General features: G+C 57.4%; 108 protein-coding genes and 5 tRNA genes (2 of these 113 running past the window's edge). 53 read left to right on the top strand and 60 right to left on the bottom strand.

Features of this window, described 5'->3' with window-relative positions; genetic code table 11:
• The 3 genes from ldtD to RE418_RS22195 form a co-directional block, all read left to right on the top strand.
• A protein-coding gene (ldtD, locus tag RE418_RS22205; protein ID WP_025302288.1) for a L,D-transpeptidase crosses the window boundary here: on the top strand, positions 1 to 583 show its end. Its footprint begins 1,226 nt before the window's first position; the window shows 583 of its 1,809 coding nt (coding positions 1,227–1,809); its start codon lies beyond the left edge, outside the window; the stop codon is at positions 581 to 583.
• A gap of 180 nt (positions 584 to 763) precedes the next feature.
• On the top strand, positions 764 to 1,312 hold the full coding sequence (locus tag RE418_RS22200) for a YcbK family protein (protein WP_025302289.1): 549 nt from the start codon (positions 764 to 766) through the stop codon (positions 1,310 to 1,312).
• Positions 1,313 to 1,376: 64 nt separating this feature from the next.
• Entirely contained in the window at positions 1,377 to 2,024 is a 648-nt protein-coding gene (locus tag RE418_RS22195; RefSeq protein WP_025302290.1) for an MBL fold metallo-hydrolase, read from the top strand.
• Between the two features lie 77 nt (positions 2,025 to 2,101).
• On the opposite strand, the gene RE418_RS22190 is transcribed toward RE418_RS22195, so the two are convergent.
• The 5 genes from RE418_RS22190 to RE418_RS22170 all read right to left on the bottom strand — a co-directional run bounded on the left by RE418_RS22190 (position 2,102) and on the right by RE418_RS22170 (position 9,742).
• Positions 2,102 to 3,292: an amino acid aminotransferase gene (locus RE418_RS22190; RefSeq protein WP_043137645.1), complete on the bottom strand. Its 1,191-nt coding sequence runs from the start codon at positions 3,290 to 3,292 to the stop codon at positions 2,102 to 2,104.
• Positions 3,293 to 3,537: 245 nt separating this feature from the next.
• The gene (ompC, locus tag RE418_RS22185) at positions 3,538 to 4,665 is read right to left on the bottom strand and encodes a porin OmpC (protein WP_043137642.1); all 1,128 of its coding nucleotides are present in this window, start codon (positions 4,663 to 4,665) and stop codon (positions 3,538 to 3,540) included.
• Positions 4,666 to 4,966: 301 nt separating this feature from the next.
• Positions 4,967 to 6,367, bottom strand: a complete 1,401-nt coding sequence (asnS, locus tag RE418_RS22180) for an asparagine--tRNA ligase (RefSeq protein ID WP_004928205.1) — start codon at positions 6,365 to 6,367, stop codon at positions 4,967 to 4,969.
• Between the two features lie 213 nt (positions 6,368 to 6,580).
• A complete protein-coding gene (pncB, locus tag RE418_RS22175; protein WP_043137639.1) occupies positions 6,581 to 7,786 on the bottom strand; it encodes a nicotinate phosphoribosyltransferase in 1,206 nt (401 codons plus the stop codon).
• Positions 7,787 to 8,041: 255 nt separating this feature from the next.
• Positions 8,042 to 9,742, bottom strand: a complete 1,701-nt coding sequence (locus RE418_RS22170) for a GGDEF domain-containing protein (protein WP_025302294.1) — start codon at positions 9,740 to 9,742, stop codon at positions 8,042 to 8,044.
• 337 nt (positions 9,743 to 10,079) lie between these two features.
• Between RE418_RS22170 and pepN the strand changes: the two genes are divergently transcribed.
• A complete protein-coding gene (gene pepN, locus RE418_RS22165; protein WP_089180743.1) occupies positions 10,080 to 12,698 on the top strand; it encodes an aminopeptidase N in 2,619 nt (872 codons plus the stop codon).
• A 51-nt stretch (positions 12,699 to 12,749) separates the two neighbouring features.
• Here the strand turns inward: pepN and ssuB are convergent, their stop codons facing one another.
• The 5 genes from ssuB to ssuE are packed head-to-tail and all read right to left on the bottom strand — an operon-like array spanning position 12,750 to position 17,062.
• The gene (gene ssuB / locus RE418_RS22160; protein WP_025302296.1) at positions 12,750 to 13,523 is read right to left on the bottom strand and encodes an aliphatic sulfonates ABC transporter ATP-binding protein; all 774 of its coding nucleotides are present in this window, start codon (positions 13,521 to 13,523) and stop codon (positions 12,750 to 12,752) included.
• Positions 13,520 to 14,314: an aliphatic sulfonate ABC transporter permease SsuC gene (gene ssuC, locus RE418_RS22155; RefSeq protein ID WP_049204257.1), complete on the bottom strand. Its 795-nt coding sequence runs from the start codon at positions 14,312 to 14,314 to the stop codon at positions 13,520 to 13,522. Before ssuC ends, ssuB begins: the two co-directional genes overlap by 4 nt.
• Before the next feature lie 11 nt (positions 14,315 to 14,325).
• Positions 14,326 to 15,474 carry an FMNH2-dependent alkanesulfonate monooxygenase gene (gene ssuD / locus RE418_RS22150; RefSeq protein WP_025302298.1) on the bottom strand — a complete coding sequence of 383 codons (1,149 nt, stop codon included), beginning with the start codon at positions 15,472 to 15,474 and terminating at the stop codon, positions 14,326 to 14,328.
• A 19-nt stretch (positions 15,475 to 15,493) separates the two neighbouring features.
• Positions 15,494 to 16,459, bottom strand: a complete 966-nt coding sequence (locus RE418_RS22145) for a sulfonate ABC transporter substrate-binding protein (RefSeq protein ID WP_049295343.1) — start codon at positions 16,457 to 16,459, stop codon at positions 15,494 to 15,496.
• A gap of 24 nt (positions 16,460 to 16,483) precedes the next feature.
• Complete coding sequence (gene ssuE / locus RE418_RS22140) at positions 16,484 to 17,062, bottom strand: NADPH-dependent FMN reductase (RefSeq protein WP_043137622.1); 579 nt, start codon at positions 17,060 to 17,062, stop codon at positions 16,484 to 16,486.
• 258 nt (positions 17,063 to 17,320) lie between these two features.
• Here ssuE and pyrD point away from each other — a divergent pair, with 258 nt between their 5' ends.
• Positions 17,321 to 18,331, top strand: a complete 1,011-nt coding sequence (gene pyrD, locus RE418_RS22135) for a quinone-dependent dihydroorotate dehydrogenase (protein WP_019454516.1) — start codon at positions 17,321 to 17,323, stop codon at positions 18,329 to 18,331.
• 176 nt (positions 18,332 to 18,507) lie between these two features.
• Positions 18,508 to 19,056, top strand: a complete 549-nt coding sequence (locus RE418_RS22130; protein ID WP_004928171.1) for a cell division protein ZapC — start codon at positions 18,508 to 18,510, stop codon at positions 19,054 to 19,056.
• A 6-nt stretch (positions 19,057 to 19,062) separates the two neighbouring features.
• On the opposite strand, the gene RE418_RS22125 is transcribed toward RE418_RS22130, so the two are convergent.
• A complete protein-coding gene (locus RE418_RS22125; RefSeq protein WP_016928298.1) occupies positions 19,063 to 20,166 on the bottom strand; it encodes a YcbX family protein in 1,104 nt (367 codons plus the stop codon).
• A gap of 103 nt (positions 20,167 to 20,269) precedes the next feature.
• On the opposite strand from RE418_RS22125, the gene rlmKL reads away from it, so the two are divergent.
• The 6 genes from rlmKL (at position 20,270) to rmf (ending at position 28,327) form a co-directional block, all read left to right on the top strand.
• The gene (gene rlmKL, locus RE418_RS22120; protein ID WP_025302302.1) at positions 20,270 to 22,396 is read left to right on the top strand and encodes a bifunctional 23S rRNA (guanine(2069)-N(7))-methyltransferase RlmK/23S rRNA (guanine(2445)-N(2))-methyltransferase RlmL; all 2,127 of its coding nucleotides are present in this window, start codon (positions 20,270 to 20,272) and stop codon (positions 22,394 to 22,396) included.
• 5 nt (positions 22,397 to 22,401) lie between these two features.
• Positions 22,402 to 24,306 carry an ABC transporter ATP-binding protein gene (locus RE418_RS22115; RefSeq protein ID WP_089180744.1) on the top strand — a complete coding sequence of 635 codons (1,905 nt, stop codon included), beginning with the start codon at positions 22,402 to 22,404 and terminating at the stop codon, positions 24,304 to 24,306.
• A 73-nt stretch (positions 24,307 to 24,379) separates the two neighbouring features.
• Positions 24,380 to 25,696 carry a membrane integrity-associated transporter subunit PqiA gene (gene pqiA, locus RE418_RS22110; protein WP_071826107.1) on the top strand — a complete coding sequence of 439 codons (1,317 nt, stop codon included), beginning with the start codon at positions 24,380 to 24,382 and terminating at the stop codon, positions 25,694 to 25,696.
• A complete protein-coding gene (gene pqiB / locus RE418_RS22105) occupies positions 25,683 to 27,329 on the top strand; it encodes an intermembrane transport protein PqiB (protein ID WP_025302305.1) in 1,647 nt (548 codons plus the stop codon). Before pqiA ends, pqiB begins: the two co-directional genes overlap by 14 nt.
• Entirely contained in the window at positions 27,326 to 27,886 is a 561-nt protein-coding gene (pqiC, locus tag RE418_RS22100) for a membrane integrity-associated transporter subunit PqiC (RefSeq protein WP_049208045.1), read from the top strand. The genes pqiB and pqiC overlap by 4 nt, the downstream gene beginning before the upstream one ends.
• A gap of 270 nt (positions 27,887 to 28,156) precedes the next feature.
• The gene (rmf, locus tag RE418_RS22095; protein ID WP_004928150.1) at positions 28,157 to 28,327 is read left to right on the top strand and encodes a ribosome modulation factor; all 171 of its coding nucleotides are present in this window, start codon (positions 28,157 to 28,159) and stop codon (positions 28,325 to 28,327) included.
• A 64-nt stretch (positions 28,328 to 28,391) separates the two neighbouring features.
• Here the strand turns inward: rmf and fabF are convergent, their stop codons facing one another.
• The 4 genes from fabF to RE418_RS22075 form a co-directional block, all read right to left on the bottom strand.
• Positions 28,392 to 29,669, bottom strand: a complete 1,278-nt coding sequence (gene fabF / locus RE418_RS22090) for a beta-ketoacyl-ACP synthase II (RefSeq protein ID WP_089180745.1) — start codon at positions 29,667 to 29,669, stop codon at positions 28,392 to 28,394.
• Positions 29,666 to 30,193, bottom strand: coding sequence for a helix-turn-helix domain-containing protein (locus tag RE418_RS22085; protein ID WP_025302308.1), 528 nt, complete (start codon positions 30,191 to 30,193; stop codon positions 29,666 to 29,668). Before RE418_RS22085 ends, fabF begins: the two co-directional genes overlap by 4 nt.
• A 402-nt stretch (positions 30,194 to 30,595) precedes the next feature.
• Positions 30,596 to 31,114 carry a bifunctional 3-hydroxydecanoyl-ACP dehydratase/trans-2-decenoyl-ACP isomerase gene (gene fabA / locus RE418_RS22080; protein ID WP_004928144.1) on the bottom strand — a complete coding sequence of 173 codons (519 nt, stop codon included), beginning with the start codon at positions 31,112 to 31,114 and terminating at the stop codon, positions 30,596 to 30,598.
• A gap of 68 nt (positions 31,115 to 31,182) precedes the next feature.
• Positions 31,183 to 32,931, bottom strand: coding sequence for a Lon protease family protein (locus RE418_RS22075; RefSeq protein ID WP_089180746.1), 1,749 nt, complete (start codon positions 32,929 to 32,931; stop codon positions 31,183 to 31,185).
• A 210-nt stretch (positions 32,932 to 33,141) separates the two neighbouring features.
• Here RE418_RS22075 and matP point away from each other — a divergent pair, with 210 nt between their 5' ends.
• On the top strand, positions 33,142 to 33,600 hold the full coding sequence (gene matP / locus RE418_RS22070; protein WP_004928138.1) for a macrodomain Ter protein MatP: 459 nt from the start codon (positions 33,142 to 33,144) through the stop codon (positions 33,598 to 33,600).
• A 105-nt stretch (positions 33,601 to 33,705) separates the two neighbouring features.
• Here matP and ompA read toward each other — a convergent pair whose 3' ends face one another.
• Both ompA and sulA read right to left on the bottom strand, forming a co-directional pair.
• Complete coding sequence (ompA, locus tag RE418_RS22065) at positions 33,706 to 34,782, bottom strand: porin OmpA (RefSeq protein WP_049296036.1); 1,077 nt, start codon at positions 34,780 to 34,782, stop codon at positions 33,706 to 33,708.
• Between the two features lie 356 nt (positions 34,783 to 35,138).
• Positions 35,139 to 35,645 carry an SOS-induced cell division inhibitor SulA gene (gene sulA, locus RE418_RS22060; protein ID WP_025302310.1) on the bottom strand — a complete coding sequence of 169 codons (507 nt, stop codon included), beginning with the start codon at positions 35,643 to 35,645 and terminating at the stop codon, positions 35,139 to 35,141.
• Positions 35,646 to 35,874: 229 nt separating this feature from the next.
• Between sulA and RE418_RS22055 the strand changes: the two genes are divergently transcribed.
• Positions 35,875 to 36,531: a TfoX/Sxy family DNA transformation protein gene (locus RE418_RS22055; RefSeq protein WP_025302311.1), complete on the top strand. Its 657-nt coding sequence runs from the start codon at positions 35,875 to 35,877 to the stop codon at positions 36,529 to 36,531.
• A 4-nt stretch (positions 36,532 to 36,535) separates the two neighbouring features.
• Here the strand turns inward: RE418_RS22055 and yccS are convergent, their stop codons facing one another.
• Together yccS and RE418_RS22045 are read right to left on the bottom strand one after the other, a co-directional pair.
• Positions 36,536 to 38,671 (bottom strand): YccS family putative transporter, encoded by a 2,136-nt coding sequence (yccS, locus tag RE418_RS22050; RefSeq protein ID WP_049204262.1) that lies wholly within the window; start codon positions 38,669 to 38,671, stop codon positions 36,536 to 36,538.
• Between the two features lie 26 nt (positions 38,672 to 38,697).
• Positions 38,698 to 39,150 carry a YccF domain-containing protein gene (locus RE418_RS22045; protein WP_089180747.1) on the bottom strand — a complete coding sequence of 151 codons (453 nt, stop codon included), beginning with the start codon at positions 39,148 to 39,150 and terminating at the stop codon, positions 38,698 to 38,700.
• Positions 39,151 to 39,316: 166 nt separating this feature from the next.
• Between RE418_RS22045 and helD the strand changes: the two genes are divergently transcribed.
• The gene (helD, locus tag RE418_RS22040) at positions 39,317 to 41,371 is read left to right on the top strand and encodes a DNA helicase IV (protein ID WP_089180748.1); all 2,055 of its coding nucleotides are present in this window, start codon (positions 39,317 to 39,319) and stop codon (positions 41,369 to 41,371) included.
• 33 nt (positions 41,372 to 41,404) lie between these two features.
• On the opposite strand, the gene RE418_RS22035 is transcribed toward helD, so the two are convergent.
• Positions 41,405 to 41,863, bottom strand: coding sequence for a methylglyoxal synthase (locus tag RE418_RS22035; RefSeq protein ID WP_016928284.1), 459 nt, complete (start codon positions 41,861 to 41,863; stop codon positions 41,405 to 41,407).
• A gap of 123 nt (positions 41,864 to 41,986) precedes the next feature.
• Entirely contained in the window at positions 41,987 to 42,652 is a 666-nt protein-coding gene (locus RE418_RS22030; RefSeq protein ID WP_025302315.1) for a DUF2057 family protein, read from the bottom strand.
• A 256-nt stretch (positions 42,653 to 42,908) separates the two neighbouring features.
• Here RE418_RS22030 and RE418_RS22025 point away from each other — a divergent pair, with 256 nt between their 5' ends.
• Positions 42,909 to 43,322 (top strand): CoA-binding protein, encoded by a 414-nt coding sequence (locus tag RE418_RS22025; RefSeq protein ID WP_025302316.1) that lies wholly within the window; start codon positions 42,909 to 42,911, stop codon positions 43,320 to 43,322.
• A gap of 60 nt (positions 43,323 to 43,382) precedes the next feature.
• Here RE418_RS22025 and hspQ read toward each other — a convergent pair whose 3' ends face one another.
• Positions 43,383 to 43,700 carry a heat shock protein HspQ gene (gene hspQ / locus RE418_RS22020; protein ID WP_004928104.1) on the bottom strand — a complete coding sequence of 106 codons (318 nt, stop codon included), beginning with the start codon at positions 43,698 to 43,700 and terminating at the stop codon, positions 43,383 to 43,385.
• A gap of 60 nt (positions 43,701 to 43,760) precedes the next feature.
• Positions 43,761 to 44,951: a 23S rRNA (cytosine(1962)-C(5))-methyltransferase RlmI gene (gene rlmI / locus RE418_RS22015; protein WP_213928168.1), complete on the bottom strand. Its 1,191-nt coding sequence runs from the start codon at positions 44,949 to 44,951 to the stop codon at positions 43,761 to 43,763.
• A gap of 93 nt (positions 44,952 to 45,044) precedes the next feature.
• On the opposite strand from rlmI, the gene yccX reads away from it, so the two are divergent.
• Positions 45,045 to 45,323: an acylphosphatase gene (yccX, locus tag RE418_RS22010; protein WP_060432835.1), complete on the top strand. Its 279-nt coding sequence runs from the start codon at positions 45,045 to 45,047 to the stop codon at positions 45,321 to 45,323.
• A gap of 34 nt (positions 45,324 to 45,357) precedes the next feature.
• Here yccX and tusE read toward each other — a convergent pair whose 3' ends face one another.
• Positions 45,358 to 45,687 (bottom strand): sulfurtransferase TusE, encoded by a 330-nt coding sequence (tusE, locus tag RE418_RS22005; protein ID WP_004928095.1) that lies wholly within the window; start codon positions 45,685 to 45,687, stop codon positions 45,358 to 45,360.
• A 111-nt stretch (positions 45,688 to 45,798) separates the two neighbouring features.
• Positions 45,799 to 46,458: an FtsH protease modulator YccA gene (yccA, locus tag RE418_RS22000; RefSeq protein WP_004928091.1), complete on the bottom strand. Its 660-nt coding sequence runs from the start codon at positions 46,456 to 46,458 to the stop codon at positions 45,799 to 45,801.
• Between the two features lie 228 nt (positions 46,459 to 46,686).
• On the opposite strand from yccA, the gene RE418_RS21995 reads away from it, so the two are divergent.
• The 8 genes from RE418_RS21995 to RE418_RS21960 all read left to right on the top strand — a co-directional run bounded on the left by RE418_RS21995 (position 46,687) and on the right by RE418_RS21960 (position 54,237).
• A tRNA-Ser gene (locus tag RE418_RS21995) sits at positions 46,687 to 46,774 on the top strand.
• A gap of 228 nt (positions 46,775 to 47,002) precedes the next feature.
• On the top strand, positions 47,003 to 47,215 hold the full coding sequence (locus tag RE418_RS21990; RefSeq protein ID WP_025302319.1) for a hypothetical protein: 213 nt from the start codon (positions 47,003 to 47,005) through the stop codon (positions 47,213 to 47,215).
• Between the two features lie 818 nt (positions 47,216 to 48,033).
• Complete coding sequence (locus RE418_RS21985; protein WP_369825806.1) at positions 48,034 to 48,630, top strand: fimbrial protein; 597 nt, start codon at positions 48,034 to 48,036, stop codon at positions 48,628 to 48,630.
• 54 nt (positions 48,631 to 48,684) lie between these two features.
• Positions 48,685 to 49,380: a molecular chaperone gene (locus tag RE418_RS21980; RefSeq protein WP_089180750.1), complete on the top strand. Its 696-nt coding sequence runs from the start codon at positions 48,685 to 48,687 to the stop codon at positions 49,378 to 49,380.
• A 14-nt stretch (positions 49,381 to 49,394) separates the two neighbouring features.
• Positions 49,395 to 51,890, top strand: a complete 2,496-nt coding sequence (locus tag RE418_RS21975) for a fimbria/pilus outer membrane usher protein (RefSeq protein ID WP_025302322.1) — start codon at positions 49,395 to 49,397, stop codon at positions 51,888 to 51,890.
• 14 nt (positions 51,891 to 51,904) lie between these two features.
• Positions 51,905 to 52,969 carry a fimbrial protein gene (locus RE418_RS21970; RefSeq protein WP_049295353.1) on the top strand — a complete coding sequence of 355 codons (1,065 nt, stop codon included), beginning with the start codon at positions 51,905 to 51,907 and terminating at the stop codon, positions 52,967 to 52,969.
• 136 nt (positions 52,970 to 53,105) lie between these two features.
• Positions 53,106 to 53,630, top strand: a complete 525-nt coding sequence (locus tag RE418_RS21965; protein ID WP_049204270.1) for a hypothetical protein — start codon at positions 53,106 to 53,108, stop codon at positions 53,628 to 53,630.
• Between the two features lie 91 nt (positions 53,631 to 53,721).
• Positions 53,722 to 54,237: a LuxR family transcriptional regulator gene (locus RE418_RS21960; RefSeq protein WP_197538605.1), complete on the top strand. Its 516-nt coding sequence runs from the start codon at positions 53,722 to 53,724 to the stop codon at positions 54,235 to 54,237.
• A gap of 47 nt (positions 54,238 to 54,284) precedes the next feature.
• On the opposite strand, the gene soxR is transcribed toward RE418_RS21960, so the two are convergent.
• Entirely contained in the window at positions 54,285 to 54,758 is a 474-nt protein-coding gene (gene soxR, locus RE418_RS21955) for a redox-sensitive transcriptional activator SoxR (protein WP_025302326.1), read from the bottom strand.
• Positions 54,759 to 54,903: 145 nt separating this feature from the next.
• Between soxR and RE418_RS21950 the strand changes: the two genes are divergently transcribed.
• The gene (locus RE418_RS21950) at positions 54,904 to 55,989 is read left to right on the top strand and encodes an efflux RND transporter periplasmic adaptor subunit (RefSeq protein WP_089180751.1); all 1,086 of its coding nucleotides are present in this window, start codon (positions 54,904 to 54,906) and stop codon (positions 55,987 to 55,989) included.
• A gap of 10 nt (positions 55,990 to 55,999) precedes the next feature.
• Complete coding sequence (locus RE418_RS21945) at positions 56,000 to 59,080, top strand: MexW/MexI family multidrug efflux RND transporter permease subunit (protein ID WP_089180752.1); 3,081 nt, start codon at positions 56,000 to 56,002, stop codon at positions 59,078 to 59,080.
• A 49-nt stretch (positions 59,081 to 59,129) separates the two neighbouring features.
• On the opposite strand, the gene RE418_RS21940 is transcribed toward RE418_RS21945, so the two are convergent.
• The 4 genes from RE418_RS21940 to RE418_RS21925 form a co-directional block, all read right to left on the bottom strand.
• Entirely contained in the window at positions 59,130 to 59,930 is an 801-nt protein-coding gene (locus RE418_RS21940; protein ID WP_015377376.1) for a DNA/RNA non-specific endonuclease, read from the bottom strand.
• A gap of 191 nt (positions 59,931 to 60,121) precedes the next feature.
• Positions 60,122 to 60,436: a hypothetical protein gene (locus RE418_RS21935; protein ID WP_016928271.1), complete on the bottom strand. Its 315-nt coding sequence runs from the start codon at positions 60,434 to 60,436 to the stop codon at positions 60,122 to 60,124.
• Positions 60,437 to 60,672: 236 nt separating this feature from the next.
• Positions 60,673 to 61,272: an NAD(P)H:quinone oxidoreductase gene (wrbA, locus tag RE418_RS21930; protein WP_025302329.1), complete on the bottom strand. Its 600-nt coding sequence runs from the start codon at positions 61,270 to 61,272 to the stop codon at positions 60,673 to 60,675.
• A gap of 78 nt (positions 61,273 to 61,350) precedes the next feature.
• Positions 61,351 to 61,968 carry a LysE family translocator gene (locus RE418_RS21925; protein WP_043141841.1) on the bottom strand — a complete coding sequence of 206 codons (618 nt, stop codon included), beginning with the start codon at positions 61,966 to 61,968 and terminating at the stop codon, positions 61,351 to 61,353.
• 68 nt (positions 61,969 to 62,036) lie between these two features.
• Between RE418_RS21925 and RE418_RS21920 the strand changes: the two genes are divergently transcribed.
• A complete protein-coding gene (locus RE418_RS21920; protein WP_043141837.1) occupies positions 62,037 to 62,960 on the top strand; it encodes a LysR family transcriptional regulator in 924 nt (307 codons plus the stop codon).
• Here RE418_RS21920 and RE418_RS21915 read toward each other — a convergent pair.
• Positions 62,944 to 63,417, bottom strand: a complete 474-nt coding sequence (locus RE418_RS21915; RefSeq protein ID WP_025302332.1) for a helix-turn-helix domain-containing protein — start codon at positions 63,415 to 63,417, stop codon at positions 62,944 to 62,946. The genes RE418_RS21920 and RE418_RS21915 overlap by 17 nt on opposite strands.
• Before the next feature lie 117 nt (positions 63,418 to 63,534).
• Positions 63,535 to 64,110 carry a helix-turn-helix domain-containing protein gene (locus tag RE418_RS21910; RefSeq protein WP_089180753.1) on the bottom strand — a complete coding sequence of 192 codons (576 nt, stop codon included), beginning with the start codon at positions 64,108 to 64,110 and terminating at the stop codon, positions 63,535 to 63,537.
• A 67-nt stretch (positions 64,111 to 64,177) separates the two neighbouring features.
• On the opposite strand from RE418_RS21910, the gene RE418_RS21905 reads away from it, so the two are divergent.
• The gene (locus RE418_RS21905; RefSeq protein ID WP_025302334.1) at positions 64,178 to 65,101 is read left to right on the top strand and encodes a DMT family transporter; all 924 of its coding nucleotides are present in this window, start codon (positions 64,178 to 64,180) and stop codon (positions 65,099 to 65,101) included.
• 48 nt (positions 65,102 to 65,149) lie between these two features.
• Here RE418_RS21905 and cycA read toward each other — a convergent pair whose 3' ends face one another.
• Positions 65,150 to 66,550: a D-serine/D-alanine/glycine transporter gene (gene cycA, locus RE418_RS21900; RefSeq protein WP_043141829.1), complete on the bottom strand. Its 1,401-nt coding sequence runs from the start codon at positions 66,548 to 66,550 to the stop codon at positions 65,150 to 65,152.
• A 349-nt stretch (positions 66,551 to 66,899) separates the two neighbouring features.
• Between cycA and RE418_RS21895 the strand changes: the two genes are divergently transcribed.
• Positions 66,900 to 66,975, top strand: a tRNA-Lys gene (locus RE418_RS21895).
• A gap of 220 nt (positions 66,976 to 67,195) precedes the next feature.
• On the opposite strand, the gene RE418_RS21890 is transcribed toward RE418_RS21895, so the two are convergent.
• Together RE418_RS21890 and RE418_RS21885 are read right to left on the bottom strand one after the other, a co-directional pair.
• A complete protein-coding gene (locus tag RE418_RS21890) occupies positions 67,196 to 67,699 on the bottom strand; it encodes a DedA family protein (RefSeq protein WP_025302336.1) in 504 nt (167 codons plus the stop codon).
• Positions 67,700 to 67,773: 74 nt separating this feature from the next.
• Entirely contained in the window at positions 67,774 to 69,087 is a 1,314-nt protein-coding gene (locus tag RE418_RS21885; protein ID WP_025302337.1) for an MFS transporter, read from the bottom strand.
• A 384-nt stretch (positions 69,088 to 69,471) separates the two neighbouring features.
• On the opposite strand from RE418_RS21885, the gene RE418_RS21880 reads away from it, so the two are divergent.
• Positions 69,472 to 69,774 (top strand): putative quinol monooxygenase, encoded by a 303-nt coding sequence (locus RE418_RS21880; RefSeq protein ID WP_049204287.1) that lies wholly within the window; start codon positions 69,472 to 69,474, stop codon positions 69,772 to 69,774.
• A gap of 111 nt (positions 69,775 to 69,885) precedes the next feature.
• Here RE418_RS21880 and RE418_RS21875 read toward each other — a convergent pair whose 3' ends face one another.
• The 7 genes from RE418_RS21875 to RE418_RS21845 all read right to left on the bottom strand — a co-directional run bounded on the left by RE418_RS21875 (position 69,886) and on the right by RE418_RS21845 (position 76,978).
• Positions 69,886 to 70,446 carry a hypothetical protein gene (locus tag RE418_RS21875; protein ID WP_197790408.1) on the bottom strand — a complete coding sequence of 187 codons (561 nt, stop codon included), beginning with the start codon at positions 70,444 to 70,446 and terminating at the stop codon, positions 69,886 to 69,888.
• Positions 70,430 to 70,996 (bottom strand): GNAT family N-acetyltransferase, encoded by a 567-nt coding sequence (locus RE418_RS21870; RefSeq protein WP_043141821.1) that lies wholly within the window; start codon positions 70,994 to 70,996, stop codon positions 70,430 to 70,432. The genes RE418_RS21875 and RE418_RS21870 overlap by 17 nt, the downstream gene beginning before the upstream one ends.
• 123 nt (positions 70,997 to 71,119) lie before the next feature.
• Positions 71,120 to 71,839, bottom strand: coding sequence for an enoyl-CoA hydratase-related protein (locus RE418_RS21865; protein WP_025302341.1), 720 nt, complete (start codon positions 71,837 to 71,839; stop codon positions 71,120 to 71,122).
• Positions 71,832 to 73,004: an MFS transporter gene (locus tag RE418_RS21860; RefSeq protein ID WP_043141814.1), complete on the bottom strand. Its 1,173-nt coding sequence runs from the start codon at positions 73,002 to 73,004 to the stop codon at positions 71,832 to 71,834. The genes RE418_RS21865 and RE418_RS21860 overlap by 8 nt, the downstream gene beginning before the upstream one ends.
• Positions 73,001 to 74,212: a 5-aminolevulinate synthase gene (hemA, locus tag RE418_RS21855; RefSeq protein WP_025302343.1), complete on the bottom strand. Its 1,212-nt coding sequence runs from the start codon at positions 74,210 to 74,212 to the stop codon at positions 73,001 to 73,003. Before hemA ends, RE418_RS21860 begins: the two co-directional genes overlap by 4 nt.
• Before the next feature lie 15 nt (positions 74,213 to 74,227).
• Positions 74,228 to 75,439, bottom strand: coding sequence for an acetyl-CoA C-acyltransferase (locus RE418_RS21850; RefSeq protein WP_060432848.1), 1,212 nt, complete (start codon positions 75,437 to 75,439; stop codon positions 74,228 to 74,230).
• Positions 75,440 to 75,448: 9 nt separating this feature from the next.
• Positions 75,449 to 76,978, bottom strand: coding sequence for a 3-hydroxyacyl-CoA dehydrogenase NAD-binding domain-containing protein (locus RE418_RS21845; protein ID WP_148123305.1), 1,530 nt, complete (start codon positions 76,976 to 76,978; stop codon positions 75,449 to 75,451).
• Positions 76,979 to 77,312: 334 nt separating this feature from the next.
• Between RE418_RS21845 and RE418_RS21840 the strand changes: the two genes are divergently transcribed.
• The 3 genes from RE418_RS21840 (at position 77,313) to RE418_RS21830 (ending at position 79,496) form a co-directional block, all read left to right on the top strand.
• Positions 77,313 to 78,029 (top strand): LuxR family transcriptional regulator, encoded by a 717-nt coding sequence (locus RE418_RS21840; RefSeq protein ID WP_025302346.1) that lies wholly within the window; start codon positions 77,313 to 77,315, stop codon positions 78,027 to 78,029.
• A 180-nt stretch (positions 78,030 to 78,209) separates the two neighbouring features.
• Positions 78,210 to 78,638 (top strand): universal stress protein, encoded by a 429-nt coding sequence (locus RE418_RS21835; protein ID WP_025302347.1) that lies wholly within the window; start codon positions 78,210 to 78,212, stop codon positions 78,636 to 78,638.
• Between the two features lie 177 nt (positions 78,639 to 78,815).
• On the top strand, positions 78,816 to 79,496 hold the full coding sequence (locus tag RE418_RS21830) for a hypothetical protein (RefSeq protein ID WP_025302348.1): 681 nt from the start codon (positions 78,816 to 78,818) through the stop codon (positions 79,494 to 79,496).
• Positions 79,497 to 79,541: 45 nt separating this feature from the next.
• Here RE418_RS21830 and RE418_RS21825 read toward each other — a convergent pair whose 3' ends face one another.
• Genes RE418_RS21825 through RE418_RS21810 form a run of 4 tightly spaced genes read right to left on the bottom strand, consistent with a single transcriptional unit; the run spans position 79,542 to position 84,776 of the window.
• Positions 79,542 to 80,555, bottom strand: a complete 1,014-nt coding sequence (locus RE418_RS21825) for an Ldh family oxidoreductase (RefSeq protein ID WP_025302349.1) — start codon at positions 80,553 to 80,555, stop codon at positions 79,542 to 79,544.
• Between the two features lie 19 nt (positions 80,556 to 80,574).
• Entirely contained in the window at positions 80,575 to 82,140 is a 1,566-nt protein-coding gene (locus RE418_RS21820; RefSeq protein WP_025302350.1) for an APC family permease, read from the bottom strand.
• A 44-nt stretch (positions 82,141 to 82,184) separates the two neighbouring features.
• The gene (locus RE418_RS21815) at positions 82,185 to 83,801 is read right to left on the bottom strand and encodes an aldehyde dehydrogenase (NADP(+)) (protein ID WP_089180757.1); all 1,617 of its coding nucleotides are present in this window, start codon (positions 83,799 to 83,801) and stop codon (positions 82,185 to 82,187) included.
• 54 nt (positions 83,802 to 83,855) lie between these two features.
• The gene (locus RE418_RS21810) at positions 83,856 to 84,776 is read right to left on the bottom strand and encodes a dihydrodipicolinate synthase family protein (RefSeq protein WP_049204282.1); all 921 of its coding nucleotides are present in this window, start codon (positions 84,774 to 84,776) and stop codon (positions 83,856 to 83,858) included.
• Between the two features lie 29 nt (positions 84,777 to 84,805).
• On the opposite strand from RE418_RS21810, the gene RE418_RS21805 reads away from it, so the two are divergent.
• Positions 84,806 to 84,976, top strand: coding sequence for a hypothetical protein (locus tag RE418_RS21805; RefSeq protein ID WP_153266251.1), 171 nt, complete (start codon positions 84,806 to 84,808; stop codon positions 84,974 to 84,976).
• 9 nt (positions 84,977 to 84,985) lie between these two features.
• Here RE418_RS21805 and RE418_RS21800 read toward each other — a convergent pair whose 3' ends face one another.
• A complete protein-coding gene (locus tag RE418_RS21800; RefSeq protein ID WP_089180758.1) occupies positions 84,986 to 85,840 on the bottom strand; it encodes an AraC family transcriptional regulator in 855 nt (284 codons plus the stop codon).
• Positions 85,841 to 86,229: 389 nt separating this feature from the next.
• On the opposite strand from RE418_RS21800, the gene RE418_RS21795 reads away from it, so the two are divergent.
• The 4 genes from RE418_RS21795 to RE418_RS21780 are packed head-to-tail and all read left to right on the top strand — an operon-like array spanning position 86,230 to position 89,819.
• Positions 86,230 to 87,177, top strand: coding sequence for a 4-hydroxyproline epimerase (locus RE418_RS21795; protein ID WP_089180759.1), 948 nt, complete (start codon positions 86,230 to 86,232; stop codon positions 87,175 to 87,177).
• A complete protein-coding gene (locus RE418_RS21790; protein ID WP_025302355.1) occupies positions 87,177 to 88,301 on the top strand; it encodes an FAD-binding oxidoreductase in 1,125 nt (374 codons plus the stop codon). Before RE418_RS21795 ends, RE418_RS21790 begins: the two co-directional genes overlap by 1 nt.
• The gene (locus RE418_RS21785; protein ID WP_025302356.1) at positions 88,298 to 88,558 is read left to right on the top strand and encodes a (2Fe-2S)-binding protein; all 261 of its coding nucleotides are present in this window, start codon (positions 88,298 to 88,300) and stop codon (positions 88,556 to 88,558) included. The genes RE418_RS21790 and RE418_RS21785 overlap by 4 nt, the downstream gene beginning before the upstream one ends.
• Positions 88,551 to 89,819: an FAD/NAD(P)-binding oxidoreductase gene (locus tag RE418_RS21780; RefSeq protein WP_025302357.1), complete on the top strand. Its 1,269-nt coding sequence runs from the start codon at positions 88,551 to 88,553 to the stop codon at positions 89,817 to 89,819. Before RE418_RS21785 ends, RE418_RS21780 begins: the two co-directional genes overlap by 8 nt.
• Positions 89,820 to 89,859: 40 nt before the next feature.
• Here RE418_RS21780 and RE418_RS21775 read toward each other — a convergent pair whose 3' ends face one another.
• Positions 89,860 to 90,219 (bottom strand): hypothetical protein, encoded by a 360-nt coding sequence (locus tag RE418_RS21775; protein WP_025302358.1) that lies wholly within the window; start codon positions 90,217 to 90,219, stop codon positions 89,860 to 89,862.
• A 542-nt stretch (positions 90,220 to 90,761) separates the two neighbouring features.
• On the opposite strand from RE418_RS21775, the gene RE418_RS21770 reads away from it, so the two are divergent.
• Positions 90,762 to 91,076, top strand: coding sequence for a hypothetical protein (locus RE418_RS21770; RefSeq protein ID WP_127146676.1), 315 nt, complete (start codon positions 90,762 to 90,764; stop codon positions 91,074 to 91,076).
• Between the two features lie 170 nt (positions 91,077 to 91,246).
• A complete protein-coding gene (locus RE418_RS21765) occupies positions 91,247 to 91,678 on the top strand; it encodes a hypothetical protein (protein WP_025302359.1) in 432 nt (143 codons plus the stop codon).
• A gap of 17 nt (positions 91,679 to 91,695) precedes the next feature.
• On the opposite strand, the gene RE418_RS21760 is transcribed toward RE418_RS21765, so the two are convergent.
• Both RE418_RS21760 and RE418_RS21755 read right to left on the bottom strand, forming a co-directional pair.
• Entirely contained in the window at positions 91,696 to 92,037 is a 342-nt protein-coding gene (locus RE418_RS21760; protein WP_025302360.1) for a GlpM family protein, read from the bottom strand.
• 121 nt (positions 92,038 to 92,158) lie between these two features.
• Positions 92,159 to 92,383, bottom strand: a complete 225-nt coding sequence (locus RE418_RS21755) for a DUF2594 family protein (protein WP_004927950.1) — start codon at positions 92,381 to 92,383, stop codon at positions 92,159 to 92,161.
• 702 nt (positions 92,384 to 93,085) lie between these two features.
• On the opposite strand from RE418_RS21755, the gene uvrY reads away from it, so the two are divergent.
• The 6 genes from uvrY (at position 93,086) to RE418_RS21725 (ending at position 97,199) form a co-directional block, all read left to right on the top strand.
• Positions 93,086 to 93,742 (top strand): UvrY/SirA/GacA family response regulator transcription factor, encoded by a 657-nt coding sequence (uvrY, locus tag RE418_RS21750; RefSeq protein WP_004927947.1) that lies wholly within the window; start codon positions 93,086 to 93,088, stop codon positions 93,740 to 93,742.
• On the top strand, positions 93,735 to 95,567 hold the full coding sequence (gene uvrC, locus RE418_RS21745) for an excinuclease ABC subunit UvrC (RefSeq protein ID WP_025302361.1): 1,833 nt from the start codon (positions 93,735 to 93,737) through the stop codon (positions 95,565 to 95,567). The genes uvrY and uvrC overlap by 8 nt, the downstream gene beginning before the upstream one ends.
• A gap of 58 nt (positions 95,568 to 95,625) precedes the next feature.
• The gene (pgsA, locus tag RE418_RS21740; protein WP_004927937.1) at positions 95,626 to 96,174 is read left to right on the top strand and encodes a CDP-diacylglycerol--glycerol-3-phosphate 3-phosphatidyltransferase; all 549 of its coding nucleotides are present in this window, start codon (positions 95,626 to 95,628) and stop codon (positions 96,172 to 96,174) included.
• Positions 96,175 to 96,318: 144 nt separating this feature from the next.
• Positions 96,319 to 96,394, top strand: a tRNA-Gly gene (locus RE418_RS21735).
• A 236-nt stretch (positions 96,395 to 96,630) separates the two neighbouring features.
• Positions 96,631 to 96,840, top strand: a complete 210-nt coding sequence (locus RE418_RS21730) for an Arm DNA-binding domain-containing protein (protein WP_399675553.1) — start codon at positions 96,631 to 96,633, stop codon at positions 96,838 to 96,840.
• 158 nt (positions 96,841 to 96,998) lie between these two features.
• Complete coding sequence (locus tag RE418_RS21725; RefSeq protein ID WP_399676309.1) at positions 96,999 to 97,199, top strand: phage integrase central domain-containing protein; 201 nt, start codon at positions 96,999 to 97,001, stop codon at positions 97,197 to 97,199.
• A gap of 402 nt (positions 97,200 to 97,601) precedes the next feature.
• Here RE418_RS21725 and RE418_RS21720 read toward each other — a convergent pair whose 3' ends face one another.
• Genes RE418_RS21720 through RE418_RS21710 form a run of 3 tightly spaced genes read right to left on the bottom strand, consistent with a single transcriptional unit; the run spans position 97,602 to position 100,190 of the window.
• Positions 97,602 to 98,354 (bottom strand): SDR family NAD(P)-dependent oxidoreductase, encoded by a 753-nt coding sequence (locus RE418_RS21720; protein ID WP_072008267.1) that lies wholly within the window; start codon positions 98,352 to 98,354, stop codon positions 97,602 to 97,604.
• Positions 98,355 to 98,390: 36 nt separating this feature from the next.
• A complete protein-coding gene (locus RE418_RS21715; RefSeq protein WP_025302363.1) occupies positions 98,391 to 99,176 on the bottom strand; it encodes a TSUP family transporter in 786 nt (261 codons plus the stop codon).
• A gap of 24 nt (positions 99,177 to 99,200) precedes the next feature.
• Positions 99,201 to 100,190 carry a TauD/TfdA family dioxygenase gene (locus RE418_RS21710; protein WP_199559659.1) on the bottom strand — a complete coding sequence of 330 codons (990 nt, stop codon included), beginning with the start codon at positions 100,188 to 100,190 and terminating at the stop codon, positions 99,201 to 99,203.
• A 450-nt stretch (positions 100,191 to 100,640) separates the two neighbouring features.
• Here RE418_RS21710 and RE418_RS21705 point away from each other — a divergent pair, with 450 nt between their 5' ends.
• The 3 genes from RE418_RS21705 (at position 100,641) to RE418_RS21695 (ending at position 103,103) form a co-directional block, all read left to right on the top strand.
• The gene (locus tag RE418_RS21705; protein WP_225735594.1) at positions 100,641 to 102,047 is read left to right on the top strand and encodes a PLP-dependent aminotransferase family protein; all 1,407 of its coding nucleotides are present in this window, start codon (positions 100,641 to 100,643) and stop codon (positions 102,045 to 102,047) included.
• 886 nt (positions 102,048 to 102,933) lie between these two features.
• Positions 102,934 to 103,007 (top strand) — tRNA-Cys (locus RE418_RS21700).
• Between the two features lie 10 nt (positions 103,008 to 103,017).
• Positions 103,018 to 103,103 (top strand) — tRNA-Leu (locus tag RE418_RS21695).
• Positions 103,104 to 103,281: 178 nt separating this feature from the next.
• On the opposite strand, the gene RE418_RS21690 is transcribed toward RE418_RS21695, so the two are convergent.
• Positions 103,282 to 104,622: an anaerobic C4-dicarboxylate transporter gene (locus tag RE418_RS21690; RefSeq protein WP_025302367.1), complete on the bottom strand. Its 1,341-nt coding sequence runs from the start codon at positions 104,620 to 104,622 to the stop codon at positions 103,282 to 103,284.
• Between the two features lie 120 nt (positions 104,623 to 104,742).
• On the opposite strand from RE418_RS21690, the gene RE418_RS21685 reads away from it, so the two are divergent.
• From RE418_RS21685 to RE418_RS21675, 3 genes are all read left to right on the top strand, one after another.
• The gene (locus RE418_RS21685; RefSeq protein WP_226905742.1) at positions 104,743 to 105,312 is read left to right on the top strand and encodes a PaaI family thioesterase; all 570 of its coding nucleotides are present in this window, start codon (positions 104,743 to 104,745) and stop codon (positions 105,310 to 105,312) included.
• A 140-nt stretch (positions 105,313 to 105,452) separates the two neighbouring features.
• Positions 105,453 to 105,734, top strand: a complete 282-nt coding sequence (locus tag RE418_RS21680; RefSeq protein ID WP_025302369.1) for a hypothetical protein — start codon at positions 105,453 to 105,455, stop codon at positions 105,732 to 105,734.
• Complete coding sequence (locus RE418_RS21675) at positions 105,700 to 106,251, top strand: hypothetical protein (RefSeq protein ID WP_025302370.1); 552 nt, start codon at positions 105,700 to 105,702, stop codon at positions 106,249 to 106,251. The genes RE418_RS21680 and RE418_RS21675 overlap by 35 nt, the downstream gene beginning before the upstream one ends.
• A 67-nt stretch (positions 106,252 to 106,318) precedes the next feature.
• Here the strand turns inward: RE418_RS21675 and RE418_RS21670 are convergent, their stop codons facing one another.
• From RE418_RS21670 to RE418_RS21645, 6 genes are all read right to left on the bottom strand, one after another.
• On the bottom strand, positions 106,319 to 106,588 hold the full coding sequence (locus RE418_RS21670) for a hypothetical protein (RefSeq protein ID WP_089181672.1): 270 nt from the start codon (positions 106,586 to 106,588) through the stop codon (positions 106,319 to 106,321).
• Between the two features lie 102 nt (positions 106,589 to 106,690).
• Complete coding sequence (locus tag RE418_RS21665) at positions 106,691 to 106,828, bottom strand: hypothetical protein (protein WP_162472583.1); 138 nt, start codon at positions 106,826 to 106,828, stop codon at positions 106,691 to 106,693.
• 160 nt (positions 106,829 to 106,988) lie between these two features.
• Complete coding sequence (locus RE418_RS21660) at positions 106,989 to 108,617, bottom strand: GMC family oxidoreductase (protein WP_089180762.1); 1,629 nt, start codon at positions 108,615 to 108,617, stop codon at positions 106,989 to 106,991.
• Between the two features lie 110 nt (positions 108,618 to 108,727).
• Complete coding sequence (locus RE418_RS21655) at positions 108,728 to 109,654, bottom strand: LysR family transcriptional regulator (protein WP_025302374.1); 927 nt, start codon at positions 109,652 to 109,654, stop codon at positions 108,728 to 108,730.
• Positions 109,655 to 109,753: 99 nt separating this feature from the next.
• Positions 109,754 to 111,256, bottom strand: a complete 1,503-nt coding sequence (gene proP / locus RE418_RS21650) for a glycine betaine/L-proline transporter ProP (RefSeq protein ID WP_025302375.1) — start codon at positions 111,254 to 111,256, stop codon at positions 109,754 to 109,756.
• Between the two features lie 415 nt (positions 111,257 to 111,671).
• On the bottom strand, positions 111,672 to 112,133 hold the 3' portion of the coding sequence (locus RE418_RS21645) for a TolC family protein (RefSeq protein ID WP_038629170.1). It continues 906 nt past the right edge of the window; only the last 462 of its 1,368 coding nucleotides appear in the window; the start codon falls outside the window, past its right edge; its stop codon occupies positions 111,672 to 111,674.

The raw sequence follows: 112,133 nt of genomic DNA, 5'->3' as shown, positions 1-112,133 counted from the left end.
GCCTTGGAACGTGCCGACCACGCTGGTGCGTGAGGATATCGTGCCGAAGGCGATGCGCGACGGTAACTATTTCCAGAAACACGGCTACACCGTGCTGTCGGGCTGGAGTAACGATGCAGAAGTGATCAACCCGTCTATGATCGACTGGAGCATGGTCTCTGCGCGTAACTTCCCGTATCGCGTCCGTCAGGCGCCGGGAGCGACCAACTCGCTGGGGCGCTTCAAGTTCAATATGCCGAGCTCGGACGCCATCTACCTGCACGATACTCCGAACCACAGCCTGTTCCAGAAAGACATCCGCGCGCTCAGCTCCGGCTGCGTGAGGGTGAATAAGGCGTCCGATTTGGCGAATATGCTGCTGCAGGACGCCGGCTGGAACAACAGCCGCGTGTCTTCCACGCTGAAAGAGGGGAATACCACTTATGTGAATATTCGCCAGCGTATTCCCGTAAAACTGTATTATCTGACCGCCTGGGTTTCGGATGACGGCCAACCGCAATTCCGTACAGATATTTACAATTATGATAATACGGTGCGATCGGGCGCACAAATTTTGGCTCAGGCCAAAAAATTAATGCAGTAAATGCAGTAATTATAAATAAATAACGGTCAGAATGTTTGGCTATACCGCAGGCCCCCGTAGCCGGGGGCCTGTAAACCTAGGCGTATCGCGGGTTGACTCAGCATACGCAGGCGGTTATGGTTCGGACAGTGCGCTGCTTTGTGCATTTATTTTGACATTCTTGCCGGGTTTAACAGAGTCATGGACAAAATTGATCATCACCGCCGTAAATGGCTGGCGCTAGGTGGCGCTGCTATGGGCATAGCGCTGCTTCCAGGGCAGGCGTTTGCCAGTCTTTCCACCGCTCGACCGCGTATTTTAGTGCTGAATAACCTGAATACCGGTGAATCTATTAAAGCCGAGTTCTTTGACGGCAAAGGTTACAATAAAGAAGAGTTGGTGCGGTTAAATCATCTGTTCCGCGATTATCGCGCTAACAAGGTTAAATCGATCGATCCCCGCTTGTTTGATCACCTTTATCGTCTGCAGGGGCTGCTGGGCACCAGCAAGCCGGTGCAGCTGATCTCCGGATACCGTTCCGTAGATACTAACAACGAATTGCGCGCACACAGCCGCGGCGTGGCCAAGCACAGCTACCACACCAAGGGCCAGGCGATGGATTTCCACATCGAAGGTATCCAATTGAGTAATATCCGTAAAGCGGCGTTAAAAATGCGCGCCGGTGGTGTAGGATATTACCCACGTAGCAACTTCGTACACATCGATACCGGCCCGGTTCGGACCTGGTAACCGCTGTGCCGTCAGTGAATAACGCCGCCCCTTGCGGAAGCGGCGTTATTGTCGTTGGAGCCTTATGAAATACCATCTTATTCCCGTTACCGCTTTTAGCCAGAACTGCAGCCTGATTTGGTGTGAAAACACGCAGCAAGCGGCGTTGGTCGATCCCGGCGGTGAAGCGGAAAAAATCAAAGCGGAAGTCGCGCAGCAGGGGGTGATGATCACTCAGATCTTGCTGACCCACGGCCATTTGGATCATGTTGGTGCGGCGGCGGAGCTGGCGGACCATTATCAGGTGCCGATTTACGGCCCGGATAAAGAAGACGCTTTTTGGCTGGATGGTTTGCCGGCGCAGAGCCGGATGTTCGGGCTGGAAGAGTGTGCGCCGCTGACGCCGACTCGCTGGCTGTCAGAAGGTGATGAGATGCAGGTGGGCGAAATGACGCTCAAGGTGCTGCACTGCCCCGGGCATACGCCGGGCCACATCGTCTTTATCAATGAGCAAGCGCGTTTGGCGCTGGTGGGCGACGTGCTGTTTAACGGTGGCGTAGGGCGCAGCGACTTCCCGCGCGGTGACCATCAGGCGCTGATCGCCTCTATTCGCACCAAGCTGCTGCCATTGGGCGACGATATGCGCTTTATTCCTGGCCACGGCCCGATGTCGACCTTTGGCCACGAGCGCCAGACCAACCCGTTCCTGCGCGAAGAGCCGGCAGTGTGGTAGCGATTATTTCCCGGCAGAAATAATCAAGGGCGCATAGAGCGCCCTTTTTTTATGATTTATGACCTGTGTCGATGCATTTAGAGCACGGCGACGATGGCTTCACACAGCGGTGCCATGTTGTCCGGCGTCATGCCGGCCACGTTCACCCGGCCTGAGTTCACGGCGTAGACGCCAAACTCTTCGCGCAGACGCAGCACCTGTTCTTTGGTCAGACCGCTGAAGGAGAACATGCCATTCTGCTGGATGATGAAGCTGAAGTCCTGTTGGGCGCCTTTTTCCTGCAGGGTGTTCACGAACAGCTGACGCATGCGGTGAATGCGCTGGCGCATGTCGGTCAGCTCCTGCTCCCACATCGCGCGCAGCGCATCGTTACCCAAAATGGTGGCGACAACGGCGGCGCCGTGTGACGGCGGGTTGGAGTAGTTGGCGCGAATAGCCGCTTTTACCTGGCTGAAGGCGCGCTCGGCGGTTTCGGCATCGGCAGCTACAATGGTGCAAGCGCCGACGCGCTCATTGTACAGACCGAAGTTTTTTGAGTAGGAGCTGGCGACAATCAGCTCTTGATGTTTGGCGGCGAAAATACGCAGGCCCTGCGCATCCTCTTCCAGACCTTTGGCGAAGCCCTGGTAGGCGAAGTCGAACAGAGGCAGCCAGCCATTGGCCACGGAAAGCTCAGCCAGCTGTGCCCACTGTTCCGCCGTTGGATCGATACCGGTCGGGTTATGGCAGCAGCCGTGAAACAGCACCACATCACCGGCCTGGGCCTGTTTCAGGCTGTTCAGCAGGCCGTCGAAATCCAATGCGTGGTTGGCGGCGTCGTAGTAGGCATACTCCAGGACTTCCAGGCCCACGGCGCTAAAGACGTTCTTGTGGTTCGGCCAGCTTGGGTTGCTGATCCAGATGCGCTTGGCGCTGGTCTGGTTGGCGATAAAGTCTGCCGCCACGCGCAGGCCACCGGTGCCGCCTGGCGTCTGTGCGGTGCGTGCGCGACGATCGGCGACGATCGGGCTCTCTTTACCGAACAGCAGCACTTGCGTGCAGCTGGCAAACGCCGGGATGCCTTCAATGCCGAGATAGTTTTTGGTGGTCTCATTTTCCAGCAGATACTGTTCAGCTTTCTTTACGCTGGTTAACACCGGGGTTTTACCGGTTTCGTCTTTATAAACGCCAATCCCTAAATTGATTTTATTCGGGCGGGCGTCGGCGCGGAAAATGTCGGTCAGGCCCAGGATCGGGTCGGCGGGTGCGGCGGTGATTTTTTCAAACATGTCAGGTGCTTCCAAATCTCGGAGTTAAGCAGACAGAAGCATCAGGGTAGCGCCAGTTATCGGCTTTGCCAACCGTTTGCGATAAAAACACCGCGATCTTGTGAACGGGAAGGATTCGACAGAAAAAATGATGGGGAAGGGGAAATCTGCAGGATAAAACGTTACCGGAAGACACAAATAAAAACAGGGCCGAAGCCCTGTTTTTTTAACTTAGCCGACGGTAAACCGCCGTTAAGCGAGACAACTTAGAACTGGTACACCAGACCAACAGCTACGATATCGTCGGTAGCGGTGCCGGTTGCTTTGGTGAACTCGTTGTCATCCAGCAGGTTGATTTTGTAATCAACGTAGGTGGACATGTTTTTGTTGAAGTAGTAAGTGGTACCAACAGAAACATATTTAACCAGATCTTGGTCAGAACCTACGCCTGGGACGTTCAGGTTTTTACCTTTAGACTGCAGGTAAGACACTTCTGGACGCAGACCGAAGTCGAACTGGTACTGAGCAGTCACTTCGAAGTTCTGAGTTTTGCTCGCGAAGCCACCGCACTTGTCATCGGTAGCTGCACAGCCTGCACCGAAGTTACCGCCGCCGAACGGGGTCATGTTACGGGTTTCTGCGTACATCGCCGCCAGGTAAACGTTGTTGGCGTCGTATTTCGCACCCACGGTCCATGCATCAGCCTTGTCGCCACGCTCGTTGGAACGCAGTTTCTGGTCGTCGGTACGGTTGGAGGAAGCGTATGCAGCGCCGAAGCTTACGCCTTCGCCGATGTCATAAGTAGAGGAGATACCCCAGCCGTCGCCGTTTTGTTTCTTGACGTTACGACCGTCGTTCTGGTTTTTGCCCTGGTATTGCAGAGCGAAGTTCAGACCGTCAACCAGACCGAAGAAGTTGTTGTTACGATAGGTCGCAACGCCGTTGGTACGGCCGGTCATGAAGTTGTCGGTGTAGGTGTAGGTGTCGCCACCGAACTCTGGCAGCATATCGGTCCAGCCTTCCACGTCGTACAGTACGCCGTAGTTACGGCCGTAGTCGAAGGAGCCGTAGTCAGCGAATTTCAGACCGGCGAAGCCCAGACGGGTTTTGGTGCCTTCGGTGCCCTGAGATTCGGAGTGGTTAGCCTGGACGTTGTATTCCCACTGGCCGTAACCGGTCAGTTGGTCAGTAATCTGAGTTTCACCTTTGAAGCCGAAACGAACATAGGTCTGATCACCGTCGTTACCTTTGTCGTCGGAGAAGTAGTGCAGACCGTCAACTTTGCCGTACAGATCCAGCTTGTTGCCGTCTTTGTTGTAGATTTCAGCTGCGTTTGCTGCACCAGCAGCCAACAGAGCCGGGATAACCACTGCAAGAATGTTGCGCTTCATCATTATTACCCTCATTGGTGTTATTCGGACACCTTTGCCACTGCCGCCAATAATTCTTTGGGAACTATTGTTGATAGATTGGTGTCGTCCTGTGTCTGAACGCAGTGTTCCATTCACAGGCGGGTTAATCTAGGACGAAAATGATACCAATGTCCCAATCAGGTTGCAAAAGGAAAGTATGTGTAACCAAATGTAATTTTTCGGGAACTTTGTGACGTGCGTCAATATTAAAAAATGCGAAAGGCCAGCGAGGCTGGCCTTTGTTTTGTAACGAAATCGTTTAAAAAACGAGTGATCGTATAAATTAGAAGCTTGCGTTACGTGGCGTGCGTGGGAATGGAATCACATCGCGCACGTTTTGCACGCCGGTGACATAGGCGATTAAACGTTCAAAGCCCAGGCCGAAACCGGAATGCGGCACGGTGCCGTAGCGGCGCAGATCGCGATACCACCAGTAGTCTTCTTTATTCAGACCCATCTCTTCCAGACGCTGATCGAGCACGTCGAGGCGTTCTTCACGCTGCGAGCCGCCGATGATTTCGCCGATGCCCGGTGCCAGCACGTCCATGGCCGCAACGGTTTTGCCGTCTTCGTTCATGCGCATATAGAACGCTTTGATGTCTTTCGGGTAGTTTTTCACCACCACCGGCGCTTGGAAGTGTTTCTCCGCCAGATAACGTTCATGTTCGGAAGAGAGATCGATACCCCAGGAAACCGGGTTTTCGAAGGTTTGGCCCGAGGCCAGCAGGATCTCAATGGCGTCGGTGTAGTCCACCTGGGCGAAATCGGAAGAAACGAAACGCTCCAGACGAGCGATAGCGTCTTTATCCACGCGCTCGGCGAAGAATTTCAGATCGTCGGCGCGTTCATCCAGCACCGCCTGGAACACATACTTCAGCATGCTTTCGGCCAGGCCGGCAACGTCGTCCAGCGTCGCGAAGGCCACTTCTGGCTCGATCATCCAGAATTCCGCCAGGTGGCGGCTGGTGTTGGAGTTTTCGGCGCGGAAGGTTGGGCCGAAGGTGTAAACCTTCGACAGCGCGCAAGCGTAGGTTTCGCCGTTCAGCTGGCCGGAAACGGTAAGGAAGGCTTCCTTACCGAAGAAGTCTTCGCTGAAGTCGACGGCGCCCTTGTCGGTGCGCGGCAGGTTTTCCAGGTCCAGCGTGGACACGCGGAACATCTCGCCGGCGCCTTCGGTATCGGAGGCGGTGATCAGCGGGGTGGACACCCAGAAATAGCCATTTTCATGGAAGAAGCGATGAATCGCCTGCGCCAGCGTATGACGCACGCGCGCCACGGCGCCGATCAGGTTGGTACGCGGGCGCAGGTGAGCCACTTCGCGCAGGTATTCGATGCTGTGACGTTTGGCCGCCATCGGGTAAGTGTCCGGATCGTCGACCCAGCCGACCACTTTGATCGCGGTAGCCTGCAGTTCGAAGCTCTGGCCTTCGCCCGGTGAAGCGACGACTTTGCCGGTGACTTCAACCGAACAACCGGTAGTCAGATGCAGCACTTCATCCTGATAATTCGGCAGAGAATTATTAACGACGGCCTGTAACGGATCAAAGCAGGAACCGTCATAGACGGCCAGGAAGGAGATACCAGCTTTTGAATCTCTCCGGGTACGTACCCAGCCGCGTACGGTGACTTCACTGTCAACCGCAGCACGACCTTGCAGTACGTCGACTACAGGCACTACGCTCATAGATTTCTCTCTTTAATAATTTGGTTTAGAAATAGCTTACAACCCAAGAATATGGGGGTAATGGCTATGTTACTTGCCGCGGTGCAGAGCACAAGCAGAAATCATCGGATTGGCGCAACATTTATTGCGGCTGACTGAAAAGAGGGCGGTCGGGATAAAAACAAAAAAGCCGGCGCGTGAACCAGGCCGGCTTTCTTTCTATATAGAGGCGGTTCAGCTGGCTTTCTTCACCAGCGGCAGATCGAAGGCTTTGCGCAGGGCCCTGACGAAGGCCTGGTCCTGGCAGATGGTCTTGCCGGGGCTGTCGGAGAGTTTAGCCACCGGCTTGCCTTTGCATTCGACCAGCTTGATCACGATATTCAATGGCTTAACGCCCGGAATATCGCAGGTCAGGCGCGTGCCGATACCGAAGCTGAGATTGATGCGCTGATAGAAGTGGCGATAGAGCGCCAGCGCTTTTTCCAGATCCAGGTTGTCCGAGAACACCAGCGTTTTGCTCATCGGATCGATGCCCAGTTTCTGATAGTGGGCAATGGCTTTCTCACCCCACTCGACGGGATCGCCAGAATCGTGGCGCAGCCCCTGATAACGCTCGGCGAACTGCGGGCCGAAGTCGCGCAGGAAAGCATCCATGGTAATGCAGTCGGTGAGCGCGATGCCGAGCTGATCCGGGTATTCATCCAGCCAGGCCTGCAATGCGGCGCGCTGGCTGTTGGCCAGCACCGGGCTTATCTGCTGATGCGCCTGGAACCATTCATGCGCCTGCGTGCCGACCGGCGCCAGGCCGAGCTGATGAGCCAGATCGTAATTGCTGGTGCCCGACAGGTACGGGAATTCGGCCTGCAAGGTGCTGACGATGGCCTGCTGCACGCCCTGAGAGAAACGGCGACGGGTACCGAAGTCCATCAGCTTGAAGCGCGAAAGGTCCAGATCGCCCGCCAGCGCCTTGAACTGCGCCAGCTTGGTTTGCAGATGTGCCACCGCCTGTTCCGGCGTCGCCAGCGGCGAGCGCCGGCGGTGCACCACTTCACTGATCACCGCCAGCAACGGCACTTCCCACATGATCACTTCACGCCAGGGGCCGGCGATGCGGATGTGCAGTTTGCCGTCGCGGTTGTCGATGGTGACCTGCTGCGGATCGTAGCGGAACGTGCGCAGCCAGTTCAGGTAATCCTGACGGAAGAAGGGCAGACCCGAAAGATAAGCGAATTCGGCGTCGGTCAGCGCCAGCCGGCTCATCAGCGCCACCTGCGCGCGGATCTCGTCGGCATATTCGCCCAACAGTTCGTCGCCGCGGCAGCGGAATTCCGCCGCCACGCTGATCGCGGGATAGCGATGGAACACTGCTTGCTGCATATGAAGCTTATAAGCATCGGTATCAAGCAGTGATGTCAAAATCGGGGAAGCGTATTGAGTCATAGCGCGTTACAGCATCCTCGTCAGGCGCGTGTCCAAATCCGGATAATCATAAAAGTGGGGGTGGAGTATACCCGGATTATCCTGTTATTGAAGCTGCATCACACCATAAATCACCAAAGCGGGTCGAGGATTAAACGTGCCTTTATGACGGCCTGGCGGCGACGGGGAGAAAAAAAAGCCAGATATGCCTGTAAGGTGAATGACTTACCCTAATTAGTCATAAAAATTATAATGTTAATTATTTTAAACAGCGAATCAGATAAAGCCGGCTTCGGTATGCACGCTGACCCGATCCTTGCCGCTCTTTTTGCAAAAATAGAGCGCTTCGTCTGCCTGTTTGATCGCCGCCTGCAGTGCGGTGAACGCGTTGACCGGCGCGATGCCGCAGCTGGTGGTGAAATGCACTTGCCGTCCGTCGGCCAGGTGTAGCGTCAGGCGATGAGTGCGGGCGCGCAATTGCTCCATGATGTCCCGCGCGTTGTCCAACGAACAGTTACCCAGCAGCACCGCAAACTCTTCGCCGCCGTAGCGGCAGAAAATGTCGCTGGCACGGAACGCGCGTTGCAGCAGGTGTCCGAATGCCACCAGCGCCCGGTCGCCCACGTCGTGGCCGTAGCTGTCGTTGAGCTGTTTGAAGTTGTCGATATCGATCAGGCAAAAGGCCTGCGGGTAGCTGCCGTCGCCCAGCAGCTGAGATTCAAGGAAGAATTTACGACGGTTGTAGATATTGGTGAGCGGATCGAGGAAGGAAGAGGCCTCGAGCTCTTTAATCAGCAGTTGTTTCTCGCTCTCCAGCGAGACCTTGTCCAACTGGTATTGCCTGAGCTGCTGAATGGCGTCGCTGATGGCGATCAGTTCCTGGCTGTAGAAGGCGTCGTTGCGATCGATATTCATCTCACCGCGCGACAGCCGTACGATATTGTTGTGGGTCTTGGTCAGCCAACGGTTGATGCTGGTGCAGAACACCAGCGCCGGCAAAATGAACAGCAATACCACCAGGCCGGCAAGTGCGATCATGCCGTAAATGGTCGTCTGGCTGTCGTAAATCTTGTGGCGCGAGGCGAGGGTTTCCAATTCGAAGCTGCGCTGATACAGCGCCTGCGAAAGCCCGCTCACATCGTCGACATAGCGCGAGATAAGCGCTGTGGGATAGGGCTTGTGGGTATCGATAGCGGTGTACAGCCCATCGGTAATCTGTTGAAGGCGTTCAGCGGACACCTGGGCGAGTAACGCATTGACGATGTCGGTGATTTGTCCATCGTCGTAGTTGATCTTCATGAAGATCAATCGGGTGCTCAGGGCGTTCAGCACGCCGGTCAGTTGAATGGACTTCAGATAGGCGTCTTTGCGAACCAGCGGGCTTACATTGACGTCGATAATCTGATCGCTCAATTCCGTCAGTGACATATTCAGCCGATTATTGAGACGGATGGCCTCGAGAAACATAAAGGAGTCGGTATCCACCATCCGGGTATCGTAGGTATAACGGTAATAGCTCTTGCTGGTTTGCGAGATGTAATAGGCGCTGTTGATGTTGAACAGATTAGCGTTGGTGTTATTGATCTGCGAAAGCTGCAGGTTGTCATTATCCAGCAACTGTTCCATCAGGCCGATCATCGACAGCGCAGCAATTTTTTGCCGAACCCCGAGCTGTCTGGCGACCTCATCGTCCAGATGTTCGCGGATCCGGGTGATTCTCTCGCGCGCCACCCGATCGGCGGCCAAACATTGCGCGCGGGTGATCTGAGGATCGATCAGGCTCAATCGTTTGAGACGGTGAGCCTGCAGCGCCGCCTGGAAGGCTTCGGAGATTTCTTTGGCGCGATCAATTTTGTACAGGTTGAGTTGGTTGTCGCGGTAATCGGTATGGGCTTCAAGCAGCTCATCGACAATGAACAGAGAGAAGGAGGTCATCAGGCACAGGGTAAAAAAATAGATTGCGTATTTGATTTTCATAGTGCGAGTCATCCCTGGGCCTGATGCCGCAATTATACCACCATGCCGCCTGAGCCGCCTCAACTATGCCGGCGCCCCCCGATGGTGGTTTTTTAGCATTAAATGCTGATTTTTATTTGGCCATTGGTCACCCGCGCTGCCGCCAGACGGACGATTTATGATTTGCCTCTGATTTCTCTATCGTGGTCGCCCGGCGGCTCTGGGCTTTTCGGCCAGCTGTGATACAGTTTATTCACAATTCAGGCCCGCCGCGCGCTGCCGGGAAACACACCGGCTGCGGTACGAAGGGGAAGAGCGGCCTGGCACCTATAACTCACTGAGATGTTTAAGGGTTTTTATGACACAACAGCCACAGGCAAAATACCGCCACGACTATCGCGCGCCCGATTACACCACGACCGATATCGATTTGGACTTCAGTCTGGACGCGGAAACCACGCGCGTGACCGCCGTCAGTAAAATCAAACGTCAGGGCACGGTCGGTGCACCGCTGGTGCTGGATGGTGAAGATCTGACGCTGGTGAGCATTCAGGTCGACGGCCAACCGTGGAGCGCCTACCGTCAGCAGGATAACCAGCTGATCATCGATGAGTTGCCGGCACAATTCACTCTTACCATCGTCAACGACATTCACCCGGCGAAAAACACCGCGCTGGAAGGGCTGTACCTGTCCGGCGATGCGCTGTGCACGCAATGCGAAGCCGAAGGCTTCCACCACATTACCTATTACCAGGATCGCCCGGACGTGCTGGCGCGCTTTACCACCCGTATCGTGGCCGACAAGGCGCGCTATCCGTTCCTGCTGTCAAACGGCAACCGCATTGGCCAGGGTGAATTGGCCGATGGCCGCCACTGGGTGCAATGGCAGGATCCGTTCCCGAAACCTTGCTACCTGTTCGCGCTGGTGGCGGGGGACTTCGACGTGCTGCGCGACAGCTTCACCACCCGTTCCGGCCGTAAGGTCGCACTGGAGCTGTTCGTCGATCGCGGCAATCTGGATCGCGCCGACTGGGCGATGACGTCGCTGAAGAACTCGATGAAGTGGGACGAGACCCGCTTCGGTCTGGAATACGATCTCGACATTTATATGATCGTGGCGGTCGATTTCTTCAATATGGGCGCGATGGAGAACAAAGGGTTAAATATCTTTAACTCCAAATATGTGCTGGCGAAGGCGGAAACCGCCACTGACAAGGATTACCTGAACATCGAAGCGGTGATTGGCCACGAATACTTCCACAACTGGACCGGTAACCGTGTGACCTGCCGAGACTGGTTCCAGCTCAGCCTGAAAGAGGGGCTGACGGTGTTCCGCGATCAGGAGTTCAGTTCCGATCTGGGATCGCGCTCGGTCAACCGCATCGATAACGTGCGCGTAATGCGCGGCGCGCAGTTCGCCGAAGACGCCAGCCCGATGGCGCACGCCATCCGCCCGGACAAAGTGATCGAGATGAACAACTTCTACACCCTGACGGTGTATGAAAAAGGTTCTGAAGTGATCCGCATGATGCACACCCTGCTGGGGGAAGCGAACTTCCAGAAAGGAATGCAGCTCTATTTCGAACGCCACGACGGCAGCGCCGCCACCTGCGATGACTTCGTACAGGCGATGGAGGACGCGTCCAACGTGGATCTGTCGCGCTTCCGCCGTTGGTATAGTCAGTCCGGCACGCCGCTGTTGACGGTGCGCGACGAGTACGATGCGGAAACTCAGCAATATCGCCTGCATGTCAGCCAGAAAACCGCGCCGACCGCCGAACAGCCTGAGAAGTTGCCGCTGCATATCCCGCTGGATATCGAGCTGTACGACAGCGAAGGCAACGTCATCGCGCTGCAGAAGGGCGGCCTGCCGGTCAACAACGTGCTGAACGTCACCGAAGCGGAGCAGACCTTCGTGTTCGACGGCGTGGCGCACAAGCCGGTGCCGTCGCTGCTGCGTGAATTCTCTGCGCCGGTGAAACTGGATTATCCGTACAGCGATCAGCAACTGACCTTCCTGATGCAGCACGCGCGCAATGAGTTTGCGCGTTGGGATGCGGCGCAGAGCCTGCTGGCGACCTACATCAAACTGAACGTGGCGCGGCACCAGCAGAAGCAGCCGTTGTCGCTGCCGCTGCACGTGGCCGATGCGTTCCGCGCGGTGCTGCTGGACGAAAAACTGGATCCGGCGCTGGCGGCGCAGATCCTGACCTTGCCGTCGGAGAACGAAATCGCCGAGCTGTTCGCCACTATCGATCCAGAAGCGATCGCCGCGGTGCACGAAGCGATCGTACGCTGCCTGGCGCGGGAGTTGGCCGATGAGTGGCTGGCGGTGTATCACGCTAACAAGACCGACGGCTACCGCGTGGAGCATGGCGAGATCGCCAAGCGCGCCTTGCGTAATGTGTGCCTGGGCTATCTGGCGTTCGGCGAAGATGTGGTGCTGGCGGACCAGCTGGTGAGCGAACAGTATCGCCAGGCGGACAACATGACCGACTCGCTGGCGGCGCTGTCTGCTGCGGTCGCGGCCCAGCTGCCGTGCCGCGATGCGCTGCTGGCGGCGTTCGACGAGCGCTGGCATCAGGATGGCCTGGTGATGGACAAATGGTTCGTGCTGCAGGGCAGCAGCCCATCGGCAGACGTGTTGAGCAAGGTGCGCGCGCTGCTGCAACACCGCTCGTTCAGCCTGAGCAACCCGAACCGCACCCGTTCGCTGATCGGCGGCTTCGCTTCCGGCAACCCGGCGGCGTTCCATGCCGCGGACGGCAGCGGCTATCAGTTCCTGGCGGAGATCCTCAGCGATCTCAACCAGCGCAACCCGCAGATCGCCGCGCGCCTGATTGAACCGCTGATTCGCCTGAAGCGTTACGACGCGGGCCGTCAGGCGCTGATGCGCAAGGCGCTGGAACAGTTGAAAGGGTTGGAAAACCTGTCCGGCGATCTGTACGAGAAGATCAGTAAGGCGCTCGACGCCTGATCTTTTCACGCTGATATAGATAAGGGACGGCCTGCGCCGTCCTTTTTTCGTTCAATTCGCCGCCTGGCGTGAGCTGGCCGCGGTGACCGGCGGTGATAATACCCGCTCCAGCACTTCAGCTTCCAGTTCCGCCAGCCTGGCCGAACCTTTGCGGCGTGGCCGCGGCAGATCGATGCTCAGATCCAGTCCGATGTGGCCCTCTTCAATCAGGATCACCCGATCCGCCAGCGTGATGGCTTCGCTGACGTCGTGCGTCACCAGTAGTACGGTAAAACCGTGCTGTTGCCACAGTGTCTCTATCAGCCCTTGCATCTCGATGCGCGTCAGGGCATCCAGAGCCCCGAGCGGTTCGTCCAGCAGCAGCAGGCGGGGGCGGTGGATCAGCGCGCGCGCCAGGGCGACCCGCTGCTTTTGTCCACCGGACAGCGCCGCCGGCCAGTCACGGGCGCGATCCGCCAAACCGACCGCGTCCAGTGCCTGCAGCGCCGCGTCGTGCCAGTGGCCGCGCAGCCCCAGGCCCACGTTGTCGATCACCGTTTTCCACGGCAGCAGGCGCGCATCCTGAAACATCAACCGGGTATCCTCTTTGGCGGCGGCAAGCGGCGCGTTGCCGCTGAGCAGCGCGCCGCTGCTGGCCTGTTCCAGGCCGGCTAACAGGCGCAGCAGGGTGCTCTTGCCGCAGCCGCTGCGGCCGACCACCGCCACGAACTGCCCGGCGGAAATGCGCAGCTGAATATTGTCCAGCACCGTGCGGTTGCCGTATCGTTTGCCGATGGACTCCAGCGTCACCGGCGTGCCTTGTGCAAGGCGAGCGGGAAGGGTCATAGCGCTTCTCCCTGTTTCAGTTGATAGGCCGGATGCCAGCGCAACCAGACGCGCTCAAGCAGCTGCGCGCCCACGTCCGCCAGTTTGCCGAGCAGGGCGTACAGCACGATCGCCACCACCACCACGTCGGTTTGCAGAAATTCACGCGCGTTCATCGCCAGGTAGCCGATGCCCGAATTGGCCGAGATGGTTTCGGCGACGATCAGCGTCAGCCACATGAACCCGAGGGCGAAACGCACGCCGACCATAATCGACGGCAATGCGCCCGGCAGCACCACCTGCGTGAACAGGCGAAAACCGCTCAGACCGTAGCTGCGCGCCATCTCCAGCAGGCCGCGATCGATGTTTTTGATGCCGTGATAGGTATTGAGATAAATCGGGAACAACGTGCCGAGCGCCACCAGAAAGATCTTGGCGGATTCATCGATGCCGAACCACAGGATCACCAGTGGGATCAGCGCCAGGTGCGGCACGTTGCGGATCATTTGCACCGAGCTGTCCAACAGACGTTCGCCCCAGTGCGACAGCCCGGTAATAAAACCGAGGATCAGTCCGATGCTGCCGCCGATGGCAAAGCCGATCAACGCGCGCTGGCTACTGATGCTCAGGTGCTGCCACAGCTCGCCGCTTTGGCTCAGGCGCCAGAAGGCGGCGAGCACCGCGCTCGGCGCCGGCAAAATGCGGTTGGACAGCCAGCCAGTTTCGACGGCGATTTGCCAGAGGATCACCAGCGCCAGCGGCAGCGCCCAAGGGGCCAGCCGGTAAAGGATGCGTTGTACGTTATTTGCCATCGGGGCGCTCCTCAGCTCTGCGACACTTTTTGCGGAACATAAATGTTGGCCACCACTTCGCCCTGCGGGCGCACCGGCTGAAGGCGCGCAGGCGTTTCTTCCTGCGCCAGATCGAGGTGAGGGAACAGCAGTTCTCCGACGCGGTAGGCCTCTTCCAGATGCGGATAGCCGGAGAGAATAAAGGTGTCGATGCCCAGATCGGCGTATTCCTGCATGCGTGCGGCGACCGTCGGGCCATCGCCCACCAGTGCGGTGCCGGCGCCGCCGCGCACCAGGCCGATGCCGGCCCACAGGTTCGGGCTGATCTCCAGGTTGTCCTTCTTGCCGCCGTGCAGCGCCGCCATGCGCCGTTGGCCGACGGAGTCGAAGCGCGCAAAGGCTTGCTGCGCGTTGGCGATGGTTTCCTCATCGAGGTGGGCGATCAGCCGATCGGCGGCGCGCCAGGCCTCTTCGGTGGTTTCCCGCACGATGACATGCAGACGGATGCCGAAACGCACCTGTCGGCCCTTCGCCGCCGCTTTGGCGCGTACTTCCTCGATCTTCTCTTTGACCTGCGCCGGCGGCTCTCCCCAGGTGAGGTACATTTCTACCTGTTCGGCGGCCAGATCCTGCGCGGCGGCGGAGGATCCGCCGAAATAGAGCGGCGGGCGCGGTTGCTGCACCGGCGGGAACAGCAGCTTGGCCCCTTTCACCTGAATATGCTTGCCGTCGAAATCGACGGTTTCGCCTTCCAGTACCCGGCGCCAGATATGAGTGAACTCGGTCGAGGCCTCGTAACGCTCTTCATGACTGAGATGTAACCCCTCCGCCGCCAGCTCTTCCGGATCGCCGCCGGTGACCAGATTGAACAGCGCGCGCCCGTTGGACAGGCGATCCAGCGTCGCCGCCTGACGCGCCGCCAGCGTAGGGGAGATGATGCCCGGCCGCAACGCAACCAAAAACTTCAGCCGCTGGGTGACCGGGATCAACGAGGCGGCCACCAGCCAGGAGTCTTCGCAAGAGCGACCGGTGGGGATCAGCACACCGCCGAATCCCAGCCGATCCGCCGCCTGGGCGATCTGCTGCAAGTAACCGTGATCGACGCTGCGAGCGCCCTGCGCGCTGCCAAGATAGTGGCCGTCGCCATGGGTGGGTAAAAACCAGAAAACGTTCAGGCTCATCGTCAATGTTCCCCCGTATTTATTGCGCGCTTGGGCGCCAGATGCGTTGCGAGATGTCGACCTTCACCGGCACCAACCGGTTGGCGTAAAACAGGTCGGCGGTTTGCTGCTGCGCGGCGATCGTATGCGCATCTAGCGGTGTGATGGCGGTCGGGGGGCGGTGATCCAGATAGCTGGCGATCACCGGTTCCGGCAGCCCCATGGCGTTGGCCAGCAGGGTCACGCTTTGCGCCCGGTCGCTGCGGGTGAGTGCATCGGCCTGGGTTAGCACCGTCAGGACCTGGCTGATAAAGGCGCCATTGGCTTCGACATAGGGGCGCGCCGCCAGATAGAAGGAACCGGTCTGGTTCAGATCGGTGCCGTCGCCGAGCACCCGCACGCCGCCCTGCAGCAGCGCGGCGGAATAATAAGGATCCCAGATAGCCCAGGCATCGACGTTGCCCTGCTGGAATGCGGCGCGCGCATCGGCGGGCGTCAAATAGGCGGGCTGGATATCCGTAAATTTCAGTCCGGCCTTTTGCAGCGATCGCAGCAGCAGGTTATGTGAGCTGGATCCTTTCTGGAACGCGACCTTATGGCCTTTCAGATCGGCGACGGTTTTGATCGGGCTATTTTCCGGCACCAGGATTACTTCGGCCTTCGGTTTGGGCGGCTCAACGCCGACATACAGCAGATCCGCGCCGGCGGCCTGCGCAAAGATCGGCGGAATATCACCGGTGCTGCCCAGATCGATGCTGCCGACGTTCAAGGCCTCCAGCATCTGCGGGCCGGCGGGAAATTCAATCCAACTGATGCGGGTGGCGGGGAAGCGTTCCTCCAGCAGCCGGTGGCTTTTCGCCAGCACCAGACTCACCGATCCTTTCTGGTAACCGATGCGAAATTGCGCCGGATCCTGCGCGACGGCGGCGTTGGCCCAGACCAGCGACAGCAGGCCGGTGAAGGCCGCGGCGCTCAGCCAACGTCGCAAAGCGTTGCGTTGTTTCATTCAGGCCCTCCTTTTCCAGGCATGTCAGGCGGTTTGACGCGCCGTCAGCGGCGAGGCGACGCGCAGCGCGGGCGGTTTGCGGCGGCCAAGCGCCAAATAGAAACTGGCGAGCGCCTCTTCCAACCGGGCGGCCACGGCGTCGGTGAGCGTGGCGCTTTCGCCGGTCAGTTGGATCTGGCTGTCGTCGGCGAACACGCCGTGCAGCACCTCTTGCGCTTTCAGCGCCGCCAGCACCGGTTTCAGCGCATAGTCCACCGCCAGCATGTGGCCGACGGAACCGCCGGTCGCCAGCGGCAGCACCACCTTATGATCCAGCGCGCGTTCCGGCAGCAGGTCCAGCAGGGTTTTCAGCGCGCCGGAGAACGACGCTTTATAAACCGGCGTGGAAATCAGCAGGCCGTCGGCCTGCGCCAGCTGCTCGGCAAACGCCTTGATCGCCGGACTGTTGAAGTTGGCGTACAGCAGGTCTTCGGCGTCAAAGTCGTGCAGGGTATAGGCCGTCACTTCCACCCCTTGCTGCCGCAGCCAGTTCTGACTCAGCGAGAGCAGCGCGGCGGAACGTGATGGGATACGTGGGCTACCGGCCAGTGATATAACGCGCATTGCCACTCCTTATAACTAAAAGTTAGGTTTAATTAGAAAATCAATGGGAAGTGTTTTAAACCTACCAGCAACCGGGCGCGTTGTTTAAATCTCATTTTTTGATTTGGATATGCGCAAAAGCGGATTGGCGCCGATTTGGCGGTGAAGTGGGAAAACGATTGCGTAAAAACGGCTTTTTTTGCCTTTAATCAATTCCAATTAGGCGGGGGATACCGGATAATACGCCCCCGGTTTGCAACCGGGAAATCAGGAGAGTCCATGTACTACCCCCTCATCAGGAAAGCGTTGTTCCAGCTCGATCCGGAGCGCGCGCACGAAGTGACCTTTCGTCAGCTCAGCCGTATTACCGGCACCCCATTAGCGTTTCTTGTCCGTCAGTCCGTGCCGACCAAACCGGTCAGCTGCATGGGGCTGTCGTTTAAAAACCCGCTGGGATTGGCCGCCGGTCTGGATAAAAACGGCGAATGCATCGATGCGTTCGGCGCGATGGGCTTCGGCCATGTGGAAGTCGGCACCGTGACGCCGCGTCCGCAACCGGGCAACGACAAGCCGCGCTTGTTCCGCGTGGTTGAGGCGGAAGGCCTGATTAACCGCATGGGGTTCAATAACCATGGCGTGGACAATCTGGTTGAAAACGTTAAGAAATCCCATTTCGGCGGCATTCTTGGGATCAATATCGGCAAGAATAAAGACACGCCGGTCGAGCAGGGAAAAGACGATTATTTGATCTGCATGGATAAAGTTTATCCGTATGCCGGATATATCGCGATTAACATCTCTTCACCGAATACGCCGGGGTTACGATCCTTACAGTATGGCGAAGCGCTGGACGATCTTTTGGCTGCGATTAAAAATAAGCAGCAGGAATTACATGCGCGGCATCACAAATATGTGCCGGTGGCGGTAAAGATCGCGCCGGATCTTTCAGAAGAAGAATTGATCCAAATTGCCGACAGCCTGGTGCGGCATAATATCGATGGCGTGATCGCCACCAATACCACATTGGATCGAAAATTGATCCAAGGGTTAAATTACTGCGAACAAGCGGGCGGGTTAAGTGGGCGTCCGTTGCAATCGCGCAGCACCGAAGTGATCCGTCGTCTCTCCACCGAACTGCAGGGGCGCCTGCCGATTATCGGGGTAGGCGGCATCGATTCGCTGACGGCGGCGCGCGAAAAAATGGAGGCCGGCGCGAGCCTGCTGCAAATTTATTCCGGATTTATCTATCACGGCCCGCGTTTGATTAAAGATATCGTTACCCATATCTAATATTTTTCCTCTCATTTTATTCCGGGGGTTTATTTCTGCCCCCGGCTCGTCTATATTTTGTTCGTTAGCGTAAATATCGTTCGCGGAATTATCCGATGTTTAAGCTATTTTATCGGTGATAAAATCGCCTTTTAGGGTGAGTGCGGCGTTGGCATAGGCAGCGAGAAGGATACGAAATGAAGATAAAACCTGACGATAATTGGCGTTGGTATTTTGATGCCGAACACGATCGGCTAATGCTGGATTTAGCTAATGGTATGATCTTCCGTTCACGTTTTCCGGCCAAAATGTTAACGCCGGACGCCTTCGATGAATGCGCTTTTTGCGTGGATGACGCTGCCCTTTATTTCACCTACGAAGAACAGTGCAAACAGGTCAAGCTGAGCCATGAACAGCGCGCCGAGCTGGTGTTGAATGCGCTGGTCGCCTACCGCTTCTTGAAACCGCTGATGCCGAAGAGCTGGCATTTCTCGCAACAACACTACCCGTTGCAGCCGAAAAACGGCGAACTGGCGGCAGTGAAAGTGATGGAAAGCGGCGCGGAAGCGCGTTTGCTGGTGGTGGAGGCCGGGGATAACGCCAGCCTGTGCCTGCTGGCGCAAAATCAGCTGACGGTCGCTGGCCGTACCATGGTATTGGGTGACGCCATCAAGGTGATGCACGATCGGCTGAAACCCTGCGCGCAGGATGAAAGCGCCGCCCCGGCTTACGACAGGGCGGTATAAGGCGGATTACGCCAACGTCAAATCACTTTTCGGGATGCAGCTGCAGCACAGGATGGTGCCGTTGTCGCCCAGCGCGCTTTTCTTCAGGGGCGCGACTTCACCGCTCAACAACGTAATGCGGCAGCTGCCGCAAATCCCGGCGCGGCAGGAGTAAGGTACGCGGATGCCTTGCTGTTCCAACTGCTCGAGCAGGATCTGCTGGTTATTGCCGGTAAACACCTTGCCTTCATATTCGATCGTGACGCTGTGCGCGCTGTCTTGTGGCGCCTGCACGCTCTCTACCACTTTCCCGGCGCCATAAGGGCGCGGCGGCTTGGTCGACAGCACTTCCACCGTATCGCCCACGCGAATGATGCCGCTGTTGCGCGCGATCATATTCTGGCCAAAATCGATGTCGCCGTTGTCGGCGGAGCGGAATTTTTGCAGCGTGCTGAGCGGTTCGCCGCTCGGGTGCTTGCGGCCACGCTCGGTGCTGACGGTGGTAAGCACGCAGCGGCTGCAGGGTTTCACCAGATCGAACATCACGTCACCGACGCGGATCACCTGCCAGCCGTCTTCGGCCCAGGCGGTGGCGCCGCTCACCACCAGATTGGGGCGGAACTGCTCTAGCTTGATGCTGCCGGGGCAGCGCTGTTGCAGATCGTTGAACGAAGCCTGGTTAATCAGCAGATAAGGGTAGCCGTCGGCAAACGTCAGCGGGATTTCAGGGTGTTTCTTGACCCGGCGGGTCAGCTCCGGCCCCAGCCAGCGCAGCTGCACGTCGCGCTGGAAATAGCCGCTCAGCCAGCGGTTGATCTCATCTGGCGCAGTCAGCGCGGTGAAATGGTTGCCCCATACCTCGGTCGGCTGCGGCGCGGCGGCGAAGTCGCTGAAGCGAATGGCGGCGCTTTCACCGTCCGGCGCGGTCAGAAACAGCCCATCCGGCAACAGCGCCGGCGTGAACAACACCATCTGCGGATATTGGCGCGCGGTAATAAAGGTGCCGTCCGGCTCGGTGATCATAAAGTTGCGGTCGAAGGCCAGACCGCTGCTGCCGACCTGGGCGTAAGAAAGCTGCAGGCCGCGCAGTGATTTAACCGGATGGACGTAGAGTTTGGAAAGCGTGATCACCCTTATCTCCGTGCGATGATTAAATAGAAGGGAGCAACTTTATGACAAGCGGTGCGGATTAGCTATAATGCGCAACAATTTTCTTTTTGGTGATAAGTACGATATGAACTCTCTGTTTGCCAGCACGGCGCGTGGATTGGAAGAACTGTTAAAAAGCGAGCTGGAAGCGCTTGGCGCTCACGACTGCAAAGTGGTGCAGGGCGGGGTACATTTTCAGGGTGACGATCGTCTTCTGTACCAAAGCCTGCTGTGGAGCCGCCTGGCTTCGCGCATTCTGTTGCCGCTGAACGAATTCCGCGTGCACAGCGACCTGGATCTGTACCTTGGGGTGCAGGCGATCGACTGGCCGAGCATTTTTGGCGTGGATAAAACTTTTGCCGTGCATTTCAGCGGCGTGAACGAAGAGATCCGCAACAGCCAATATGGCGCGCTGAAGGTGAAAGACGCCATCGTCGACAGCTTCACCCGTAAACTTGACCAACGCCCGACGGTTGCCAAGCAGCAGCCGGATATTCGCGTTAACGTCTTCCTGCAACGCGATATGGCCAGCGTGGCGCTCGATCTGAGCGGCGAAGGCCTGCACCAGCGCGGCTACCGCGATCTCACCGGCCAGGCGCCGCTGAAGGAAAACCTGGCGGCCGCCATCGTGCTGCGCTCCGGCTGGCAACCGGGCACGCCGATGCTCGATCCGATGTGCGGCTCCGGCACGCTGTTGATCGAAGCGGCGATGATCGCCGCCGATCGCGCGCCGGGTCTTCACCGTCAACACTGGGGATTCAGCGCCTGGAATGGCCACAACGCCGAACTGTGGCGTGAAGTCACCACCGAAGCACAGGTTCGTGCCCGCCGCGGTCTGCAGGAAACCGCCTCTCGCTTCTTCGGTTCCGATATCGATCGCCGGGTGATTGAGATGGCGCGCGGCAACGCCCGCCGCGCCGGCGTCGCCGAACTGATCACCTTCAACGTCGGCGACGTCGCGCGGTTGACCAACCCGCTGCCGGAAGGCCCGCACGGTACCGTGATCAGCAACCCGCCGTATGGCGAGCGTCTGGAAAGCGAACCGGCGCTGATTGCGCTGCACAACATGCTGGGCCGCGTGATGAAAAGCGCCTTCGGCGGTTGGCAGCTGTCGCTGTTCAGCGCCTCGCCGGAGCTGTTGAGCTGCCTGCAGCTGCGCGCCGAGCGCCAGTTTAAGGCGAAGAACGGCCCGCTGGAGTGCGTGCAGAAAAATTATCAGCTGGCGGCAAGCCCGGCCGGTGCCGCTACCGGCGGCGTGCAGGTGGCGGAAGATTTCGCCAACCGTCTGCGCAAGAATTTGAAGAAGCTCGACAAGTGGGCGAAGCAACAAGGCATTGAATGCTACCGCCTGTACGATGCCGATCTGCCAGAATACAACGTCGCGGTGGACCGCTACGGCAGCAAGGTGGTGGTGCAGGAGTATGCGCCGCCGAAAACCGTCGATGCACAGAAAGCGCGTCAGCGCCTGTTCGATGTGATCAACGCGACGCTGGCGGTGCTGGAGCTGCCGTCGAATCAGCTGATCCTGAAAACGCGCGAGCGGCAGAAGGGCAAAAACCAGTACGAGAAACTGGCGCAGAAGGGCGAGTTCCTGCTGGTGGAAGAGTATAACGCCAAGCTGTGGGTCAACCTGACCGACTATCTCGATACCGGCTTGTTCCTCGATCACCGCATCGCGCGCCGTATGCTGGGCGAGATGAGCAATGGCAAGGACTTCCTCAACCTGTTCGCCTATACCGGCACCGCCAGCGTGCATGCCGGGCTGGGCGGCGCGCGCAGCACCACCACGGTGGACATGTCGCGCACTTATCTGGAATGGGCGGAGAAGAACCTGCGCGCCAACGGCCTGACCGGCCGTCAGCATCGATTGATCCAGGCCGACTGCCTGTCGTGGTTGAGCAACGCCAACGAACAGTTCGACGTGATCTTCATCGATCCGCCGACCTTCTCCAACTCCAAGCGGATGGAGAACACCTTTGACGTGCAGCGCGATCACCTGGCGCTGATGAAAGATTTGAAACGGTTGCTGCGCCGCAACGGGACCATCATGTTCTCGAATAACAAGCGCGGTTTCCAAATGGATATGGCAGGGCTGAGTGCGCTGGGCCTGGAGGCGAAAGAGATCACCGCCAAGACGCTGTCGCAGGACTTTGCTCGTAACCGTCAGATCCACAACTGCTGGCTGGTGACTCACGCCGGCGAAGGAAAATAATTACTATGTCGTTAATCAGCATGTCCGGCGCCTGGCTTTCTTTCAGCGATGCGCCACTGTTAGACAACACCGAAATTCATATCGAAGACAACGAGCGCGTGTGTCTGGTCGGGCGCAACGGCGCCGGTAAGTCCACGCTGCTGAAGATCCTCGGCAAAGAGATCCCGCTGGACGACGGGCGGGTGATCTACGAACAGGATCTGATCGTGGCGCGCCTGCAACAGGATCCGCCGCGCAATATCGGCGGCAGCGTGTTCGACTTCGTGGCGGAAGGCGTTGCGGAGCAGGCAGAACACCTGAAGGCGTATCATGCGATTTCCCACCTGGTGGAAAGCGATCCGAGCGAGAAAAACCTGGCGCGCATGGCGCAAATCATGGAGATCCTCGATCACCAGGGACTCTGGCAGCTCGACAGCCGCATCAGCGAAGTGCTGCTGCAGCTGGGGTTGAACGGCGACGCAGAACTTTCCTCGCTGTCCGGCGGCTGGCTGCGTAAAGCGGCGCTGGGCCGCGCGCTGGTGAGCTCGCCGCGCGTATTGTTGCTCGACGAACCGACCAACCACCTGGATATCGAAACCATCGACTGGCTGGAAGGTTTCCTGAAAGAGTTCGACGGCAGCATCGTCTTCATCTCGCACGACCGTTCGTTTATCCGCAACATGGCGACGCGCATCGTCGATCTGGATCGCGGTAAGCTGGTTTCCTGGCCGGGCAACTACGATCTGTACCTGCAGAGCAAAGAAGAAGCGCTGCGGGTGGAAGAGCTGCAAAACGCCGAGTTCGATCGCAAGCTGGCGCAGGAAGAGGTCTGGATCCGTCAGGGCATCAAAGCGCGCCGTACCCGTAACGAGGGCCGCGTGCGTGCGCTGAAGGCGCTGCGCGTCGAGCGTTCAGAGCGCCGTGAAGTGATGGGCACCGCCAAGATGCAGGTGGAAGAGGCGACCCGCTCCGGCAAAATCGTATTCGAGCTGGAAGACGTCAATTATCAGGTTGGCGAAAAAGTGCTGGTGCGCGGTTTCTCCGCTCAGGTGCAGCGCGGCGACAAGATTGCGCTGGTGGGGCCGAACGGCTGTGGCAAAACCACGCTGCTGAAACTGATGCTCGGTCAGCTGAAAGCCGACAGCGGCCGCGTGCACTGCGGCACCAAGCTGGAAGTGGCCTATTTCGACCAGCACCGCGCCGATCTCGATCCGGAGCGCACGGTGATGGACAACCTGGCGGAAGGCAAACAGGAAGTAATGGTCAACGGCCGCCCTCGCCACGTCTTGGGCTACCTGCAGGACTTCCTGTTCCACCCGAAGCGTGCGATGACGCCGGTGAAGGCGCTGTCGGGCGGTGAGCGTAACCGCCTGCTGTTGGCTAAGCTGTTTCTGAAACCGAGCAATCTGCTGATCCTCGATGAACCAACCAACGATCTCGACGTCGAAACGCTGGAGCTGCTGGAAGAGCTGATCGACGGCTATCAGGGCACCGTGCTGCTGGTCAGCCACGATCGTCAGTTCGTCGACAACTCGGTGACCGAGTGCTGGATTTTCGAAGGCAATGGCGTGATCAAGGCCTTCGTCGGCGGTTACTACGATGCGCATCATCAGCGCGCGACGGCGAAACCGATTCGTCAGGCGGCGCCGAGCGCGAGCAAACCGGCGGCGGAGAAAAAGGCCGAACAGCCGAAGAAAGCGGCGGCCAAGCTGAGTTACAACCTGCTGCGTGAGCTGGAACAGCTGCCGCAGCGGCTCGAACAGCTGGAAGCGGAAATCGAAGCGCTGCAGGTGCAGATGAGCGATGCCGACTTCTTCACGCGGCCGCACAGCGAAACGCAAGAAGTGCTGACGGCGTTGGCTAACGCCGAGCAGGCGCTCGAGCAGGCCTTCGCCCGCTGGGAAGAGCTGGAAGCGATGAAAAACGGCTGACCGTTGCGATACCGCCCGCGCGCTGCTGCGGGCGGTATCGACGTGCCGGTGAGCAACGTTATTGAGGAGGAATATGGTGTGTTCCCACAACAATCATCAGCAGCATAGTCATTCCGCACCTTCGGCGGCGCAGCAGGATAACCTGATGCTGTGCCCGCAGTGCGACATGTTGGTGGCGCTACCGCCGCTGGCCTATGGCAGCAAAGCGGTATGCCCGCGCTGCAAAACCACGCTCAGCGCCCGCTGGGACGAACCGCGCAAGCGGCCGATCGGCTACGCGCTCAGCGCCTTGTTCATGCTGGTGCTGGCCAACATTTTCCCGTTTATCAACATGCGCGTCGCCGGCCTCGGCAACGAAATCCGGCTGATCCAAATCCCGGAAGTCATGGTGGCGGAAGACTACGCCAGCATGGCCACCTTGTTTATGGTGTTCGTGCAGCTGATCCCGGCATTTTGCATGGTGGCGATCATCCTGCTGTGCGCCAAAGTGCGTTTGCCGCTGGGACTGAAAGAGTGGATGGCCCGGGTGCTGTTCCAGTTCAAAACCTGGTGCATGGTGGAGATTTTCCTCGCCGGGGTGCTGGTCAGCTTCGTCAAGCTGATGGCCTATGGCGATATCGGTATCGGCAGTAGCTTCGTGCCTTACTGTCTGTTCTGCCTGCTGCAGGTGCGCGCTTTCCAATGCGTGGATCGGCGCTGGCTGTGGCAGGACATCGAACCGGCACCGCGTCTCGATCGCCCGCTGACGGTAGGACGCACCGGCATGCGCCAGGGCGTGCGCTCCTGCGCGTGCTGCACGGCGATCCTGCCGGCCGATCAGGTGAGCTGCCCGCGCTGTCACACCAAGGGCTACGTGCGTCGCCGCCACAGCCTGCAGTGGACGCTGGCGCTGCTGGTGACCTCCATCATGCTGTATATTCCGGCCAACCTGATGCCCATCATGGTGACCGAGGCGCTGGGTAACAAAATGAACTCCACCATCATGGCGGGGGTGATCCTGCTGTGGGGGGACGGCTCTTATCCGGTAGCGATGGTGATTTTCATCGCCAGTATCATGGTGCCGTCGCTGAAAATGTTGGCGATCGGCTGGCTGTGTTGGGACGCCAACGGCAGGAAGAAACCGCGCGCCGACAGCGAGCGCATGCACCTGATTTATGAAGTGGTCGAGTTCGTTGGCCGCTGGTCAATGATCGACGTGTTTGTGATCGCCGTGTTGTCGGCGTTGGTGCGAATGGGGCAGTTGATGAGCATTTATCCCGCGACGGGCGCCGTGCTGTTCGCGCTGGTGGTGATCCTCACCATGTTCGCCGCCATGACATTTGATCCCCGGCTGACCTGGGATCGCGCAAGTGAAACAATCAACAAGGAGCCGCAAGGTGACGGAAAATAATCATAGCGTCGCGGACGTCGAGAAGATCAAACGCTGGTCGCCGGTGTGGATCATTCCCATCGTGACCGCGCTGATCGGCGCCTGGATCCTGTTTTACCACTTTAGCCATCAGGGGCCGGTAGTGACGCTGGTGACTACGACGGCGGAAGGGCTGGAAGCGGGTAAAACCAAAATCAAAAGTCGCAGCGTTGACGTCGGCGTGGTGGAAACCGTCACGTTGAGCGATGACCTGAGCAAGGTGATGGTGCAGGCGCGTCTTAATTCCGGCATGGAGAAATTGCTGCGCCAGGATTCCGCCTTCTGGGTGGTGAAGCCGCAGATCGGCCGTGAAGGCGTTTCCGGGTTGGGGACGCTGCTCTCCGGCGCCTATATCGAACTGCAGCCGGGCAACAAGGGCAAAGACGGTAAAGACAACTACCAGCTGCTCGACGCGCCACCGCTGGCCTCTCCGGATGCCAAAGGGCTGCGTATCGTGCTGGACAGCGAGAAATCAGGCCAGCTTAACGCCGGCGATCCGGTGCTGTTCCGCGGTTATCGCGTCGGGTCGGTGGAAACCAGCTATTTCGATCCTAAAGCGCGCGCCATGCGCTATCAGCTGTTCATCACCGCGCCTTACGATCAGTTGGTCACCACCAACGTGCGCTTCTGGAAAGACAGCGGCGTGGCGTTTGACATGTCGGCGCAGGGCATGCGGGTAGAGATGGGATCATTGACCACGCTGTTCAGCGGCGGCGTCAGCTTCGACGTGCCGGACGGCTGGGATCGCGGCGAACTGGCGAAAGAGAAGGCGGAGTACCAGCTGTTCGACAACCAGCGCAGCACGCAGGATTCGCTGTATACCGTGCATAAGGATTACCTGCTGTTCTTCTCCGACTCGGTACGCGGCCTGCAGCCGGGCGCGCCAGTCGAGTTCCGCGGCATCCGTCTGGGTACGGTGGCGCAGGTACCGTTCTATAAAGACGGCATGGCGCAGCGTCTGGATAACGATTACCGCATTCCGGTGCTGATCCGCATCGAGCCGGATCGCTTCCAGAAACAGCTGGGCGGCAACTTCGATATCGAAGGGCACTTGAAAGACGCCGAGTCCCGCGGCATGCGCGCCTCGATGAAGTCCGCCAACCTGCTGACCGGTTCGCTGTATATCGATCTCGACTTCTATCCGCAGGAGAAACCGTGGAAAGGGCCGCGCGAGCTGTTTGGTTATCCGCTGATGCCAACCACCAGCGGCGGTCTGGCGCAGATCCAGCAGAAACTGATGCAGACGCTGGACAAGATCAACGCGATGCCGATCAATCCGATGATCAACGAGGCGACCAAGACGCTGGCGGAAAGTCAGAAAACCATGAAGTCGACGCAGCAGACCATGAAGTCGTTGAACGACATCATCGCCAGCAAAGAGATGCAGGCGCTGCCGCAGGACATGCAGAAAACGCTGCTGGAGTTGAACCGCAGCATGAAAGGGTTCCAGCCAGGTTCGCCGGCTTACAACAAGATGGTGGGCGACATGCAGCGCCTCGATCAGGTCTTGCGTGAGCTGCAACCGGTGTTGCGCACCCTGAATGAGAAGAGTAACGCGCTGGTGTTTGAAGCCGCCGGCAGTAATGACCCTCAGCCGAAGAAGGCCACGAAATGATGAAATGGATCCCGGTAGCCCTGGCGCTGTTGCTCAGCGCCTGCAGCAGTTCGCCACAGAAGACTTACTATCAGTTGCCGGCGCTGGGCGCGCCGGCCGCGGCCAGCAGCAGCGGCGCCTCCACGCGCCAGCTGTGGCTGGAGCACGTGAGCGTGGCGGATTATCTGGCGCAGAGCGGCGTGGTGTATCAGACCAACGACGTGCAGTATGTGATAGCCCAGAACAACCTGTGGGCCAGCCCGCTCGACCAGCAGCTGCAGCAAACGCTGGTCACCAACCTGAGCAGCGCGCTGCCGGGTTGGGTGGTCTCTTCGCAGCCGATGAGCAGCGATCAGGATGTGCTGAACGTGACCATCAGCGGCTTCCACGGCCGTTTTGACGGCAAGGCGATCATTCGCGGCGAGTGGGTGCTGAACCGCCAGGGGCGCTTGATCAAAAGGCCTTTCAGCCTGGAGCTGAAACAGGGTGAAGACGGCTATGATGCCCTGGTGCGCACTCTGGCGCAGGGGTGGCAGCAGGAAGCCCAGGTTATCGCCGCACAGATGGGCGGCATTTAGTCATAATTTGGTCTAAAATCGTCTAATCCCTGTCGCCGTGGAAATTCGTTTTTTCTCGCTGGCAGGGATTTCTATTTCATTTCAACTGGTTAACTCCTTCCCCGGCAGATCAGCCACTTAGCACTTTCCTCGGGCGTAGCTCACAAATATGACATTGGCGTGAATTTTGCGCATTGATCTTCTCTTCTTTTAGCGCTATTGATTACTCGTGGCTGCGCAAAAAGCAGCCATTGTTTTCTTTCCACCAGACCAAAATGAGGGAAACGAGGCATGAAGAGACAGAAACGCGATCGTCTGGAAAGGGCGCATTCGAGAGGGTATCAGGCAGGTATTTTAGGGCGTTCCAGGGAACATTGTCCCTACCAATCATCGGTGGACGCCCGGTCTCAATGGCTGGGAGGTTGGCGAGAAGCCATGGAAGACAGGGCTGTGACCGCTTAAGCGGCTCCCTGTCAAATAAAAGGAATAACCTCCGCCCTTTGGCGGAGGTTTTTGTTTCAGGCGTTTATTTATCCTGCCAGCGCTTCAGCAAAATACTCGCATTCACGCCGCCAAAGCCGAAGCCGTTTGATAAGGCGTAGGTCATATTCATCGATTCCGCCTGTTTCGCGACCAGATGCAAGCCTGCCGCTGCCGGATCGGGGTTATCCAGATTTAGCGTGGCAGGGGCTATCTGATCGCGCAGAGCCAATGCGGTAAAGATGGTTTCCAGCCCGCCGGCGGCGCCCAGCAGGTGCCCCGTCGCTGATTTTGTTGAGGTCACGGCGACAGTGCCGGCCGTGCCAAACAGGTGTTTGATGGCGTTGATTTCGCCCAAATCCCCTACGGGTGTCGATGTCGCGTGCGCATTTAAATGCTGTACCTCCTCGGGAACGACGTTCGCCTGCTTCAACGCGATTTTCATCGCCCGATAGGCGCCGTTGCCGTCTTCAGCGCCGGATGTCATGTGGTAGGCGTCGGCGCTGGTGCCATAGCCGACGATTTCCGCGAGCGGGCTGGCGCCGCGCGCCAGCGCGTGTTCCAGCGTTTCAATCACCAGCATGCCGGCGCCTTCCCCCATGACAAATCCGTCCCGGGCGCTGTCGAAGGGCCGAGAGGCCTGTTGCGCCAATTCGGCTGGAGCGGTGGACATGGCGCGCGCGGCGGCGAACCCGCCCAGGCTGACGGTATCTATAGCGGCTTCGGTACCGCCGCACACGGCGATATCGGCTTCATCATTGCGGATCATACGCACTGCGTCGCCAATGGCTTGCACGCCGGCGGCACAGGCGGTGACCGGCGCGCCAATCGGCCCCTTGAAGTGGTGTTTGATTGAAACGTGGCCGGCCGCCAGATTGACCAGGAATGAGGGGATGGTGAACGGCGACAGCCGCTTGGCGCCGCGGCTGTCGGTTGTGCGCACCGCCTGGGCAATCGCCGGGAAACCGCCAATACCCGAGGCAATGACGGTGGCTGTGCGCTCTTGTTTTTCGTCCGTATCGGCTATCCAGCCGGCCTGACGAATGGCTTCATCCGCCGCCGCCATAGCAAACAGGATAAAGCGGTCCATTTTCTTTTGGTCCTTGGGGGCGACGGAGGCGTCGGGGTTGAAGCCCGCTTCAGCATCTTGCGCCAGCGCCGGGACTTGTCCTCCGACCTTGACCGGTAAATCTGCAACGATCTCGTCAGGCAACGCTCGAATGCCGGATTCTCCTTTTAACAAACGTTGCCAGATGGCTTCAACACCGCACCCTAGCGGTGAAACGGCGCCCATGCCGGTAATGACGATACGACAATTGCTCATGATGGCTCCTTGGTAAATTCGGGTAAATCGGCGAGGCGCCGCTGCCGCATCAGTTCGGCGCGTTGATATATGCCATCGCTTGCCGCCGGCCCTGGCGCCAGCGTAATGAACTGCGGCGGCACCGGCTGTTGGGTATCACGATTGACCAACTGGACTTGGATCGGCCGATCGTTGCGTCCGTCGACCAACAGGGCGCTGACGTCCCCGTCGGTCAGATGATTGTTGCCCCATTGTGAGAGCGCCGCCAACACCGGGAGAAAATCGTTGCCGCGCTCAGTAAGCAGGTAGTGATAGCGCACCGGCCGCGTTTGATAACGTTCTTTATACAGAATGCCGTGGGCCACCAAATCCTTCAGGCGACGCGCCAGTAGCGTGGGTGACATCCCCAGACTTTGTTGGAATTCGTCGAATTTGGACAACCCCTGAAAGGCATCACGCAGGATCAGAATGCTCCACCATTCCCCGACGCGATCTAATGAACGCGCGACGGGGCAAGGTGCATCGCTAAAGCGGGTTTTTTGCATACCTTTCTCACTAAGTACAATAATTGTAGTTACTATGCTAGTCATGTTAGAGGATCTTGAGGGGCAAGAGAATAACCGGATGCAAAAAAAGCGCTATTGCACTGATGCGGGGAGTGAGGGAGGCCGTCTTTCAGGCTGCCTATTGCTTTGGCCGCTTCGGGCAAGAATAGGGTAGAGACCTATGAGGGAAGACATTTCGGTGAAGGGCGATGAAATAAGGTACACCCAGCATCAATGCCAACGTGATGAGATATTCCATAACGCCGACGGCGGCTAAAAGAAGATGCGGATAGTCTTTGAAAGCCGGGAAGGGTAAGAGAAAGAAATGCCATCACGTTTCGACGTGATGGCATGCGAAGAGCGTTAGAAGAGAAGGCAGTGGCCGCCTTCTCGCCAGCGTGATTAGAATGCGGTGGTATCTTTGAACAGGCCCACTTTCAGATCGGTGGCGGTATAGATCACTTCACCGTCAACCAGCACTTCGCCATCGGCGACACCCATGATCAGTTTGCGGGTAATGACGCGTTTGAAGTTAATACGATAGGTTACCTTCTTCGCGGTTGGCAGCACCTGGCCGGTGAACTTGACTTCACCGACGCCCAGCGCGCGGCCTTTGCCTTCGCCACCCAGCCAACCGAGGTAGAAACCGACCAGCTGCCACATCGCATCCAGGCCCAGGCAGCCAGGCATGACCGGATCGCCGATAAAGTGGCAACCGAAGAACCATAGGTCAGGATTAATATCCAGTTCCGCTTCCACATAACCTTTGTTGTGAGTCCCGCCGTCTTCGGTCATTTTGACCACGCGGTCCATCATCAACATGTTACCCGCCGGCAACGGTGGGCCACCGGCGCCGAACAGCTCGCCACGGCCGGATGCTTCGAGGTCTTCTTTCGTATAGGAATCGCGTTTATCTACCATGTTCTCAGTAAGCCTTATTTTAATGAAGGACGCAGGTTAGCTAACACGTGTACGCTGAACAAGTCCGATCAGCCGTGGTTGAACCAGTTGAGCCAGCGTAGCGGCCACGGACGGCGGCGTTCCTGCAGGCTCACCTGCGCAATCCGTTCCTGAATGGCCGCCAACAAATTCGGCTGTTGTTCGTCAGAGTAGAGGCAACCTGTGAGCAAAGGCAAGGCTTCCGCCGCGCTCTCTACCGCCCACAGATGGAATTGCCCTTCGCGTACCGCGTCGACGATATCCTGGCGCAAGCACAGGTGGCGCACGTTGGTTGCGGGCAAGACGACACCCTGTTTGCCCGTCAGGCCGCGGCGTAAACAAACCTCGAAGAAACCTTCGATCTTTTCGTTAACGCCACCTATCGGCTGTACGTTGCCAAATTGGTCGACGGAGCCGGTGACGGCGATCTGCTGGGTGATCGGTTGCTGTGACAGGGCGCTGATCAATGCGCACAGCTCAGCCAGCGAGGCGCTGTCACCGTCCACTTCACCATACGATTGCTCAAAGACGATGGAAGCGGAGAAGGGCAGTTGCTGATCAAGATCCAATTCGGCGATCAGGAACGCCTGCATGATCATCATGCCTTTAGCATGCAGGTTGCCGCCCAGTTCGGCTTTGCGCTCGACGTCGGTGAACTCGCCGTCGCCGAGATGCACAACGCAACTGATGCGCGACGGTTCACCAAAGCTGCGTGGATGACCGGGATAATCCAGGACTGACAGACCGTTGATCTGCCCGACCACTTCGCCCTCGGTCTCAATCAGGATCTGACCCAGCTCGATCTCATCCTGCATACGCTCGGCCAGATAGCTTTCACGCCATTCGCGGGCATTTAACGCCGCTTCAAGCGCTTTGGCCGTAATGCGGTCCTCTTCGGCATACAGTGCAGCTTCGGACAGTTGCTGGCCAAGCCAAACCGGCGAAAGTGGCAGGATGCCCTGGTCGCCACTGTAACGCACTGCCTGGACGAGCAGCGGCGGCCAGGCGTCGGTCGACAGCATCGGCAACTGCTGGTCGGCAATCACGCCGTTGACGTAGCCGCACCACTGCGTCATATCATCAATTTCAGTCAGCTGCAGGTCGTCTTCGAATTCACCGTAGATCGCTTGTTCACTCAGCTCAGGCTCGATATCGTGAAAATCGGCCAGGCCGTGACGATCGCCGACCACAATCAGCCGAAGATCCAGCGGCATCGGTGGAATGGCTACCGGCAGCGGGCGGGTTTCGTCTGGCGAAACCCAATGGAACTCACGCTGGCCGATCATCTGCTTCAGCCGCAGCCACAGTAACGGCTGAGCAAGCAGCGCACGTGCCGACAGAATCAGAATGCCGCCGTTGGCCTGGTGCACCAGACCCGGCTGTAGGGTAATGTCGCCATTGTGGATCCGTACGCAGCCAAACAGCTGTTCCGGTTCAATCCACTCCTGGAACAGGCAAGCACCGCCGGCGGCGAAAGGTTCATCGCCACGGCTAGCCGGTTCTACGCTGACCTTGCCATCGTGAATGACATAGTGGCTGCCGCAGCATGCCGTGTTTTTCGGCAGCAGGGGTTTGACGGCGTTAGCAACCAGTTCCAGATACTCTCGCGTTTCTTGCGCTTTCAACAGCATGAAACGCGGTGGCGATTGAGGGTGGCAAAATAGCGTCAGGGCATTTTCCAGCCGAGGCTGAATGGCGGAAAAGGGCACGGGTGCCAACTGAGCGGCGGTATCAAATATCGCCTGATAAGGCGTTACGTCCGGCAATAAAGATTGCCATTCAAGTCGGTTATTGGTCAAAGTGTTAGATGCAATCGTTAAAAAGGGAAAGGGCGATTATACAAGAATAACGGCGGCTTGATACATGCGGAGTGCCAGTTGGCATCAGGGAGTTTGACATCACGCGGTGACTGTGCAAAAAACAGTCTAAAAGACGGCTTAATTGCCGGGGAAATTCGGCGCAAAGCTGTTATGCTTATTTGAAGTTACGCGGTCACTGAAGAGCTCAAGATGAAATATCAGCAACTGGAAAATCTAGAGAGCGGTTGGAAATGGAAGTACCTGGTGAAGAAGCACCGGGAAGGGGAGCTTATTACCCGCTACATTGAAAACAGCGCTGCTCAGGAAGCGGTTAACGAGCTGCTGAAGCTGGAAAATGAGCCGGTAAAGGTACTTGCATGGATTGCCGCTCATATGAATCCGGAACTGGATAACCGGATGAAGCAAACAATCCGCGCCCGCCGCAAACGTCATTTTAACGCAGAACATCAGCATACGCGTAAAAAATCTATCGATCTGGAGTTTTTGGTTTGGCAACGATTAGCTGCCCTGGCGCGCCGCCGTGGCGTTACGCTTTCGGAAACCGTCGTGCAACTTATCGAAGACGCTGAACGCAAAGAAAAGTATGCAAACCAGATGTCATCGTTGAAAGAAGACTTGAAGGCGATTCTTGGCAAAGATCCCAAGTAAGTGCGTGAGAGCGCCTTTGTGGCGTTTGGCCTTGAAGGGTTGTGGCAACAACAATAGGACGAAAAAAAACCCCGCTAGGCGGGGTTTTTTATTAGGCGAGTAAACTTAGCCCTGAGGCTGAGTTACAACGTCTTTGATACCTTTAACTTCGATCTCTACGCGACGATCTGGTGCCAGGCAAGCGATCTGAGCTTTGGTAGCGCGGCCAGATTTGTAGCCACAGGTGTTGCCAGTAACTGCATCTGCTTCACCCATACCACGTGCAGAGATTTTGTCTGACGGGATGCCTTTGGAGACCAGGTAGTCAACAACGCTTTGTGCGCGCTGTTCGGACAGTTTCTGGTTGTACTGGTCAGAACCAACAGCGTCGGTGTAACCCAGAACAACTACAGAACCGTCTTTAGGATCCATGGAGCTCAGCTGGGTGTACAGCTGATCCAGAGCCTGCTGGCCTTCTGCTTTCAGAGTAGACTTGTTGAAGTTGAACAGCACGTCAGACTTCAGAGTGAAACGCTTGGTTTCAACAACTGGAGCCGGAGCTGGAGCTGGTGCTGGAGCAACTACGTCATCCTGACCGAAGCGGTAAGAAACGCCCAGGCTCAGCATGGTGTTGTCTGGACGTGCGCCAACGGTACCTGCGTCACCGATGTTGCTTACGAACTGGTAATCCAGGCGAGTAGCCCAGTTTTTGGTCAGTGCGTATTCAACACCAACAGCAGCCAGCGGAGAAACGCCGGTGTCGTGGTCGCTCAGGCGAGTGCCGTTGCCGTAGTTAGCTTTGGAGTCTGCACGCCATACCATACCACCCAGACGAGTGTAGATGTCCAGATCGTCAGCAATTGGGTAGCTCAGTTTAGCGGCCAGTTGAACGCCCTGCGCTTTGAAAGCACCGTTGTTCACGCTGCCTTTGTAAGGCATGCGGCCGAGCCAGTCATAGCCCAGCTCGAAGCCCAGGTATTGGTTTGCCTGGTAGCCCAGGAACGCGCCGGCACCCAGCTGATCTTTGTGGGTTGGGCCGTTGCCGATACCGTTCTGGTAACCGTTACCGTAGAAACCAGTGTCGTGGTACTGGGACCAGCCCAGTTTAGCACCGGTGTACCAGGTGTTATCTTTTGGAGCGGCTTGCGCTACGGTAGCGAAACCTGCCAGTGCCACTGCTAATGCGATAGCTGTCTTTTTCATTTTGCGCCTCGTTATCATCCAAATAGGCAATGAGCTTTAAAGCTGTTTAAGCCCTTGGTTAAATTCCTTCGCCAAGGTTTAAGCCCTCGTTTGTTACTCGCCAGTTTTTCTGACGTTATAGAGCAACCTTGGCGATGTAAAGTCTACAACGTGGCGCGAAAGTTACAAGTGTGATGTGATAAGGCTCTAAAAAAAAACGCGGAATCGTACATATTTGCTAACATTCTTTGCCTAAAAAAACGGCGATTCATCGAGCATTTTTGCTTGCCAAACCGCAGCCGGACTAGCTTTGTGCCTTCCCACGCAAAGGTTCCGCTTAGGGGGTGCGAAAATGATGGGAAAAATCCTAAATTTACTTAATGATACAAAGAAGAGTGAATTTTTAGGGTGGAACAGTGTCCGTGAGTCGGGTTAATGTCACGTTGAGGCCGCATGATAAACCCATAGGCATTACCCAATTCTGCCGCACGTCTTAATTTTAGACGATCCTCCTCCGTTAGCTCAGGCAACCAGCCGAGAACCACGCTGTAATTTCCCGTTTGCAGCGCTTTTTCCATTGCCTCGACCGTATTCACCGGGCTGATCTGGCTCAATTGCATCATCTTATCTACAGGCAGGCCGGATTGCTGCAGCCATTGTTTGCTTAATTTTTGCTGCGGCGTCAGCCACAGAAGCCAGCGAGACTGTTTGCCCAGTTGTTGCAGCAGGGGCAACAGCAATTGGGCCACTGCGGGCTGGCGCTCGTTGTAAACAAGTTCACTGATCAAGCCATTTTCTTTGCCGACATCTGTGTTCTTCGCAACATTGCGCGCTGTATAAGAGCCATGGCCGAAATGAGGTTGGTAGAGTGATTGAGTACGCATAAAGTTCCCGCCCGTCGTGTTACTGTATGTTTATACAGTATCCCTGATTTAGGATAAGATCAACCCAAATTTTCGTAGCGGCTCGCATAATTGCGATCATTTTTTGTACCGATGATTTTTGTGATTGGCAGGCGGGCGGATAGTGCGTATTTTTCTAATTAGTTGTTCACGTTACTTTTTTCATTGATGAGAGAAATAATACGGCCAGAACCTAAAAAGGAGGAACGCTATGAAAAGGATGTCGACGAGAAGAATCGCGCAGGCTAAAAATTGCTTTGCGGCGCTGGGAGCCATCACAACACGGTCACAGTTTGGTGGCTACGGCCTGCTGGCCGAGGGGGTAATGTTTGCGGTGATAGCGGACGGCGAGCTGTACTTGCGGGCTACGGCGAGCATGGAACCGGCCTTTCGTGCCAGAGGGATGGTCAATATGGTCTACTCCAAGCGTGGAGCGCCCATCACTTTGCGTTATTACTGGGTTGACGAGTCGCTGTGGCGGGAACGCAACGAGCTGGTGGGGCTGGCCTGGCAGGCTGTCAGGGAGGCGCGCCGGGAGCAGCGGCTTAAGGCTGGCGATCACGGCCGACTGAAGGCATTGCCGAATATTGACGTTAATATGGAACGTCTGCTGTGGCGAGCGGGCATTCGCAACGCTTATGACCTGCGGCTGCATGGCGCCAAACGCAGCTATCTCCGTTTATTGAAACAGCAGACTAATTTGGGGCTACGAGTGCTGCTGTCGCTGGGCGGGGCGATAGCCGGTTATCATCAGGCGGCGTTGCCGGCCGAATTACGCAGCGAGCTAGTGCGTTGGTTCGATCATACGATGGCGATGCGCCGCCATGGGCATGAGCCGGTTATTCAGGGCCCATCGAACGGGCCCTGAATAGTTAGGCTGCCTTATTGATTTGGGCATGCAGCGCGGTGAGCTCTGGCAGCAGCTCGAGCACCAATCCCACCTGCTGCAAGACCAATTGTTCTTTGCTTTCAGGTTCCGGAACGGCTTTGCTGATGCGCTCCGCCAGCTGTTCCAACGCCTGCGCAATGCGCTGGCTGTTCCGTTCTTCCTGATGCAAGGCGCCGTCCACGTAACACACGGCGTCATTGAGCAGATCGAGCGTGGCCGGGGTATTCAGCCGCTCGCGGTGCGCCCCCAATGCGGAGATATAGCTCAGGAGCGTGTGGTTCAGACAGAGCAAGCGGAAGGCGGCTTCCTGCAGCGCTTTGTCGGCTTTGGGATCGGCGGACATGTTGGAGATGACCGAAGCCAGTTCGGCATCGCTGTTGTGGGCATCACGTCGCGCGATGCGGTAAGCGAGGCCGTTATCCTTACCCTGGTGGTATTGCACCAGAATAGCGTCCAGATAACGGCAGTTGGCATTCAGCGTTTTATCCACCACCGCCGGCAGTTGGCGGAACTTCCAGTCCGGCCAGATAAAGCTGACTGCCGCCCAGGCGATGGCACAGCCCAGCAAGGTATCGTAAACGCGCGGGGCTGCCACTTCGAATCCTTCGCCCAACAGGTTAAAACACAACAGCACCAGCAGCGTGATGAACATCGTCGCGTGGGCATATTGTACGGTGCGGAAAGCGAAGAACAGAACGCCGGTGATGACGATCAACACCAGTTGCCCTTCCAATGACGGCACGAAATAGAGGATTGGCAGGCCGATCAGGATACCGGCCAGGGTACCGATGATGCGTAGCGCCAGGCGTCGGCGGGTAGCGTTGTAGTTCGGTTGACAGACGAACAGGCTGGTCAACAGGATCCAGTAACCGTGCTGCATACCCGTGAACTGGATGAAGGCGTAACCCACGCACAGTACCACCGACATGCGGATCGCGTGGCGGAACAGGGCCGACTGCGGCGTCAAATGGCGGCTGATGCGCAGCCGAATATCGCTCCAGCCGGTTAAGCGGTCGTCGGCCAGGCTGTTCTCTTCCGCTTGCCCGCTGGCCAGCGTCTGCTCTGATTCGATATTGGCCAGCTGCGCATCGATCGCATGCAGGTTTTTCAACAGATGCGCCAGCGCCTTGGTCTGCTCGTTATTGCCCTGGGTTTCGGCGATGCGCGCCAACGCCTCCTGAATGCGGCTGAAAGCCGGTTCAAAGCGCGGGTTGTGCTGGTACTTTTGCCGCAGCAGGATCGATTGTGCCAATTGGCGGCAGGCGCGTGCCTGCATGCTCAGCAGACGCTGGAAGCGGAACAAAATGTCGCTGTGACGAAATTGCCGGCTGAGCGCGTGGTACTGAACGTGGGAAGAGCTGGCACGCTCGTGGATATCCTGCGCGACAAAATAGTAGTGCAAGGTGCGGCGGGTGCCGCGCTGGCCACGATCGCCTTTCAGGCGCGTCAGCAGCGAGGCTTTGGTTTGGTTAAGCAACGCGACCAAGGCGCTGTTGGCCATGGCGACATCCATCCATGGCAGGTCGGCGTCGCGTTCGGCGTCGGGATCGAACAGATTGGCTTTGGCATCCAGATAGTTGGCCAGTTGATCGTAACAGCGCGCCAGGTTCTCTTGCAGCGGCCGGATCGGGAACAGCAGGTGGCCTGCCAGCGTCAGCAGGTTGTACCACAGCGCGCCGATCACCAGCAGCAGCGGTTGCTGATACCAGGCATCGTACATCGAGGTGCCGAGCATGGTGTAAACCGCGATCAGCAGCGCGCCGAAGGCGATGGTGGCGTAACGCTGCCCCAAGGCGCCGAGCAGGATAAAACCGCAGGTCGACGTGGTTAAGCCAAGGGCGAACAACCAGGGATAAGGGAACAGCAGCTCGATCGAGGCGGAGGCAACAAAGAAGCATACCAGCGTGATCAGCAGGTTGCGTAACCTGCCGGCCAGGCGGTCATCCAAATCGGTCAGTGCCGCCGCCACGACACCCAGCGTTAGCGGGATGGTCAGCTTGGGTATGCCCAGCCACCAGGGAACGGCGGTGGTGCCGATCAGCGCAATAAGGATGCGCAGGTGATACAGCAGGTTGCTGTTGTAGGTATAACGACGAACTGCGGGTGCAAAAGAGCGCACGAAAAACTCCTCAAACGGAGAAAAAATTAACGCTGATGATAGTGGCGGCGAGCATTCTCAATACGGGCTTGCTGAGCCATTTCTACCGAGACGACGCGGCGCCCCACCGGCCACAGCGCGATGGCGGCTATTTTGAAATTGGCGATACCGACCGGAATGCCGATGATTGAAACGCATTGCACGATACCGGCGGCGATGTGTGACAGGCACAGCCACCAGCCGAACAGCACCAGCCAAATAATGTTGAGCAGCGAGCCGCCGGCGGAGAGCAGCGCATTGCTTTTTTCCGGATACAGTTCATCGACGTGCATCGCTTCGTTGCCGAACGGCACCAGCGACAGCTTGGTGATTTCCCAACAGGAGCGGGTAAGCGGCAGTGTGATGACAAGCAGCACGCTGAACACCGTAGCAATAAGCCAGCCTAGCGTGGTGAAGAAACCGCCCAACACAAAATTAAGAATATTCAGTACAGTACGCATAGACGTCATTCTGCTCTAATGATAGCCAAACCGCGATGCGGGCGTATTCACGATAAAAACGCAAAATCTATTCTACCCTTTTTTTAGCGCTAGAGTGCCACTGCTTATCGCAGGTAAACTGGCAGATATCCGTTATTTAATCTCAACATAGTCATGGCGCGACGATATGGAACTTAAAGCGACATCGCTGGGGAAACACCTGGCTCAGCACCCTTATAACCGCGTGCGGTTGCTGCACGCCGGCGTTGAGGTGAGCGGGGAAAAACATGAATACCTGATCCCCTTCAATCAACTGATTCAGGTCAGGTGCAAGCGCGGCATCGTCTGGGGCGAGCTGGAATTTGAATTGCCGGACGAAAAAGTGGTGCGGCTGCACGGCACCGAATGGCAGGAAACGCAGCGTTTTTATCACTATCTGCAGCAGGCGTGGCAGCAGTGGAGCGCCGAAATGAGTGAGGTCAGTGCCGGCGTGTTGCAGCAGCAGGTGGCACAGATTCAGCGCATAGAGCAGCAAGATAAATGGTTCAAAAAGTCTGAGCTGGGCAAGCTGCAACAGCAAATCCGTGAGGCTTTCTCCGCGCTGCCGATGCCGGTAGCGCGCCTGGAGGAATTCGATAACTGCCGGGCCGATTACCAACTGTGTCTGCAATGGCTGCAGCAGGGGCTACGCAGCGTCGAACAACGCAACCGGCAGTGGACCGATCGCATGCTGGAGCAACATCACGACTTCTTCCAGACCGTCGAAAGCTCACCGCTCAATGACTCCCAGAGCCGCGCGGTGGTCAACGGCGAGGATTCCGTTCTGGTATTGGCGGGGGCCGGCAGCGGCAAAACGTCGGTGCTGGTGGCGCGCGCCGGCTGGCTGCTGCGCCGTCAGGAGGCGCAGCCGGGCCAAATCTTGCTGTTGGCTTTCGGCCGCCAGGCCGCTGGCGAGATGAACGACCGCATCAAAGAACGTTTGGGTGATGTCGGCATTCAGGCCAAGACCTTCCATGCCTTGGCGCTGCAAATCATTCAACAAGGCAGCCGCAAGGCCCCGGCCATCAGCCGGTTGGAAACCGATGCCAAAGCGCGCAAAGAGCTGCTGATTACCCATTGGCGCCAACAGTGCGCGGAGAAGAAAGCGCAGGCCAAGGGGTGGCGTCAATGGTTGACCGAAGAGCTGGAATGGGAAGTGCCGGAAGGCGACTTCTGGCAGGATAAGCGCCTGGCGGATCGCCTGGCAAGCCGGTTGGAACGCTGGTTGGGGCTGATGCGCATGCACGGCGGCAGCCAGGCGGAAATGATTGAGCAGGCGGATGAAGACATCCGCGATCTGTTCTCAAAACGTATCCGGCTGATGGCGCCGCTGCTGAAAGTCTGGAAAAGCGCCTTGAAAGAGGAAGGGGCGGTGGACTTCTCCGGCCTTATCCATCAGGCGGTCAACATTCTCGACAAGGGGCGCTTCGTCAGCCCGTGGAAACATATTCTGGTCGACGAGTTTCAGGATATCTCACCACAGCGTGCGCTGTTGCTGGCGGCATTGCGCCGACAGAACAAGCAGACCTGCCTGTTTGCGGTGGGGGATGACTGGCAGGCGATTTATCGCTTCAGCGGCGCAGAATTGACGTTAACCACGGCCTTCGCCACGAACTTCGGCGAAGGCGCGCAGTGCGCGCTGGATACCACCTATCGCTTCAATGAACGTATCGGCGAGGTGGCCAACCGGTTCGTGCAGCAAAACCCGCACCAGCTGAAAAAACCGCTCAACAGCTTGAGCAAGGGCAATAAAAAGTCGGTGGCGATCCTGCCGCACGAGCAGCTGGAGCCCTTGCTGGATAAACTGAGCGGCTACGCCAAGCCGGATGAGCGCATCCTGGTGCTGGCGCGTTACCATCATCTGAAACCGGAAGCGCTGGCGAAGGCGGGCACCCGCTGGCCCAAGCTGGATCTGGAGTTTATGACCATCCACGCCAGCAAAGGGCAGCAGGCGGAATACGTCATCATTGCCGGTTTACATGAGGGGCGTGACGGCTTCCCCGCCGTGGCGCGCGAGTCGGTGTTGGAAGAGGTGCTACTGCCGCAGCCGGAGGATTTCCCGGATGCCGAAGAGCGCCGTCTATTGTATGTCGCGTTGACGCGCGCCAAACATCAGGTATGGCTGTTGCAGGATCGTGAACGCCCTTCGGTGTTCGTCGAACACCTGCAGGATCTTGGCGTACCGGTGCAGAAAAAACCGTAGGCATCAGGCCTGGCGCCAGCCAGGCCGTGAGGATTATTTCAGGCGGTCTTGCAGGTAGCGCTGATAGTCGGGGATGGCGATCTCCACCTCGTTTTTGAACAGCGGAGAGTCGATCAGAAAATCGGCGGTCGAGCGGTTGGTGGCCACCGGAATATTCCATACTGTCGCCAGCCGCAGTAGCGCCTTCACGTCCGGATCGTGCGGCACCGCGTTCAGCGGGTCCCAGAAGAAGATCAGCATGTCTATCTTGCCTTCCGCAATCAGTGCGCCAACCTGCTGATCGCCGCCCATCGGGCCACTCAGCATGCTGGTGACGGGAATGCCGCTGGCGCGCTGGATCAGATTACCGGTGGTGCCGGTGGCGTACAGCTGGTGCTGCGCCAGAATAGTCTTGTGGCTTTCTACCCACTCCAATAGGGCCTGTTTGCGGTGATCGTGCGCCACCAGCGCAATGTGTTTGCGCGCGGCGATAGTGCGGGTAGTCAATTCCATCTCGGTGTCCTTCGCTCATCGGGGGATGTGCGACAGATTACTGAAACTGTTTTTCACTGCCTAGCGTTTGCGCCTGAAAATGCGAAGAAAAGGCGCCTTTACGGGGAAAGACGCCGGAAGGGATCAGCGAATCGGTTGTTTATTGGCCCAGCGTAGAAAACGTTTCTGTGTTTCCTTGTCGGCCTGTTGGAACCAGTATTGCAACATCTGTTCCGACACGTTTTCACCTTTCAACGTTACCGTCGGGGCGTTCAGCGGCGCGCCGGCCAACGCGAGGGCTGAGGGATTGCCTGCGTTCGCCTGAACAAAGGCCGGAACGGAGGCCGGGCGGTTCTGGCGGTTGTAATCGGTCATCACCTTTTCCAAATCGGTATTGAAGGTGACGCTGTCGGGATGCAGCGCATCATGTCGGAACGGCAGGGCGTTGCCGTCTTTATCGACCACCAGATAATTCAACGTTCTGTCAAAGCGTTGCGCATCACGATCGTTCTCGATGCGCGGCAGTTCGATCGCCACTTGGCTAATCTTTTGCGTATTGAAGGTGGCAACCAGCGGCAGGGACGTATAGGCCTGTGTATGCTGGCCGGAACGTACGGTTTTGGTCACTTTAAACAGCAGCTGGTGCTGCCCGCCGTCCAGTTCAAGGCTGTCGGCGCCTTTTAACAACGAACCTGTCATTTTCTTGCCGTCGACCACCAGCAGGTCGATGTCCGGGGAGAGTTTCAGGGTCGTAGCCGCGGCAGGCATACTGATGCTGAGCAACGCCGCAACCACCAGACCAAATTTCATCATTATCTCCTTATAAAGTGACGTAGCTCTAAGTGTTGAACACGGCATAGGTTGTGTCAAAATTTTTCAATCGGGTATTTTGTTTACATTTTTACATATTTTATCGCGTTTAGACACGACCGTGCGCAGCTGAACCGCGACAGCCTCTGACCATAAGATTGCGGTGAAGTTTCCTTCGCATTAGCGTTTAACCGAGCGAATGCCGATCGGTTACACTCGAAATGGAAAGTGACGCAGTGATAAACGGGAGTTGAAGATGCAAGATCAAGAGATTGTTGAGCTGTTGCAGCAGGTGAAAACCATCGCGCTGGTGGGCGCCAGCGATAACCCGTCGCGGCCCAGCTATGGGGTGATGGCGTATCTGTTGGCGCAAGGGTATCAAGTGATCCCGGTCAGCCCAAAACTGGCGGGGCAGACGCTGCTGGGGCAGCCGGTTTATGCCACGCTGGCCGCTATCCCACAGCCGGTGGATATGGTTGATGTGTTTCGCAATTCGGAGGCGGCTTACGGCGTGGCGCAAGAGGCGATAGCGATCGGCGCCAAGGCGCTGTGGCTACAGATCGGCGTGATTAACGATCAGGCGGCGGAGCTGGCGCAACAGGCCGGGCTGCAGGTGGTGATGGATCGCTGCCCGAAAATCGAAATCCCGCGTTTAGGGCTGGAGCGCTAAATAAAAAAAGGGCCTGGCGCGATGCCGGGCCCTCTCGGGGTTTCTCAGGTCTTGGCGCGGTCAATTGCGCAAACGTGGCGCCTGTAACTGGTGACGGATGGATTCCGCCAGTTCATCCAGCGATGGTTGCTCGGGGTGCGCTTCCTGGGGCTCGCCATCCAGCTGCGCTTCCGCCAGATAGGTATGCACCGGTTGGCCTTCCTCGTCCTCCATCACCACGTGGTACCAAGGGGCGGAACGCAGTTCGTCGTTCGCCGCTATCTCGTCAGCTTTGGGTTGTTCTAAAGAGTATTCCGGGTCGATATCGATCACGACGCCCAAATACCCCAGCAGTTTATGCCTAACCTGTTGTCCGATACCGAATTTGCTGGCAATCATGATGACCTCCTGAGAAACAATGCCTTGCTCATATATGGGGGCAAGGCAGCGCATTTCAAGTTACATCACCCGACAAGCGAAGCCTTTCAGATACAGCCCCTCAGGATACGTGGCGATCACCGGGTGATCGGCAGCCTGGCGGAACTGTTCTATAAATTGTACATCACGTCCGGCATCTACAGCGGCATCGGCCAAAATTTTCTGGAACAGGTCGGTCGGCATCAGGCCGGAGCAGGAGAAGCTGAGCAGAATGCCGCCTGGATTCAGCAACTGCAGCGCCAGCATGTTGATGTCCTTGTAACCGCGGCAGGCGCTGGCCAGCTGATTCTTGTTCTCGACGAATTTAGGCGGATCCATGATGATCAGATCGAATTTTTCGCCTTGAGCGCGGTAGTTGCGCAGCAGTTGGAACACGTCATCACGAACGAACTCCGCCTTGTTCAGATCGAGCTTGTTGAGCTCGACGTTCTGTTTGGCGATGTCCAGCGCTGCCTGCGAGGTATCCACGCTGATCACCTGTGCGCAGCCGCCCATCAGAGCGGAAACGGCGAAGGCGCCGGTGTAGGAGAAGCAGTTCAGCACCCGGCGGCCGGCAGAGTAGTTCCGCGCCGCCAGGCGACTGTCGCGCTGGTCGAGGTAGAAACCGGTCTTGTGCCCTTGCTGAATGTCCACCAGCAGTTTCATGCCGTGCTCGGTGATAGGCAGCAGTTCCGGCGGCAGATCGCCCAGCACCGGGCCCTGCGCCAGCGGCAGGCCTTCTTTTTTGCGCACCGCAACGTCGGAGCGATCGTAAATCGAACATTCCGGGTAGCAATGCTGCAGGGCGGAAAGCAGGGCCGGGCGCTGGTATTCGGCACCGGCGGACAGCAGCTGCAGCACCAGGAAATTCTGGAAGCGATCGATAGTGATGCCCGGCAGGCCGTCGGATTCGCCGGCGATCAGACGGTATCCGTCCAGACCGTCGCGCTGTGCGACCCAATCGCGCCAGCTTTGCGCTTGCTGCAGGCGGCGAATAAAGAAATCGATGTTAATCTCTTCATCCTGCTGGAAAGTCCAGACGCGTGCGCGGATCTGCGACTCGGACGAATAGGCGCCGCGAGCCAGCCATTTGCCCTGGCTGTCGAGAATATCGATGGTTTCACCGGAGTGGGCTTTGCCCTCAACGCGTTGAACGGCACCGGAGAACACCCAAGGGTGACGGCGGAGTAAGGACTTTTCACGTCCTTTGGCGAGAAACAGGCGTACGGTCATAATTAATAATGCTGCCAGCTAGGATAGAAAGAGTGACACGGCGGTGCAAAGGCACGGCAATGCCATAACGAAAACTTAATTAAGGGGGCGATTATGACACAAGTTTGCATTGCTGCGTATGTGTATGGCGTGGTGCAGGGGGTGGGGTTTCGCTATTCCACTCAGCGGCAGGCCGAGGCGTTGGGGGTGGCCGGCTATGCGCGTAACCTTGATGACGGCAGTGTCCAGGTGGTGGCCTGCGGCACACAGGCGCAGGTGGATAGGCTGGTGGAGTGGTTGAAACAGGGCGGCCCGCGCAGCGCGCGCGTCGAACGCGTGCTGGTGGAGCCGCAGGGCGTGGCTGACTACGATGGGTTCGGCATTCGCTATTAAACGCTCGCCTGCAGCGGCGCTGCGGGCGGTGCGGTCAGATGCATTTTACCGGTTTGGGCAACCCGGCGATCTTGGTGGCTTGTTTGGCCGGTCCTTTCGGGAACAGGCGATACAGATAGCGGCTGTTGCCTTTTTCTTCGCCGTATTTCTGTGCCATCGCTTTGACCAGCATGCGAATAGCCGGTGAGGTATTAAATTCCTGATAGAAGTCGCGCACGAAGCGCACCACTTCCCAGTGTGCTTCGGTGAGCACGATCTCTTCCTGCGCGGCCAGCAGCGGCGCCAGGCCTTCATGCCAGTCGGCGCTGTTTTTCAGATAGCCCTGCGCGTCAGTGTCAATAACCTGACCTTCAAACTCCAACATACTGCCTCGATAACGGATAATTCGGAACGGCCGCCAGTTTAGCAAATTTTTTCAGCCGCAAAAAACAAAGCCCCGCCGGAGCGGGGCCTGGAAGGCAGGTGTAACACGCGATCAGTTGCTGCGGGCGAAGCCCAGAATGCTCAACAGGCTGATGAACATGTTGTAGAGCGACACGTACAGGCTAACGGTGGCGCGAATGTAATTGGTCTCGCCGCCGTGAATGATGTTGCTGGTTTCCCACAGGATCGCGCCGGCGGAGAACAGGATGAACAGCGCGCTGATAGCCAGGTGCAGGGCAGGGATCTGCAGGAACAGGTTGGCGATCACCGCCACCAGCAGCACCACAAAACCGGCCATCATCATGCCAGACAGGAACGACATGTCTTTACGGGTGGTCAGCACATACGCCGAGCAGCAGAAGAACACCGCTGCGGTGCCGCCCAGTGCCAGCATGATCAGGTCGCCCGCGCCGGCGTTCAGGAACGAGCTGAGGATTGGGCCGAGGGCATATCCCATGAAACCGGTCAGCGCGAACGCCGCCAAGATGCCCGCTGGGCTGTTGGCCAGTTTATGGGTCAGGAACATCAGGCCGTAGAAGCCAACCAGCATCAGCAGCAAGCCCGGCGCCGGCAGCCCCAGCATCGTGCTGGCGGTGGCGGTCAGGGCTGAGAAGGCCAGGGTCAGGGATAACAGGAAATAGGTGTTGCGCAGGACTTTATGCGTGCTGAGCAGCGAGTCGCGCGAAGAAGATGAGACGACAATGCGGTCCATAATGCTCTCTCTTATCAAGCCATCACAAAATAATCCCGATAATAGGCAGCGCAAGCGGTTGATTAAAGTTTGTTTACCAATCTTTACCCTTAGTTATCATTACGGCAACAGCGGGGATGCGGACGCGTGTTTGTTCGCCGTTTGCCGCGCCTTCGCTGATTTTTCGCGCGGTTGAACGCGCCCGGGCTTTACAAGCGAATAAGGTCTGTTTATAGTGCGCGTCGTTGCGGAGGGGTGGCCGAGTGGCTGAAGGCAACGGTCTTGAAAACCGTCGACGGGAAACCGTTCCAGAGTTCGAATCTCTGCTCCTCCGCCATACATTCTGACCCCGTGCTCTCTGAGCACGGGGTTTTTTGCTTTTGCGTGCGGAGAAAACGGCAAGCCTTTCCAGGAAACGCGATCGGCTATTGATAAGGGCTACGCATCGGTGAGATTATGCGTTTATCAAGGTCGGCTGCTCGGGTGCCTGCTCGTGTCAGGCGTGACCGGCGCGATAATCAACGCCGCCTTATCTATTTTCGCTTAATGCTCTATGGAGACAGAGATGAACTGGTATCAAGTCGCCTTATGGACCATGATCTTTCTGAAGTCCGGCGCTTTCCTAGTATTCGTGTGGTGGTGGATGTTCAAACGTGCGACCAAACCTTATGTGCGTCCGCAAGACGTCGTGGTGGATGAGACGCCGTATGACGATAGCCTTACGATGGAAGAAGTGATGAAGAATCATGGCATTGTACGGACTGAAAAGCCGCTCTGATCGTCAAATGTGTGTTTTGCTATAAACCCGAGCCTGTGGCGCTCGGGTTTTTTTATTCCTGCCGTTACTTGAGATGCATCCCTTTTCCCCTATCTTGTTTTACCCTTACGGCGATTTATTTAAATGAATTACCTTTCGGTATATTTTAAAATCTACTTTAAAAGTGGGATTTATATTTATATGGGAGGGTATATTTTTCTCTGAAAGAATTCAGCCTTATCGACTGAACGAAGAAAAGTGTGGGCGCTGTTTTTTGTGTATCTGGATATTGATATGCAAAGAGTGTCGCATTTTCGGGCTGCTCCTATAGCGGTGGGTCGGAAAATTTTTAAGGTAGAGGAAAACTAAACTTTACGTGGGAGGATAAGGGGGGAAGGAATCTAAGATTTTTCTTTATGTGTTTTTTTCTTTTTATTTCAATGGTTTTTTGTTTTTATGCCACAAGCGCTTTATGAGGAAACGGCGACATTTATTTAACCTGCGCAGCAAGTATCCTGTCGTACTCACTCTTTTAAGGCGCGTATCTTTCCGCTCATTGCGCGATTCGTTTTTTTATGGTCATGAAAATTATTTGATTCGATGTTGCATTTTTTTTGTCTTTGGAATTAATATGTTCTGCATCTGGCGGTGAATGAGATTTTTCCCATTGCCGGATATCTTTTAGAATACACTTGGATATATATAAATATATACCGCCACATATAAACTTTTAGATGGCAGGATGCTGTCAATACTCTGCTATTGCCTAAGCTTCGTTAGCCTCTAAACGGTTTAATGGTGTAGGTCATTTTATATATGCTCTCTCAGCGAAGAAAGTAATGGGGTTTATTATGATTAAGCAAGGCATCTCTTTGGCGGTATTGGCTGCCGCGTTAACATCTGTGGGCGCAACGGCGGCAGATAATTCCGCCGGTGGCGTTATTTCGTTTAGCGGTGCCGTTACGGATACCACTTGTACCATCAATGGCGGGAAAAGCGCCGATTTTACCGTTGCGCTCAGCCCGATTTCCGTGACGGATGCGGGCACCGTTGTCGGCCCCATCACCAAAAACAAGAAATCTTTCTCGCTGACGTTCTCCGGCTGCACGCCGGCGGCGGGAACGGCCGGTACGCCGCTGAAGATCTACTTCTCTTCGGCGAATAATATCTCTACCGACGGAAAATATCTGCTGAACAGCTCCGTGAATGAAAGCGACGCCGCCGTAGCGAAAAACGTCGGTTTTTCTCTGGCCGAGCCGGGTTCATCCACGCCGATTCCGTTGAACGTGCCTTATGTCACCAAGATCAAAGGCGATAAAACGGCGCCAGATGCCGAAACGCTGACGCTGGATGCCTATTACTACAAGACCAATGCGTTGGAAGCAAAAGTGGGGGAATTGAGTTCCAACGTGACGTACACCATTTCTTACCTGTAATTGCAATTAAGCCAGGCCTGTGCCCAAGGCAAAGGCCTGGCATCTGGGGTGACTATGAAACAGTGCTTAATCTTTGCTGGATTGTTTCTCAGCAGCTTTTGCGCCGATGCCAATATTGTAATTAATGGAACGCGCGTTATTTATCCGGAAAAAAACAAGGATGTTATCGTTCAGTTAGTCAACAATGGTGACGATCCGGCACTGGTGCAGGCATGGATTGATGATGGTGATATCAACTCGACGCCTGAAACGGCAAACGTGCCGTTCTTGTTATCCCCGCCGGTTGTAAAAGTTGCCGGAAATAATGGCCAGCAATTACGCATACAAAAAATGGGCGCGGAGCTCCCCGGCGGTCGTGAGTCGGTATTTTATTTGAATGTGCTGGATATCCCGCCTACGCCGGAAAATTTGCAAGGGGTCAATACGCTGCAATTAGCCATCAAATCGCGCATCAAGCTATTTTATCGCCCGGCAGGGTTAACCGGCAGCGCAAATAACATCACCGACTTCATTGAACTCCAGGCGGCAGGGAAGGGATTTAAGGTTATCAACAAAGGTCCTTACTTTTTTACGTTGGCCAATGTTGATCAGAAAGGAAAAAAGAATCTGTTGATTGACTCAGTGATGGTCGGGCCATATTCCAGCCTCTTTGTTCCGACCAAAGTTGGTGTGAGCCGGAACATTCCCTACACCCTGCTCTATATCGACGACCTGGGGGCTTATAAATCTAAAGCCATTACAGCCCGCTAACGTGAAGAACGGCCATGAAGCTTAAACTAAAATTGCTTTCGATACTGACCGCATCTGTATTCATTCCGTTAAATAAAGTCTCGGCGATGAAATTCGACACTTCTCTATTGGCCGGCGCGTCCAGCGAATCCGACCTGTCGCGTTTTTACCTCAATAATGACATGCCGGCAGGCACGCAAACGGTCGACGTGTATGTCAACCAGAGTTGGAAAGGGCGGTTCTCGTTGCAGTTCGGCGAACATAAAGGCGATATTCGCATCGCCCATCGTGACGCCGCCCTGTTGGGCATCGATATGAGTAGTTTGTCCATCGGGGGAGACAAGGAACCGATCCCCGTCCAAACGTTGGTGCAAGGAGGAAGGGCCGACTTCGACGTGGGGACGTTGAGCCTTAAGCTGACGGTGCCTCAGTCGCGAGTGATTCGCGCAGAGGCCGGCTATGTTGACGCCAAATTTTGGGATCGCGGCGTGCCTGCGCTGCTGCTGGCCTATAACGCCACCTATTACCACGTGCAGTCGTTGCAGGGCGACAAGGCGTCAAACGACGATTTCTATACCGGTTTGGAATCGGGGATCAATCTGGCGGGTTGGCAATTCAGAGACAGCAGCAATTTCCGCAGCAGTTCGCGACAGGGTAGCGATTGGCAAAATAATACTCGCTATGTGCAGCGTGGCTTCGCCGCCATCAAATCGAACCTGACGATGGGCGATTTCTATTCGCCGGGGGACTTGTTCGACTCGATTCGGGTGCGGGGCGGCGCTTTAGCCTCGGATATCAACATGCGGCCCAATTCGCAGCAGGGTTTTTCGCCGATAGTACGGGGCGTGGCGCAGAGCAATGCCCTGGTGAAAGTATTGCAAAACGGCAACCTCATCTATCAGGAGAACGTGCCGCCGGGCTCCTTTACGCTGGATAACATATTGCCGACCGGCTCTGCGGGGGATCTGTTGGTCGTGGTCAAGGAAGCCGACGGGCGGGAACAATCCTTTACCGTACCGTTTTCCGCCGTTCCCAACATGTTGAAGCAGGGGGTCAGCAAATACGGCCTGGTGGCCGGTAAGGTCAATCAGGCGGATACCGACTATGCGCCTGCTTTCGCGCAGGGCACGCTGCAGTATGGCTTCAATAACCTGGTCACCGGTTACGTCGGTACGATCCTCAGCGAGGACTATCGCGCCTGGCTGCTGGGCAGTGGCTGGAATCTGCCGTTCGGCGCGGTATCCGTCGATGTGACTCAGGCCTCGACGCATTTGCAGGATCGCAATGAAAATGGGCAAAGTTTTCGGATCGCCTACAGCAAGTTTTTGGACGCTACCGCAACAAACTTCACGCTGGCGGCATACCGTTATTCGACCAAAGGTTATTACAGCTTTAACGATGCCATCTACACCCATCAAGGTTACCGCGAGCGTGACAAGCGTTTTCACGATTATTGGAACGATCGGGATGACGATGAGCTTGCCCCGTTGGATTTGAATACCTGGGACGCCGTTCGCGCCGCTCGTCCACGCAATACCTTCAATTTGAACCTGAACCAGAGGCTCGCAGACGGGTGGGGCACGCTCTATTTCTCCGGCACCCAACGCGATTATTGGTCGGATACGAATAAAAGCCGGGAATACCAGCTCGGGTATTCAAACGCCTTCTCGCGCGTCAGTTACAACATTTCCGCGAGTCGCGTGAGAAATTCCGATCGCAAAGAAGAGACGCGGTTTTATCTCTCTCTGAGCGTGCCGTTGTCGATGTTCGACAACAATGCCTATCTCAGCACCAGCTTATCCGCCACCGATTCGCACTATCAGCAAAGCTCGCTGAGCCTGAGCGGCAATGCGCTGGAATCAAACCGTCTGAGTTATGCGCTTGCCGGCAGCAACCAAAGCGGCGGCAACAGTATGGCGAGCGTGAATGCCGCCTATCGCGCCAACGCGACGACTGTCGGCGGCTCCTACAGTGAATCATCAGACTATCGACAGTTGGGCATGAGCGCCCGCGGCAGCCTGGTGGCGATCCCTTGGCATTTGCTGGCGTCCAACGAAATGGGCAACACCATGATGGTGGTGGACGCGCCCAAGGCCAAAGGGCTGATGGTGAACGGCGACGAGAGCATCGTCACTAACGACGAAGGGCTGGCTTTGGTGCCTTACGCCACGCCTTACCGGCAAAACTCCGTGACATTGTCGGATACCGGCAACAGCTCCGGCGCCGAGATCGTCGGCAATATCGCCAACAGTGTGCCCTATGCCGGCGCCGTCAACTATTTGAGATTTGAAACCGATCAGCGTCGGCCTTATACGCTGCGCGCCTTTAAGCGCGGCAATAAACCCCTGCCATTTGGTGCGGAGGTGGCGGATCAAAGTGGGAATGCCATTGGCTTCGTCGGGCAGGCCAGCGTCCTGTATCTACGGGTTGAACAGCAGCCAACGTCGCTGGAAGTCAGGCTGAATGACGGTGTCTGCAAGATTGAACGCCCGAAAATATCGATGGACAGCGCAGCCAACACATGTCGATAAAGGATAATTACACCATGCTCAGGATACTCGCACTGACGCTGTCCCTATTGTTCAGCGGTTACAGTTACGCTTCATGCTACGGCAATGGCATCCAATATGCGCCGCCGATCTACGTCGATTTGTCGGATAAGCTCAGCGATAAGACACCGGTCTGGGAAGGCAGTTTTTATACGCAATACAGCGGTTCATTTAGCTGTTCAACCTCGAGCAGCGAATTCGGCTATACGCGTATCCTGTCAACCGACAGCACGAAGGCGACAATTCTGGGATTCAACAGCGGTAAATATTGGATACGCGCGGAAATAACCAACGACATCGCCAACAAAAAGCTTAGCGGTTGGGGATCGCACTCCGCTTCGGAATTGAATCAGCCGATGAATATCCGTTTCAGTCTGGTCAGCAAGACGGGCACATCGATACCCGGCGACACGGTTAGCCTTAAGGACGTGATGTTCGTGACCGATCTGAGCGGGATGTCTTTGCTGGAGATCATTTTGTGGCCCGCCAAGCAGTTGGTGAAGATCTTGACCTGGCTGCTCAACGGCTTCAATTGGCCTTACGATCAGCGCGACATGTACGGACAGCCGATGACCATCAAGTATGCGCCCAAGATGACGACCTGCACTTTCGACAATGCCGGCCTGGCAGTGAAGTTGCCGACGTTGGGGATATCGCAGATTACTCAGGGGGCGCAAAATGGCCTGACGCCCTTTACACTGAATTTCAGCTGTCAGAATCGGCAAAGCGGCGGCACGGCCGATCGGGATATCAATATGTTTTTATCCAGCAATAATCTGTTGGCTTCAGATAATACGGTTTTGATAGATAAAAGCCCTGAGGCGGCAAAAGGCATTGGCATCCGGCTGGTCAAGACGGCTTCGCCTAATAATCCCGTCACGCTGTCGCTTTCCAGCGTGGCACCAGGTGCGGCGACTTCATTATTTCATGTGGTAACCGGCAATGCCTTGGATGCGCAATTTTCCATCGGCATGGCGGCCTATTATTATCCTTACAGCCCCACCACAATGAGCAGTGGAGGAATTAATACATCGGCCACGCTTAACATTATATATAAATGATTCTTTTGTTATTTTTAATAATAAAAAACAGGTTGCCACATATAAGAAAAATCTTAACATGGTAATTGGTGGCGAATATTATTTACTTGAATAATATTGGTGTTTAATCCGGATCTCTATGTTGAGGATGAATTGTATGACGGAACAAATCCAGATCGGTGTCAAAGTGGAAAAATCGCTAAAAGATGAGGTTGATGTCATTCTTCGCGGTTTGGATATTAAGCCGACGACGGCGATAAATGGGCTTTATCAATATATTTCACAGCATGGAGAGCTCCCTTTTGTCATATCAACCAGCGTGAAAACACCGAAGGATATCGCCGGCGGGTTGTTCAAGAGCCTGTTTTCCTTACAAAGCACGCTCAGCGTTTTCTTGGATAAAGTGCAAATGAAGCGGTGTGTCAGCAGGGAGGAAGTATTGATTGTGCTCGATATACTGCGCGATTTTATCGTTGCTTTTCGCCAAAGCGCGCAATATCTCGGCGCTTCACCTTTCGGGCGGCGTGTAGTTTGGAAGGATGCCGTATGCGCCGTCGAGAGTATTCATGAAATTCTAGATAATAACGTAAAATACAGTGAAGATGGCATTATGAATTTGGATGAAAAATATCTTTCATCGCTGTCTGCATTGCTGATCTCATTATGTTCTTCACTTAAGTAAGTCGAACCAATAAAGTTAATTGGCATGACTGCCATGGGGGCGTTGTTAAAAACGCGCCCATGACAAATAGCAATGGGGTGATCCTGTGCGAGTGGCTATATTTTCTGATGATTACTATTTATTCTATGGCATATCGCAGATCTTGAAGTCGTTGGAGGGCGTTGAAGTTATTGGTCTGCATTCATCTGCACGCCGTGGATTACATGCCATGTCTTGTCATGCAGAAGTGGTCATCGTCTCTTTCTCGTCTATCTGTCGGGTTATGAATTTCTTATCGCATATTATCGACAGGCCTGACAATACGATCGTCTTAACCGGCGTGGAAACGCCGCGCCTGGCGAATTTTAACTGTCTGAAAAAAAACATCGGTCTTACGACGTTCGTTGAGGCGATAAAAATGTTCACCGCGAGCTGTAAAGGGCAGAGTCTGTCGCCGCGCGAGCTTTCGGTGTTGGCCATGCTACTGGCGGGAAAACCGAATACCGGCGTCGCTAAGGCGTTGGGTATTTCCGAGAAAACCGTCAGCCAGCATAAAATGAACGCCATGCGTAAGCTGGAGATTCAACGTTTTCATCAGTTCATTTTGGCAGCGGATGAGCGAGTGTAATCGCTATTCCACAGGCGGGTGCGTTGGCCCGTAGGGAGAGCGTCTGCTCACCCATGATCGGCCGGGCGTTCGAAAATATGCGCACCGGCACCCTGTTGGCCCCAAATATCGTTTGGGTTGCGCAGCGGGCAGTCGGCGAGGGACAGGCAGCCGCAGCCGATACAGCTGTCGAGATGATCGCGCAGCACCGTCAGCCGCTGTATGCGTTCATCCAGCGTTTTGCGCCAGGAGGAGGACAAAATTCCCCATTGTTCGGCGGTTAGCTTGCTGCCGGTGGGAAAACGCCCCAGCGTTGCGCGGATCTCCTCCAGCGGAATGCCCGCGCTTTGCGCGATCTTGATCACCGCGATGTAGCGCAACACCACCGGCGTGTAGCGGCGCTGGTTACCGGCGTTGCGCATCGCCTGAATTAGCCCCTTGCTTTCGTAAAAGTGCAGTGCGGATACCGCCACGCCGCTGCGTTTCGCCACTTCCCCAACGGTCAATAGCCGATTGGCGTCAATCGGTTCATTTCTTGCCATTTTGTCTTCCTCAACTTGACCTCAAGTTAACCTGAGGTTTTATAGTGCAGCCAGCCGGGCTTGGCAACCGGTATCTCTCGTCACCTCCCTGCGCTGCGTCGGGGGAAGGATGGCTTTGGCTGTAAAATCAGGAAGAAACCGTTACATGATGAAACGATACCTCATTATTGCCGCGCTGCTGGCGGCACTCGCCGCCGCCGCCGTTGCGATGCGTTCCACCGCGCGACAAAGCGAAGGCGCGCCGGCCTATCCGCCGGTTAAAGTGGCGCTGGCGCCCGCCCTGCGTGAGCAGGCGGCACGCAGTTATGCCGGCGTGGGCGAGCTGGAGGCGGCCAGCCAGGTGGAAGTGGCGGCAGAGACCAGCGGCCGCATCACGCGCATTCTGTTCGAATCCGGCCAAACGGTGCGGCAGGGGCAACTGCTGGTGCAGCTTAACGATGCGGTTGAACAGGCTGAGCTGGTGCGCCTGCAGGCGCAATTGCGCAATGCCGATCTCTTGCTGGCGCGCATGCGCAAGCTGATGAACCTCAACGCTACCGCGCGGCAACAGCTGGACGACGCGCTGGCCGAGCGGGATATGGCGTTCGGTGCGGTGCAGGAAACGCAGGCCAAAATTGCGCAAAAGGCGGTCCGAGCGCCGTTCTCCGGCACCATCGGCATTCGCCGCGTGCATGAAGGGCAATACCTCAACGCCGCCGAGGCGGTGGCGAACCTGGTGGACGCCGATACGCTGCGCGTCAATTTCTCGCTGGACGAACAAAGCAGCGCCGGGCTGGCGTTGGGGCAGGCGGTGTCGGTGCAGGTTGGGGCGTATCCCGATCGCGCTTTCCCCGCCGCCATTACCGCTATCGACCCGATGATCGGCAAATCCCGCACCGTGCAGGTACAGGCGACGTTGAGCAACCGTGAGGGATTGCTGAAGGCGGGCATGTACGCGGGCATTCGCGTCACGCAGCGGCAACGCGTGGCGGTGCTGACGGTGCCGGAAACGGCGCTGACCTATACGGCGTACGGCGATACCGTGTTTCTGGCGCAGCAGGGTGAAAAGGGCATGACGGTCAAGCGCGCCTCGGTCACCGTGGGGGAGCGCAACGACGGGCGCGTCGAGATAGTCAGCGGCCTGCAGGAAGGCGATCGGGTGGTGACTTCGGGCCAGCTCAAGCTGAGCGACGGCATGGCGGCCGAGCCGGTGGCGCAGGATACCCTGAACGCCGCCCCGGCCGGTTCCTGAGGAGAGACCGATGACATTTACCGATCTGTTCGTGCGCCGGCCGGTGCTGGCGCTGGTGGTCAGCACCCTGATCCTGCTGTTCGGCGCGCTGGCGCTCAGCAAACTGCCGATCCGCCAATACCCGCTGCTGGAAAACTCTACCATTACCATCAGCACCGACTATCCCGGCGCGTCGTCCGAGCTGATGCAGGGCTTTGTCACGCAGCCAATCGCCCAGGCGGTGTCGTCCGTCGAGGGCGTTGACTACCTTTCTTCCTCGTCGGTGCAGGGGCGCAGCGTGGTGACGGTGCGTATGGCGCTGAACCGCGACTCCACCCAGGCGCTGACTGAAGTGATGGCCAAGGTCAACCAGGTGCGCTACAAGCTGCCGGAGCAGGCTTACGATCCGGTGATTGAGCGGTCCGCTGGTGAAGCTACTGCCGTGGCCTATGTCGGTTTCTCCAGTAAAACGCTGTCCACACCGGCGCTGAGCGAATACCTGACGCGGGTGGTGGAGCCGATGTTCACCACCATCGACGGCGTCGCCAAGGTGGAAGTGTTTGGCGGGCAAAAAATGGCGATGCGCCTGTGGCTGGACAGCGATCGGCTGGCCGGCCGCGGCCTGACTGCCGCCGACGTGGCCGACGCGGTGCGGCGCAACAACTACCAGGCGGCGCCGGGCAAGGTAAAAGGGCAGTACGTGGTTGCCAACGTGCGGGTGAATACCGATCTCACCAGCGTGGAAGAGTTCCGCAATCTGGTGGTGCGCAACGACGGCAACGGCCTGGTGCGCTTGAAAGACGTTGGCACCGTGGAGCTAGGTGCCGCGGCCACCGAAACCAGTGCCCTGATGGATGGCGAACCAGCGGTGTTCCTCGGCGTCTTCCCTACGCCGACCGGCAACCCGCTGGTGATCGTCGACGGCATTCGTCACCTGATGCCGGCGATCGACAAGATGCAGCCGCCGGGCGTGAAGATGGCGCTGGCGTTCGAGACCGCGCGCTTTATTCAGGCCTCGATCGATGAAGTGGTGCATACCCTGCTCGAAGCGCTGGCGATCGTGGTGGCGGTGATCTATCTGTGTCTGGGGTCGCTGCGCACCGTGTTGATCCCGGTGGTGACCATTCCTCTGTCGATCCTTGGCGCTGCAGGGCTGATGCTGGCCTTCGGCTTCAGCGTCAATTTGCTGACGCTGCTGGCGATGGTTCTGGCGATCGGTTTGGTGGTGGACGACGCCATTGTGGTGGTGGAGAACGTACATCGCCATATCGAAGAGGGGAAAACGCCGCTGGCGGCGGCGATGATCGGCGCACGCGAGGTGGCGGGGCCGGTGATCGCCATGACGCTGACGCTGGCGGCGGTCTATGCGCCGATCGGCCTGATGGGCGGGCTGACCGGCGCGCTGTTTCGCGAGTTCGCGCTGACGCTGGCCGGGGCGGTGGTGGTGTCCGGCGTGGTGGCGCTGACGCTGTCGCCGGTGATGAGCTCGCTCCTGCTGCCGGCCAAACAGAGCGAAGGGCGCGTGGCGTACGCCGCCGAGTGGTTCTTCGGCGGCCTGACGCGGCGTTATGCGCGCGCGCTGGACTTCTCGCTGCACCACCGTTGGTTGACTGGGACGCTGGCGCTGTTGGTGATGATCAGCCTGCCGCTGTTGTACCTGATGCCGCAGCGCGAGCTGGCGCCGACCGAGGATCAGGCCATCGTACTGACCGCCATCAAGGCGCCGCAGCACGCCAACCTGAACTATGTCGAACGCTTTGCTTACAAGCTGGATGAGGTCTACAACCGCATGCCGGAAACCGAAAGCCGCTGGATCATCAACGGCAGCGACGGCACGGCGTCCGGCATTGGCGGTATCAACCTGACGCTGTGGCAGGCGCGCCAGCGCTCGGCGTCGGTGGTGCAGGCCGATCTGCAACGGGCGGTGAACGATGTCGAAGGCACCAGCATTTTCGCCTTCCAACTGCCCGCCTTGCCGGGTTCCACCGGGGGGCTGCCGGTGCAGATGGTGCTGCGTACGCCGCAGGACTACCCGCAGCTGTACCGCACCCTGGAAGAGGTGAAGCATAACGCCAGAAACAGCGGCCTATTTATGGTGGTGGACAGCGATTTGGACTACAACAACCCGCTGGCGGAGGTGCATATCGATCGCGCCAAGGCCAACAGCCTGGGGATCCGCATGAGCGACATCGGCGAATCGCTGGCGGTGCTGGTGGGGGAGAACTACCTCAATCGCTTCGGCATGGACGGGCGCGCCTATGACGTGATCCCGCAAAGTCTGCGCGAACAGCGGCTGACGCCGCAGGCGCTGGCGCGGCAGTACGTCCGCACCCAGGACAATACGCTGGTGCCGCTCTCCACCGTAGTATCGGTGGCCGTTAAGGTCGAACCGAACAAGCTGACTCAGTTTAACCAGCAGAACGCCGCCACCCTGCAGGCCATTCCCGCCCCCGGCGTTTCGATGGGCGAAGCGGTGGCCTTCCTCGAACGGCAGGCGAATGCGTTGCCGGCCGACTTTAGCCATGACTGGCAGGGGGATTCGCGCCAATATACCCAGGAAGGCAGCGCGCTGGCGTTCGCGTTCCTGGCGGCGTTGGTGATCATTTACCTGGTACTGGCGGCGCAGTACGAGAGCCTGAAGGATCCGCTGATTATCCTCATCACCGTGCCGCTGTCGATCTGCGGCGCCTTGCTGCCGCTGGCGTTGGGTTACGCCACGATGAATATCTATACCCAGGTCGGGCTGGTGACCCTGATCGGGCTGATTAGCAAGCACGGTATTTTGATGGTGGAGTTCGCCAACGAACTGCAGATGCATCAGGGGCTGACGCGGCGCGACGCGATTTTGCAGGCGGCGCAAATTCGCCTGCGGCCGGTGCTGATGACCACCGGGGCGATGGTGTTCGGTTTGATCCCGCTGCTGTTCGCCAGCGGCGCCGGTGCCGCCAGCCGCTTTGGGCTGGGGCTGGTGATCGTCTCCGGCATGCTGGTGGGCACGCTGTTTACCCTGTTCGTGCTGCCGACGGTGTACACGCTGTTGGCGCGCGATCATGCGGTGGCGTCGCCCCGGCAGCGTGAGTTGGCCGCCGCGCAAAAGGCGCTGACGGAATAAACCGCCGGCGCCCGTATGAAAAATAAACCCGCCTCGGCGGGTTTTTTCGTCAGTTTTTGCAGCCCATCAACTCCGGCAGGACGCCGGGCTTGCTCTTCAGCGAAGCCTGCACGTCGTCCGGCAGACCGGCCCAGATGATCAGGCCGGTACGCTTCTCGATCTCGTCCACCGTCACGCGGAACTGGCAGAAATCGGCGCCCTTCGGCGTGTTCTGATCGAACAGGAAGGCGGCATAGTGGTTCACCGCCGGGCTGTTGTTGATGAAAATCACCTTCCAGTAGGCGCTGGGGATGGTATGCGCTTTCTGGGTGCCCGGCAGTTTGCCCATATCGCGTTCATACAGCGGCCCGGTCACGGTATAGACCGAGGAGATATCGGCGCGATCGATCAGCTTGCGTTCCTGATCTTCCAGCCGCGCCCAGGCGCCCTGGTTAAGATCGGACTTTTGCGGCGTGATGTTGGACAGGTAGTTCAGCGATTCCCAGTCGGAAACGCCCGCCAGCGAAGCCAGCGGCGCCTGATGACCGCGATCGACCTTCAGCGCCGCATTGGCGCCGGTGTAATCGGCGGGCGCTAACGTGTCCGCCGGGTTGAGCGCCGGATCGGTTTTCCAGTTGCGCGTCTTGCCGCTGGCCGGCGTGTCTTTGGTGATGTGATAAGCCACCCAGTTGGCGAACTTGGTGGTACTGTTGTTGTTCAACGTATAAGCATGACGCACGATAGACACGTTGCTGCTGCCACCAGTCGGGCAGCCGACCGCGCAGTTGTCGATGGATTCGAGCGTGTCGGCCGACGCCTGAGCGGCGAACAGCAGGGCGGCCAGGGCCAACATCTTGTTGTTAAAGCGCATATTCATATCCTCAATAAGTTAAAAAGTACTGTATATATTTACAGTAAAATAAACTTATCGCAGTGAAACGAATACAACAATGCAACATATTCATGTTGTGAATGTGTCAGTCATGGTACAGCCAAGCCGCACGTGAAATGCGGCAGAAATGAAAACGGCGTCCAACAGACGCCGTTTCAAAGGGGGGAGGATTACTCCAGCAGGTCGTTGACCGTGCGGCGAACGTAATGCGTCATCTGCGCCAGATCGTCCGGTGATACCGGGCCGCCGCCGGCGCGCACCACCTGCTGTTCGATCTGCGCGATTTCCTGCTCGACCTTGTTGGCGATCTGTACTTTGACTATCTTGTCCACCGAAGACAGCAGCACCTTCAAGACGACTTTCAGCGCGATGTTTTCGCAGAACGAGTCGTAGTGATGAACCGGCGGCGGCGGGGCCGGAGCCGGCTCGGGCGCGCGCGGAGCCAGAGCCTTGAAGCTGTCTACATTTTCAATAATAAGATCCATGTCTCTTATTAGTTCATCAAAATCTTTAGACACTGACTTATTCCCTTCGCTGTGCGCAAAAAACAGAACGCCCGTCCTCGGGCTGAAAGCGGATGAGCGACGGGCAGAACGAATTCGGGCCTGGCCTTCAGACGCTGAATGGCCGGGGGAGGGGCATTCTAACCTTGCGGCGGGTTGGCAACAAGATGGGGCCGTGCGAATGCGCGGCCCTTTGGATCACGGGGGCTGGAGGGTGCTTAACTTTTCAGCTTGGCGGTGATTTTAGCCACGTGTTCGCCCTGATAACGGGCAATGGTCAGCTCTTCGTTACTCGGCTGCCGCGAACCGTCGGCGCCGGCGATGGTGGTGGCGCCATACGGGGTGCCGCCGCGCACCTGCGAAACGTCAAACAGCTCCTGCGTCGCATAGCCGATCGGTACGATGATGAAACCGTGGTGCGCCAGCGTGGTCCAGGTCGAACTGATGGTGTGTTCCTGGCCGCCGCCGGTGCCGGTGGAGGAGAAGACGCTGCCTACCTTGCCGTACAGCGCGCCGGAAGCCCACAGCCCGCCGGTTTGATCGAGGAAGGTGCGCATTTGCCCGGCCATATTGCCGAAGCGGGTTGGCGTGCCGAAGATAATGCCGTCATAGTCCGCCAGTTCTTGCGGGCTGGCGACCGGCGCCTGCTGGTGTTGCTTGCCCCCGGCTTTGGCGAAGGCCTCCGGCGTCATGGTTTCCGGCACGCGTTTAATCGTCACGTCCACGTCGTTGACACGGTTCGCCCCTTCAGCCACCGCCTGCGCCAGGCGTTCGATGTGGCCGTACATTGAGTAATAAAGCACCAACAGTTTCGTCATGTTTCGTACTCCCGCTCAGATGATTAACAAAAACCCCTGATAAGCATAGAAGCGAATGACGAACTTGGCGTCGTGGCGTTACCTGATGCCGGCGATCGCCAACAGGGCGCCAAAGACAATCAGCAGCCCGCCAAAGGTGCGGTCGATGCCGCGGCGTAAACGCAAAAAGCGCGCATTGACGCCAGGCGCGGAAAACAGCAACGCAACGGCAGCGAACCAGAACACATGGACGGCGGCAATAAAGAGGCCATAGCCAATTTGTACACCGAGCGGGGTGTGCGGAGAGACGACCTGCATGAATAGGCTGACGATGAAAATGGTGGTTTTCGGGTTTAACGCGTTGGTGAAAAAGCCGGTTTTCAGCGCGCCGAAATCGCTGATGGCGGCCGGCGCGGTGCTGGGCGTGGCATCCTGATGCGCCGCGTTGCGCAGCAGCGTAAAGCCGAGATAGATCAGATAAGCGGCGCCGATGCCTTTGAGCAGGTTAAACAACCAGGGCGATTGTTGAATCAACACGCCGACGCCAATCAGCGTATAGCTGACATGAACCAGTACGCCGGCGCCGATGCCACAGGCGGTCAATATGCCGGCGCGGCGTGAGAGCAGCAGACTGTTGCGCGAGACCATGGCGAAGTCCGGCCCTGGGCTTATCACGGCGAGTAAAGTAATGGTGACGACAGCGATGAGTTCAGTCATAGTTATCCTTGCGATGTTTAACAATAGAGTGACTGATTTATAAGAGTAATTTTTCTCGGTGACAAACGATGAATAGTGACAATATCGGTGAGAAAAACTCACGCAAAACCGGCAGGCCGTTGCCGTTGGGCGGACTGCGCTGCTTCGAGGCCGCCGCGCGGCTGGAAAGTTTTACGCAGGCGGCGCAGGGGCTGAATTTGACGCATGGCGCCGTCAGCCGGGCGGTGCGGGCGCTGGAAGAGGAACTGGGCGTGGCGTTGTTTGAGCGCCGCCATCGGCGGGTACTGCTCACGGCGGCGGGGCGCAAGCTGTTTCAGGCGACGCAGCAGGCCTTCGGCATTCTGGATCATACCGCGCTGGAACTGCGTCAGCAGGCGCTCGACGCGCCGCTGGTCTTGTCCTGTGAACCGACCTTATTGATGCGTTGGCTGATCCCGCGTCTGCCGGCTTTTCAGCAGGCGCATCCGGACATCAACTTACAGCTGGTGGCCGGTGGCGGGCCGTTTTCGTTCCATGACGGCATTACGGCGGCGATCAGGCGCAATGACTTCGATTGGGGAAAGGAGGTGCATAGCCTGGCGCTGTTCAGTGAAAAGGTTGGGCCGGTGTGCCAACCCGGGGCATTGGCAAGGATGACGATCGCTGAGGGCAGCCTGCTGAGTTTGCGGCCCGGCGCGAAGCTGCTGCATGCCGCCACCCGGCCGGATGCCTGGTGGCATTGGGCGCAGCAACAGGGGATGGCCTTGGTGGGGCATCCAGAGCAGCGCTTTGATCATTTCTATTTCAGCCTGCAGGCGGCGGTCGCCGGTCTTGGCATTGCGATGGGCCCGTGGCTGCAAGTGCGAGACGATCTGGCCGCCGGCTTGTTGAGCGCGCCGTTCGGTTTTATGCCCGACGGCAGCGGCTATTACCTGCTGTCGCCGCAGCCGATCGTGCCCGGCAGCGCGCTGGCTCGGCTGGCCGAGTGGTTGAGGCTCACGGCAGACGCCTGAGTTTTTGCGCCAGCCGCTGTTCCTGCCAGCGGCTGAAGACGTTACGAAGCAGCAGAGTGCGCACCGCCCGCATGACCAGCGCGAGGCTCATGCCGCCGATCGCCCACAGCGACCAGAGATAGTGCGGATGGGTAAAGACGTTGACAGCGAGCAATATCGCACCGATGACGGCGAAACGCACCGCCATGCTCAGCAGTTTGCCTTCTGCCGCGACCTGGCGACGAAGACGTTGTTCGTCAGGCGTCTCCTCCCCCATTGTCGTCTGTTGCGGCTGTGCGTTGAGATTGCTGACCTGCACGCCCAGCGCGGCGGCGATCGCGGTCAAGGTTTCCAGGCTGGCCTGTTCGCCGTTTTCAATCCGCTGTACGGTGCGGGTGCTGAGGCCGGCGATGGTCGCCAGCTGCTCCTGCGACCAGCCTTTTTCCAGACGTAATGGCCTGATGCGATACTTTTGCATGGTGCACTCCTGAGTTCGCTGTCACTGCCATTCAGTGTAGGGCGGGCGGGGTAGCTGCGCCACGACAGCGGCACGACAGCGACACGACACCCGCCGCCGGCGCGGGCTGGCGAGCAGTCAGAAGGCGACGTTGCGGATAAAGCGCAGCGGGAGATCGCCGTGGTTGGCGTAGGCGTAGCGTTGATCGCTGTTGAAGGTTTGTGCGGTGCCCGCGCTGAGCGTCAGCGTGCCTTGTTCCAACTCCAGCGTCAGGGTACCGGCAATCACGTAGATCATTTCATTCCAGCCTTCCGCGTCCGGCGCAGAGTCATAGCGCTCGCCCGGCATCAGCGTCCATTCCCACAGCTCGGCCCGTTGGCGCGCCGGCACGCTGGCGGCGAACAGCGCCTGGCTGCCCGGTTGCGCGCCTTGCCAGGCCAGTTCCCCCACCAGATGGTCGCCGCGCGCTTCCGGCGCCTGGATCAGATCGGTGAACGAAATCTTCAGGGCAGCGGCGATCTTGTCGAGCACCGCCAGGCTGACGTTGCGATCGCCGGCCTCGATGCCCGCCAGCATGCGGCGGCTGACGCCGGAAAGTTCGGCCAGCGCCATCTGGCTCAGGCCCGCCTGTTGGCGGTAGCCGCGCAGATTGCTGCTCAGGTACTGCAGCACCTTGGGGGGATCGGTTTTCGCGTTATGCGCCGTATTGCTCATCGCCGGACTTTATCTCATACTGGCAGGATCTGTGCATTATATTGCACTCAGCAGGAAGGGCAAGCCGGTGTCAGCAGCAAAAAAATCCTTTATTTCCGCCGTGGTTCCGCAAATCAGGTTGCCGGAAGCGGTGTTGATTTTCATCACCATGATCTGGGGCGGCACCTTTTTGGCGGTGCATCACGCGATGCAAGTCAGCGGGCCGTTCTTTTTCGTCGGTCTGCGTTTCGCCACCGCCACGCTGGCGTTGACGCTGTTTTCGCTGCGCGTGCTGCGCGGCCTGACCTTGTATGAACTGAAGGCGGGCGTACTGATCGGGCTGGCGATCATGTTCGGCTACAGCATGCAAACCGTCGGTCTGCAGACGATTACCAGCAGCCAATCGGCGTTCATCACCGCCATGTACGTGCCGATCGTGCCGCTATTGCAATGGCTGGTACTGGGGCGGTTCCCCGGCATCATGTCGTGGATCGGTATTCTGCTGGCTTTTACCGGCCTGATGCTGCTGGCGGCACCGAGCAGCACGGACATGACGCTGAGCCTTGGCGAAATGCTGACGCTGGCCGGCACGCTGGGCATGGCGGCAGAGATCATTCTGATCGGTGCCTTTGCCGGCAAGGTGAATATCCGCCGGGTGACCATTGTGCAGCTGGCGACCGCCTCACTGGCCTCCTTTTTGATGATGGCGCCGACCGGCGAGTCGCCGCCGCCGTATTCGGATTACCTGCTGTACAGCGCCATTGGGCTGGGGCTGGCCAGCGCCTTGATTCAGCTGACTATGAACTGGGCGCAGCGCAGCGTTTCGCCGACGCGGGCCACGGTGATTTACGCCGGCGAACCGGTCTGGGCGGGCATTGTCGGGCGGCTCGCCGGTGAACGTTTACCGGGCGTGGCGTTGTTGGGGGGCGCGTTGATCGTGATTGGGGTGGTAGTCAGCGAGCTGCGCATACGGCGCAAGGGGAAAGCAGCGGTGGCGACGGAAGCGGATTAGCGCAGAGGCGTAGAAAGAAAGGGGCGGAGAGATCCGCCCCTTTTTGCATCACGCGGTTTTCTTCTTGCGCAAGAACACGTAAGACAGGCCGAGCACGATGAACCACAGCGGGGTGACGATCAGCGCCTGGCGGGTGTCTTCGCGCAGCGACAGCAGCACCAGCACGAACACGAAGAACGCCATGCATACCCAGCACATCAGCTTGCCGGCAGGCATCTTGTAGATCGATTTCTGGTGCAGCGCCGGGCGCTGTTTGCGGTAAACCAGATACGAGCACAGGATGATGGTCCAGACGAACATGAACAGAATCGCCGATACGGTGGTCACCAGGGTGAAGACCGTCATCACGTTCGGGATCAGGTAAATCAGCACCACGCCGCCCAGCAGGCAGATGCAGGAGAAGGTGAGGCCGTTGGCCGGCACCGCGCGCTTGGACAGGTTGGCGAACGATTTCGGCGCGTCGCCTTCCTGCGCCAGCCCGAACAGCATGCGGCTGGTGGAGAACACCCCACTGTTGGCGGAGGAGGCGGCGGAGGTTAGCACCACGAAGTTGATCACGCTGGCCGCGGCCGGCAGGCCAATCAGCACGAACAGTTCAACGAACGGGCTCTTGTCCGGCACCACGGAGTTCCACGGCGTCACCGACATGATGACGATCAGGGCGAACACGTAGAACATGATGATGCGGATCGGAATCGAGTTGATGGCGCGCGGCAATGACTTCTCCGGATCCTTGGTTTCCGCGGCGGTAGTGCCCACCAGCTCAATGCCGACGAAGGCGAATACTGCGATCTGGAAGCCGGCGAAGAAACCGCTGATGCCTTTCGGGAACATGCCGCCGTCATTCCACAGATGGGTGAATGAGGCCACGGTGCCGGTCGGCGATTGGAACTGCATGGCGATCATCACCAGCCCGGCGACGATCAGCCCGACGATGGCGACGATTTTGATCATCGCAAACCAAAACTCCATTTCGCCGAACATTTTCACCGTCGCCAGATTAAGGCCGAGCAGCAACAGCACGCACAGCAGTGAAGCAATCCACTGTGACAGTCCGGGGAACCAGAACTGGGCGTAGGCTGTGATCGCCACAACGTCGGCGATGCCGGTGACCACCCAGCAGAACCAGTAGGTCCAGCCGGTGAAGAAACCCGCCCACGGGCCGAGCAGATCCGCGGCGAAATCGCTGAACGATTTGTATTCCAGGTTAGACAGCAGCAGCTCACCCATGGCGCGCATCACGAAGAACAGCATAAAGCCGATGATCATGTACACGAAGATGATCGAAGGGCCGGCCAGGCTGATGGTTTTACCGGAGCCCATAAACAGACCGGTGCCGATGGCGCCGCCGATGGCGATCAGTTGAATATGTCGGTTAGTAAGGTTTCGCCGTAGATGATCTTCTGAAGCGGGCGTCGCGTCAGTCGCTATTTTAGAGTGATCTACCATCTGATGATGTCCTGTTTTACCTGTCATTAGTGAAGTCGTGAGCTCTGAAGTGGCTCTTTTTTATACATTTATCCGGTTGGTCCGGCTTTAGTAAGGTAGTGCAATAACGCCACCTTTGTGCAACATGTTTACAACATTTATACGTGGGATAAAAGTCGATCAATCTTTACACGGAGGAGGCAAATCGGACGTTCAGGGAGCGGAAGATTACTCTTCAAAAGGTGGGATTAACAGACCTTATGCGGCTTATCTCGTTGATTAAACAAAGAGTTGTAAAACTCGCATGAGAAAAAGTAATGAGTGGAAGCGTTTGACAGCGGCACTGGCGAGGAGGACAATTTATCGCGTTGGGTCGTTAGCTCAGTCGGTAGAGCAGTTGACTCTTAATCAATTGGTCACAGGTTCGAACCCTGTACGACCCACCAACCAAATCAGCGTGTTACGCACAGACTTTTCTCTGTTTTTTCCCTCATGGCGCCGTTTTAAGCGCACATTCTGCAAAAAAATTCGCATTTTTCGACTGATGTTCAGAAAGGTGATCTGGCGCAAACTGCGATGTTGCACCGTACTTTATACGGCAAGGGAGGCTGTGCGCTGGCGCAACGTCGGCGCAGGGATGGGGCATTTGCCCAAGAATCTTTCAGGTCAAGAAGCGGGGAATAAATGCGCGGCCGACATCAAGAGGAGTGCCCAAACGGCGGCTGAAAGCGCGGCGGTGGCATAGACGTGCCTCGCCGGCAGTTGCAGCATGCCGGCCATCAGCGGCACGGTGTAGCGCATCACCGCCAGGAAACGCGAGGCGAACAGCAGCGGTAGCCCGCGCTTTTGCAAGGAACGTTGCGCTTTGTGCAGCGGAGTGTGAAAGCGTGCCGGCAGCCGGCGGCCAAGATCGTGGCGGCACAGCAGCGCGCCGCCGTGGAACGACAAGATCGATCCCAACGTGGCGCCGAGGGCGATGGCCGCCCAAACGGCACCGAGGGGCAGCGTGTGTTTGCCTGCAAGGATGCCTACCAGCAGCGTCACCGAGGCGGGCGGCAAGGCGGAAGACACCACGATCACGGATTTTCCCAGCGCGAACAGGAAAATCAGCAGCAGCAACATCTCCGGTTCCGGGCTGTATTTAGCGATAATGTGCGTCAATTCATCCATTTAATACCTGCGGGGGAGAGGGCTGAGTGCCAGTGTCCCATCCGCAGGTTCAATAATGGCTAAATAACGCGCCGCTATCCGGCAATCTCTGCGTCTTGCTTGCTCACGTCGGCGCGCCGGTTTCTGAGCGCCCACAACAGCGTGGCGCACAGCAGTGAAAAGGCGGCCAGCACCAGTGGCCCGGCATGCGGGCTGTGAAAACGCTGTTCCGCCTCCGTGCGGATCAGCGGGGCTAAGAAGCTGAATGCGGCGCCGAGCGTGGTGCAAAAACCGATGCCGGCCGCCAGCGCCGGGCCGGTGAGCACCTGCGCGGGAAACGTCCAGAAAATCGGCTGTACCGCCAGGAAACTGACTGCGCAGCAGCTCAGGGCGACGATAGCGAGCAGAGGGCCGGCATAGGAAGAAACGACCAACCCCAGCGCTGCCGCGACCATGCACCCCACGGCGATCGGTAATCTTCTGGCGGTTTTTCTGTCGGCATAGCGCGGCAGGAAATAGACGCCCAGCGCGGAGAACGCCCAGGGAATGGCGGCCACCAGCGAGGCCTTGAAACCGAGATGGGTGCCCATCAGCGAGGCGACCTGCGACGGCAGGAAAAACATCAGGCCGTACACGCCGATTTGCAGGGTGCCGTAGATCAACGCCAGATGCCAAACGGTGCCGCTTCTCATTGCCGCTTTGACGCTGCTGGTTTCGGTCTGCTGCTGTTCGTCAGCCAACTGTGTGACCAATGCCGTGCGTTCTTCCTCGGTCAAAAAGCGAGCCTGCCGAGGGTTATCGTCGAGATAGAAAAAGGCGAAGACGCCGAGGGCGACGGCCGGCAGCCCTTCCAGCACGAACATCCAGAACCAGCCGGGTTTACCCAACACGCCGTGCATCTCCAGCAATGCCCCCGACAGCGGTGAGCCGAGCGTCAGGGCCGCCGGCACGCCGAGCACGAAAATGCCAATAACCGAGGCGCGCACCTTATTGGGAAAATAGATCGACGCCAGCAACAGGATGCCAGGGTAAAAGCCGGCTTCGGCGATCCCCAGCAGAAACCGCAGGATGATAAATTGCTGTTCGTTGGTCACCAGCCCGGTACAGGCCGACAGCGCCCCCCACAGTGCTGTGGTGGCGCTAAGCCAGCGTTTGGCGCCCCAGCGGTTCATCAGCAGGTTGGCTGGGATGCCGAACAGCGCATAGGCGGCAAAAAATATCCCGGCGCCCAATGCGAAGGCGGATTGCGACAGCGCGATGTCGATAGCCATCGCGTCCTTGGCAAAGCCGACGTTAACCCTGTCGATAAACGCGATGAAGTACATGGCGAACATCAAGGGCACCAGTCTGCGCCAGGTTTTGCGGATGGCGGCGTTGAGCGCTGGAACGGCATAGGTGGCGTGATTCACTGGCGATAACCTCTCTTCTGAGAATGACAAGCGTCGGTCATAATGACCGTCCTGGCGCCGTTGCCCTCAACACGACGGTCACAGCGGATTTTCTTCGTGAGATATAAAGGTCTAAAGGACTAATGGTCAGGCCTTTAAGGGCGAAAAAAATGCCGCGTATCGGGTCGGCAGGTTGATGCAGACATCACCATAGTGAATGGTGTGTTGCTTTTTTGTTAATCAAACGTTCACACAGGGCTATGGCGCGTTCAAGCGTTTTGATCGAGATCTGCGTGCGTTATCACCGAATTGGCAACCCGGTGATAGACCTGGAGTAGGGCGCTTTCATCTCGGGAGTGAGGACGATAAGGTGAAGCACGGCAAAACAGAATGCAGGAGCGCAACATGCTGAAGGTCATCGCTGAAGATTTTATCCATCCGGAACACATTGACACCGTTATGCCATGGTATCGCGAGCTGGTGGCGAAAACCCGTCAAGAGCCGCTGTGCATCAGTTATGAACTGTGCATCGACCAGCAGGATCCCGGGCACTTTATTTTTATCGAAAGCTGGCCGGACCGCGCCGCCCTGGACGTGCATTGTCAGACCGAGCATTTCACCCGGCTGGTGCCGCAGATCAATCAGTATCAGCGCAAGCCTTGCACCTTCCTGTTTATGCAGGTGTTTCCTGAAACAGGCGATAAATAGGCGAAAAAATCCCCGCAGGGGGCGGGGTTAATGGCTTCTCAACACTATCTTGTTGTGATTAAAAAATAGGCTGATAATGATTTTCATTCTCTAAGAATGCTCTTAAATTAATCAATCAGGTGAATGATTCGCCGTCTGCTTTTCGCTGGCGATTTTAATGGCGCGCAGCATGCGGCGTCTTATCAACCCACTCACCAGGCGAATAGCATACCAATACGGGGTAAACCGCCGCCGGCTGGCGTCGTCGGGGCAGAAGATGCGCGTTTCCGTCACCAGACGGCAGCGCCCACCCTCGAGGGGACTCACGACATACCCCAGCGCCAGTTTGGCGACGCCGGGCTGAGCGAAGGCCAGAAAGCCCGCCCCGTCAGCGACCTGCTCCAGACCGTACTCAGCCTGCCAAAAGCGGCCGATCAGGCCATAGACCAACGCGCTGTCATCCTGCTCAAGCAGGCAAAAATTATGCAGGCCAAACGGCGGCGGGCTGGGCTTATCGCGTGGCATCAGCCGCGCGGGCAATTCGCGCAGCGCTATCATGCTGCGGAAGAAACGATCGTGCTCGGGATCGTAGGCGGCCACGGCCGCCAGGATCCGCGCCTGCGGCGCGGCGATGGCGATCGCATGCCGTTCCGAGAACTGGTATTGCCCAAGGTATTTATTCAGCAGCGTCATGCCTTGCATTCTCCCGCCATTCGCTTTGCAGCAGGGCAAAGCCGAATTCGTCGCCCCATGCGCCTTTGAAAAACACGTTTTGCCGCCAATAGGCCTCGCGGCGAAAACCCAACTTGCCGAACAGCGTGGCGGCGCCAAGATTACGCGTGTCCACCACCGCAGTAATACGGTGCTTCGCCAACGGCCCGAACAGCAGAGCGATGACGGCGCTCAGCGCCTCGCGCGCCAGCCCTTGCCGCTGGTGGCTGGGCGCGAAGGTCACGCCCAGTTCAGCCTGGCGCCCCTCATCGAAGAAATGCACCGCGACATCGCCGAGCAACGCGCCGTCCTCACGGCGCTCGACCGCCAGCTGGAACCAGCTGTCGTCACGGTTGAACGCGAGCTGCCGTTGCCGTTCGAAAAAGGCCTGCGCATCGGTGGCGCTGTAGTCGCTCCAGCTTTGATAGCGCGCCACGTCAGGGTGACTGCGGTAGGCGGTAAAGTGGGGCAGATCGTCGGCCGTGAACGGGCGCAGGATCAGTCTGGGGGTCTGCAGAGGCAAAAGGCGCATTATTTTTCCTTATCAGCGCATTAGGACTACCGGCAGTGTAACCCAGCGCCGAGAAGCGGGCTGCGTAAAATGAGCGGTGGAGGACAAACGGGAAATGCCGGTTCAGACGAACCGGCAGGGGCATTATCGGCGGGCGGCGGCCTGACGCAGGCGCTCGACCGGGCCTTGTTGAAAATCGAATGAGGGGGCTTCTTGCCGTGCCAGCCCCTGGCGCACGATGGCCTTCACCGCTTGGCTGGCAGCAAGATCTTTTCCGGCGATCTGTTCGGCGATGCGCAGCGCTTCTTCCCGGGCCGTCCCCTCGCTGATACGGGAAATGGCGCCGTGTGACAGCGCCTCCTGTGCGCCGACGGTTCTGCCGGTCAGCAGCCAGTCGAGCGCGACATAGGGGGAGATACGCGTCGGCAAGCGCGCGCACCCACCTTGTGCGGCGACTAACCCGAGCCCGGTTTCGGGGAAGCTGAAGCGTGCGTTCTGGCCGGCGACGATCAGATCGCACGCCAGCGCCAGCTCAAATCCGCCTCCGTACGCGATGCCGTCAACGGCGGCGATGATCACCTTGGCAATCTGTGCATGGATCAGCCCGCCAAACCCCTCCGGCGTGACGATGGGCAGTTCACCCTGATGAAAGGCGTTGATATCCATGCCGGCGGAAAATACCGCCGGTTGGCCGGCCAGCACGATCGCTCGCACCGAGTCATCGTTATCCGCCTGCCGCAGGTAGGTGCGGATCAACTCGGCCATCTGCAGGTTGATGGCGTTCTTTTTTTCCTGCCGATTAAGGGTGATGACCGCAACCTGCGCGCCATGGCGCTCATAAAGCACCGGAAGAACTTCACTCATCGCTGGCTTCTCCCCGGAAAAACAACAGCGTCAGCAGCAGGGCGATGGCGCCGAGCGGCAGCGAAAACAGCGGCAGGTAATAGGCCGGCAGCGCGTAGAGCGTCAGGCCGCCCAGCATCCCGCCCGCCGCGATGCCGGCGTACAACACCGAGCTGTTGAGCGACACGGTCAGCGCGCCAAAGCGTTTCGATAGCGACAACAGGTGATGTTGGATCGGCACCAGGTACATCCAGCCGGTAATGCCCCAGACGAGGAAGATGGCCAGTACCCACCAGGGCGAGGTGACATAAAAGGCCAGCAAAAACAGAGACAGCGTCTGGATCGCCACGGAAAACAGCAGCACGAACTTGCTGCCGAGGGCATCGGTTAACGCGCCGGAGGCAAAATTGCCGATCACCGCGCCAATGCCGAACACCAGCAGCGCGAGGGGCAGGATCGCCTCAGGGCCGAACTGGGTGTTTTTCAGCAACACGCTGACGTAGCTGTAGACGATGTGTTCCGAGCAAACGGCAAAAAAGGTGATCAGCAGCGTAGTCAGCACCGCCTTTTGCCGCAGCGGGGCGAGCCGCTCTTTCAGCGAATGCTTGCCCGATGGCGCAATGGCGCGCAGCGCCAACGACAGGCCCAGCAGCGCAATCGCCCCCAGCAGGGCGATGAACAGAAAGATTTCACGCCAGCCGATCAGTTTGGCGAGAAAGGTACCGAACGGAATGCCGAGCGCAATAGCCAACGTCATGCCGCCATAGACGATGGAAATAGCCAGGCCGCGGCGTTTTTCCGCCACCAGCCCCACCGCGGCGGCGGCGGCCTGCGGCGTGTAACAGGCCGCCCCCAATGCCGCCAGCACTCTGCCGAACGCGATCTGCAGATAGCTGGTGGCCCAGGCGCAGGCCAGGTTGCCGGCGATGAACAGCACCAGCGCCAACTGCAGGATATGCTTGCGGTTGACGTTGCCCAGCAGCCAGGCGGTGAGGGGGGCGAACAGCATATAGGCCAGCGCGAATACCGATATCAACTGCCCCGCTTGCGCGGGGCTGACGGCAAAGGTGTCGGAAATATCGCTGAGTACGCCGGCGACGATAAAAGCGTCGGTGCCGATGGCGAAGGTACCGGTCGCCATCAGGCAGAGCGTGATCAGATGGCCGTTATAATCCGCTAACTTCATCCTGCCCTCCGCAGATCGTTCGCTGCCCAGACCCGGCCTAGTGCCGCCAGGAAGGTCTCCACGTCGGCATGGGAATGTGCCGAGGTCGGCGTTACCCGTAGTCGCTCGCTGCCTGCGGGCACCGTCGGGGCATTGACCGGTTGCACGTAAATATCATGCTCATCGAGCAGCACTTTACTGATGTGTTTGTTGCGGTGCGGATCGCCGACCAGCAGCGGCAGGATATGGCTGTCTGCCGACACCAGCGGGATGCCGGCGGCGCGCAGGCCGGTTTTCAGGTGATCGACGATCGCCAGCAGGTGCTTGCGCTGGGTGTCATGCTCGAGGTTGTATCTAAAACTGGCCAACGCGGCGGCTACCACCGGCGCCGGTGACGAGGTGCTGAAGACGAATGCCGGCGCCCAGCTGCGCACCGCTTCCACCACCGAGCGGGGCGCGGCGATATAGCCACCCGCCGCACCGTAAGACTTGCCGAATCCGCCTTGGATAATAGTGATTTTATCCAACAGGCCCAGCTGTTCGGCATAGCCCAATCCCCGTTCGCCATACACGCCGGCCGAATGAATTTCGTCGAGATAGGTCAGCGCCTGATACTGTTCCGCCAGCGCCACGATCTGCGCCAGGGGGGCAAAGTCACCGTCCATGGAATACAGCGACTCGAAGGCAATCAGCTTTGGCCGCGCCGGATCGGCGGCCTGCAGCAGCTCGGCGAGGTGTGCTACATCATTGTGGCGGAAGATTTTTTTCTCCGCTTTACTGTAGCGAATCCCGTAAATCATCGAGGCGTGATTCAGTTCGTCGGAGAACACGATCAGATCGGGAATGGCGTCGCACAGGGTGGATAAGGTGGCGTCGTTGGCGCCGAAACCGGTGGTGAACAGCAGCGCCGACTCTTTGCCGTAGGCGCTGGCCAGCAGCGTTTCCAGCTCGCTGTGGTAGACCGAGGTGCCGGAAATGCTGCGGGCGCCGCAGGTGCCCAGCCCGACCCGGTTAACCGCGTCGGTGGTGGCCAGCAGCACTTTGGGGTGGTGGCTCATTGCCAGATAGTCGTTCGAGCACCAGACGTTGAGACGGCGCTCACCGTGGTGCCCGTGGCTGGTGGCCCAGGGTTTGTCCTGCACGCCGCGTTCAAGGTTGAGAAACTCGCGAAAACGCCCCTGTTTTTTGGTTTCCGCCAGCTTTTCTTCAAGAATGTTCAGTACGCTCATCGTATGTTCCTTGTGTTAAACGGCTTTAAGGTTTAATGACAGGCCTTGACCGACGCCGACGCACATCGTCACCAATGCGTTGCTTGCCTGTCGGTCGCGTAATTCCAGCGCCGCCGACAGCACCAGGCGCGCACCGGACATCCCCAGCGGATGACCGAGCGCTATGGCGCCGCCGTTCGGGTTGACCCGCGCGTCGTTGGCGTCGATGCGCCAGTGTTTCAGCGCCGCCAGAACCTGTGAGGCGAACGCTTCGTTAATCTCGATGATGTCGAAGTCGTTCAAGGTGAACCCGCCGCGCTGCAGTAAGCGCTCGGTGGAGGCGATCGGCCCCAGCCCCATCAGCGCCGGTTCAACGCCGGCGGCCGCGCTGTCGCCGATCTCCGCCAGCGGTTGCCAGCCCTGGCGTTTCACGTAGCGACCGGAAGCCAATAGCAGCGCGGCGGCGCCGTCGTTGATGCCGGAAGCATTGCCCGCCGTGACCGAACCGCCGGCGGAGAACGCCGGTTTCAGCGCCTGCAGCTGTTGCAACGTGCTGAGCCGGGGAAATTCATCCTGCGCGAATGTGCGGGTGTTTTTACGATCCGCCGGCACGTCCACGGGCGTGATTTCCCGCGCCAGCCGGCCGCTGTCGATCGCCCGGCGGGCCTTTTGCTGCGAGGCCAGCGCGAACAGGTCCTGTTCCTCGCGTGAGATATGTTGCCGTTGGGCCACGTTTTCCGCCGTGATGCCCAGCGGGTCGCTGCCGTAGCGCTCCGCCAGCCGCGGATTGACGAAGCGCCATCCCAACGTGGTGTCATACAGCTTCACGCCTTTGTCGAACGGCGTTTCGCCCTTGCTCAGCACATAGGGTGCGCGGCTCATGCTTTCCACACCGCCGGCCAAAACCAGTTCGCTAAGACCGCTGCGGATTTTCGCCGCGGCGTAGATCACCGCATCCAACCCGGATGCGCAAAGGCGGTTGAGGGTGATGGCCGGCACCGACGGGTCCAACCCGGAAAGCAGCGTTGCCATGCGAGCGACGTTGCGGTTGTCTTCGCCGGACTGATTGGCGCAGCCCAGAACCACTTCGTCCAGATTCGCTTCCGCCGCCGGATGGCGCTGCAGCAGGCCGCGAATGATCGTCGCCGCCATGTCGTCGGGGCGGGTATGCGCCAGGCTGCCGCCATAGGCGCCGATCGCCGTGCGCGTGCCGTCGATCAGATAAACGCCGTCATCGTTAATGTTCATCATGGCTCCTCAAGGCGTGGTCGTCAGCGCCGGTTGCGCGGCGTGCAGAAGGGTGTAATGCGGCGCATAGCGCGCTGCGTGCAGCAGCTGCGCCAGATTGCTCAGCGTCGTCCTGACGTTTTTCTCCCCCAGTTTGCCGAGCCAGTCGAAAATGCCGCCGGCGTAGTTAACGCCCGCGACGGCGGCGACATCAATGTCTTCCCGGCTGCAAACGCCGCTTTCCACCATGATCACCGACTCATTGATCAGGCTGCTGAGGACACGAGCGACGATCAGCGCCGGGGAATCTTTGATAAATTCAACCTGCGGGATCGCAGTGTGCAGCAGGCGTAAAAACAGCGCCTTATTGGCCGCAGAGGCATAGCGATTGTGCGCCGCAACCAGATACGCCGTGTCGGCGTAGTTCAGGGCGATGTCGACCACAAAAGCGTCAGCCGTCGTCTGCTCGGATAACTGGCTCGCCGTGCGGCCATCGGTGATGCTGACGGTGAATGCGTCATTGATCTGGACGGCCGGCCCCAGGCTCGGTAAGGCCGGCCGTTGTTCCACGCGCAGCTGTGGCCACTGACGTGCGGCTCGCTGTTGCAACAGGGTAAAAAAAGGGTGTTCGCCGTAAACGCGCAGCGTCTCGACGTCTGCATCGATGGCGGCCGTCACTGGCGGGGCGGTTTCTTCGGCGGCAAAATAGGAGCGGCCGTTCTTTTTCCCCAACAGACCGGCATCGACCAGCGAACGCTGCAGATGGCCGGGGGTATAGCGCGGGTCGTATTGCATGTCCTGCCAGATTTGCCGGCTGACCTGATAGTTGATGTCCTGGCCGATAAAATCGGTCAGCTCGAGCGGCCCCATGCGGAAGTGTCCGCCGGCCTTGAGGGCACGGTCGATCTGCGGCGCGCGCGCCACGTGTTCTTCCAACAGGCGGAACCCTTCCAGGTAGTAGGGGCGGGCCATGCGGTTAACGATAAACCCCGGCGTGGCCTGACAGACGACATCGCGTTTCCCCAACGCGGCCACCAGTTGACGGCAACGTTCCGTGGTGGCGTGTGCGGTAAAGTAGGCCGGGATGATTTCAATCAGTTTCATCAGCGGCGCAGGGTTGAAAAAGTGCAAACCGATAAACCGCTCGCTGTGCGTCACCGCGGTTGCCAGCTTGTTAAGCGACAGTGAGGAGGTATTGGTGGCGATCAGCGTATCGGGCTTGACCACCGCGGCGATGGCCGCCAACACCTCAAGTTTGGTTTGTTCATGCTCGGCGATGGTTTCTATCACCAACTCGCTGTCGGCGATAGCCTCAAGCGCCGTCGAGAACACCAGATTGGCCAGCACTGAGCTTTTATCCTGCAGCGCGATCTTGCCCTGTTCGACTTTCTTGTTCAGGTCTTGCGCGATATATTCGCGAGCCTGATTGAGGGTATTGCCGTTGCGATTATAAAGCACCGTACGAATGCCTTTTTGCGCGAAAAGATAAGCGATGCCTCTGCCCATCGTTCCCGCGCCGATAATCGCAGCCGATTGAATTGCCGCATTACTTTCTGCCATAGAAAATCCCCGTCACTGTATGCCATGCGAAATTCGCAAATGCTTATTATCTCTTTGGATTTACGGCGGCACCGGGTGCCTGTTTGGAAAGTAATTGGCGGTGTCCTGGCTGTCTAACGGTAGAAATGACAGGTTTACGTCCTGAAGGGATTATGCTATTCGCGTAGTTTTCCTGTTCGGCGCAATAAAAAGGCTTATTTTGAGGGGAATAGCTGTTTTCGTTATAGCGTTGGTATTTTTTATTATATGAAACGGCTACTTGCGCCGGGCGGCGATATTCTATAGTGAGTCTGACCTATCGATAATCGGCATCGCTATCTGGAGAACCTGCGTTATGGATACCCGCACTCAACGGCTCATGGCGGAGGTGATTGGCAGCCTGGCCGATCGCGAATGCTTTCTGACGCAACTGGGGCCCTGCGCCGAGGCGTTGGGGTTTGATTATTTCTCCTACATCGTGTTTTCCTGTTATCCGGCCAGCCGCCCCAAGATGCTGATCGAAGGTAATTTTTCAGCAGAGTATCTCGAAGATTATCGGCGGCAGCGGGTGTATTTGCAGGATCCGGTCATTGAGCGCGCTCACCATTCCACGCTGCAGTTCCAGTGGGACGAACGTTTTTATCACGATCGGCCGACGCTTTGGCGACGTATGGCGCAGTTTGGCCTGTGCGCCGGTTGGTCGCAGTCGGTCAAGGATTGCTATGGCAGGCTGGGGATCCTGACGTTTGCCGGCACAGCGCTACCGGAGCAAACGCCACAAGCGCGTGCGGCAAATGAAACCTTTTTCCTTTGGCTGGCGCAAACCGCCCATAAAACGCTGCGTGAAGCCTTGATATCGGTGAACGACGACGCGATAAAAGACGTGCTGACGCTGCGCGAAAAAGACATTTTACGCTGGTGCAGCGAAGGGAAAACGGCGGAAGAGATCGCGCTGTTGATGGGGGTGAGCGAGCGCACGATCAATTTCCACATAGGCAACTCGATTAAAAAACTTTCTGTCGCCAATAAGACCGCCGCCACCGCCAAAGCGGTTTATTTACAGCTGATTTAATCTCGAGAAATAAATAATTAATCGCCTATCCGTTATCGGTGTGATGTTTATATTTTGTTAAATTAAAAGCTATCCTTATCAGTATTTACCCCCCGATCACAAAAGCGTGATAAAGCGATTCACCGCGCCCGTGCGCGGCAGTATTCTGTTGGCACCCGGTTTACATAGAAAGGATGTGATATGTACAAGACTATTTTAGTGCCGATCGATATTGAAGAGGATCTGTTGACCGAGCATGCGCTGAAGCATGTGGAATATTTGGCGAAGATGTCCGGCGCTAAAGTGCATTTCTTCCATGCGCTGCCGGATGCCTCGGCTTTTGTTACTGCCTATTCGTTCGGTCTCAAGGAATTTGAGAATCAGGCGGAGGTGAAGGCGGTGGACAAACTGAAGAAAATCATGTCGGAAATCGATCTGCCGTTGGATCGCCTTAATTACACCGTCAGCTTCGGTTCTGCGCGCGATCAGGTGTTGGAACTGGCGGAAGAGATCGACGCCGACCTGATCATTATCGGTTCACGGCGCCCGAGCGTGAAAACCTATCTGCTGGGATCTAACGCCGCCGCCATCGTTCGCCATGCCAATATTTCGGTGATGGTGGTCAGATAATCCCTCTTAAGCCCACCGTTTTCGGGCGCGCTCTGCGGTTGCCGGTCTGCGGCAGAGCGTGCCTTGCGTTTTATTGCCATCTCAGTGTGAGCTGCTACGATTTTAGCTGACGTTTTTATGCCACCCGGGCCACCGGCCTTGCGCATATTCTTCATCTCAGCCAGAAGAGGGGCAGCTATGCCATTAGAAGTTGATGGGATCATTAGAGGCGATCGGGGCAGTGAACCGAGCCGTTGGCAACATGCGTCAACCAAACCGCTTATCACGCTGACCTGGCATCACACCATTCCTTGGAACTGTTTGCGTAATGTCTGGAATGGTCTGGTGGCGGGGCAGCATTGGAACGCGCTGGACGAGTTTATGAACCTGATCGGTGTGCCAAACCGTGCCGAGGTGATCACACAGATCAAGAATAAAAACCTGCAGGATCGCGATGGATTACACACTCTGGTGACCTGGCAAGGATGGAACATCGTCGAGGGGCCTGGTAATGAGTATCGTGCGCAGGGGGACGATCCCGGTGAAAACTTCGACGGTTGGTCGGGTAAGGGGATGAGCACTAATCAGCAAGCGACGCTGCAGCAGGTCAACGTGTTGTATCAGGTGATGGCGCCGCTGGGAAGCCGTGCGCTGGACGCCGCCAGACAGGCGCCGAACATTTCTGCGGAAGAAGCGAGCGTCTTGCAACGGACGATTAAACAGACCCGTCCAACGTTGCGAGGAAAGGAACCGATCCGGTGGCAAGAAGACATGTGGCATCAGGTGCAGCCGGGTAAAGAGGCGAAACACTTCGCCCGTTGGGACACCAAACCGGTGTGGCGCAAGCGCCTGCACAGCGATCTGGCTCAGGCTGGATAAGCCTTTCCCCGCGCCGGGTTGCCGGCGCGGGGCATCAATCCGGCGCTAATCGCACAGCGCCATTATTTCGTCGTACAATGTCCTGGGAATTTCCACGCCGTATTGCTCGCTCTGCCGCCGCTGTCGATAACGCCGCTCGCCGGGGATGCGTGCGCCTTGCGCCTGCATATCGGCAAACATCGCTTCTGCTCCGGCGAAATATTTCGCCTTATCCGCACCGAGAAAACGCTCGGGATCCAACGCGATGATCAACTCACCGCCGTAAGGCGACGAACCGGTGCCGTTGTCATAGGCCAGCGATTCCTTGCTGGTCATATCGCCGATCAGCGGCCCTGCCAGCAATTCAACCATCGCCGCCAGCGCCGAGCCCTTATGCCCACCGAAGGTCAGCATCGCGCCCTCCAACACGCTGGCGGCATCGGTGGACGGATTGCCTGCCTTATCAATGCCCCAGCCTTCAGGCAGCGGGGTGCCAGCGCGGTGGTGCAGTTCGATTTCGCCGCGCGCCGCCGCGCTGGTGGCCATATCGAATAAAAACGGCGGCCGATCCGGGCGTGGCCAGCCGAAGGCGATGGGGTTGGTGCCAAACAGCGGACGCGAACCGCCGGCCGGCGTCACCCACGCGTGGCTGGGTGTGCAGGCTAAGGCCACCAACCCCTGTTCGGTTAGCGGTTCTATGTCGGCCCACAGCGCGGAGAAATGCACGCAGCGGTTGATCGCCAGCGCGGCGATGCCATTGGCGCGCACCTTACCGATAAAGGCCGGCAGAGCGGTGCGGTAGGCCAGCAGGGAAAACGCGCCGCCGGCGTCGGCACGCAAGATGGCCGGCGCCTGGTCGAACAACTTGGGTACCGCATCGGCAGAGACCTTGCCTACCCGCAGCGATCGCACGCAGCCCAACAGCCGGTATAAGCCGTGAGAAGCGCAGCCGTCGCGTTCGCCCTGGGTGACATTTTGCGCCACCGCTTCGGCATGTGCCTGATTGAAACCGTTGCTGCGCAGCGTACGCAGCGCCAGTTGATAAGCCTGTTCCAACGACAGAACGTGCATGGATGTCATCTCGATGTCCCCCCTGGGTTCATTCTTCTTCATCGCCGATAAAATTGGCCTGGGGTAAACAGGTATAGGCGCCCCAGTAGTAAATCGCCAGCGCAATCACCGCCATGGTGAAGGTGTCCCACGGATGGGCAATAGCGCCGATGCCGCCGAAGCTGCTGAGGTAGGAAAGCCCGATCACCAGCGCATAGAAGACGATCAGCCACAACGAGGACCAAATTTGCTGCCGAAGGCTAACGGCGTGGGTCGGCACCTGATTTTTGAACAGGATGTAGATGAAGAACATCAGGATCTGCAAGCCGAGCAGCCAGGAGACGGTGTCCCAGCCGGACCAGAAGACGATCAACGCCGAAATGATAAACGACAGCGGGCCGAGCACGCAGAAAGCGCGCACCCGGAACGGACGCGGCATATCGGGCGCATTGCGCCGCAGCCCGGCGGCGGTGACCGGGGCGATGGCGTAGCTCAACACCAGTGCGGCGGACACCACGCCGATCAGCTTTTCCCAGGACGGGAATGGCAGCGTCCAGAATACCGAGAGAGCGAAGGTCAACCACAGCGCCGGACGCGGGATACCGGACTCGCTATCCACCCGGGTGAACAGTTTGAAGAAGGTGCCGGCGCGCGCCCAACCGTAGATCACGCGAGGCGTGGCGTTCATATAGATGTTGCCGGTGCCGCTCGGCGAAACGATCGCGTCGCTGACTACCAGAAACGCCAGCCATCCCATGCCCAGCGTGATGGCGATGTCGCGGAACGGCAGGGAGAACTGTTGGCTGATGCCGGCCCAGCCACCGCTTAGCATCTCGCTGGGGATACTGCCGAGAAACGCTATCTGCAGCAGCACATAGATGATGGTGGACAGCACCACCGACAGGATCAGCGCGATAGGAATGGTGCGCTGCGGCCTTTGCACCTCGCTGGCGACCGAAATGATCGGCGTCAGGCCGAGGTAGGCGAAGATGATGCCGCCGGCGGAAATGGCGGCCTCAACCCCGGCGGAACCGAAAGGGGCAAAGCCCTGGCTGTGCAGGTTTTCCGGTTTGAAAAAGCTGAACAACACCACGATCACCAGCAGGGGCACCAGAAACTTCAGCACGCTGATCAGGTTATTGGATTTGGCGAAGGTTTTGACGCTGTAGTAGTTGAGCGCGAAGAAAAAACACAGCAGCGCCAGCTGCACCAGCCAGCCGATCGCTGTTGGATCGCCGGACCCCGGCTGGCTGAGGAACGGGAACCAGGCGGCAGCGTACTGCCGGGCGGCGACGACTTCGATGGCGATCAGGCTGGAGAAGGCGATCAGCGTGATAAACCCCAGCAGATAACCCATTAGTTCACCGTGCGAGAATACCGGATAGCGAATGATGCCGCCGGCGCGCGGCAGAGCGGCGCCCAACTCGCAGTAGACGATGCCGAGCAGCAGCACCGCCAGGCCACCGATCAGCCAGGAATAGATGCCGGCCGGGCCGGCGATGGAGGAGACGTGGCTGGCGGCGAACAGCCAACCGGAGCCGAAGATGGCGCCCAGACCGATGAACGTCAGATCGGTGAGCGTAAGCTGCTTCTTGAATTTGCCTTGGGTTGTCATGGTATTACCCTTTTGTTATTGAGTGGCAGGCAGATGCGGCCGGGCTAATGTTGGGCAGGTGAAACCAGGGGATCTCGGGTGTAAGCGCCGTTAACCAGTCGCAGCAGGTTGAGCGGGTTGGCGTCCTGCAGCGCCGGCGGCAACAGCGCTGCAGGGGTGTTTTGCAAACAAACTGGCCGCAGGAAACGCTCGATCGCCAGCGTGCCTACCGAGGTGCCGCGTGCGTCGCTGGTGGCCGGGTAAGGGCCGCCGTGCACCATGGCGTCGCACACTTCCACCCCGGTCGGGTACCCGTTGAATAGCACCCGACCGGCTTTGCGCGCCAACAGTGCCGTTAGCCCGGCGGCCATATCGAGATCGTCGTCGTCCGCCAGCAGCGTGGCGGTCAACTGGCCTTGCAATGCCGTTAGCGCCGCATGCAGCTGCGCTTCGTTATCCATCGCCACCAGGATGCTGGCCGGGCCGAAGACCTCCTGTTGCAGCAGCGGGTCGGCCTGCAGCAACAGCGCCCCCTCCGCCTGATAAAGCTGCGCCGCCGCCCGAAGAGCGGGCGTTTCGCTTCGGCCTGCCAGCCGCCGCATACCCGGGTGGGCATCGAGGGCCGCCAGCCCGTGACGGTAGTGCTCCAGGGTGCCGGCATTCAGCATCGGCTGCGGCTCGGCGGCGTTGACCAGGGCGCTCATCGTTTCGATTAACCGATCGAAGGCGGCGCCGCGCAGCGCGACCATCACGCCGGGTTTGGTGCAGAACTGACCGCAGCCTAGCGTGAAGGAAGAGACCAGTTCCTGCGCGATGTGCTGCCCGCGCCGCGCCAGCGCCTTGGGCAGGATCACTACCGGGTTGATGCTCGACATTTCGGCGAAGACCGGAATAGGTTGGGGACGTTGCATCGCCAGATCGAACAGCGCCCGGCCGCCTTGCAGCGAGCCGGTGAATCCCACCGCCTGAATCGCCGGGTGTTTTACCAAATCGGCCCCTACGCGGTTGCCGAAGATCATGTTGAAGACGCCGGCGGGCATCCCCGTGCGTTCCCGTGCGCGCTCGATCGCCTGAGCGGTTAGCTCGGCGGTGATCATATGGCCGCTGTGCGCTTTGAACACGACCGGGCAGCCGGCGGCGAGCGCGGCGGCGGTATCGCCACCCGCGGTGGAAAACGCCAGCGGAAAGTTGCTGGCGCCGAATACCGCCACCGGGCCGAGCGCCGTGCGGTATTGACGCAGATCGGGGCGCGGCAGGGGGGAACGCCGCGGCAGCGCGCAGTCGATGCGTACGCCCTCGACATCGCCGCGCCGCAGCAGCGTGGCGAACAGCCGCATCTGACCGCTGGTTCTGGCGCGTTCGCCGCGCAAGCGCGCCGGCGGCAGGGCCGTTTCCTGTGTGGCGAGGGCGAAGAAGGTTTCGTCCAAGGCATCTAGCTCCTCGGCGATGGTGTCCAAAAAGTTCGCGCGTTGCTCGGCGCTGAGTTGCGAATAGGGCACAAAGGCCGTGGCAGCGGCTTCGGCGGCGGCGGCGGTTTCAGCCGCCGTGGCTTGGTGGAAGCGGTAGCCGGTCGGCTGACCGTCGTCGGCGCGCAGGCTGAGCAGCGCAGCTTCCCCTGCGGCGCGGCGCTGGCCGCCGATAAATTGTTGGCCGCTGATGGCGACGTGGCGTTCGTTGGGCATGGATTCCCCCGGTAAATAAAGAGCGACGCCCGGCCTGGCCGGGCGGTGAAGGCGTTACAGGCCGACGTTCGGCAGCGCCGGACGAGTGGCCAGCGCTTTATCGATCACGGCATTGATCTCGGTGAGCGTTTCCCCCTGCAGCGCCAGGCGCGGTGGGCGAGTGACGGCGCTGCCGCGGCCAACCCGCTGTTCGCAGAGCTTGATGCATTGCACCAGATCGGGACGGGCATCGAGGTGCAGCAGCGGCATGAACCAGCTGTACAGCGCCAATGCTTCCTCATAGCGCTTTTCCTTAGCCAGACGGAACAGGGTTTCCCCTTCGCGCGGGAAAGCATTGGACATGCCGGAGATCCAGCCTTGCGCGCCGACGGCGATGCTTTCCAGCACTACATCGTCCAACCCGGCGAACAGCACGAAGCGATCGCCGACTTCGTTGCGTAGGTCGATAAAGCGGCGCGTATCGCCCGAGGAGTCTTTGAAACACACGATGTTCTCGCAGTCGACCAGCGAGGTCAGGATGTCGGGTGTGACGTCATTTTTGTAAATGGGGGGGTTGTTGTAGACCATGATCGGCAGATCGGTCGCGCCGGCGACGCTGCGGAAGTGTGCGGCGGTTTCGTGCGGCTTGGCGGAATAAACCAGCGCCGGCATCACCATAATGCCATCGACACCGGCCTTTTGCGCTTCACGCGCCATGTTCTGCGCGAAGGCGGTGGTGAACTCGGCGATGCCGGCGATCACCGGCACTTTGCCGTCGGCGGCGTCTCTCGCCACTTCGATCACCGCCAGCTTTTCCTGCATCGTCATCGAGGTGTTTTCACCGACGGTGCCACACACCACCAGACCGGAGACGCCGTCGCGCACCAGGTTTTTGATCACCGTATGGGTGGCGTCGAGGTCCAGAGAGAAATCGTTGCGGAACTGGGTCGTCACCGCCGGGAATACGCCGCTCCAGCTTATGGCTTTATGGCTCATAGTGTTTGTCCTGTCGTCCGAAAGTGTTAATGAAAAGTGAATCTTTAGTAAGGCTCACCGACAGATTGACCGGTATTGCGCAGGGAGGCTTGACGCTTTTCGCCGATTGCCGCGACGAAATTGGCACAATGGCGGCGGAAAGCGGGCATGAAAAAAACCAGGCGCCGGTGCGCCGTGAAGAGAGGGAGGTAACCAGGTAAATCAGCGCGTTAAGCGGAAAGCGTCAGGCGGAAATCGCGCGGCGTGGAGCCGGTCATCGCTTTGAACTGACGGCTGAAGGCGCTGTGATCGGTATAGCCGCACTGTAGCGCGATGTCGGTGATTGGCAGATCGCCGGCCAGCAGTTCCGTGGCCTTTTCCAGCCGCACTTTATGGATCATCTGGCGCGGGGTGAGGTGGAAGATACGTTTGCAGTAGCGTTCGATCTGCGCCACCGACAACCCGGTCAGCGCCGTCAGCTCTTCAAGCGCGATCGGTCGCGCGTAGTGGCGGCGGATATGCACGTCGATCGCCGCCAGCCGTTGGTAGGCCGGGTGATTGGCCCTGGCCTCCTGCAGGTCGTGAGAAATACCCGCCATACCGATGATTCTTCCCTGCGCGTCATACAGCGCCAGCTTTTGCGTCAGGCACCAGCCGGTTTCTCGGCCATTGTACAGGTGCATCTCCAGTTGATCCTGGATCAGCACGCCGTGGCGCAATACCCGCAGATCCTGCTCGGTGTAGCCGGATCCGAGCTGAGCGGGAAAAACGTCGGCGGAGGTCTTGCCCAGCAGCGGCGTGACGGTTTTGAAACCGCAGCGCTTGGCCAGCGTGAGGTTGGCCAGCAGGTAGCGAGCCTGGGCGTCTTTGATAAAGAACACCACGTTCGGGATCGCGTTCAGCAACGGCGCGATCAGCGCCAGTGTATTCAGCAGATCGCGCAGGTTGTTCGGGCGCTGTTGCGCCAGTCCGTCGCACAGACGCGACAGATGTTCGACGGCAAAAACGTCCTCCTGCTCCGGCAACCCAACAAGCGAAGGCGACGAGAGAGAAACCGGAGGCTGATAGTCTGAAGTGGATCGCATAACAGTCCCTTTTCGGTCGTTAGCCGGAAAAACAGGCGGGCCAGGTTGGCACTTTCGCATCAATATTAACTTTTCTGTAACGAAGCAAGCGCTATTTCCGGCCGGCTGCTAAATATGCGGATTGCCGCATACTTTTGCCGGGCGGTGTTTGGCAGTTGCTTGAAAACTGCGGTGTTTCTCGCTACACAAAGGTTTAGCATGGAAATAACAATATGATAAATAAGTCATTATTATGGCATTCGTTAAGCGTATACCCGCGCCGCGTCAGACCTGACTTTTATCACTGTGCTGATTTCTTCATTCGCCGCGCCGAAACGCATCAAGCCGCCATGCCCACATTCGTTCAGGCTAATGCCATTGGTAACATCTCATTAACTCAGGAGACGCCGATGGCACTTTCTGCGCATATCACCGCTTTGCGGGCGATCGATTCTCATACCGGCGGAGAGCCGACACGTCTGATCGTGGAAGGGTTTCCCGATCTCGGCGAGGGCAGCATGGCGGAACGGCGGGCGCGTTTCGCGCAACATTATGACGATTGGCGCTGCGCGGTGATGCTCGAACCGCGCGGCAATGACGTGCTGGTGGGGGCGCTGCTGTGTCGCCCCTGCTCGCCGCAGGCCACCGCTGGGGTGATCTTCTTTAACAACAACGGCTATCTGGGTATGTGCGGGCACGGCACTATCGGGCTGATCGCTTCGCTGGCGCACCTGGGGCGCATCCACGCCGGGTGCCATCTCATCGAGACCCCGGTCGGCACGGTAAACGCCACGCTGCATGACGACGGCGGCGTCACGGTGGAGAACGTGGCGGCTTATCGTTACCGTCGCCAGGTGCGGCTTGAGGTTGGGGGATACGGGCCGGTGACGGGGGATATCGCCTGGGGCGGTAACTGGTTCTTCCTGATCGGCGAGTCGCCGTTACCTATCGATAGACAAAATCTGGAGGCATTGACCGCGTTCACCTGGGCGGTGCGGCAGACATTGGAACAGGCGGGCATCTGCGGTGAAGACGGCGGAGTGATAGACCATATCGAACTGTTCGGTGACGATCCGCAGGCCGACAGCCGAAGCTTCGTGTTGTGCCCCGGCAAAGCCTATGATCGTTCTCCGTGCGGTACCGGTACCAGCGCCAAACTGGCGTGTCTGGCGGCGGACGGCAAACTGCCACCGGAAACGCAGTGGCGGCAGGTCAGCGTGATCGGTAGCGAATTCCAGGCCTATTACCGCTGGAATGGCGAACGTATTACTCCTTTTATTCGCGGGCAGGCCTATGTGTGTGCCGATAGCCAACTGCTGCTCGACGAACGCGATCCCTTTGTCTGGGGAATACGCTGATGGGCACCGGACAGAAAGCCGATGTCATCGTGATCGGCGCCGGCATCATCGGCGCTGCCTGTGCCTGGCGGTTGGCGCGGGAAGGGTATCGTGTCTCGGTAGTGGACGATCGTCGCGCCGGTGCGACCGCCGCCGGCATGGGGCATCTGGTATGCATGGACGATAATCCGGCTGAGCTGGCGTTGAGCGCTTATTCGCTGCGGTTATGGCGTGAAGTGACGGGGCGGATGCCGCAAGCGTGTGCCTGGCGCGGCTGCGGAACGCTATGGCTGGCGGATAAAACGGATGAAATGGGCATTGCCGAACAAAAGCGGGCGCGGCTGGCGGAGCAGGGTGTGACTGCGGAACTGCTGACGGCGGAGCAGATCGCTGCCGTGGAGCCGATGCTGCGGCACGGCCTGGCCGGTGGGCTGCGGGTGCCGGCCGACGGCATTGTGTATGCGCCGCTCGTGGCTCGCTGGCTGTTGGACGACGGTAGTGCGGCGATCGACGTGGTACATGGCGAAGCGACAGCATTGGAGGAAGGGGCAGTGAGGCTGGCGGATGGCAGGCGCCTGGCTGCGCCACTGGTAGTCCTGGCCTGTGGCCTCAGGGCCAATAGCCTATTGCCGCAGGCTTTGCTGCACGCCAAGAAGGGCCATCTGGCGATCACCGATCGCTACCCGCCGCGGGTGCGGCATCAACTGGTGGAGTTGGGATATGGCGCCAGCGCGCATGCCAGCGACGGTACGTCGGTGGCATTCAATGTGCAGGCACGGCCCACCGGACAATGGCTGATCGGCTCTTCCCGCCAGTTCGACGCCGTCGATTCGGCGTTGGACATGCCAGTCTTGGCGGCGATGCTCAAGCGTGCGCAGCATTTCTTGCCCGCACTGGCGCAGATGAACATCATTCGCTGCTGGACCGGGCTGCGCGCCGCCTCTGCCGACGGGCTGCCGTTGTTGGGCGCACATCCGCGGCATTCCTGGCTGTGGTTGGCGCTGGGGCACGAGGGATTGGGTGTCACAACCGCCCTTGGTAGTGCCGCGCTGATTACTGCGCAGATCGGCCGGCAAACGCCGGAGATTGATGATTCCCCCTATTTGGCGGCGCGCGCGTTTGCCGTCGAGGAGCTGCCTGTATGAATGAAAGACAAAATACGCTCTCGTTGAGTATCGATGGAGAGCACCGGCGGGTGCCGGTTGGCCTCAGCGTTGCTGCGGCACTCAGCCTGTGCGGTGACGATCGTTGCCGGTTGTCGATTTCACACCAACCACGGGCCCCCTTTTGCGGCATGGGCATTTGTCAGGAGTGCCGGGTGACCATTAACGGTCTGCGTCGCCTGGCGTGCCAGACGCTGTGCCAAGCCGGCATGCGCATCGAGAGGAGCGACGATGAGTAACTTCGACTGTGAGGTGCTGATCGTCGGCGCTGGGCCGGCCGGCATGGCGGCGGCGCTGGCCGCTGCGGAAAGTGGTGGTCAGGTACGAATGATTGATGATAATCCACATCCAGGCGGACAAATCTGGCGCGATGGACCGCAGGTGGCATTGCCTGAAATGGCGAACCGCTATCGGCAGGCGGTGGTGACGAAGGAAAATATTGCGCTGCAGTCCGGCTGCAAGCTGGTGGCGCAGTGTGGCGCTAACCGATTGGCATATGAAGATGCCGAAGGCTGCGGCGTGATTCGCTATCAAAAGTTGATTTTATGCAATGGCGCTCGTGAACTCCTGTTGCCGTTTCCCGGCTGGACGCTGCCGGGGGTGACCGGCGCCGGTGGTCTACAGGCGCAAATCAAGCAAGGGCTGACAATCCGCGGTGAGCGAGTAGTGATAGCAGGCAGTGGTCCACTGCTGTTGGCGGTGGCGAACAGCGTAAAACAGGCCGGCGGCGAGGTGGTGCTGGTGGCTGAGCAGGCACCGCTTTGGCGGTTGGCGGCGTTTGCGGGCGGCTTGTGGCGCTGGCCAGCCAAGCTGCATCAGGCGTTTTCTCTGATGCCGCATCGTTATCGTGCCGGTAGCCGGGTGCTGGCGGCGTTGGGGCAAGACCGTTTAACCTCGGTGCACGTCAATAACGGTGGGCGGCAAAGAACGATCGCCTGCGACAGGTTAGCCTGCGGTTTTGGATTGGTGGCGAACATTGAGTTGGCCATGCTGCTGGGGTGTCGGATAGAACACGGTGCCGTAGCGGTGGATCATTGTCAGCAAACCAGCCAGGCGCAAATTTATGCCGCCGGGGAATGTACCGGCATCGGCGGCAGTGAATTGGCGCTCACCGAAGGCGCCATCGCCGGTTATGCCGCCACCGGTCAGAAGGAAAAAGCCGATTTTATGATGGCGCAGCGGCAGCGGTGGCGGCGTTTCGCCACGGCGACAGCGGCCGCTTTTACGCTCGATGAACGCATGAATTCTCTGGCCAAACCGCAGACGCTGCTGTGCCGCTGCGAAGACGTCGCGCTGGAACAGGTCCGCCATCAGCCGGATTGGAACACGGCTAAGCTAAGTAGCCGCTGTGGCATGGGGGCATGCCAGGGTAAAGTCTGCGCGGCGGCGGCGAGGCAGCTTTTGGGCTGGCCTTTGCCACCGCCGCGTGTGCCTTTAACGCCGGTCAGGGCGGAAACACTGGTTGCGCTGGGGCTGAACCGAAGTGATGACGACGGCTGAATGGATTAGCGGCATGTCACCCTAGGCAAACGCCGCCACATCACCATTGCGGCCAATAGTAGGTTTTCTCTCGCCAACCTTTGCTGTACATACAGGCTTCGATGGTGGCGTTTCGGGCGGACTGATTGCGGTCGGTCTGCACCGTCTTAATCGACGGCTCTTTGTCATAGCGGTATCCCGATGGGCAATCTTTCTTATTTTTCTCGCAAGGGATGTATTTGTTTTCGTAGCTGAACTCCACGTCCCGCACCACGTCCGGCGGAAAACGATCGTAGCCGCGGCTGCGGCATTCGGCATATTCGGCATCCCGGGTACTCTCGACCGCGCCGGGCCTTTCCCATTGGGTGCAGGCGGTCATCATCAAAAGCGGCAAAACAATCAAACAACGGTAATTCTTCATGGTGTCCCTAACTCTTTCTCTGTCCTGAGGCTCCCCGACTAGGAATGTTCCTAACTGGCGAGGTAGGAAAGTGTAATAAACTGGCGGAATAATTGGAAATGATAATGGTTATTGTTTAGGTATGATTGAGGAAGTGCCGCGTTGAGAGAGGATGTGGCACATTGGGGAAGTCTGTAGGGATCTGCGACCACACGACGAAGGTGGGTCGATGTGGTGCTGGTTTTATTCATTCTTTTTATGCCGTAATGATCCGAGCGCAATTGCATCGTTTTGATGAGTGAAATAATACGCATGCTAAGTATATTCTTATCTTGCCTGACTATTATTTTTATTTAGGATATTTACCCATGCCAAGGATTTAATACTCGGTATTAATACTCTATTTTTTTATTTCTGTTTTTTTATTGGGGTTTTATTTCCGGGTTTTTTCTGGGGAAGGCTTTTAGTTACAGGGAATTCATTTGCATTTTAAATTTGGATTTTTTAAATTAATTTTAGAGGAAGGGTAATCGTACGCGACAGCGTCAAAAAAGGAGTTTATTTTGTCTGGGATAAAGAAAACGCCTGAAAGTCATGACGGTTTACCTTCACCATCAGAGGATTATGATACTTTCAAGCACCTCTCCGATGTGGGGGCCGTGTTGGGATATGGGCGAACTCGCTTTTATCAGTGGTGCCGCGGACGCGGATTTCTAACCCCAATGAACGTTCCATCACATGAAATGATCAGCCTGGGATATATGGTGGCGGTGTTATCAGAGACCGGTCATACCCGAGTTTACGTCACGCAGGATGGTTTCAGTTACGTCAGTGGTGCTTTTGCGGCAGATATCCAACGTGGCATGGTCAAGTTTTAAATCTGCAAGAATCGCCTTTATTTCAATAGCTTTAATGCAGAATCTTCTTATTCCTGCCGGTTTGTGGGTGAGTGGGAAGTTATCCGATTTTTTCGTCTCTGCAGTATGAATGCTACTGGAGACAGCTATTCTCTTGTTACGATAAGCATTATTTTCTTCAGGAGCCAAGGATGAAGCATTACGCCGCGTTGTTATTTGCCTCTGCACTGTTGACGGGATGTGCGACTCAAGTCGTACCGCCGCAACAGGCTGAATTGCCGCCCCCAAGCCGTCTGATGCTCTATCAGAATATCCCGGATACGCCTTACGCTACGGTAGTGGTGGTGCGCGACAGCGGAATGCTAGCGGGGAGCTGTCGCACCGGCGTCTATGTGAATGGGGAGTTCGCCGCTTCGCTGGGGTCGAAAGAGAAAGCAGAATTTCGCGTGCCGCCAGGCAATATTACGGTCAGTATCGGGCAAGATATGATCGAGAATAATCTGTGTATTTGGCGTGAGACCGGCGGCAGTGTACCGATGACGCTGCGCGCCGGTGAAAGCCGCTATCTGCGTATCGCGGGCGATCGGCAGAGAGGCTTCGTTTTGCAGGCAGGGCGGCCGTAACATTTCCGGCAAGGGCGTTAACGCCCTTGCCACCATCCCCACAGCGTAATGAGTAGCCACGCCGCTGCAATCCAGCACAGTACCGCCGCGCCCAGCGCTAACGACAGCCGCAGACTGTTAATCAGGAAATACAGCGAAATCAAATACACCAGGTAGGGCAACACCGCCCACATGCCGAAAATCAGCGTCGTTTTTAGCGCCGCTATTGAACGTTCGCTGCCGACAACATAATGCGCAATCAAAGCAAAAGTGGGGAAGAGCGGGACTAAACCGGCGATATAATAGTTGCGCGTTTTGGCCAACAGGCCAATCAGAACCACGACCAGCGCGCCGATCAGCGCTTTGACAAGGATGCCCATAACGGTCTCGGGTGTGGGGGAAAGTCAACACACTGCCCGAAAGTCTGTGCAAGATCAATGGCGTGTTGCGTAGCGCGGGGAAAAACAGACCCGCATGAAACGCGGGTCTGAGAGGCAACGTTTACTGGCGGTAAGCGTGCTTGATTTGCTGAATGCTGTTCTTGAAGATTTCCGCCTGAGTCGGATCTTCAATCTGGGCAATGAAACGTTCCATGTTGATGATGACTTTCCCGGCGTCGGCCTGGCCGATCGACTTCAGGATCAGCGTCAGCGTAGCTTTGAGGCAGGCAACCTCGGTCGCCAAGATTTCCGGGTTTGCAGACGTAGTGAAATCAACGTTGCTCATTTTCTCTCCTGATTTTTTGAGGCCGTAGCCTGATACAAGCTGCTTTGGCGCACCGCGCGTGGGCTAAACAGTTGTCGCGCGCGGTGGCGAATTTAACTGGGCGCGGAGTATAGCATAGCATGCGTCCATCATCTGCACCGGGCTTGCTCCGGTCACGCGGGTGGGCAACGTTCGCTCATTGCTTGTCCGAATCATCCTCTATCGGCAAGTTATTTCGAGGTGGTTAACAAGTATTTGTCCGGCACGTTATTGTTGAACGATGGGGTTATTATAATTATTTGGAGCGTAGTACACCGATTTTAGCGGCGTTTGCCGGGAATAATAGTTTCGACCGTGGGTTGCCAGACCCGCGTTGGCAGCGGATTTGGCTACGCCTTTAAATATCAAATGATTACAAATAGCCAATAGCCGTGTTAATATTATTCATGTCGTGATTGCTTACACAGATTTCTCACTCGCAGCATGATTGTCGCGCTATCCTGTGTCGGGTACAGCGCCGCGGAATTATTTTCGTCGCCTGATGTTTTCCGACGTGACGATTTATCGGCGGCATAGACGGCTAAAATTGAAAAATCAGCTCTGCTCCGCAAAGTTATTCGAAAGTATGTATTAATCTGTGTTCATTCTTGTCTGAAAAACAAGTAATATCTCTGGCGAAAACAGAGGCCGATTGCGTTACTCCCTTTTTTTGGAGATTTTTCCTTGATTAGCGTTCTTCTTGTTGATGACCACGAACTGGTGCGCGCAGGGATACGACGCATTCTTGAAGATATCAAAGGTATAAAAGTTGTCGGTGAGGCCCAGTGCGGTGAAGACGCCGTAAAATGGTGCCGTGGCAACGCTGTCGATATCGTGCTGATGGACATGAATATGCCGGGCATTGGCGGGCTGGAAGCCACGCGCAAGATTGTGCGTTATGCGCCCGACGTCAAAGTCATCATGTTGACCATCCATACTGAAAATCCTTTGCCCGCGAAGGTGATGCAGGCGGGGGCCGCCGGTTACCTGAGCAAGGGCGCCGCGCCGCAAGAAGTGATTAACGCCTTGCGTTCCGTGCATGCGGGGCAGCGCTATATCGCGTCTGACATCGCTCAGCAGATGGCCTTGAGTCAGTTGGAGCCGCAGGCTGAAACGCCGTTCAGCTGCCTGTCTGAACGCGAGTTACAGATCATGTTGATGATCACCAAAGGCAAAAAAGTGAATGAGATCTCGGAGCAACTGAGTCTCAGCCCAAAAACGGTGAACAGCTACCGTTACCGCATGTTCAGCAAACTGAATATCAGCGGCGACGTCGAATTGACTCACCTGGCCATCCGACATGGATTGTTCAATGCGGAGACGTTGTTAAGCAGTGAATGATCGTTTTGATGCCAAAGCCTTCCTGAGTACCGTCACCAGCCAACCCGGCGTCTATCGTATGTACGACGCCACGGGGACGGTGATCTACGTCGGTAAAGCCAAAGACCTGAAAAAGCGTCTCGCCAGCTACTTTCGGCAGCAGGTCAGCAGCCGTAAGACCGAGACGCTGGTTAAAAATATCGCGCAAATAGACGTAACGGTTACCCATACCGAAACGGAAGCGCTGTTGTTGGAACATAACTACATTAAATTGTACCAACCGCGATATAATGTTCTTTTGCGAGACGATAAATCTTATCCGCTGATTTTTCTCAGCGCGGATACCCATCCCCGTTTGGCGGTGCATCGCGGCGCCAAACACGCCAAGGGCGAATATTTCGGGCCTTTTCCCAACTCTTACGCTGTACGCGAAACGCTGGCGCTGCTGCAGAAGCTGTTCCCGATCCGCCAGTGCGAAAACAGCGTGTATCGCAACCGTTCACGTCCGTGTCTGCAGTATCAGATCGGCCGCTGTCTGGGGCCTTGCGTCGCCGGCCTGGTGAGTGAAGAAGAATATCGGCAGCAGGTGGACTACGTGCGGCTGTTCCTTTCAGGCAAAGATCAACAGGTATTGCACCAGCTGATTGCGCGCATGGAAGAAGCCAGCAAACTGCTGAATTTCGAAGAGGCGGCGCGCATTCGCGATCAAATTCAGGCCGTACGCCGCGTCACGGAGCGGCAGTTCGTGTCGGGCGACAGCGACGATCTGGACGTGATTGGCGTGGCGTTCGATGCCGGTATGGCGTGCCTGCACGTGCTGTTCATCCGACAGGGCAAGGTGCTGGGCAGCCGCAGCTATTTCCCTAAAGTGCCGGGTGGTACGGAGATGAGCGAGGTGGTGCAGACCTTTGTTGGCCAGTTCTATCTGCAAGGCAGCCAGGCGCGCACGCTGCCCGGCGAGATCCTGCTGGATTTCAGCCTGCCGGAAAAAGATCTGCTTGCGGAATCGCTCTCCGAGTTGGCGGGGCGCAAGATCCAAATTCAAAGCAAACCGCGCGGCGATCGCGCCCGTTATCTGAAGCTGGCGCGCACCAATGCGGCAACGGCGTTGACGACCAAGCTGTCGCAGCAGTCGACTATTCATCAGCGGCTGGCGGAATTGGCCAAGGTGCTGAACCTGACGGAAATCAACCGTATGGAGTGCTTTGATATCAGCCATACCATGGGCGAGCAGACCGTGGCTTCGTGCGTGGTGTTCGACGGTAACGGCCCCGTGCGAGCGGAGTATCGGCGCTATAATATCAGCGGCATCACGCCTGGCGATGACTACGCGGCGATGACGCAGGTGCTGAAGCGCCGTTACGGCAAGGCGCTGGAAGAGAAAAAGATCCCGGATGTCATCTTCATCGACGGCGGTAAAGGGCAACTCGGCATGGCGATCGAGGTATTCAAATCGCTGAACGTCACCTGGGACAAGAATAAGCCGTTGCTGATCGGCATCGCCAAAGGCGCCGACCGCAAGGCCGGGTTAGAAACGTTGTTCTTCGTCCCGGAAGGCGAGGGAATTTCTCTGCCGCCGGATTCGCCGGCGCTGCATGTGATCCAACACATCCGCGACGATTCGCACAATCATGCGATTACCGGTCACCGGCAGAGAAGGGCGAAAGTCAGAAATACCAGCGCATTGGAGCTGATTGAAGGCGTAGGGCCGAAACGGCGCCAGGTGCTGTTGAAGTATATGGGCGGACTGCAACCTTTGTTGAACGCCAGCGTGGAGGAAATTGCAAAAGTGCCGGGTATTTCACAAGCATTGGCAGAAAAGATCTACAATGCATTGAAACACTGAGGGCAATGTAGCAACATACTCTTAATTTCCACTCTAGCCAGATAGTTACCGTAGCATTATGCAATTGAATATACCGACTTGGCTTACCCTGTTTCGCGTAGTTCTGATCCCATTCTTTGTGCTGGCGTTTTATCTGCCGTTCAACTGGGCTCCGATGGTTTGTGCCGTTATCTTTGTGTTTGCCGCCGTCACCGACTGGTTTGACGGCTTTCTGGCACGCCGCTGGAAACAAACAACGCGCTTCGGGGCGTTTTTGGATCCGGTCGCTGACAAAGTGATGGTGGCGGTGGCGCTGGTGCTGGTGGCGGAGCACTACCACAGCTGGTGGATCACGCTGCCGGCGGCCACCATGATCGCCCGTGAAATCATCATTTCGTCGCTGCGTGAGTGGATGGCGGAAATTGGCAAACGCAGCAGCGTGGCGGTGTCCTGGATTGGCAAAGTGAAAACCATGGCGCAGATGATGTCGCTGGTGGGCTTGCTGTGGCGGCCGGATCGCTCCGTAGAGTATGTGGCGATTGGTTTGCTGTATATCGCGGCGGTGCTGACTTTCTGGTCGATGTTCCAATATTTGAACGCGGCACGCAACGATCTGCTGGAACCGTGATCGATACGCTGCAAAAATCGGCAAACGATCGTGATGCGCCAACAATTTTATTGACTCATCACGTCAGGTAAGTAGAATGCATCGCATCAGACGACAACGATGAATTGCCGAAAGATAGCAAAGAAATCAGTCAGTTCTGGTAATGCGGGAATAGCTCAGTTGGTAGAGCGCAACCTTGCCAAGGTTGAGGTCGCGAGTTCGAGCCTCGTTTCCCGCTCCAAATTTTGATCTGCAGAGTTCTTTGGAATTCCATTGAGGTTTGTAAATCATTGAAAAAAGGGGCGAAAGCCCCTTTTTTTATTCCAGAGGTTTTCCCTGGAATCCAGCGCCAGCCAACACTTTTTAGTCCATTTTTTAGTCCATCAATACGGACGCGAGCTTGTGCGCATTGTTGCTGTATGGCACTGGGCGATATGCCGACCATCTGTTCCTGAACCAGGCACAGAGGAGTTGGACATGGCACTTTCCGATACCACCATTCGGCAGGCAAAAGCCGTTGTCAAGGCATGCACACTCGGCGACTCTGATGGCCTCGCGTTGGCCGTGTCACCCGAAGGCAAAAAAAGTTGGCACTTTCGGTATTCCTGGAACAGCAAGCAGAAATCTGGGTACCTGCCCTGGAATCCCCCTCAAAGAAGCCCGCACTCGTCGCGACATCGCTTGTGAATTGGTTGCCCGCGGCATCAACCCCTGCAAGCAAAGAAACCAGGACCGCAGACACGCCTTTCTCGCTGAGAATCACACCTTCCAGAAGGGTGTTCGAGCAATGGTTCGAGTTTCGCAAGAAGAGTCTGAAGGCGGGCCGTTAAAGCACACAGGAGCAGATCCAGCGAATCTTCCTCAGAGATATTCTCCCGACCCTCGGCCCCCAATCTGTCTATGAGATCAAGCGTACGGACTTGTTGGACATCCTCGAGAGCATTGAACGCCGTGGGGCTTTCACAACGGCCGTCACCCGATGTACCACTATGCCCTGGTTAAGGTTCCGGACCTGGAGCAGAATCCGGCGTCTGACCTTGATGTAGTGGCCGCGCCCAAATCCCCCGTTCGACACAACCCCCTTCCTGCATATGGGCGGACTGCCTGAATTGTTGCAGAAGCTCCGTGCCTACAGGGGACAGTTGCAAACTCAGCTGGTGCTACGGTTGTTGATGTTGACTGGTGTGCACACGGGCGAACTTCGCTTGGCGACGCCTGATCAGTTCCACTTGGATTAAGGTTTCTGGATCATCCCTCCGGAGATCGTCAAGCAACTGCAGCTGGATATGAACAGGGACGGCAAACAATCATCGGATAAGCGTCTGTTGTTGATGGTGATGGCGCTGTTCACGCTGGGCAATGAGGTAGTCAGCCTGGCAGTAGAGCGCGACCTGGGATTCGAGTGCCACTCCTATCCCATACCGATCACAACTGATCCGAGTACCCCACTACAGGTTGCGTACGACATTGAGAGCCGCACTGCTCTGGGCCACCGGCATTATTTCTATCGTGTTGATATTCAGATGCTCCGGCTGCTGGATGATCCAGAATACAGTGTTGGCGATGTCCTCAGGACCAATAGCTTTTACATCTTTGTACAGAGCTTCGACCGCTTCCATATTGCCATTGAGTCGTACCACCGAGAATTCAGTCCCAGAACACAGGCCGGGCTCGATATTGGTAACTCTCACATGGGTACCAGCCAAATCGGCGCGCAGATTCAAACTGAATTGTTTGACGAAAGCCTTGCTGGCTCCATATACATTACCTCCCGGATATGGGTAGGTCCCGGCGATCGATCCAATGTTGATGATCAGTCCGCTGTTAGCCTCAACCATCCCTGGCAGAACTCGATGAGTGACGAGGGCAAGACCGGTGATGTTAGTGGCGATCATGCGCTCCCAATTTTGTACATTGCTCTGCTGTGCACGCTCAATGCCCAACGCCAGCCCCGCATTATTCACCAGTATATCAATGGAGAACGGGGCCTCACTCACCTGCTCGAACGCCTTGTCGAGGGACAGCGGATCAGTGACATCCAGCGGCAGCGGGATGAACTGTTCGCCAAGCTCCTGCCGCAGGAGCAAGAGCTTCTCCATGCGGCGTGCAGCGCCTATGACCCGATAGCCTTCGGCAATCAGCCGATGACAGATTGCTTTACCAAAGCCGGCTGAAGCCCCGGTGACTAATGCAGTTCGCATACTATTCCTACCTTTGTTAGAAATATCGTTGGAAACTCAGGCCAGATACTTCACGCCAAGACTGGCGAACAAGCAGAGCATCGAAAATACCAGAGCTTTACGCACGACGTCATTGCCCTTACGAATTGCCAAGGCACTGCCCAGATGGTTGCCAAGGATGTTGCAGGCCACCAACGGCAAAGCAAGCAAATAAATCACCTTGCCGGCAATAACAAATGCCACCAGCGCCCCGATGTTTGAGGCAAAGTTGAATGTCTTGGAGTTTGCGGAGCTGGAAACCAGGTCCATTTTGAGCAGGTAGTGAAAGGCAATAATAAACATGCTTCCTGTGCCTGGCCCGAAGAAACCATCATAGAAGCCAATAACCAAGCATGTCAGTGGCACCACAGTAAACAGCATTCCATGAGACAAGACATGTTCCTGTACTGGCCGATCTTTTGGTGTAAGAAAAATCAGAATACCAAAGGGGATCAAAGCAAGAATGATCTTACCGACAGTTTCCTGTGGAATTGAAACAATCAGGTTCGCCCCCAGATACGCGCCCAATAGCGAAAATGGGACGCCTACAAGAGCCACCTTCCAGACCATCTTGCTATTGACCAGAAAATTCCTTATCGCCGCAAGAGTTCCCAAGGTACTGACTAATTTTTCCTGGCCCAGTGCGACTTGCGGCGGCAGGCCAACGAGCAAAAAGCCCGGCACCAAGAACAAGCCTCCACCACCTGCGATGCTGTCGACAAAGCCAGCTATAAACGCAATAGTACCCAGCAAAATAATCGCAAATATCCAATGCTCAGCCCAATAGGCTCCTAGTAGTTCCATGGTAATACCTCTATAAGAAAAAATTCAGGAAAGGACTTCGTAAAGATGATCTGCACGCGCCAAGCGCACTCGGCTCAGGCTATTGACCGCGAACAAACGAATTAGCCAACGATCTGCACCGTCATTCTGCGGCTCGAAAGCATCCCGAGCGTGGAGTACCCGCTGGTTCTTGAAGATCATGAAGTCCCCAGGTAGCAAGAGATGCGGCTTATCGAACTTACGGGTTTCAAGCATCGTTCGCAGGACATCAAGCGCGTGTGCGGCAGGGGTATTTGTGCCGTACGTGTTTTCACTATCGAAACGATACAACCACTCGTTGCCCAACCCTCGGACCAACACAGCCAGGTTAGGCGTCGAACGACGATTACTGGCGAAAGAATCCGGGCGTCGCACTTCAAAATTCGGCAAACTCAGTTCATGCACAATAGAATCCGGAAGGCTGTTGAGGACTTCATCAAGATTGACTAGTGTGGTGTTGATTCGTGGGTCGCAGCGTATGCCGACGAACGACAAGTATTCCGGGCAGCACGAAATATCGCCGACAGCCTCAGACGACAACGGCAAATCTGGGTTGTCTACGTGGTAGGAAAAGCGAAGACGGGAACCGTGAGAACTTTTCTGACTAGCTGATGCTCGTGAAGGAATCACATGCCGAAATAAACGACCGTCATTTTCACCTTCGTATACGACGGGGTGAATACCTAACAGGCTTTGCAGCGAGAGGTTCACGAGGCAGGCAATGGGGGTGCTCTCCGGACTCAACACGCCAGAGTACGGTGTCGGCGGAGTATCACGATCTCGTGGGCAATTCCTTATCACCATTGCAGTAATCGTCGGGTCTTCAACGAATGTACGGATCTGGCGAGTTAGTTCGGCTCCAATTATGTCCTGGGCCTGCTCCTTAAGCTGAAAATAAATATCCTTGGTGGATTCAAAATCCAGCGGAGTCTGGCTTAACACCGTTTGCCATGCGCTGGAGGTGACCCATGGCAGGCGGATCTCCAACGTTGTCACAGACTCGGTGTCCTGATTGTGCTGTGTGCATTCCATTTCAACTAAGTTTCCATATTTCGGTGCTCGACTCGCTTGATTTGCGGACAGCACTCCCTGTTGTTGTTTTTTGTGATTTAAATCACGTTTTTTTTGCTTTGTCTCAAGCAGACGCCATTAATGAATCGGTCAATTCAACCTAATTGAATCGATTCAATTACTGTAATTGAATCGATTGCGGAAATTCAATTAATTTCTGTCACAATGATTTAACTAACACCTGCTTTGGTATTAATTTTTTGATTTTAAACTATTTATTTTAATTCTCTGGCTACCTGCGGTTTTTGTGAGAATTAGGGTGGGCTAAGTAATGAAATCAAGGAAATATTCTGAAAATAGCTCGATAACCTTTAACGGGTTCCTCGATTACACCCATAACGCTTGCATATACTTTTATGCTAGGATTTGGCATTCATGAAGATATCTGGTGCTTTACCTATGTGGGTCCCTCAATACAGCGATCATGAGAAACCGGTTTACCTGATGATTGCCGATGCCCTGGAGCAGGACATCAATTCCGGGCGCCTGCAGCCTGACGAGCGGCTGCCAACGCTCAAGGATCTCGCTGGAACTTTGAAAGTCACTCCTGGGACCATTGGCCGTGCCTATGACGAAGCGGCCAAACGTGGGCTAGTGATTGGTGAGGTCGGTCGCGGGACCTTTGTCCTGCCTGCCCAAACCAAGGCTGCGCCACGCGCGATAGGCGAGCGCTCCCCCGAAGACAATGCACAGATTGATCTTTCAATAATTAAGCCTAGTGATGCCGACATAGACGGTTGGTTGCGGCAGTCAATTATTGAACTCGCGCACTCAGCGGATTTGGGCCGTGTGATGGACTACACCAGCGATGGTGGGCACGCAGTACACAAGCAAGCGGGGGCTCGTTGGGTGCAACGCAGTCTGCCAGATGCAACGTGGCAGCAGATCGTCCTCACTTCCGGAGCGCAGCATGGCTTGCTAGTGGCGATCAGTAGCCTATCGAAAACCAATGATGTGATTTTGTGCGAAGAGCATTGCTATCCTGGAATCATCTCTCTTGCTCATAGCCTCGATCGGCGACTGCAGGGCGTACAGATAGATGAATTCGGGCTACTCCCTGAGGCCTTCCGCGCCGCTTGCGTTGAGCACCGCCCAGCGTTACTAATTTGCGTAACCACCCACCAAAATCCAACTAATTCAATCATGCCCCCGGAGCGTCGCGAGGCAATCGCGCAGATTGCCCGCGAGCATGATGTATTCATTATTGACGATGATATTTACGGTTTTCTGGAGGTCCAGCCAGCGAGTAAACCGATTTCGGCCTATGCACCTGAGCGATCCATCTATTTGACGAGCCTTTCAAAGAGCATTCTTCCCGCGTTACGTATTGGCTACCTGTACGCGCCTCCTGAGACTCTCTCACGCTTGTCATCCATGGTCCGTAGCAGCGTATGGATGCCTTCGCCGATGATGGCACAGTTGGCCAGCAACGTGATCTGCAGCGGTATGGGTGAGCGATTAGTCAAAGCGCAGCAAGATGAGGCCGCTGCACGGCAGAGACTGGTCAAGGAAGTTCTTGGCAGTTATCGAATTTGCAGCCAGCCCAACAGCTTCCACGTTTGGTTGGAATTGCCCGAACCATGGACTTGCGATGAGTTTGCCAACTTGGCCCGTGCTCATGGGGTAATGGTCGTTAGCGGCAGCCAGTTCCTAGCACAGCGTACTATCGCCTCTAATGGCGTGCGAATTGCCTTGATGTCACCGAGTCGCGCCGAACTGAAGTTTGCGTTAACCACGCTGGCCAGCTTGCTAGCCTCTCCCGAACCACGCTTGTTTTACTAAAGCAGCGCATACATATAAGTAGCCGTCAGGCGACAGTTCGTCGGGGGAGGCCGTGTCCAATGGAGCTTCGATCCTTAGCCTGAATCAATCTTTGGGCATTTAAGGGGCTCTGCGACTGGTTCTACAGCTTTTCCACTAAAAGTAACTTGCACTAACTCAGCAGACCCTCCGTCCTTCTAAGTGGGCAAGCTTGTCATCGAATGATAAGCCAAGCTGCACCCAATCAGTAACGCTGCTGTCAGGGCATTGAGCTGGCACGGTAGAGTGATAGAACAACTTCATATGTCCCTATATCTCCAGTCGTTTTCATACCGTAGGATGCCCCCGTTGAACGGCGAAAACAGGCACATTTGATTGGACATCGTGCCGGTGCTCTGCAGGGGGATTGATGCCGACCCATCGTGCGTTGGACAACCTGGCGTGAGTCCCCAGCTCTGCAGTTGCTTTGGCCGTTCAGGGCTGCGGCGCTGGAGATTGCGCGATGTCCCCATGATGATGTTTTGCATGATATCTCATCATCATAAGCAGGTGAAAAGCCGGAGAGGGGGGAGGTAAGCGATTCCTGTAGAGAAAAAAAGATCCGATTTGCCCGTGAATTCCCGAGCCGACGCATATAAAATCAACATTCCGCTTGCCTTTCCGTCGGCATTGTGAACAGTGCGCCCACAAAATAAGCAGTTGAAAGCGTTAGAGAACTTTTTGCTATTTCGGGGGGTTGCCAAGGTGGGGGGTTTAGTCCATAATGCAGTCCATCGATTCGGCGGTAACGAAATAAATTACTTAAGAATCAGATGATTAGGATAAGCGATTTCAACATCGCCAACCAAAAGAACAAAACGAAGTGGGTGAATCACCGGCTTTGGCCTGAAAAGGCAAACAGAATAAAGGCGCGTTAACAAAGCGGTTATGTAGCGGATTGCAAATCCGTCCAGTCCGGTTCGACTCCGGAACGCGCCTCCAACTTTCCCGAGCCCGGGTGGTGAAATCGGTAGACACAAGGGATTTAAAATCCCTCGGCTTATGGCTGTGCGGGTTCAAGTCCCGCCCCGGGTACCAGGGAATAAAAATACCGAATAATCAAAGCAATAAGTAGTAATGTCGTAGACCGCCGAGAGGCGGTTTTTTTGTTTCTGGAATTCGCATTACACCTGCATTCTGCCCTTTCTTGCCATACCCTATCCCCATGGATTGTCATCCTGCTTGCAGGGAGCCCCGCAGGGCTCCGAAGTACAACTCATAAGAAACCGAACGCCGCGGCGAGGATCCAACCGAAGACACAGGAGACGCTGACGCCGATCAGGCCGGGCAGAATAAAGCTGTGGTTGATCACGAAGCGGCCGATGCGGGTGGTGCCGGAGCGGTCGAACTGGATCGCCGCCAGATCGCTGGGGTAGGTTGGCAAAATATAGTAGCCATAGCAGGCCGGCGCCGAAGCGACGATATAGGCCGGGTTGACGCCGATTGCCAACGCCACCGGCACCAACGCCGCCAGTGCGGCGGCCTGCGAATTGACGAATTTCGACACCAGCAGCAGGATCAGCGCATAGGCCCAAGGGTACTCTTTCACCAGCACGCCCAGCGTGGCTTCTATCTGCGCCAGGTGCGCGCCGAACATGGTTTCCGCCATCCAGGCGACGCCATACACCGCCACGATGGCGATCATGCCGGAACGGAACACCTCGTTTTTAGAGATAGACGCCGGGTTGGTGCGGGTAATGATGACGATCAGCGCCCCGGCCATCAGCATACACATCTGGATCACCAGGACCATGGAGAGCGGCTTGCCACCGAAGCTGGGCCGAAGGTCGGAAAAGGCTCCCAGCACCGCCACCAGGGCGATAGTGGCGAGGAAAATCCACATGGCGATCCAGTTGCTGCGCGGTAATACCCGGTCCAGCAGGGTGGCGGCGTCGCCATAGACGTAGCGATGGTTCTCCGGCACCGAGATGAATTTCTGGAACTCGGGATCTTTGTCCAGGTCTTTGCCGCGGAACCAACTGAAGATGCCGATCGCCAGAATGCCGCACAGGGTGGAAGGTATGGTGATAGACAGCAGATCGAGGAATTCCAGATGGCGGCCATTGAAGGTGTAGCTACTGAGCATCGCCACCAGTGAAACGACCGCCACTGAGACTGGGCTGGCGATAATGCCCATCTGCGCGCCGATCGAGCTGGCCGCCATCGGCCGTTCCGGGCGGATGTTATTTTTGATCGCCACGTCATAGATGATTGGCAAGATGGTGTAGACCACATGGCCGGTGCCACACAGGATCGTGAGAATGCAGGTGACGAACGGTGCGATGATCGAGACATAACGCGGGTTGCGCCGCAGCATCCGCTCGGCGATCTGCAGCATGACGTCCAACCCGCCTGAGGCCTGCAGGGTGGCGGAGGCCGCCACCACCGCGATGATCACCAGCATCACGTCTACCGGCGGTTTGCCGGGCTGCAGGTGAAAGCCGAACACCAGGATCATCAAACCGATACCGCCCAGTAACCCCAGCGCAATGCCGCCCTTACGCGCCCCATACAGCAAGCATGCCAATATAACCGCTAATTGCAGAAAGAAATCCATGATAGATACGCCTTAATAATGTTGAACTTAACTGCGTTCAGTTTCCGGCGGCGTTTACAGCAGAAAGTTGTTTTAAATCTAAAGGCGCTAAAAAATTGTGGTTATTAACTCTAAAGAGTGATGGCGGTCACGTTCAGAGAATCTGAAGAGCAGGCGGCTGACGACATCAGCACGAAAAAGCAAGTCAAGAGGTCAGACCTCTCCTATATAACCGGTTCACCACCAGAGGAGAGAGCAATGGATCCGACAAAAATGACGGGGTTGGCGTTATTACAGGCTGCGATGGCCGGCAAAATTCCACCGGCTTCAATCGCTGAAACGGTGCCCATGAAACCGGACGCGGTTGAAGAGGGGTATATCCGTATTGTGGCGCGAGCAGACGGGCGCCATCTGAATCCGTTGGGGGGCGTACATGGCGGTTTCGCCGCTACGGTATTGGACTCGGTGACCGGTTGCGCGGTGCACAGTACGCTGGGCGCAGGGATTGGTTATGGCACCGTCGATCTGCAGGTTAAAATGTTGCGCCCGGTGCCAAAGGAGAGTGATCTGATCGCCGAGGGGCGTCTGGTCTATGCGTCGAAAAATGTCGCTTTCGCCGAAGGCACGCTCAAAACGGCGGAAGGGAAGCTGCTGGCCTCGGCAACCGCCACGTGTTTTATCATTCGTCCTACCGATCAAGCCCCGCAATAACCTGCCTTTATCGGGCTTCGGGCTATCAACCCGGGGCCTGATGCATTTCTCTTCGGCTGCATACCTTGCTGCGCTACGATGACAGGCGCGATACGCCATTGTGGTCTAGTATTCTTGGGTAAAAATTTATCGGGGTGGTTATGCAGCCGTATAAAGAGGTTGAGTTTGATCATGAGCTTTGTCTGGCGATCGGCAAAGCCGTATTAGACGTGGTGGCGCAGGGGGAAGAAACCAGCGCTCCGGCGGTGATGAACGCGATTGAGCGCTCGGTGGAACAGGGGCTGAATGACGACGAAACCGCCATCGCCGACGACGCTCTGGATTTGATGGCTCGTCTCATCCACGGCTTCAGGTTCATTAATCTAGAGGGTGAAGAGGACAGTCCCCATGCATTGGTTGAATTTCAAGCGCTACAAGAGTGACGTTGCCAAACAGGCCGTGCCGCCGCATTTGAATGCGGCCGAATTTGCACGGCATTACGCCGATAAGCCGCAAACCGATACGGAAGAGTATCTTTCGCTCAGCGGGGAGATGTGCTGGGATGCGGTGGTGCTTTGTGCTCACCGTTCTGGCGCGCTCAGCAAGGCGAAATACAAGCAGTTGTGGCAGACGGTGTTCGATAAGCAATACAAACATTTCGTTAGCCCGGATGATACCGAGATCCGCACTATGGCCGATATGCTGCGCGCGCCGCAGGGATGTTTTATCGGCATATTCTCCCTGCGCGACGCGGCTGCGCCCCGTTTGCTGCATGCCATGATCGGTACCGGTGCGGGATTTGCCGCAGGCAATAAAAATCTTTGCATCGGCGTGGGGGGCGCGGTCGGCTGGGAAAATCTCAATCTGGCGCGCGATCTGCGCTGGCAGCCGGAAGGCGGTTTTTTACGCCAGGGTGATAACGAAGTGCTGCGCATTTTTTATCGGCCTTTCCCCGCCTGAGCCGGTCCGGATGCTTTTAGAGTAAAAAAACCGCCGTCTGGCGGTTTTTTGTTGGCGCGTATCCCCCTTATTTAAACCCGCCGTTGCGAATGAATTCAAGGCCGGCGGCGGTGATCCGCGTTTGATGCGGGTCGATATCATAGTTGTTCTCGTCGATGTCGCTCATCACATAGGCCTGTATCAGCCCCTTGGTTTTGAGATAGGCGAAGGGATCGGCGAAGGCGTGCGGGCTGGTGGCGTTCTGCTTCCACAGTTCGTAGGTTTTCTCATCCAGCGTGCCGGGGTGATTGGCGGCCAGCCGGGTCAGGATTTGATTGTAGAATCCATAGTCGGTCATGATGCGGTCCTCTTTATCGCGCGCGACAGTCTCGGAAAATGACGTAACGTCTTTCAATCATAGCCGATGTTTGCTCGCTGCCTGCGTTATCGCGAACCCAGGTTATCCACGTTGGCTTTCGAACCAGTGAAACAGGCGCGAAATGGTGAGGCTGAGATCGCCGATGTTGAAGAGCGCGCCGAGCCATAGGGTTAGCATAACCAGGATGCCGATGATGACGGGAAGATCCATTTTGCCCATGAGAATGTTTTGCAGAGGTGACGGTGGCCACGAGGGTAACATCGTTTCCCGGCAGGATAAAATGTGCCGCCGTTATTTCGATTGTGCCGCTGCGGAATGGCGAAGGCCGGCCATCAGGATGACCGGCCGGGTTTCAACAGCCTATCTTGCCGCCAAACGGTCAGGCGTAGTGTCGGGCGATATGCTCGGCGGTGGCGATCGTCGTCACATTAGTGGCGACGGAGGGAACGTCGGGGAAGATGGATGCGTCGACGACCCGAAGCCCGTATACGCCGTGTACGCGGCCCTGAAGGTCAACGACCGCCTTCGGTTCGCCGGCATTTCCCATCGGCGCGGAAGAGGTCGGGTGATGATAGGTATCCAACGTCGCCACCATCGAGGCAAGAATGGCCTCGTCGCTGTCTGCAGCGGGCGCAAGCTCGCTGTGGATAAGCGTAGACAGCGGAGCGGTTTGCCCTATTTTTCGCGCCAGTTTAACCCCCTCCAGCAAGCGAACGCGGTCGCTCTCTTGCGCCAGGAAGTTAAGGTCAATGTGAGGGGCTGCCGCTGGATCGCGGCTTTCCAGCCAGACTCGTCCGGTGGATTGTGGCCGAGTCAGCGCCACCGCCAAGACAAAACCGACGCCGGTAGGGCTTTGGTCATGAGGAAACAGATGCGTCGCGGTAATGTGCAGATCGAGCTCTCCCGGTTCCGCCTGGCTGCTGTGGGTCCACAGCTTGGCACCGATAACCGGCGATTGGCTGCCGATGACATCGGGGCGGGCGGCGTAGGCATTGTAATAAAAGGGGTGATCGACCAGGTTTTCGCCGACGGGGAGATCGGCGACGATGGGGATCCCCAGACGCTTCGACTGTTGCGCAGGCGCGATGCCGGATCGCATCAAAACGGCGGCGCTACCGTAGGTTCCCGCGCTCAGGATCACTTCAGCGGCATGGATTTCTTCGCCGCTGGCCAGGCGGACGCCGATCGCGTGCTGCCCGTCAAATATCACGCGGTCGACCAGCGTATCTGCACGGAGGGTAAGATTGTCTCTGGCGCGGGTTTTCTCATCCAGATAGGCCATGCCGGTGTTAACGCGTACGCCGTTGACGATATTCATCGGGTAGGGGCCGACGCCATTGGCTGAAGGGCCATCAAAATCGTCAATCGCGTCATAGCCGTTGGCGCGCGTGGCGGCGACGAAAGCGCGTTGCATTGGCGTGATGTCATCCAATGTGAGTTGCACGACGGGAAAAGGGCCGCTATCGCCATGGATTGCGCGGTCGTGCAGGCCATGACGAGTCTCCAGTTTTTTGAAGGCGGGCAGCAGGTCCTGATAGCCCCATCCCGGCAGATCCCAGCGGTTGAAATCTTCCGGACGGGCGCGGATCGCCACGGCACCGTTGACGCCTGAACTGCCACCCAAGACTTTACCGCGGATAGCGCCGATCGCGTGGCTGACATAGCCGGGTTCTGTCCGGTATCCCCATTCGAACTCCGGGTTGCCATTGGCGCCGAGGACGTCGCTGTCCGCGATGAGGCGCGGATAATCGTAGGGCGCGTAACTGTGCCCGGCTTCTAACAGCAGGACCCGGCGCGCAGGGTTTTCGCTGAGGCGAGCCGCCATCACTGCGCCGGCGGAGCCGCCGCCGACGATGACTACGTCGAAAGTAGGGGATGTCTCTCTGGTCCGTTGGGCCGGTTGTGATTGCGCCGATAATGCGGAAACCGATGTGGAAGCGTCGAGCGTGGCTGCGGCTGAAGCGACAAGCGTTTTTGATATCAGCTGACGGCGTGATAAGTCTTTCATGGCAGAGTCTCCAGGGCGGGCAGAAAGTGTGTGTTCTGCAGACTAAAACCCTGAAGCACAAGCAACAAGCAGGCGAAATTCGAACCTCGGGTTCGCGTTCTGCGAACCTTTCAGGTTGACGTCAGGAAAGAGGAGAGTGCGGTTTCCCAACTGGGCGTATGGCCAATGTGTTCACTCAGAAAGTCCACCAGCGCCTTGATCTTGGGAGATGCGCGTTTTGAACGGCGATAGACGGCGGAAATGTCGCCGCCGTCGGGTGAATAGGCGGCCAACACAATGCGCAGTTCCCCTGCGCGTATCGCGTCGGCGGCGATAAATGCGGGCAGGATGGCGAGGCCCAAACCGGCTTTAGCCGCCGCCAACAGGTGAAAAGCGTTATCGGTGCGCAGCCGTTTACCGATACGAAACGACCGGATTTCGCCCTCGATGGGGAGCTGCAGCATGCCGGTCGGTTCGCGCTGAATATACAGCAACCCCTGGTGCTGTTGCAGGTGTTGCGGGTGCATCGGCGTGCCTTTCTGGGCAAGATAGGCTGGGCTGGCGCAAATCAAATGGCGGTTGGCGCAGATGCGCTGCGCGATCAGGTCGGAATCCGCCAAGGGGCCGATACGGATGGCGACATCGAAATTCTCCTGATTTAGATTGGCCAGGCGATCGCTGTACTCCACGTCCAGATTGAGGCTCGGGTACTGTGCCATAAAGGTGGATAACAGCGGTGCCAGATAGCGGATGCTGAACGCCATCGGCGCGGTTAACCGCAGCGGGCCCTGCAGTTGGCCGTGCAGTGTTCGCACCGACTCTTCGGCATCGCTCACTTCGCTTAATATGAGAACGGCGCGCTGATAGAACAGGTGGCCGGCGTCGGTCAGCCCAAGCGTTTTCCCGCGTTCGAACAGCACAGTCCCAAGGCGCGTCTCCAACTGCTGGATGCGTCTGCTGACCACCGACTTGGTGGTGCCCAAGCGGCGGGCGGCGGCGCTGATGTTGGCGGCCTCGACCACGGCGATATAGGTCGCCATCTCCTGAAACTGATTCATTCATCTCTCCTTCGGCATCCGCCGGGTCAAGTTACCACTCTCTGCACGCCAGGCAAAAAAAACCACCCGGATGGGTGGTTTTTTGCTTGTCAGAGCGAATCAGTCCAGTTTGGGGTGCTGGTCGATCAGGATCTGTTTTTTCTTTTCCAGTTCGGCGATCTGCGCGTTGATGTCCTCGACTTTCTGTTCGATGTTGTCGTAGGTTTCCTGCAGCAGCTCTTTTGCCTCGGAGCGGTCAGAGGCGGCCGGCGTCGCGCCGCGCAGCGGCTTGTTGGCGGTTTCTTTCATGTACAGACCGGTGATAAGACCGATCACCGCAACGACCATCAGGTAGTAGGCCGGCATGTACAGGTTGCCGGTCGCTTCCACCAGCCAGGCGGCAACGGTCGGCGTCGCACCAGCGATCAGTACCGAAATGTTGAACGAAATCGCCAGCGCGCTGTAACGGATGTGCGTCGGGAACATCGCCGGCAGGATGGAGGCCATCACCCCAGTGAAGGAGTTGAGCAGCACCGCCAGCACCAGCAGGCCGACGAAAATCAGGCCGATGACGTTGCTGTTGATCAGAATGAAGCACGGGATCGCCAACGCCAACAGGCCGATGCTGCCACCGATAATGAACGGCTTACGGCCGATGCGGTCACTGGTCAGGCCGATCACCGGCTGCACGAACAGCATGCCGATCATGATGGCGATGATGATCAGAACGCCGTGATCTTCCGAGTAGTGCAGGTTATGCGAGAGGTAGCTCGGCATGTAAGTCAGCAGCATGTAATAAGTCACGTTGGTGGAAATCACGATACCGACACACACCAGCAAACTTTTCCAGTGTTTGGCCGCGATCTCTTTGAACGAGGTCTTTGGCGGATTTTCGATGGCGTTGCGATCCTCTTTCTCCATCTTGTCCACGTGCTGCTGGAACGCCGGGGTTTCTTCCAGCGCATGGCGCAGGTAGAGGCCGATCAGGCCGAGCGGCGCGGCGATGAAGAACGGGATACGCCAGCCCCAGTCGAGGAAGTTGGCTTCGCCGACGATGCTGGAGATCAGCACCACTACGCCTGCGCCCATCACAAAGCCGGCGATGGAGCCGAAGTCCAGCCAGCTACCCATAAAGCCGCGTTTGCGGTCCGGCGAGTATTCGGCGACGAAGATCGCCGCACCGGAATATTCACCGCCGACGGAGAAGCCCTGCGCCAGTTTGGCCAGCAGCAGCAGGATCGGGGCCCAGATGCCGATCGATGCATAGGACGGGATCAGGCCGATACAGAAGGTGCTGACCGCCATAATGATAATGGTGACCGAGAGAACCTTCTGGCGACCGAACTTATCGCCCATGGCACCAAAGAACAGGCCGCCGAGTGGACGCACCAGGAAGGGCACGGAGAAGGTTGCCAGTGCGGCGATCATTTGCACGCCGGGAGAGGCGCCCGGGAAGAAGACCTGGCCAAGCGCATAGGCGACAAAGCCGTATACGCCGAAGTCGAACCACTCCATCGCGTTACCCAGGGCCGCCGCGGTGATCGCCTTCTTGAGTTTGCTGTCATCGATGATGGTGATGTCGTTAATGTGCATCGGTTTATGTCGTTTTTTTCTTAACTTCATATAATCATCCCTTAATGAATTATTCGTTGTTCGTGAAAGCGTAATCTCCGTTCACTGTTGTTTTCGAGTTATCAAATCGGCTAATCGAATCGCGGTTCAAGACGATTCATTATCCACATTTAAGTTGGGATGTGGATCACAAAATACCGTCGTTTATGCCGAGGTTATGTCATTTAGGTGACTAATTATTTTGCATCTATAGCTTAACGTTATATCTTGCGGCGATCAAATCCAGCAGTTTAACTTAAGTGTTTGCACCGATTTGGTGCGAGAATGGTCTAATAAATGTGCGATTTGACGATTTTTCGTCTAATTGCTCATGTTTTAAGTATAGAGAGTACGGGAGATAAAACAGGAAAAATTGATGTGTTTGCCGTCAAAAAAAACGCCTGACCCACTGGCCAGGCAGTTTGGATTAAGGTACCGATGAACCGCCGAATTCGAGATAGATTTTCGCCAGATTCTGGTACTGCGCGAAGCGGTTTTCATCCACCGACAGTTCCGCCTGACGGCGTTGTTCCTGAGCATTCAGCCAGTCGGTAATGGTGACGGCGCCCTGTCGGTAACGCACCTCGTTCAGCCGTTCCGATTTACGCGCCAACGCCAATGAGGCGCGCAGCTGCGTCTCCTGCGCCAGCAGCTGCGTGCGCAGTGACAGCGCGTTGTTCACATCGCCCATCGCTTTGTACAGCGCCTGCTTGAAGGCCAGAACTTGCTGTTCATAATCGTTGCGGGCGATCTTGATCTCCACGCCCATTTGCCGCCACTGCAGGAACGGCAGCGTCAGGCCGGCGCCGAGGCTGCCCGTCGGGTTGCGCAGGAATTCCAGCAGCGCGCCGCTGCTGGCGCCCAGTGAACCGGTCAGGCTGAACGCAGG

Origin of the sequence: Serratia sp. szju, assembly GCF_044594185.1 — a bacterium.
GTDB classification, from domain to species: domain Bacteria; phylum Pseudomonadota; class Gammaproteobacteria; order Enterobacterales; family Enterobacteriaceae; genus Serratia; species Serratia bockelmannii.
This window is presented reverse-complemented; position numbering and strand designations above follow the sequence as displayed.

What these genes read in the sequence shown, in the direction of transcription:
- RE418_RS22200 (WP_025302289.1), top strand. Translation starts at nt 764, where the DNA reads ATGGACAAAATTGATCATCACCGCCGTAAATGGCTGGCGCTAGGTGGC.
- RE418_RS22195 (WP_025302290.1), top strand. Translation starts at nt 1,377, where the DNA reads ATGAAATACCATCTTATTCCCGTTACCGCTTTTAGCCAGAACTGCAGC.
- RE418_RS22190 (WP_043137645.1), bottom strand. Translation starts at nt 3,292, where the DNA reads ATGTTTGAAAAAATCACCGCCGCACCCGCCGACCCGATCCTGGGCCTG.
- ompC (WP_043137642.1), bottom strand. Translation starts at nt 4,665, where the DNA reads ATGATGAAGCGCAACATTCTTGCAGTGGTTATCCCGGCTCTGTTGGCT.
- asnS (WP_004928205.1), bottom strand. Translation starts at nt 6,367, where the DNA reads ATGAGCGTAGTGCCTGTAGTCGACGTACTGCAAGGTCGTGCTGCGGTT.
- pncB (WP_043137639.1), bottom strand. Translation starts at nt 7,786, where the DNA reads ATGACTCAATACGCTTCCCCGATTTTGACATCACTGCTTGATACCGAT.
- RE418_RS22170 (WP_025302294.1), bottom strand. Translation starts at nt 9,742, where the DNA reads ATGAAAATCAAATACGCAATCTATTTTTTTACCCTGTGCCTGATGACC.
- pepN (WP_089180743.1), top strand. Translation starts at nt 10,080, where the DNA reads ATGACACAACAGCCACAGGCAAAATACCGCCACGACTATCGCGCGCCC.
- ssuB (WP_025302296.1), bottom strand. Translation starts at nt 13,523, where the DNA reads ATGACCCTTCCCGCTCGCCTTGCACAAGGCACGCCGGTGACGCTGGAG.
- ssuC (WP_049204257.1), bottom strand. Translation starts at nt 14,314, where the DNA reads ATGGCAAATAACGTACAACGCATCCTTTACCGGCTGGCCCCTTGGGCG.
- ssuD (WP_025302298.1), bottom strand. Translation starts at nt 15,474, where the DNA reads ATGAGCCTGAACGTTTTCTGGTTTTTACCCACCCATGGCGACGGCCAC.
- RE418_RS22145 (WP_049295343.1), bottom strand. Translation starts at nt 16,459, where the DNA reads ATGAAACAACGCAACGCTTTGCGACGTTGGCTGAGCGCCGCGGCCTTC.
- ssuE (WP_043137622.1), bottom strand. Translation starts at nt 17,062, where the DNA reads ATGCGCGTTATATCACTGGCCGGTAGCCCACGTATCCCATCACGTTCC.
- pyrD (WP_019454516.1), top strand. Translation starts at nt 17,321, where the DNA reads ATGTACTACCCCCTCATCAGGAAAGCGTTGTTCCAGCTCGATCCGGAG.
- RE418_RS22130 (WP_004928171.1), top strand. Translation starts at nt 18,508, where the DNA reads ATGAAGATAAAACCTGACGATAATTGGCGTTGGTATTTTGATGCCGAA.
- rlmKL (WP_025302302.1), top strand. Translation starts at nt 20,270, where the DNA reads ATGAACTCTCTGTTTGCCAGCACGGCGCGTGGATTGGAAGAACTGTTA.
- RE418_RS22115 (WP_089180744.1), top strand. Translation starts at nt 22,402, where the DNA reads ATGTCGTTAATCAGCATGTCCGGCGCCTGGCTTTCTTTCAGCGATGCG.
- pqiA (WP_071826107.1), top strand. Translation starts at nt 24,380, where the DNA reads ATGGTGTGTTCCCACAACAATCATCAGCAGCATAGTCATTCCGCACCT.
- pqiC (WP_049208045.1), top strand. Translation starts at nt 27,326, where the DNA reads ATGATGAAATGGATCCCGGTAGCCCTGGCGCTGTTGCTCAGCGCCTGC.
- rmf (WP_004928150.1), top strand. Translation starts at nt 28,157, where the DNA reads ATGAAGAGACAGAAACGCGATCGTCTGGAAAGGGCGCATTCGAGAGGG.
- fabF (WP_089180745.1), bottom strand. Translation starts at nt 29,669, where the DNA reads ATGAGCAATTGTCGTATCGTCATTACCGGCATGGGCGCCGTTTCACCG.
- RE418_RS22085 (WP_025302308.1), bottom strand. Translation starts at nt 30,193, where the DNA reads ATGCAAAAAACCCGCTTTAGCGATGCACCTTGCCCCGTCGCGCGTTCA.
- fabA (WP_004928144.1), bottom strand. Translation starts at nt 31,114, where the DNA reads ATGGTAGATAAACGCGATTCCTATACGAAAGAAGACCTCGAAGCATCC.
- matP (WP_004928138.1), top strand. Translation starts at nt 33,142, where the DNA reads ATGAAATATCAGCAACTGGAAAATCTAGAGAGCGGTTGGAAATGGAAG.
- ompA (WP_049296036.1), bottom strand. Translation starts at nt 34,782, where the DNA reads ATGAAAAAGACAGCTATCGCATTAGCAGTGGCACTGGCAGGTTTCGCT.
- sulA (WP_025302310.1), bottom strand. Translation starts at nt 35,645, where the DNA reads ATGCGTACTCAATCACTCTACCAACCTCATTTCGGCCATGGCTCTTAT.
- RE418_RS22055 (WP_025302311.1), top strand. Translation starts at nt 35,875, where the DNA reads ATGAAAAGGATGTCGACGAGAAGAATCGCGCAGGCTAAAAATTGCTTT.
- RE418_RS22045 (WP_089180747.1), bottom strand. Translation starts at nt 39,150, where the DNA reads ATGCGTACTGTACTGAATATTCTTAATTTTGTGTTGGGCGGTTTCTTC.
- helD (WP_089180748.1), top strand. Translation starts at nt 39,317, where the DNA reads ATGGAACTTAAAGCGACATCGCTGGGGAAACACCTGGCTCAGCACCCT.
- RE418_RS22035 (WP_016928284.1), bottom strand. Translation starts at nt 41,863, where the DNA reads ATGGAATTGACTACCCGCACTATCGCCGCGCGCAAACACATTGCGCTG.
- RE418_RS22030 (WP_025302315.1), bottom strand. Translation starts at nt 42,652, where the DNA reads ATGAAATTTGGTCTGGTGGTTGCGGCGTTGCTCAGCATCAGTATGCCT.
- RE418_RS22025 (WP_025302316.1), top strand. Translation starts at nt 42,909, where the DNA reads ATGCAAGATCAAGAGATTGTTGAGCTGTTGCAGCAGGTGAAAACCATC.
- hspQ (WP_004928104.1), bottom strand. Translation starts at nt 43,700, where the DNA reads ATGATTGCCAGCAAATTCGGTATCGGACAACAGGTTAGGCATAAACTG.
- rlmI (WP_213928168.1), bottom strand. Translation starts at nt 44,951, where the DNA reads ATGACCGTACGCCTGTTTCTCGCCAAAGGACGTGAAAAGTCCTTACTC.
- yccX (WP_060432835.1), top strand. Translation starts at nt 45,045, where the DNA reads ATGACACAAGTTTGCATTGCTGCGTATGTGTATGGCGTGGTGCAGGGG.
- tusE (WP_004928095.1), bottom strand. Translation starts at nt 45,687, where the DNA reads ATGTTGGAGTTTGAAGGTCAGGTTATTGACACTGACGCGCAGGGCTAT.
- yccA (WP_004928091.1), bottom strand. Translation starts at nt 46,458, where the DNA reads ATGGACCGCATTGTCGTCTCATCTTCTTCGCGCGACTCGCTGCTCAGC.
- RE418_RS21990 (WP_025302319.1), top strand. Translation starts at nt 47,003, where the DNA reads ATGAACTGGTATCAAGTCGCCTTATGGACCATGATCTTTCTGAAGTCC.
- RE418_RS21985 (WP_369825806.1), top strand. Translation starts at nt 48,034, where the DNA reads ATGGGGTTTATTATGATTAAGCAAGGCATCTCTTTGGCGGTATTGGCT.
- RE418_RS21980 (WP_089180750.1), top strand. Translation starts at nt 48,685, where the DNA reads ATGAAACAGTGCTTAATCTTTGCTGGATTGTTTCTCAGCAGCTTTTGC.
- RE418_RS21975 (WP_025302322.1), top strand. Translation starts at nt 49,395, where the DNA reads ATGAAGCTTAAACTAAAATTGCTTTCGATACTGACCGCATCTGTATTC.
- RE418_RS21970 (WP_049295353.1), top strand. Translation starts at nt 51,905, where the DNA reads ATGCTCAGGATACTCGCACTGACGCTGTCCCTATTGTTCAGCGGTTAC.
- RE418_RS21965 (WP_049204270.1), top strand. Translation starts at nt 53,106, where the DNA reads ATGACGGAACAAATCCAGATCGGTGTCAAAGTGGAAAAATCGCTAAAA.
- soxR (WP_025302326.1), bottom strand. Translation starts at nt 54,758, where the DNA reads ATGGCAAGAAATGAACCGATTGACGCCAATCGGCTATTGACCGTTGGG.
- RE418_RS21950 (WP_089180751.1), top strand. Translation starts at nt 54,904, where the DNA reads ATGATGAAACGATACCTCATTATTGCCGCGCTGCTGGCGGCACTCGCC.
- RE418_RS21945 (WP_089180752.1), top strand. Translation starts at nt 56,000, where the DNA reads ATGACATTTACCGATCTGTTCGTGCGCCGGCCGGTGCTGGCGCTGGTG.
- RE418_RS21940 (WP_015377376.1), bottom strand. Translation starts at nt 59,930, where the DNA reads ATGCGCTTTAACAACAAGATGTTGGCCCTGGCCGCCCTGCTGTTCGCC.
- RE418_RS21935 (WP_016928271.1), bottom strand. Translation starts at nt 60,436, where the DNA reads ATGGATCTTATTATTGAAAATGTAGACAGCTTCAAGGCTCTGGCTCCG.
- wrbA (WP_025302329.1), bottom strand. Translation starts at nt 61,272, where the DNA reads ATGACGAAACTGTTGGTGCTTTATTACTCAATGTACGGCCACATCGAA.
- RE418_RS21925 (WP_043141841.1), bottom strand. Translation starts at nt 61,968, where the DNA reads ATGACTGAACTCATCGCTGTCGTCACCATTACTTTACTCGCCGTGATA.
- RE418_RS21920 (WP_043141837.1), top strand. Translation starts at nt 62,037, where the DNA reads ATGAATAGTGACAATATCGGTGAGAAAAACTCACGCAAAACCGGCAGG.
- RE418_RS21915 (WP_025302332.1), bottom strand. Translation starts at nt 63,417, where the DNA reads ATGCAAAAGTATCGCATCAGGCCATTACGTCTGGAAAAAGGCTGGTCG.
- RE418_RS21910 (WP_089180753.1), bottom strand. Translation starts at nt 64,110, where the DNA reads ATGAGCAATACGGCGCATAACGCGAAAACCGATCCCCCCAAGGTGCTG.
- cycA (WP_043141829.1), bottom strand. Translation starts at nt 66,550, where the DNA reads ATGGTAGATCACTCTAAAATAGCGACTGACGCGACGCCCGCTTCAGAA.
- RE418_RS21890 (WP_025302336.1), bottom strand. Translation starts at nt 67,699, where the DNA reads ATGGATGAATTGACGCACATTATCGCTAAATACAGCCCGGAACCGGAG.
- RE418_RS21880 (WP_049204287.1), top strand. Translation starts at nt 69,472, where the DNA reads ATGCTGAAGGTCATCGCTGAAGATTTTATCCATCCGGAACACATTGAC.
- RE418_RS21875 (WP_197790408.1), bottom strand. Translation starts at nt 70,446, where the DNA reads ATGACGCTGCTGAATAAATACCTTGGGCAATACCAGTTCTCGGAACGG.
- RE418_RS21870 (WP_043141821.1), bottom strand. Translation starts at nt 70,996, where the DNA reads ATGCGCCTTTTGCCTCTGCAGACCCCCAGACTGATCCTGCGCCCGTTC.
- RE418_RS21865 (WP_025302341.1), bottom strand. Translation starts at nt 71,839, where the DNA reads ATGAGTGAAGTTCTTCCGGTGCTTTATGAGCGCCATGGCGCGCAGGTT.
- RE418_RS21860 (WP_043141814.1), bottom strand. Translation starts at nt 73,004, where the DNA reads ATGAAGTTAGCGGATTATAACGGCCATCTGATCACGCTCTGCCTGATG.
- hemA (WP_025302343.1), bottom strand. Translation starts at nt 74,212, where the DNA reads ATGAGCGTACTGAACATTCTTGAAGAAAAGCTGGCGGAAACCAAAAAA.
- RE418_RS21850 (WP_060432848.1), bottom strand. Translation starts at nt 75,439, where the DNA reads ATGAACATTAACGATGACGGCGTTTATCTGATCGACGGCACGCGCACG.
- RE418_RS21845 (WP_148123305.1), bottom strand. Translation starts at nt 76,978, where the DNA reads ATGGCAGAAAGTAATGCGGCAATTCAATCGGCTGCGATTATCGGCGCG.
- RE418_RS21840 (WP_025302346.1), top strand. Translation starts at nt 77,313, where the DNA reads ATGGATACCCGCACTCAACGGCTCATGGCGGAGGTGATTGGCAGCCTG.
- RE418_RS21835 (WP_025302347.1), top strand. Translation starts at nt 78,210, where the DNA reads ATGTACAAGACTATTTTAGTGCCGATCGATATTGAAGAGGATCTGTTG.
- RE418_RS21830 (WP_025302348.1), top strand. Translation starts at nt 78,816, where the DNA reads ATGCCATTAGAAGTTGATGGGATCATTAGAGGCGATCGGGGCAGTGAA.
- RE418_RS21825 (WP_025302349.1), bottom strand. Translation starts at nt 80,555, where the DNA reads ATGACATCCATGCACGTTCTGTCGTTGGAACAGGCTTATCAACTGGCG.
- RE418_RS21820 (WP_025302350.1), bottom strand. Translation starts at nt 82,140, where the DNA reads ATGACAACCCAAGGCAAATTCAAGAAGCAGCTTACGCTCACCGATCTG.
- RE418_RS21815 (WP_089180757.1), bottom strand. Translation starts at nt 83,801, where the DNA reads ATGCCCAACGAACGCCACGTCGCCATCAGCGGCCAACAATTTATCGGC.
- RE418_RS21810 (WP_049204282.1), bottom strand. Translation starts at nt 84,776, where the DNA reads ATGAGCCATAAAGCCATAAGCTGGAGCGGCGTATTCCCGGCGGTGACG.
- RE418_RS21805 (WP_153266251.1), top strand. Translation starts at nt 84,806, where the DNA reads ATGAAAAGTGAATCTTTAGTAAGGCTCACCGACAGATTGACCGGTATT.
- RE418_RS21800 (WP_089180758.1), bottom strand. Translation starts at nt 85,840, where the DNA reads ATGCGATCCACTTCAGACTATCAGCCTCCGGTTTCTCTCTCGTCGCCT.
- RE418_RS21795 (WP_089180759.1), top strand. Translation starts at nt 86,230, where the DNA reads ATGGCACTTTCTGCGCATATCACCGCTTTGCGGGCGATCGATTCTCAT.
- RE418_RS21790 (WP_025302355.1), top strand. Translation starts at nt 87,177, where the DNA reads ATGGGCACCGGACAGAAAGCCGATGTCATCGTGATCGGCGCCGGCATC.
- RE418_RS21785 (WP_025302356.1), top strand. Translation starts at nt 88,298, where the DNA reads ATGAATGAAAGACAAAATACGCTCTCGTTGAGTATCGATGGAGAGCAC.
- RE418_RS21780 (WP_025302357.1), top strand. Translation starts at nt 88,551, where the DNA reads ATGAGTAACTTCGACTGTGAGGTGCTGATCGTCGGCGCTGGGCCGGCC.
- RE418_RS21775 (WP_025302358.1), bottom strand. Translation starts at nt 90,219, where the DNA reads ATGAAGAATTACCGTTGTTTGATTGTTTTGCCGCTTTTGATGATGACC.
- RE418_RS21765 (WP_025302359.1), top strand. Translation starts at nt 91,247, where the DNA reads ATGAAGCATTACGCCGCGTTGTTATTTGCCTCTGCACTGTTGACGGGA.
- RE418_RS21760 (WP_025302360.1), bottom strand. Translation starts at nt 92,037, where the DNA reads ATGGGCATCCTTGTCAAAGCGCTGATCGGCGCGCTGGTCGTGGTTCTG.
- RE418_RS21755 (WP_004927950.1), bottom strand. Translation starts at nt 92,383, where the DNA reads ATGAGCAACGTTGATTTCACTACGTCTGCAAACCCGGAAATCTTGGCG.
- pgsA (WP_004927937.1), top strand. Translation starts at nt 95,626, where the DNA reads ATGCAATTGAATATACCGACTTGGCTTACCCTGTTTCGCGTAGTTCTG.
- RE418_RS21730 (WP_399675553.1), top strand. Translation starts at nt 96,631, where the DNA reads ATGGCACTTTCCGATACCACCATTCGGCAGGCAAAAGCCGTTGTCAAG.
- RE418_RS21720 (WP_072008267.1), bottom strand. Translation starts at nt 98,354, where the DNA reads ATGCGAACTGCATTAGTCACCGGGGCTTCAGCCGGCTTTGGTAAAGCA.
- RE418_RS21715 (WP_025302363.1), bottom strand. Translation starts at nt 99,176, where the DNA reads ATGGAACTACTAGGAGCCTATTGGGCTGAGCATTGGATATTTGCGATT.
- RE418_RS21705 (WP_225735594.1), top strand. Translation starts at nt 100,641, where the DNA reads ATGAAGATATCTGGTGCTTTACCTATGTGGGTCCCTCAATACAGCGAT.
- RE418_RS21690 (WP_025302367.1), bottom strand. Translation starts at nt 104,622, where the DNA reads ATGGATTTCTTTCTGCAATTAGCGGTTATATTGGCATGCTTGCTGTAT.
- RE418_RS21685 (WP_226905742.1), top strand. Translation starts at nt 104,743, where the DNA reads ATGGCGGTCACGTTCAGAGAATCTGAAGAGCAGGCGGCTGACGACATC.
- RE418_RS21680 (WP_025302369.1), top strand. Translation starts at nt 105,453, where the DNA reads ATGCAGCCGTATAAAGAGGTTGAGTTTGATCATGAGCTTTGTCTGGCG.
- RE418_RS21675 (WP_025302370.1), top strand. Translation starts at nt 105,700, where the DNA reads ATGCATTGGTTGAATTTCAAGCGCTACAAGAGTGACGTTGCCAAACAG.
- RE418_RS21670 (WP_089181672.1), bottom strand. Translation starts at nt 106,588, where the DNA reads ATGACCGACTATGGATTCTACAATCAAATCCTGACCCGGCTGGCCGCC.
- RE418_RS21665 (WP_162472583.1), bottom strand. Translation starts at nt 106,828, where the DNA reads ATGGGCAAAATGGATCTTCCCGTCATCATCGGCATCCTGGTTATGCTA.
- RE418_RS21660 (WP_089180762.1), bottom strand. Translation starts at nt 108,617, where the DNA reads ATGAAAGACTTATCACGCCGTCAGCTGATATCAAAAACGCTTGTCGCT.
- RE418_RS21655 (WP_025302374.1), bottom strand. Translation starts at nt 109,654, where the DNA reads ATGAATCAGTTTCAGGAGATGGCGACCTATATCGCCGTGGTCGAGGCC.
- proP (WP_025302375.1), bottom strand. Translation starts at nt 111,256, where the DNA reads ATGAAGTTAAGAAAAAAACGACATAAACCGATGCACATTAACGACATC.